The 84,258-nt window shown below is 63.7% G+C and carries 62 protein-coding genes and 1 pseudogene; 31 read left to right on the top strand and 32 right to left on the bottom strand.

Going from position 1 to position 84,258, the window contains the following annotated elements; all coding sequences use genetic code 11:
* Positions 1 to 596: 596 nt before the first annotated feature.
* From NN5_RS05540 to argJ, 3 genes are read right to left on the bottom strand one after another with little or no spacing between them, the layout of a single operon-like run.
* Complete coding sequence (locus NN5_RS05540) at positions 597 to 1,418, bottom strand: inositol monophosphatase family protein (protein WP_067733031.1); 822 nt, start codon at positions 1,416 to 1,418, stop codon at positions 597 to 599.
* Positions 1,415 to 2,038, bottom strand: a complete 624-nt coding sequence (locus NN5_RS05545) for a glutathione S-transferase family protein (RefSeq protein ID WP_067733032.1) — start codon at positions 2,036 to 2,038, stop codon at positions 1,415 to 1,417. Before NN5_RS05545 ends, NN5_RS05540 begins: the two co-directional genes overlap by 4 nt.
* On the bottom strand, positions 2,038 to 3,264 hold the full coding sequence (gene argJ / locus NN5_RS05550; RefSeq protein ID WP_067733033.1) for a bifunctional glutamate N-acetyltransferase/amino-acid acetyltransferase ArgJ: 1,227 nt from the start codon (positions 3,262 to 3,264) through the stop codon (positions 2,038 to 2,040). The genes NN5_RS05545 and argJ overlap by 1 nt, the downstream gene beginning before the upstream one ends.
* Positions 3,265 to 3,351: 87 nt before the next feature.
* On the opposite strand from argJ, the gene NN5_RS24965 reads away from it, so the two are divergent.
* The 7 genes from NN5_RS24965 (at position 3,352) to NN5_RS05585 (ending at position 12,752) form a co-directional block, all read left to right on the top strand.
* Positions 3,352 to 4,017 (top strand): energy transducer TonB, encoded by a 666-nt coding sequence (locus NN5_RS24965; protein ID WP_084384757.1) that lies wholly within the window; start codon positions 3,352 to 3,354, stop codon positions 4,015 to 4,017.
* A 67-nt stretch (positions 4,018 to 4,084) separates the two neighbouring features.
* Positions 4,085 to 4,363, top strand: coding sequence for a hypothetical protein (locus NN5_RS05560; RefSeq protein ID WP_067733035.1), 279 nt, complete (start codon positions 4,085 to 4,087; stop codon positions 4,361 to 4,363).
* 114 nt (positions 4,364 to 4,477) lie between these two features.
* Complete coding sequence (secA, locus tag NN5_RS05565; protein WP_067733036.1) at positions 4,478 to 7,216, top strand: preprotein translocase subunit SecA; 2,739 nt, start codon at positions 4,478 to 4,480, stop codon at positions 7,214 to 7,216.
* 466 nt (positions 7,217 to 7,682) lie between these two features.
* Positions 7,683 to 9,920 (top strand): TonB-dependent receptor, encoded by a 2,238-nt coding sequence (locus tag NN5_RS05570; RefSeq protein WP_067733037.1) that lies wholly within the window; start codon positions 7,683 to 7,685, stop codon positions 9,918 to 9,920.
* Complete coding sequence (locus NN5_RS05575; RefSeq protein ID WP_067733038.1) at positions 9,920 to 10,969, top strand: ABC transporter substrate-binding protein; 1,050 nt, start codon at positions 9,920 to 9,922, stop codon at positions 10,967 to 10,969. Before NN5_RS05570 ends, NN5_RS05575 begins: the two co-directional genes overlap by 1 nt.
* Positions 10,969 to 11,994 (top strand): FecCD family ABC transporter permease, encoded by a 1,026-nt coding sequence (locus NN5_RS05580; RefSeq protein ID WP_067733039.1) that lies wholly within the window; start codon positions 10,969 to 10,971, stop codon positions 11,992 to 11,994. Before NN5_RS05575 ends, NN5_RS05580 begins: the two co-directional genes overlap by 1 nt.
* On the top strand, positions 11,991 to 12,752 hold the full coding sequence (locus NN5_RS05585) for an ABC transporter ATP-binding protein (protein ID WP_067733040.1): 762 nt from the start codon (positions 11,991 to 11,993) through the stop codon (positions 12,750 to 12,752). Before NN5_RS05580 ends, NN5_RS05585 begins: the two co-directional genes overlap by 4 nt.
* Before the next feature lie 48 nt (positions 12,753 to 12,800).
* On the opposite strand, the gene NN5_RS05590 is transcribed toward NN5_RS05585, so the two are convergent.
* Complete coding sequence (locus NN5_RS05590) at positions 12,801 to 13,703, bottom strand: phytanoyl-CoA dioxygenase family protein (RefSeq protein ID WP_067733041.1); 903 nt, start codon at positions 13,701 to 13,703, stop codon at positions 12,801 to 12,803.
* A gap of 194 nt (positions 13,704 to 13,897) precedes the next feature.
* Between NN5_RS05590 and NN5_RS05595 the strand changes: the two genes are divergently transcribed.
* From NN5_RS05595 to NN5_RS05620, 6 genes are all read left to right on the top strand, one after another.
* A complete protein-coding gene (locus NN5_RS05595; RefSeq protein ID WP_084384759.1) occupies positions 13,898 to 15,961 on the top strand; it encodes a flavin-containing monooxygenase in 2,064 nt (687 codons plus the stop codon).
* 158 nt (positions 15,962 to 16,119) lie between these two features.
* On the top strand, positions 16,120 to 17,304 hold the full coding sequence (locus tag NN5_RS05600) for a helix-turn-helix transcriptional regulator (protein ID WP_169800949.1): 1,185 nt from the start codon (positions 16,120 to 16,122) through the stop codon (positions 17,302 to 17,304).
* Positions 17,288 to 18,283, top strand: coding sequence for a helix-turn-helix transcriptional regulator (locus tag NN5_RS05605; RefSeq protein ID WP_067733043.1), 996 nt, complete (start codon positions 17,288 to 17,290; stop codon positions 18,281 to 18,283). Before NN5_RS05600 ends, NN5_RS05605 begins: the two co-directional genes overlap by 17 nt.
* Positions 18,284 to 18,411: 128 nt before the next feature.
* Positions 18,412 to 20,526: an acetate--CoA ligase family protein gene (locus tag NN5_RS05610; protein WP_169800950.1), complete on the top strand. Its 2,115-nt coding sequence runs from the start codon at positions 18,412 to 18,414 to the stop codon at positions 20,524 to 20,526.
* Entirely contained in the window at positions 20,523 to 20,972 is a 450-nt protein-coding gene (locus NN5_RS05615) for a nuclear transport factor 2 family protein (protein WP_067733045.1), read from the top strand. Before NN5_RS05610 ends, NN5_RS05615 begins: the two co-directional genes overlap by 4 nt.
* A gap of 5 nt (positions 20,973 to 20,977) precedes the next feature.
* Entirely contained in the window at positions 20,978 to 21,844 is an 867-nt protein-coding gene (locus NN5_RS05620; RefSeq protein WP_067733046.1) for an SDR family NAD(P)-dependent oxidoreductase, read from the top strand.
* 263 nt (positions 21,845 to 22,107) lie between these two features.
* Here the strand turns inward: NN5_RS05620 and NN5_RS05625 are convergent, their stop codons facing one another.
* The 3 genes from NN5_RS05625 to NN5_RS05635 all read right to left on the bottom strand — a co-directional run bounded on the left by NN5_RS05625 (position 22,108) and on the right by NN5_RS05635 (position 26,132).
* A complete protein-coding gene (locus NN5_RS05625) occupies positions 22,108 to 22,770 on the bottom strand; it encodes a hypothetical protein (RefSeq protein ID WP_067733047.1) in 663 nt (220 codons plus the stop codon).
* The gene (locus tag NN5_RS05630) at positions 22,767 to 23,726 is read right to left on the bottom strand and encodes an alpha/beta hydrolase (RefSeq protein WP_067733048.1); all 960 of its coding nucleotides are present in this window, start codon (positions 23,724 to 23,726) and stop codon (positions 22,767 to 22,769) included. The genes NN5_RS05625 and NN5_RS05630 overlap by 4 nt, the downstream gene beginning before the upstream one ends.
* Positions 23,727 to 23,840: 114 nt before the next feature.
* Complete coding sequence (locus tag NN5_RS05635; RefSeq protein ID WP_067733049.1) at positions 23,841 to 26,132, bottom strand: TonB-dependent receptor; 2,292 nt, start codon at positions 26,130 to 26,132, stop codon at positions 23,841 to 23,843.
* A 266-nt stretch (positions 26,133 to 26,398) separates the two neighbouring features.
* On the opposite strand from NN5_RS05635, the gene NN5_RS05640 reads away from it, so the two are divergent.
* The 5 genes from NN5_RS05640 to NN5_RS05660 all read left to right on the top strand — a co-directional run bounded on the left by NN5_RS05640 (position 26,399) and on the right by NN5_RS05660 (position 32,008).
* Positions 26,399 to 27,805: a spinster family MFS transporter gene (locus NN5_RS05640; protein WP_067733050.1), complete on the top strand. Its 1,407-nt coding sequence runs from the start codon at positions 26,399 to 26,401 to the stop codon at positions 27,803 to 27,805.
* Positions 27,802 to 28,563, top strand: a complete 762-nt coding sequence (locus NN5_RS05645; RefSeq protein ID WP_067733051.1) for an SDR family NAD(P)-dependent oxidoreductase — start codon at positions 27,802 to 27,804, stop codon at positions 28,561 to 28,563. Before NN5_RS05640 ends, NN5_RS05645 begins: the two co-directional genes overlap by 4 nt.
* 110 nt (positions 28,564 to 28,673) lie before the next feature.
* Positions 28,674 to 29,843, top strand: a complete 1,170-nt coding sequence (locus tag NN5_RS05650; protein ID WP_067733052.1) for an amidohydrolase family protein — start codon at positions 28,674 to 28,676, stop codon at positions 29,841 to 29,843.
* A 24-nt stretch (positions 29,844 to 29,867) separates the two neighbouring features.
* Positions 29,868 to 30,728, top strand: coding sequence for an SDR family NAD(P)-dependent oxidoreductase (locus NN5_RS05655; protein WP_067733053.1), 861 nt, complete (start codon positions 29,868 to 29,870; stop codon positions 30,726 to 30,728).
* A gap of 83 nt (positions 30,729 to 30,811) precedes the next feature.
* A complete protein-coding gene (locus NN5_RS05660; protein ID WP_067733054.1) occupies positions 30,812 to 32,008 on the top strand; it encodes an acyl-CoA dehydrogenase family protein in 1,197 nt (398 codons plus the stop codon).
* A 46-nt stretch (positions 32,009 to 32,054) separates the two neighbouring features.
* On the opposite strand, the gene NN5_RS05665 is transcribed toward NN5_RS05660, so the two are convergent.
* From NN5_RS05665 to NN5_RS05695, 7 genes are all read right to left on the bottom strand, one after another.
* On the bottom strand, positions 32,055 to 32,903 hold the full coding sequence (locus NN5_RS05665; protein ID WP_157081030.1) for an alpha/beta fold hydrolase: 849 nt from the start codon (positions 32,901 to 32,903) through the stop codon (positions 32,055 to 32,057).
* Positions 32,904 to 32,935: 32 nt separating this feature from the next.
* Positions 32,936 to 35,233: a TonB-dependent receptor gene (locus tag NN5_RS05670; protein ID WP_067733056.1), complete on the bottom strand. Its 2,298-nt coding sequence runs from the start codon at positions 35,231 to 35,233 to the stop codon at positions 32,936 to 32,938.
* A gap of 370 nt (positions 35,234 to 35,603) precedes the next feature.
* Complete coding sequence (locus tag NN5_RS05675) at positions 35,604 to 37,112, bottom strand: PepSY-associated TM helix domain-containing protein (RefSeq protein ID WP_245656256.1); 1,509 nt, start codon at positions 37,110 to 37,112, stop codon at positions 35,604 to 35,606.
* Positions 37,097 to 37,657 (bottom strand): hypothetical protein, encoded by a 561-nt coding sequence (locus NN5_RS05680; protein WP_067733057.1) that lies wholly within the window; start codon positions 37,655 to 37,657, stop codon positions 37,097 to 37,099. The genes NN5_RS05675 and NN5_RS05680 overlap by 16 nt, the downstream gene beginning before the upstream one ends.
* 2 nt (positions 37,658 to 37,659) lie before the next feature.
* Positions 37,660 to 39,828, bottom strand: coding sequence for a TonB-dependent siderophore receptor (locus NN5_RS05685; RefSeq protein WP_067733058.1), 2,169 nt, complete (start codon positions 39,826 to 39,828; stop codon positions 37,660 to 37,662).
* A gap of 381 nt (positions 39,829 to 40,209) precedes the next feature.
* Positions 40,210 to 41,262 (bottom strand): tyrosine-protein phosphatase, encoded by a 1,053-nt coding sequence (locus NN5_RS05690; RefSeq protein ID WP_067733059.1) that lies wholly within the window; start codon positions 41,260 to 41,262, stop codon positions 40,210 to 40,212.
* A gap of 17 nt (positions 41,263 to 41,279) precedes the next feature.
* Positions 41,280 to 43,814: a TonB-dependent receptor gene (locus NN5_RS05695; RefSeq protein WP_067733060.1), complete on the bottom strand. Its 2,535-nt coding sequence runs from the start codon at positions 43,812 to 43,814 to the stop codon at positions 41,280 to 41,282.
* A gap of 294 nt (positions 43,815 to 44,108) precedes the next feature.
* On the opposite strand from NN5_RS05695, the gene NN5_RS05700 reads away from it, so the two are divergent.
* Positions 44,109 to 45,215, top strand: a complete 1,107-nt coding sequence (locus tag NN5_RS05700) for a TetR/AcrR family transcriptional regulator (RefSeq protein WP_157081031.1) — start codon at positions 44,109 to 44,111, stop codon at positions 45,213 to 45,215.
* 27 nt (positions 45,216 to 45,242) lie between these two features.
* Here the strand turns inward: NN5_RS05700 and NN5_RS05705 are convergent, their stop codons facing one another.
* Together NN5_RS05705 and NN5_RS05710 are read right to left on the bottom strand one after the other, a co-directional pair.
* Positions 45,243 to 46,655, bottom strand: a complete 1,413-nt coding sequence (locus NN5_RS05705; RefSeq protein WP_245656258.1) for a metallophosphoesterase — start codon at positions 46,653 to 46,655, stop codon at positions 45,243 to 45,245.
* Positions 46,655 to 48,907, bottom strand: coding sequence for a TonB-dependent receptor (locus NN5_RS05710; protein WP_067733062.1), 2,253 nt, complete (start codon positions 48,905 to 48,907; stop codon positions 46,655 to 46,657). Before NN5_RS05710 ends, NN5_RS05705 begins: the two co-directional genes overlap by 1 nt.
* A gap of 244 nt (positions 48,908 to 49,151) precedes the next feature.
* Between NN5_RS05710 and NN5_RS05715 the strand changes: the two genes are divergently transcribed.
* Together NN5_RS05715 and NN5_RS05720 are read left to right on the top strand one after the other, a co-directional pair.
* The gene (locus NN5_RS05715) at positions 49,152 to 49,826 is read left to right on the top strand and encodes a response regulator transcription factor (RefSeq protein ID WP_067733063.1); all 675 of its coding nucleotides are present in this window, start codon (positions 49,152 to 49,154) and stop codon (positions 49,824 to 49,826) included.
* A 19-nt stretch (positions 49,827 to 49,845) separates the two neighbouring features.
* A complete protein-coding gene (locus NN5_RS05720; protein WP_157081032.1) occupies positions 49,846 to 51,183 on the top strand; it encodes a HAMP domain-containing sensor histidine kinase in 1,338 nt (445 codons plus the stop codon).
* Here the strand turns inward: NN5_RS05720 and NN5_RS05725 are convergent.
* The 7 genes from NN5_RS05725 to NN5_RS05755 all read right to left on the bottom strand — a co-directional run bounded on the left by NN5_RS05725 (position 51,158) and on the right by NN5_RS05755 (position 63,242).
* Positions 51,158 to 54,277, bottom strand: a complete 3,120-nt coding sequence (locus tag NN5_RS05725) for an efflux RND transporter permease subunit (protein WP_067733065.1) — start codon at positions 54,275 to 54,277, stop codon at positions 51,158 to 51,160. The two genes, NN5_RS05720 and NN5_RS05725, sit on opposite strands and share 26 nt — an antisense overlap.
* Before the next feature lie 4 nt (positions 54,278 to 54,281).
* Positions 54,282 to 55,292 carry an efflux RND transporter periplasmic adaptor subunit gene (locus NN5_RS05730; protein WP_067733066.1) on the bottom strand — a complete coding sequence of 337 codons (1,011 nt, stop codon included), beginning with the start codon at positions 55,290 to 55,292 and terminating at the stop codon, positions 54,282 to 54,284.
* On the bottom strand, positions 55,289 to 56,677 hold the full coding sequence (locus NN5_RS05735; protein ID WP_169800951.1) for a TolC family protein: 1,389 nt from the start codon (positions 56,675 to 56,677) through the stop codon (positions 55,289 to 55,291). Before NN5_RS05735 ends, NN5_RS05730 begins: the two co-directional genes overlap by 4 nt.
* 140 nt (positions 56,678 to 56,817) lie before the next feature.
* Entirely contained in the window at positions 56,818 to 57,939 is a 1,122-nt protein-coding gene (locus tag NN5_RS05740) for an ABC transporter permease (RefSeq protein ID WP_067733068.1), read from the bottom strand.
* Between the two features lie 4 nt (positions 57,940 to 57,943).
* Positions 57,944 to 60,697: a ribosome-associated ATPase/putative transporter RbbA gene (rbbA, locus tag NN5_RS05745; protein ID WP_067733069.1), complete on the bottom strand. Its 2,754-nt coding sequence runs from the start codon at positions 60,695 to 60,697 to the stop codon at positions 57,944 to 57,946.
* Positions 60,694 to 61,767, bottom strand: a complete 1,074-nt coding sequence (locus NN5_RS05750) for an HlyD family secretion protein (protein ID WP_067733070.1) — start codon at positions 61,765 to 61,767, stop codon at positions 60,694 to 60,696. Before NN5_RS05750 ends, rbbA begins: the two co-directional genes overlap by 4 nt.
* Positions 61,764 to 63,242: an efflux transporter outer membrane subunit gene (locus NN5_RS05755; RefSeq protein WP_067733071.1), complete on the bottom strand. Its 1,479-nt coding sequence runs from the start codon at positions 63,240 to 63,242 to the stop codon at positions 61,764 to 61,766. Before NN5_RS05755 ends, NN5_RS05750 begins: the two co-directional genes overlap by 4 nt.
* Before the next feature lie 385 nt (positions 63,243 to 63,627).
* Here NN5_RS05755 and NN5_RS05760 point away from each other — a divergent pair, with 385 nt between their 5' ends.
* The 8 genes and pseudogenes from NN5_RS05760 to NN5_RS27165 all read left to right on the top strand — a co-directional run bounded on the left by NN5_RS05760 (position 63,628) and on the right by NN5_RS27165 (position 71,678).
* Positions 63,628 to 64,644 (top strand): AraC family transcriptional regulator, encoded by a 1,017-nt coding sequence (locus NN5_RS05760; protein ID WP_067733072.1) that lies wholly within the window; start codon positions 63,628 to 63,630, stop codon positions 64,642 to 64,644.
* Positions 64,645 to 64,851: 207 nt separating this feature from the next.
* On the top strand, positions 64,852 to 65,889 hold the full coding sequence (locus NN5_RS05765; RefSeq protein ID WP_067733073.1) for a zinc-dependent alcohol dehydrogenase family protein: 1,038 nt from the start codon (positions 64,852 to 64,854) through the stop codon (positions 65,887 to 65,889).
* 1,235 nt (positions 65,890 to 67,124) lie between these two features.
* On the top strand, positions 67,125 to 67,736 hold the full coding sequence (locus NN5_RS05770) for a TetR/AcrR family transcriptional regulator (protein ID WP_067733074.1): 612 nt from the start codon (positions 67,125 to 67,127) through the stop codon (positions 67,734 to 67,736).
* Between the two features lie 111 nt (positions 67,737 to 67,847).
* Complete coding sequence (locus tag NN5_RS05775; protein ID WP_067733075.1) at positions 67,848 to 69,599, top strand: acyl-CoA dehydrogenase C-terminal domain-containing protein; 1,752 nt, start codon at positions 67,848 to 67,850, stop codon at positions 69,597 to 69,599.
* 70 nt (positions 69,600 to 69,669) lie between these two features.
* The gene (locus NN5_RS25665) at positions 69,670 to 69,819 is read left to right on the top strand and encodes a hypothetical protein (RefSeq protein WP_157081033.1); all 150 of its coding nucleotides are present in this window, start codon (positions 69,670 to 69,672) and stop codon (positions 69,817 to 69,819) included.
* 51 nt (positions 69,820 to 69,870) lie between these two features.
* Positions 69,871 to 71,052, top strand: coding sequence for an acetyl-CoA C-acyltransferase family protein (locus tag NN5_RS05780; RefSeq protein ID WP_067733076.1), 1,182 nt, complete (start codon positions 69,871 to 69,873; stop codon positions 71,050 to 71,052).
* 71 nt (positions 71,053 to 71,123) lie between these two features.
* Positions 71,124 to 71,306, top strand: a pseudogene (locus tag NN5_RS27160) (hypothetical protein); the annotation flags it as partial.
* Positions 71,307 to 71,486: 180 nt separating this feature from the next.
* Positions 71,487 to 71,678, top strand: a complete 192-nt coding sequence (locus NN5_RS27165) for a biotin/lipoyl-containing protein (protein WP_275489873.1) — start codon at positions 71,487 to 71,489, stop codon at positions 71,676 to 71,678.
* 66 nt (positions 71,679 to 71,744) lie between these two features.
* Here the strand turns inward: NN5_RS27165 and NN5_RS05790 are convergent, their stop codons facing one another.
* From NN5_RS05790 to NN5_RS05825, 8 genes are all read right to left on the bottom strand, one after another.
* On the bottom strand, positions 71,745 to 73,094 hold the full coding sequence (locus NN5_RS05790) for an NAD(P)/FAD-dependent oxidoreductase (protein ID WP_245656260.1): 1,350 nt from the start codon (positions 73,092 to 73,094) through the stop codon (positions 71,745 to 71,747).
* Complete coding sequence (locus tag NN5_RS05795; RefSeq protein WP_067733078.1) at positions 73,095 to 73,646, bottom strand: HdeD family acid-resistance protein; 552 nt, start codon at positions 73,644 to 73,646, stop codon at positions 73,095 to 73,097.
* Between the two features lie 48 nt (positions 73,647 to 73,694).
* Positions 73,695 to 74,531 (bottom strand): universal stress protein, encoded by an 837-nt coding sequence (locus NN5_RS05800; protein ID WP_084384764.1) that lies wholly within the window; start codon positions 74,529 to 74,531, stop codon positions 73,695 to 73,697.
* Positions 74,521 to 74,940 carry a hypothetical protein gene (locus NN5_RS05805; RefSeq protein ID WP_157081034.1) on the bottom strand — a complete coding sequence of 140 codons (420 nt, stop codon included), beginning with the start codon at positions 74,938 to 74,940 and terminating at the stop codon, positions 74,521 to 74,523. The genes NN5_RS05800 and NN5_RS05805 overlap by 11 nt, the downstream gene beginning before the upstream one ends.
* Positions 74,937 to 75,563, bottom strand: coding sequence for a TetR/AcrR family transcriptional regulator (locus NN5_RS05810; RefSeq protein WP_067733081.1), 627 nt, complete (start codon positions 75,561 to 75,563; stop codon positions 74,937 to 74,939). Before NN5_RS05810 ends, NN5_RS05805 begins: the two co-directional genes overlap by 4 nt.
* Positions 75,564 to 75,695: 132 nt before the next feature.
* A complete protein-coding gene (locus tag NN5_RS05815) occupies positions 75,696 to 77,120 on the bottom strand; it encodes an efflux transporter outer membrane subunit (protein WP_067733082.1) in 1,425 nt (474 codons plus the stop codon).
* Positions 77,117 to 80,266 (bottom strand): efflux RND transporter permease subunit, encoded by a 3,150-nt coding sequence (locus NN5_RS05820; protein ID WP_067733083.1) that lies wholly within the window; start codon positions 80,264 to 80,266, stop codon positions 77,117 to 77,119. The genes NN5_RS05815 and NN5_RS05820 overlap by 4 nt, the downstream gene beginning before the upstream one ends.
* A 4-nt stretch (positions 80,267 to 80,270) precedes the next feature.
* A complete protein-coding gene (locus NN5_RS05825) occupies positions 80,271 to 81,416 on the bottom strand; it encodes an efflux RND transporter periplasmic adaptor subunit (protein WP_067733084.1) in 1,146 nt (381 codons plus the stop codon).
* An 87-nt stretch (positions 81,417 to 81,503) separates the two neighbouring features.
* Here NN5_RS05825 and NN5_RS05830 point away from each other — a divergent pair, with 87 nt between their 5' ends.
* Positions 81,504 to 82,124 carry a TetR/AcrR family transcriptional regulator gene (locus NN5_RS05830; protein ID WP_157081035.1) on the top strand — a complete coding sequence of 207 codons (621 nt, stop codon included), beginning with the start codon at positions 81,504 to 81,506 and terminating at the stop codon, positions 82,122 to 82,124.
* A gap of 26 nt (positions 82,125 to 82,150) precedes the next feature.
* Positions 82,151 to 82,960 carry an enoyl-ACP reductase FabI gene (fabI, locus tag NN5_RS05835; protein ID WP_067733086.1) on the top strand — a complete coding sequence of 270 codons (810 nt, stop codon included), beginning with the start codon at positions 82,151 to 82,153 and terminating at the stop codon, positions 82,958 to 82,960.
* Positions 82,961 to 83,082: 122 nt separating this feature from the next.
* On the opposite strand, the gene NN5_RS05840 is transcribed toward fabI, so the two are convergent.
* Positions 83,083 to 84,120: an NADP-dependent oxidoreductase gene (locus tag NN5_RS05840; RefSeq protein ID WP_067733087.1), complete on the bottom strand. Its 1,038-nt coding sequence runs from the start codon at positions 84,118 to 84,120 to the stop codon at positions 83,083 to 83,085.
* Between the last annotated feature and the right edge of the window lie 138 nt (positions 84,121 to 84,258).

Genomic DNA, 84,258 nt, shown 5'->3' on the forward strand with positions numbered 1-84,258 from the left:
AGAGGACCTGCACTGATACCAAGATCGGCCCAGAGGAAGCCTAAGGGCAGCTATGCTGCTTTCAGTTGCCAAGACCGGACAGTCTCCTACCGGCCCATATCCAGTCGTACTGCGATGGCCGATCGCGGAAGCACTGGACGTCCACTATTGGCGAGACCTGCCGTTCGACACGTCACTTGGTAAGGACCGCAAAGTCCCAAACCTAGCCGTGGTTGAATGCCCGCTTCCCGGCGCGGGAAAATCGCTTTCGAATGGCGACAATGGCCGCAAAGGGACAGGATGAACGCCCTTTAATGCCCTTTCCATTCCCAGTCATTCTCCGCGAAACCATTTTCCTACCGGTATCGGCCTGCGGTATCCTCGCCGCCATGTCCCAACAGCGTCATCCCTGCCATCGTGCGGTTCCCGTCCGCGCCGGTGCTGCCATGCGCCGGTCACAAGGTGACACTTCGCGCCGCAAGGTGACAGGTTTACCGCGTAAAGTGACACATCACCCGCATAAGGTGACACTTCCGGGCCAAGGTGACAGGTTTTCCTCAGGACTGTGTAAAGCGTGTCAACCAGGGCGTAACCTTGCGCCGCGCGGGCGGCGGAAATCAGCCCAGCGCCGCGAGACGCTCCGCCAGATCGTCGAACAGCGCTTTCGACGAGGCGCCGATCATCCCGCGCCGTTCGAATTCATCGACGCGGTAGGGCGAGCCGTCCGGCCGGGCGCAGAAGCCGCCCGCTTCGTTGAGGAACAGCGCGCCCGCCGCATGGTCCCAGGGCAGGGTGCGCTCGAAGACCGAGAGGTCGTTGGTTCCGAGCACGATGCGGGGGTACTGCTCGGCGGCGCAGCGCGGGATGTCGACGAGGCGGTAGTGCGGGGCGATGTGCTCGCGGATCTGTTCGCGGCGGGCCTGTTCGAGGAACACCAGCGAAATCGCGGCGACCGGCAATGCCTCGCCGCTGGGCGTGGCCATGACGCGCTCGCCGTCGATCCAGGCGCCGGCGCCCTTGCCCGCGTGGCAGAAGCGGCCGGTCAGGCAGTCGAGGATCCAGCCGCCCAGCGTCTCGCCCTTGTCCGCCAGCGCGACGAGCACGCCGAAGGGGGGCTTTCCGGCGGCGAAGTTGTTGGTGCCGTCGAGCGGGTCGACGATCCAGCACAGGCGGTCCTTGAGCCGGTCCATCACGCTGGCATCGGCGAACGTCGCTTCCTCGCCCACCACGGCCGCTTCGGGCAGCAGGGCGGAGAGCCGCTCGGTCAGCAGCGCCTCGCTGTCCTTGTCGGCCACCGTCACCACGTCACCGGGCGCCTTGGCATCGATCTCGGCGCTGGAGAGCGACTGGTAGCGCGGCAGGATCGCGCGCTCGCTCGCCTCGCGCATGATGGCTTCGACAGCGCGGGTGAACGTGGGGGTGAAGGCAGGCGTGATCATGTGAGCGGGATCATCACCTGCTGCGCAAAGCCGGGGCGGGCCTTGATGCGGCCATACCAGTCCGCGATCGCGGGGAACTCCGGCTTGTCGAACGGCAGGCTGAACCATGTATAGGCATAGACGCCCATCGGGATGTCGCCGATGCCGAACTGGCCGCCGGAGAGCCAGGGCTTTTCGCCGAGATAGCGTTCCATGACCGTCAGGTGCTGGGCGCAGGCGGCCACGCGCTGTTCGATCGCGGCCATGTCCCATTGCTCGCGCGGTGTGCGGGCGAAGCTCAGGAACGGCAGGCGCTGGGCATCGGCATAGGCGAACTGCCAGTCCATCCAGCGCTCGGCCAGCGCGCGGTCGATGGGATCGGCGGGGAACCAGCGCTCGCCGCCGTATTCGGCCGCCATGTAGCGCAGGATGGTGTTCGATTCCCACAGCGCGACCTTGCCGTCCTCGATCATCGGGACAAGGCGATTGGGGTTCCTGGCGAGGTACGCCTCGGTGTAGCCGAACTGGCCGCCGATATCGCGGCGCTCGTATGTCAGGCCGAGTTCTTCCGCGAACCACGCCACTTTCTTGACGTTGTGCGAGTTGAGCCGACCCCAGAGGATGAAGAACGGCGTGGCCATCAGCTTCGGTAATCCGCGTTGATCGAGATGTAGCCGTGCGTGAGATCGCAGGTCCAGACGGTGGCGAGGCCGTCGCCAAGGCCCAGATCGACTTCGATCGTCACGTCATGCCCCTTGAGGTGTTCCGCCACCGGCGCTTCGTCGTAGTCGGCGAGCGGCAGGCCCTCAAGCGCGGCCCAGATGCCGCCGAAGCCGATCGAGAGCTTGTCGCGGTCGGCCGGTTCGCCAGCCTTGCCCACGGCCATGACCACGCGGCCCCAGTTGGCATCCTCGCCCGCAATCGCGGTCTTCACCAGCGGGGAATTGGCGATGGCAAGGCCCACCTTGCGCGCACTCTCGTCCGAGACGGCGCCACTGACAGTCACGGCGATGAATTTCTGCGCCCCTTCGCCGTCGCGCACGACGAGGTGGGCGAGCTGGCGGCACACGTCATGGACAGCGGCGTAGAAGGCATCGGCGCCCGGGCTCTCGAACGAAGTGAGCGGCGCGTTTCCTGCCTTGCCGGTGGCGAAGGCGAGAACGGTGTCGCTGGTCGAAGTGTCCGAATCGACCGTGATGCACGAGAAGGTGCCGAGATTCGCGGCGGAAAGGCATTCCTGCAGGAACGCGGGATCGACGGCCGCGTCGGTGAAGAGATAGCCCAGCATGGTCGCCATGTCGGGCGCGATCATGCCCGAGCCCTTGATGATGGCGCTGATCGTGATCTTGGTATCGCCCACCATGGCCGTGGCCGTCGCACCCTTGGCGAAAGTGTCCGTGGTGGCGATGGTGTTGGCCGCGTCTTCCCAAGAGCAGGGCTCTGCGCTCAGGGCCTTGGCCACGCCCTCGCGCGCCTTGTCCTTGGGCAGCGGCACGCCGATCACGCCGGTCGAGGAGACGAAGACCTGCTCCTTGGGGCAGCCGAGGTGAGCGGCGACTTGATCCATGATCTGCTCCACCGCCTCGCGCCCGCGATAGCCGGTGAAGGCGTTGGAATTGCCCGCGTTCACCACCAGCGCCCGGGCCGCACCCTGCTTCACGTTGGCGCGGCCGAGTTCCACTTCGCTGGAACAGCACAAGTTCTTGGTGAACACACCCGCGACGGCCGTGCCTTCCTTGAAAGTGACGTAAGTGAGGTCGCAGCGGCCCCAGTCCTTGTAACCCGCGCGCACCACGTGCGGCGTGACGCCGGCGATCTGCGGCAGAGCGGGGAAGGGCGTGGCGAGCGGAGAGACGGGATAAGCCATGGATGCAGCGCGTAGCGCATGACTGTTACAGGTCAAGCGTTGCCGAACACCTTCGCCGGGTTGAACGGAGGTTAAAGCTTGGAAAGTGTGTTTACAGACGAACTGCGGATTATCATGAGTAGCGCTATGCTAATGATTATTCCGCCGTTTTCAGCCACTTTACCGGCATCACCCAACGCCACGGAGGCGCTTCAAGTTGAAGCGGCCACGTTGACGCGTGACAAAGCCAGTCCGGCGATACCGCTTGGAGATCCCGGCGGATGGATCCGTTCGTCGGATTACCCCTCGACTGCGGTGTCAGATGAAAGTGAAGGGCGCGTTTCGGTCGTCCTTAAAGTTGACCCGCAAGGCCGTGTGGCTTCCTGCACCGTAACGGTCAGCAGTGGCATTGCGACTTTGGATGACACGGCCTGCAACCTTATGGTTCTGCGCGCCGTGTTCAGCCCGGCAACGGATGCCAAGGGTAAGCCGACATGGGGAAGCTACCGCACCAGCGTAGTCTGGAAAATGAACGACCCGCTTCCCGTGCCCGAAGCAAAGTCGGCGACGACGTCTTTCATCATCAATACCGATGGAACGACGAGCGAATGCCATATGGAAGCAAAGGGTTTGACACCTGATGAGATCGAACAAAGCCTGAAATTCTGCAGGAACGCTGCCTACCTTCCAGCCACAGATGCATATGGGGAGCCAATAGCGCTCCGGGTTCGTTTCACCAACAAGTTGGAAGTAGAGCCTTTAACCGGAAAGTAGCGGTATTGGGCGGACCGTCCCATCTGCGAGGTAGACACTGCTGATCTCCCGCCCTATCTGCATTCCCATGGCCAATCGCCTGCTCCTGACCCTGCTTGCCTTGCTTACAGGCCTTGCCGCGCAAATCGGCCCGGCCGAGGCGCGTGCGTCGCAGGTTGCCAGTATGCAGGTCGCGGTGCTCGGAGAGGCCGCTCAGGCCAAGGCGCCGCGTGCGCCGGTTGCCCTGGCCCGCTTGCCCGAACCGGGGCGCCTCAACACCCGGCGGCACGCCCCGGCGCTGACGCAAGCGCCGATGGCCCTTGCCGTTCCGGCTGTCCTGACCGGGATCGACCGCGCCCGCGAATAGCGGCCTTCGCGCAAACCGGCTTTCGCTTTTCAGCGAGTTTTTTCGACGCGCCCGTCCTGATGCCGGCGCGTACTCGAACCCATACACAGTCATCCAAGAACAGGGATTCCGCCCATGCTCGGCGCCATCGTCAAATCCATTTTCGGTTCGTCCAACGACCGCTATGTCAAGTCGCTCGACAAGATCGTCCAGCAGATCAATGCCTTCGAACCCACGCTGGAAGCGATGAGCGACGAGGAAGTGGGGGCGCAGACCGTCAAGTTCCGCGAGCAACTCGCTGCAGGCTCGACGCTCGACCAGATCCTGCCGGAAGCGTTCGCCACGGTGCGGGAAGCCTCGAAGCGCGTGTTCGGGATGCGTCACTTCGATGTGCAGATGATCGGCGGTATCGTCCTCCATCGCGGCGAGATCGCCGAGATGCGCACGGGTGAGGGCAAGACGCTGGTGGCGACCACCGCGACGTATCTCAACGCGCTCGAAGGCAAGGGCGTGCATGTCGTCACCGTCAACGACTACCTCGCCCGCCGCGATGCCGAGCACATGGGCAAGCTGCACAATTTCCTCGGCCTGACGGTCGGCGTGATCGTGCCCAATCTCAACGAATTCGAACGCCGCGAGGCCTATGGCGCCGACATCACGTATGGCACTAACAACGAGTTCGGCTTCGACTACCTGCGCGACAACATGAAGCACGAGCGTTCGCAGATGGTGCAGCGCCCCTTCAACTTCGCGATCGTCGATGAAGTCGACTCGATCCTGATCGACGAAGCGCGCACGCCGCTGATCATCTCGGGCCCGACTGACGACAAGTCGGAACTCTACATCGCGGTCGATGCGATCGTGAAGCAGCTGGTGCCCGAGGACTACGAGACCGACGAGAAGACCAAGAGCATCACGCTCACCGAAGACGGCGTCGAAAAGACCGAGCGCATTCTCGAGAACGCCGGGCTGCTGGTCGGCTCGAACCTCTACGACGTCGAGAACACGCAGGTCGTCCACCACCTCGATCAGGCGCTCAAGGCCGTGGTCATGTTCAAGCGCGATACCGACTACGTGGTGAAGGACGGCAAGGTCGTCATCATCGATGAGTTCACCGGCCGTATGATGGATGGCCGCCGCTGGTCCAACGGCCTGCATCAGGCGGTGGAAGCCAAGGAAGGCGTGAAGATCGAGCCGGAGAACCAGACGCTCGCTTCGATCACCTTCCAGAACTACTTCCGCATGTACCCCAAGCTTTCGGGCATGACCGGTACGGCGGCGACCGAAGCGGCGGAATTCTACGACATCTACAAGATGAACGTGGTCACGATTCCGACCAACCTGCCGATCATGCGCGTTGATGAGGAAGACGAGTTCTACAAGAACACGCTCGACAAGTTCGGCGCCATCGCCAAGCTGATCCGCGAGAAGCACGAGAAGGGCCAACCGGTCCTCGTCGGCACTGTCTCGATCGAGAAGTCCGAACTGCTCTCGGACTTCCTCAACAAGGAAGGCGTGAAGCACTCGGTGCTCAATGCCCGTTTCCACGAGATGGAAGCGCATATCGTGGCGCAGGCGGGCCGCCTCGGCGGCGTGACTGTTGCCACCAACATGGCGGGGCGCGGCACTGACATCCAGCTCGGCGGCAACGTCGAATTCCGGGTCGACGACGAACTCAAGGACATGCCCGAGGGGCCTGAGCGCGAAGCGGCCATCGCCCGCATCAAGATGGAAGTGGCCGAAGAGAAGCAGAGAGTGCTCGACGCCGGCGGCCTCTGCGTGATCGGCACTGAGCGCCACGAAAGCCGCCGCATCGACAACCAGCTGCGCGGCCGTTCGGGCCGTCAGGGCGACCCGGGCCTGTCGAAGTTCTACCTTTGCCTTGAAGACGACCTGCTGCGCATCTTCGGGCCGGACACGCTCTTCGCCAAGATGATGAACAGCAACCTCGCCGATGGCGAGGCGATCGGCTCCAAGTGGCTCTCCAAGGCGATCGAGACCGCGCAGAAGAAGGTCGAGGCGCGCAACTACGAGGTCCGCAAGCAGGTCGTCGAATACGACGACGTGATGAACGACCAGCGCAAGGTCATCTACGAACAGCGCGCCGACATCATGGATGCCGAGGCGGTGGACGACGTCGTCGTCGACATGCGTCACGACACGATCAATGCGCTGGTGGCTGACGCCTGCCCGCAGGGTTCCTATCCCGAGCACTGGAATATCGAGGGTCTGAAGGAAAAGGTGAAGGAGACCCTGGCGCTCGACATTCCGATCGAAGCCTGGGTGGACGAGGCCGGTATCGAGCCCGAACTGGTCGAGGAGCGTATCACCGAACTGGCCGACGCGCATATGAACGCAAAGATGGTCCAGGACGATCCGGCGATCTGGCGCCAGGTCGAAAAGTCGATCCTGCTGGACCGTCTCGATCACTACTGGAAGGAACACCTCGCCACGCTCGACGCGCTGCGCCAGGTGGTGTTCCTGCGCGCCTATGCGCAGCGCACGCCGATCAACGAGTACAAACAGGAAGCTTTCGGCCTGTTCGAACGCATGCTCGACACCATTCGCGAGGACGTGACCCGCATCCTGTCGGTGAGCGAGCTGCGCATCCCCGAGCCGCAGCAATTGCCGGAGCTGCCGGACTTCCTGACCGGCCACATCGATCCGCTGACAGGGTTTGATGATTCGGACGATGCCGATGGCTCGGCTGCACAGGCGGCCTTGTTTGGTTCGCTGGCGGGAAGCCCGCAGGCCGCGGCAGGCCCCGGCGGCACGGGCGAAAATCCTTACGCCGACCTGCCGATCAGCCGCAACGCGCCATGTCCTTGCGGTTCGGGCAACAAGTACAAGCATTGTCACGGCGCGCTGGTCTGAGCCAGCGCGCATTCGTCCGGCCGCCGGGAAAGGGCGCACCGGCGCGGGCCCGATAGCGGCCGCAACCTGCCTATGCCGGCCTGCTCCGTGCTGGCCGGTTCCGGCATGACAACGGCCTCATCGCCCCTTTAGCGCGATGAGGCGTATCGCCTGACCGGCCTCCTCAATTCTGTTTGGCTTCGCGTCGCCGGAGCTTGCCTTTTGCGGGCGATCGCCCGCAGGCGGCGGGGATGACGTGCGGCCCTGCCGGTCACGGTTCCACCCCTCCAATACGTCACGCCTATTTCCGGAAACGTCGCCATCTGGCCATCCATGTTGTGCAATTGCGAGATTAACTATATTCCATCGTATATAGTGAGTCGGGGGGAGAGGGCGATCTGGTCAAGCTAGGGGGCTTATGACGATGGATTCTGGGGGACCGCTTTCGTTCGCGATTGCCGCAAGGCGACTGTCATTTGCGGGAGGCATGGCGCTTGGTCTGATGCCGGTGCCGGGGCTGGCGGCCGATGCAGACGAGGGTGAAACTGCTGCGTCGTCTATTCTCGTCATCGGCGTGCCGCCGCCGGACAGCGAGACCCAGGTCGGGCAAAAGGACAGCACGGCCACTGTCTATGAAACTGGCGCCAGAGGCATTGATCTGAAGGGATCACCGGGCGGCGCCAATATCTATCATGCGCTCTCGCTGTTGCCCGGCGTCAATGCCGGATCGGCCGATGCCATCGGGCTGGCCAATATCCCGGGCGGCAACAAGGGGCTGCGTGTGCGCGGCGATCTTATGAGTCACGGTGCGGCGGGCACAATTGACGGGATCCCGATCAGCAGCCTCAATCCCGGCCCGGGCATGATGTTTCTGGTCGACAGCGGCAATCTGGCAGGGCTCTCGCTGGCGCAGGGGCCGATCGCGCCCAATATGCCGGCCTTTATCACGGCGGCGGGCGTGGCCGATATGCAGATCGACTGGCCGCACGACGAACCGGGACTGCAAACAACGCTTGCAGCCGGCAGCCACAATTTCATGCGCGGCTTCGTGCGCGCCGATAGTGGAACCATGGGCAATGCCTCACTGTTCCTGTCGGGCTCGTGGGCCAGTGCGGACAAGTGGCGCGGCCTTGGCCGTTCGCCCGACGGCAATCTCAATCTCACCGGTGGTTTCAAGGTGGCGAGTGGCGGACTGACCGCAAAGCTGCTCGCCACTTACGTCGACAGCGCGCAGTACAACTATCGTGCGCTCACATATGATCAGGCGCGCGACCTCGGCACATGCCGCGACTTCGATTTCCTGACGACGGTGCCGGCTGCACAATCCGACCGCTGGCAATATTACCGCTACAATCGCCAATCGTTCAAGAACACGCTCGTGCTGGGCGATATCAGCTATGACTTCGGTGATAGCGCGCGGATCACCTTCAAGCCTTACTACATGAAGGAGAAGGGCGAGTATTTCGATGGCATGAGCACGGGTATCGTGCGCAACTGGCTGATCAATCACGATTTCTACGGGTTCGTTGCCGAAGGCGCGGCACGCGTTTCGATCTTCGAGCTGCGCGCCGGGATCTGGCACGGCCTGTTCGATCCGCCGGGCCCGCCGACCACGATCAAACTCTATACGCCCGATGGCAAAGGGGGCTTCAGCGCCGCACGCTGGATGATGCTGGTAAAGCCGACCGAGCATCACCGGATCGACAGCCTCTATGGCATGGTCACGGCCCAGACCGGCGGGCTCACGCTCGATCTGGGGGCCCGCTACATCCGTCAGGTCGCCGCCGGGCTGACGTTCTACAACACGGCCGGTATCGGCGATGTCAGCGTTGCCGAAGCCTTTGATGCCTCGACAGGCATCGTCGCATCGCGCAGTGCAGACCGGAAAGTCATGCATGCGTTTCTGCCATATGGCGGGCTGCGCTACGAATTCTCGCCCCGGCTTGCCTGGCACCTCGCGGCCGGGCGCAATTACGGCTCGGCCGGCTTTGACGTCTGGCCGACCTATCAGCAGAACTTCGCTGCTTTCAACGCCGCCGGGCTGACCGCCAACGTGCTCTGGCAGAATCTCCGCCCTGAAATCACCACGGCGGTGGACATGGGCCTGAAGTGGACGTTCCCGGGCGGGTTCTTTTCCCCCACCGTCTATTTCGCCGACAGCAAGGACCGTTCGGTTGCCTATGACAACGGCATAGGTCTTTCCTATGCGCAGAACGTTGCCAAAAGCCGTGCCTATGGCGTCCAGGCGGCGCTGCAATGGGCACCGGCAGAGGCCGTGGAACTGTTCGGATCGGCGTCATGGGGGATCAACAAGTTCCGCGAGGATCTGCCGGTCCTTTCGGGCACTTCGTCGACTTCCGCGACACAAGTCAAAGGGCTGCAGTTCCCCGATGCGCCGAAATTCATGGCGACGGCCGGCATGACGCTCTCGTTGGGAAACGCCCATTTCACACCGGTGCTCTCGGCGATGAGCAAGCGCTATGCCGATACCGCGCATGAACAGCCCATCGCAGGCCGGGTGACGCTCGATCTGAATGCGGGCTATACGATCAGGACCCTGAAACCGGGAACAGTCGATCTCTCGATTTCCGTCATCAACGTGTTTGACAAGAAGTACATCGACATGATCAACGCATCTTACTTCGCGCAGACCAGCACGAGCACAGCCGCCTTCTATCCCGGCGCGCCGCGTACCGTGATCGGCAAGGTGGGCTTTCGTTTCTGATGACTGGCAACCTCTTCGCCAGGATCGGCCTTCTCGTTTTCCTGTCTCTCGCCTGGCTGTCCGTTCCGGCCGGCGCGCGCACCGTGCGTGACATGGCCGGGCGGAGCGTTATCGTCCCCGATCGCGTCGTGCGCGTCTATGCGGGCGCGCCGCCCGTGACGCAGATCGTACATGCGCTTGCGCCCGATACTTTGGTCTCGTTCAACGCTTCCGGCATGGGCAGCGTGCCCAAGGCCTATGCGCCGTTTCTGGGCGCCCGCACAGCGGCATTGCCCAATCTCGGCAACATGATGGGCCACGGGATGACGGCCGATATCGAGGCGGTGCTGGCGGCACGGCCCGATCTTGTGATCCTCTGGAAGAACGGTTTCATCGACAACGGCATCACGCTCGCCCGCTTCAGGGCCGCGAAAGTGCCGGTGCTGCTGCTCCAGCTCGATACGCTGGACGACATGCGGCGCGCCTTTGTGCTGCTGGGCGATGCGCTGGGCCGGCAGTCGCGAGCGCGTCTGCTGGCCGGCTATATCGCCCGGACACAGGCCCGGATGCGCAAGTTCGCGGCTTCGATCCCTCCGGCAAAGCGCGTGCGGGTCTTTTATGCGGAATCGCCTGACGGGCTCGCGACCGATTGCGATCGTTCCTTCCATGCGCGGCCGATCGCGGATGCGGCGGGGCAGAACGTCTATCGCTGCACCCAGTCCGGCGTGATGGGCATGGAGCGGATTTCGCTTGAGCAGATCATCGCCTTCGCGCCGGACGTGATCGTGACGCCAGACCCCGGCTTTCCCGCCCGCGCCCGCGCCGACAGCCGCTGGCGCAAGGTTCCCGCGGTCGCCGCCAACCGCTTCGTGGTGGTGCCGGCCGTGCCGTTCAACTGGATAGACCGCCCGCCGGGCTACATGCAGGCGATCGGCATTCCCTATCTGGCCAGCCGTTTCTATCCCGGCCGTTTCCGGTTCGACGCCAAAGCGGAAACCCGGGCGTTCTACCGCCTGTTCCTGCAGCATGAGCCCACCGGCGCGGAACTAGACAGGGTCCTGACGCCCTGATGCGAAGAAGCGGCACGCTCAGTATCGCGGCCCTGCCGCTGCTGGCCGTGGCCTTGCTGGCAACGGTCGTCGCGGCGCTGTGCATCGGCCGGTTCGCCATCGGTCCCGGAGAGCTGCTGGCCCTGATCTGGCCGGGAGGCCGCCATGCCATAGCATCGGACCGGCTCGCGATGCTCGATACGATCGTGTGGCAGATCCGCCTGCCGCGCATTGCCGCCGCCGTGCTGGTGGGGGCTTCGCTCAGTGCATCGGGGGCCGCGTTCCAGACGGTGTTCCGCAATCCGCTGGTTTCGCCCGGACTGCTCGGCGTCGGGGCAGGGGCCGGATTCGGGGCCGCGCTGGGTATGCTGCTGTCGCTGGAATGGACGCTGGTGCAGCTTCTGGCTTTCGGCATGGGGCTGCTGGCGGTGGGGATCGCGGCGGGCATTGCCCGGATATTCGGCGGCGGCTCGCCGATCATGCTGGTGCTGGGCGGGATTCTCACTGCCGGATTGTTCAACGCGCTGCTCTCGCTCGCGAAATATGTGGCCGATCCCTACGACCAGCTTCCGGCCATCGTCTATTGGCTGATGGGGACGCTTTCGCTGGCCGATCCGCCGCAGGTCGAGCGCGCGACGGTGCCGATCCTGCTGGGCATCGGCGTGCTGGTCCTGCTGGGCCGGGCGCTCGATGCCTTGTCGATGGGCGATGACGAGGCCCGCACGCTGGGAGTTCCGGTGGGGCAGGTGAGGGCCGGCGTGATCGCGGCGGCAACGCTGATTTCCGCGCTGACCGTCTCGATCGCGGGGATGATCGGCTGGATCGGCCTTGTCGTCCCGCACCTGGCACGGCTGCTGCTCGGTCCCGGAAACACCCGGCTGATCCCCGCTTCGGCGATGATCGGGGCGATCCTGCTGGTCGCGGCCGATGGCCTTGCGCGCGGTATCTCGACCGTGGAGATCCCGATCGGCATTATCACCGAGCTGCTGGGCATTCCGATCTTCCTCGCGGTTCTGCACCGCGTCCGGCGGGGCTGGGGCGCATGAAGGGGGATCACCGGCTCTGCGCTCGCGGCATCCGGCATGGCTGGGGGGACAGGCAGGTGCTCAGCGGCGTCGATCTCGAACTGCGCTCGGGCGAACTGGTGGCGCTGCTGGGGCGCAACGGGGCCGGCAAGAGCACGCTCATGCGGCTGATGCTGGGGCTGGACCGGTTGCAGCATGGCACTGTCGAATTGGATGGCCGGCCGGTCGGCAGCATGAATGCGCGCGAACGGGCAAAACTGCTGGCCTATGTGCCGCAAGGGCATCTCGCGCCTTTCCCCTATACGGTCCGTTCGGTCGTTGAACTCGGGCGTTTGCCGGCTACCGGCCTGTTCGGCCGGCTGAGTGCCGGAGACAGGGACCATGCTACGCGGGCCATGGAAACAATGGCGATCGCCGGTCTGGCCGAACGGCCTTATACCGAACTTTCGGGCGGGGAACGCCAGATGGTGCTGATCGCGCGCGCGCTTGCGCAGGGGGCGCGGCTGCTGCTGATGGACGAGCCGGTTTCAGCGCTGGACTATGGCAACCAGCTGCGCCTGCTGGCCCGCCTCGAAGCGCTTGCCGCCGATGGCATCGGCGTTCTGTTCACAACCCACCATCCCGATCATGCCCGCAGCGTCTGCAGCCGGGCCTCGCTGCTGGACCATGGTGCGATCATTGCTGACGGCCCGCCCGAAGCCGTGATTACAAAGCAAAGCCTCGCTGCGCTTTATGATCTGGACCCCGCCATCCCGTTCTGGAGCCAACCAGGGGACTAACCCGTCACCGGCTACGTTCGGCGGCAGGAATGGCGGGGGCGATGCTCTTCAGGCGGTTTCGTCCTGCCGCACCTGATGGCGCATTTCTTCAAGCGGCCGGGCATGGCTGACACGCAGCGCGTCGATCTCGGCGGGGGCGTATTTCCAGGGCTGGTCGAAACCGATGTTGACCGTGCTGTAGCCGAGAAGCTGGCGGCAGCGTTCCGATGCGCCCTTCATCATTTCCGGATCAAGGAGCAGCGGGAAAAAGCCCATCGGCCGCATCCAGGGATGGATATATCCGGCGATGACCCCGGCGCGCTCCCGGTCCTTGCTCCGGTTGGCGCCAGTGCCGTGATAGAGCCGCCCGTCATAGATGAGCGCGGACCCCGCCGGGCCTTCCGCCGCCACGCTTTCATACCGGACCGAACCGTCCTTGATGGGAAGATGGCCGAGGCGGTGGCTACCGGGCACGACACGGGTGGCCCCGACTTCCTCGTCGAAATCGTCGAGAAACCAGATGACGCGGGCAAAGAGCGGGGCGTCGTAATGGGGCAGGATATAGTCGGTGTCGCCATGAATGCCCATGTCGCGGCTGCCGGGGCGGGTGACGTTCGCGCTCAAGGCATGGAGCAGGAACGGTTCGTTGAGATAGCTGGGGCCGAGGATGAACTGCGCCATTTCCATCGCCATCGGATCCTCGACCAGATCGCGGAAGCATTCGTGCCGGTCCATCAATATGGCAAGGCGCCGGTTGGTGGCATCGCGGTCGGTGTAGGATTCCTTGATGTTCCCGGCCTTTTCCTCCTTCTCGATTTCCCGGCTCAGCACGGATCGCATCAGCCGGACCTGCTCGGGGCTGAGCGCATCCTTCAGGATGCCATAGCCGTGTTTGGTGACATCGGCCTTGACTTGCTCGCGGTCGGTCGTGGCGGTGGGCAAGGGGCCTTCGGACACGGGAATGATCTGCATTTTCAGTCCTCTCGAAATCGCTTTTGTCCCGGCATGGCTAGACCGGCCGCCTCCACCGGGCATCGTCCGTGAGGACGATATTGCCCTGCGAGGCGGAAACTCCCGGAAAGAAGGCGAATAGTCCGGCGGGACGATGAAATGCCCCCGCCGGACGCCCTAACGATGGGCAAAGATCATTTGTGGAGAGTCGAAAGATGACGGATGAGGCGGCCATCAGGTTTTCCGGAGAAGGGCAGAGCTATAGCTGGCCGAAGGAGGACCTGGGCGAGATTCTCGCAGGCGGAACTTGCGCGGATCGTCCCTTGCCGCTTCCCGACAGCGCGGAACTGCGCGCTGCGCTGGAGGAAGCCAATCTCATCACCTTGCTGATGGTCTATGTCCATCTGAGCCGGGATGAAGCGATGCTGGATCGCTTCGCACCGCATATCCGCCCCGTCTTTGCCAAGGAACCGACCGACATTCCCGAGGATCTGGCGCGGAAATTGCGGGACAAGCTTCATGCGGTCCTGACGACCGAAGGGGCGGCGGTGACGGACGATCTGCCGCTGCCGCTGATGAAGCGGATGATGGAAGTCGATGTCGCCGAGCAGGTGGAGGACGAATTCATCCCCTTGCTGTTCGACCAGATCGGCTTTCACCTGCCGCCGGCCCGATCCGCCCTGCCGGGGCGCAAGGCGCCGCCTGAAGGGTTCCGGGTGCTGGTGATCGGCGCGGGCATGGTCGGCCTGCTGGCCAGCCTGAAGCTGCGCGAGGCCGGATATGATCATGTCGTGATCGAGAAAAATCCGGAAGTCGGCGGCACCTGGTGGGAGAACCGCTATCCCGGCGTGGGCGTCGATACGCCCAGCCATTTCTATTCCTTCTCGTTCGAGATCAGCCCGGACTGGGACTACTACCATCCGCATGGCGCGGAAATGCAGGACTATCTGGTCGGTGTGGCCGACAAGTACGACCTGCGCCGCAATATCCGGTTCAGCACGATGGTGACGAAGCTCGTCTATGACGAAGCGGCGGCGATGTGGGACGTGACGGTCCGGGATGCCGAGGGCCGGGAAGAGGTTATCCGCGCCAATGCCGTCATCAATGCCCATGGTCCGGTCAATCGCTGGAAATGGCCCGACATTCCGGGGCTGAAGGATTTTGACGGGCCGGTGATGCACACAGCGGCATGGGATCCGTCTGTTGCCATCAAGGGCAAGAATGTCGCGGTGATCGGCACTGGTGCCAGCGCGGCCCAGCTCGTGCCGGCCATCGCGCCGGAGGCCGGGCAGCTCACCGTGTTCATGCGCTCCCGGCACTGGGTCATCAACAACCCGGAAATATTGAGCAAGGTCGAACCCGGCATGAAATGGGCGCTGGCGCATATCCCCCATTTCAAGGAATGGTTCCGCTTCCGCATCTATTGGAACGGGTCGGACGGTCTGTTCATCAATGTGCTGAAGGATCCGGAATGGACCGATGAACATTCGGTATCGCGCCATAATGCGGCACTGCGCCGGTACAGTCTGCGGCACATGGAGCAGAAGCTGGCCGACCGCCCGGATCTGCTGGAAAAGCTGACGCCGGACTATCCGATCTTCGCCAAGCGGGTGATCATGGACGGCGGCTGGTTCGATGCGCTGCGGCGCGATAATGTGGCGCTGGAGCAGCAGCCGATCGACCGCATCACGGCGCAGGGCATCCGCATGAAGGACGGCCGCGAGCATCCGGCGGACGTGATCGTGTGCGCGACGGGGTTCGACGTGGCGAAGATGACGGGCAATCTCGACATACGCGGTCTTGGCGGGCGTAGTCTGGCGGAGGAATGGGGTGAGGAGGACGCCCGCGCCTATCTGGGCGTGACGGCGCCGGGCTATCCCAACTATTTCATGATCGTGGGACCCAACAGTGCTCCCAATCACGCGGCCGGTCACAATCTGATCGGCGAGGCTCAGGTCAATTACATCATTGAATGTCTCGACCTGATGGTGCGGGAAGGCGCGTCCTCGATGGAAGTGAAGGAAGAGCCCTACGAGCTCTGGAACGAGCGGGTCGACAACCGGATGGAAGAGATGATCTGGACCCATCCGAAAGTCAGCAGCTACTACAAGAACAGCAAGGGCCGGGTCTTCCTGTCGTGGCCTTGGCGCCTGGTCGATTATTGGCAGCACATGCGCGGGCCGATGGTCGATCACTATCGGCTTGGAAAAGAGGGGCAGCTTGGAAAAGAGGGCGGCACGGAAACGGCAGCCACAAGCGCGGCCCAGATGGCCGAATGACCCTATGCAATCGGGATGCGGCATCAAATGCCGTTGCCGCATCCCCCGGGAACAAGTAGCAAAGGCATGGAAGGGACCGGAAAAGGGCAATCCGGACCGGATAAGGTGACCATGCGGGCCGTCAGAGCATCGCAGGCGCCGGAGGAGAGGCGATGGCGATGAACGCGGCTGACATGAAGTCACTCGGACTTGCCGTTGACCGGGTGTACCGGGATTTCTGCAAGGTACATCCTGACAACGGTTCCATTGAAATGGTCCGGTCGATGCTGGGGGCTACCACGGCCGGTATTCAGGCGATGCCGCTCAATGCGGCCTTTCGGTTCGATTATCTCGTGCGTTCGGGGTTCGATTTCCGCCCGCATGTGGACAACCGGATCAGGGCGCTGGGGCGCGAAATCGGTGCCGGGAGAGGGGATGCCATTCCCTTGGCGGCAGATCCGGCGATACGGATCGTGGATTTCGGCGATTGCCTGGCCGGTGACGGGGCGGTGGGGGAACTGCGGTCCTATTTCGCGCATATCGGCATCCGTCAGGCCATGATGTCCACTTGCCTTGCCGAACATAGCTGGCGCTACGTGCTGTTCGCTGCACGCTCGCCGGGACAAGCGCCTTTTGACGACCGGGACATCGCCGTGATGAATGCGATGATTCCACATTTCCGTTCCGCCCTGCGTGCGCGCACGCGTCTGATCGTTTCGGAAAGGCTGGCGGAGAGCTGCTCGTCCGGGCTCGACCGGCTGGGGATCGGGGTGGTCGTCATCAATGCGCGCGGGCAGATGGTCGAGGTCAGCCCCGTGGCCGAACGGATCCTGTCGGCAAAGGACGGTCTGGTGTCCTCGCCCCGCTTCGGGGCCAGCACCGGGAGTGACAATCGCCGGCTGCAGGCGCTGCTGCGCCGCGCCGCGTCGCCGGACTGGGAACAGGGCGGCGTCGCGATGGCGGTTGAACGTCCGTCCGGCCTTCCCGGTTATGAGCTGGTGGTCGACGCGCTGCCACAGCCGATCGGCTTGCCTGCCGACGGGTCGGTCGTGATCTATCTGCGTGATCGCATGGAAGGGCCGGCACAGGCGCTGGAAGCCGGTCTGTTGCAGGAACTGTTCGGGCTGACCGAGGCCGAGGCGCTGGTCGCGCGGGCCGCTGCCGATGGCCGCAGTTCGCATGAAATCGCCAGCGATCTGGGCATCCGCTACAACACCGTGCGGGCGCATTTCCGCTCGATCTTCGCCAAGAGCGGCTTCACCAACCGGGTCGATCTGGTCCACATGGTGCTGAACAGCCCGGCCTCGCTGGGGCATCGGGTGCCCGATCCGGCAGGGGAGCAGCATCATGCCAGAGTCGCCTGATTTCTCGCTCCGGCTGGAACCGCCCGTCGCGTTGATGGATGCCCTCTATGACGATCTGGTGCGTGTGCGCGTCGCATCGCGCGCATTCGTCATGGCGCGCGACTGGCTGGGCGCCAAGGCCGTGGACCTGGTGGACGCCACGGCGCTTGCGCCCGGCTGTGATCATCCGGCCCTGTCGGCCAGCGCTGCGACGGACGGCGAAAGCGCCGATCAGGCCCCTATGCTGGTCGGCCGCTGGCGCTGCATCGACGATCTCACCGAAACGCGGCGCGGCCAGTTCGCCTGTCTGGCGCGCCATGTCGGGCGGGCGCGGGCGTTCCGGTCGCGACTGGTCGAAAGCCGGCGCATGGGCGAAGTGTTCAACAGCGGGCTGGACCGGCTTTCGATCGGCGTGCTCAACATCTTTCCCGACGGGCGGCCGATCGCCGCGAACCGGATCGCCTGCGAACTGCTGAACGAAGGGGACGGGATCTCCCTGGCCGGCGGCCGGCTGTGTTTTGCCTCGCCGGGCGATCAGCGGGCGTTCCGCGATCTGTGCGAAATGGCGCTGGACGAAGTGGTCGAGCAGGGATGCCTGCGCGTGTCCCGGCCCTCGGGGAAGGCGGACCTTACCCTGCTCGTCCTGCGCCCGCCGCCCCGCCCCGGCGTGATGCGCAGCGGCTTGCGCCTGCTTCTGCGCGATCCGGAACAGCATACGGTGCGCTCGCGCAACGCGCTGCGCGATCTCTATGGGCTGACCGACAGCGAAGCGGCGATCACCATGCATCTGGCCAACGGGCTGTGCGCCGAGGAGGTCGAGGAGCAGTTCGCCATTCGCCATAATACGATGCGGGCGCATCTGCGGTCGATCTATGCCAAGCTGGGCGTCAGTTCCCATGCCGAACTGGTTCATGCGATCCTGACCGGCGCCAGCGCGCTGGCGCGGGAAAATCATGACGAACTGCCCCCGCTGGAGCCGCTGACCTCGCTCGTTCAATAGGGCGTCATTGGCATTTATTGCATGGGCTTAGTCTGCCGGGACGATGTGCGAAGGCGCATGATCCCCGAAAACGGATCACGCCATAAGACGAATTCCCCAGAGGACAGATGCCGACCAGCCTCACGATTATGAATCCTGTCAGCGACGGCCTGCGCAGCGATATGGACCGGCTGCTGTCGCCCCGCTCCATCGCGATGGTGGGGGCCTCCAATCAGGCGCGCCGGATCGGCGGGCTGATCTTCGCCAATCTGAAGCGGGCCTTTGACGGCGCGCTCTACCCGGTTCATCCGTCCGACGCGCAAGTCATGGGCGTGCGCGCCTATCCCTCCCTGTCCGACCTGCCCGAAACGGTGGACCTGGCCGTCATCGCCGTGCCGGGGCGGCTGGTGCCCGACATGGTGGAGGAAGCCGCCGTCGCCGGCATAGGCGGGGCCGTGGTCGTCACGTCCGGTTTCGCCGAAGTGGGTGGCGAGGGCGCAGTATGGCAGGAGCGGCTGACCGAAATATCCCGCCGCACCGGCATTCGCCTGATCGGGCCGAACTGCATCGGCTACATGAACGTCCATGACGGGGTGATGGCCAATTTCTCGCTCGACCCGACGGCGGACCTGCCGCGCGCGGGCGGCGTCGCGCTGGTGTCGCAGAGCGGCGGTTTCGGCTCCTATATCGCGATGATGGCGATCAAGGCCGGGCTCGGGCTGGGCTGGTTCGTCAGCACCGGCAACGAGGCCGACAGCAGTGTTGCCATGGTGATGCGCCATCTGGTGGAAAAGCCGGAAGTGAAAGTGCTGCTCGCCTGCGTCGAGACGCTGCGGCACCCGGAGATCTTTCTTGAGATGGCGCAGCGGGCGTTGGAACTCGACAAGCCGGTTGTCCTGCTGAAGGCCGGGCGGTCCGACGAGGCCGCGCGCGCGGCGATGAGCCATACCGGCTCCATTGCCGGATCGGCGGACGTGCTGGACGCCGTGTGCCGCCAATATGGCGTCCATGTCGCGGACTCGATGCAGGACATGCTCGACCTCGGCCTGATGTTCGAAACCGGCAAGCGAACGAAAGGCCGCCGCGTTGCCGTCGTCACGACATCGGGGGGCGCGGGCGTGTTGCTGACGGACGAGGCGGCGCGGGCCGGGCTGACGGTCCCGCAACTGCCCGCCGAGGAACAGGAAGAATTGCTCGCGCTGATGCCGCAGCCCTTTTTCGGGAGCGTTTCCAATCCCGTCGACACGACCGCGCAAGTGACGGCGATGCCGGGGGCGCTGGGCGATCTGCTGAACCGGCTGGGGGAAAGCGCTTCGGTGGACATGATCGCGACCGTCGCGTGGGAGCAGGCGGCCATCCACCTCGATGCCATTCTCGACCTCGATCGCGCGACCGACAAGCCGGTTTCGCTGCTGTGCACCGGGATCGTGCCGACGGTGTCGGAGGCTGGGCTGCCGCTCTATCTCGATCCCTCCCGGGCGATGCGGACGCTGGGCGCGCTGGCACGCCAGTCGCTCGACCGTCCGGCGATCGGTGAGGTGGAGCGGCCGGACACGGCGCGCATGGCACGCGTCCGCGCGTTGCTGGCCCGGACCGGGCCAGTGCTGATGGAGCACGAAGCCAAGGAGCTGCTGGCCGAATACGCCATTCCGGCCACCCGGGAAAAGCTGGTGGCCTCGCCGGAAGAGGCTGCCGAAGCGGCGCGGGAGATGGGCGGCAAGGTTGTCCTCAAATATATGAGCCCGCAATTGCCGCACAAATCCGATGCCGGCGGCGTGCGTCTGGGTGTGACGGCAGACCGGGCGCGAGCAGAGGCAGAGGCGATGATCGCCGATGTGCAGGCTCGCGTACCCGATGCCCTCCTGTCGGGCATCCTGGTGCAGGAAATGCTGCCCGCCCGCATCGAGCTGACCTGCGGGATCAAGCGCGATCCCGTATTCGGCCCGATGGTCGTGATCGGCCTTGGCGGGCTGATGGTGGAGATCATGGCGCAAGTGACGATGCTGCGCGCGCCGTTCGATGCCGATGCGGCGCGGCGGGCCATATCCGGCCTGTGCGCCGGGCGGATCGTTTCCGCCAGTCGCGGCCTCGATGAGGACGAGCTGGAGGATCTTGTGAAGATCGCCGTCGGGCTGGGCCGCATGGCGATCGAACTGCCGGAAATCGAGGAAGCGGACATCAACCCCGTTCGCATCGCCGAAGGGCGCGCCCGGGCCGCGGATGCGCTGATCGTCCTGTCCGGCGCGAAGGAGGAAAAGGCATGAGTGAAACGGCAACGCAGGTCCGTCCGGGCCTTGGTATCGAAGACAAGCTGGCGGCACAGGAAGTCGTTCACCGTTTCGCCCATCATTCCGATTATGGCGAATGGGACGAACTGGCGACCCTCTATACCCCCGACGCGCTGACCGAAATGGACGGCCAGTCGCTCTGCTTTCGCGGCGTGCAGGCGCAAGTGGAACATGCGAAGAAATCCGCCGATGTGTCGGGCGGCAAGAACCGCCATTATTTCTTCAACATGATCGTCGACGGCGAAGGCGATACTGCGCGGGTGCGCTATTGCTTCCTCAACGTCTTCGCCGGCACGGAACCGATGAAGGCGCAGATCATATGCAGCGGGCGCCAGGTCGATACGCTGGCCCGCACCGCGGAGGGATGGAAGATCGCGCATCGCCGCGTCAGCTTCGACCAGGACCTGAACATCCAGTGGTGAGCGGTATGGAACGGGATGCCGCGGAAGCCTTTGGCGGCGGCCTTGCCGTCATCACCGGCGCGGGCGCGGGGATCGGTGCTGGACTGGCGCGCCGCGCGGCGACGCTGGGCATGACGGTCGTGGCCGCCGATATTGCGCTGGACCGGGCTGCCGATGTCGCGGCGTTGATCGAGGCGCAGGGCGGTGTTGCCCATGCAATGAAGGTCGATGTCGCGCGGGCGGAGGAAATGGACAGTTTCGCCGCCGAAGTACACCGGCGTTTCGGCCCCGTCCGCCTGCTCATCAACAATGCGGGGATCGAGACCGTCGGCTTCGCCTGGGAGATTCCGGCCGATCGCTGGGATGCGACGCTCGACATCAACATTCACGGGGTCGTCCATGGTGTACGCGCCTTCCTGCCGCGCATGATCGCGAGCGGGGAGGAATGCTGGGTCGCCAATCTCTCCTCGGTTGGCGGCTTCGGGCAGATGCCGATCCAGACTTCCTACATCATGAGCAAACACGCAGTGCAGGCCTTCACCGAATGCCTGGCACTGGAGGTTGGTCTGTTGGATCGGGACACGCCGATCCATGTCTGTTCGGTCATTCCCGGCATGGTGCGCACGCGCATTTTCGAGGCGACCGAGGCGGACCGGGGCGATGTCGCCGTTGCCCATCGCACCGCGATGCGCGAGGCGATGGCGGCCAATGGCATGGATCTCGACAAGGCGTGCGAGCGGATCATGGACCAGATGGCGCAAGGCAAGTTCTGGGTATCGACCCAGCCCCGGATGACGCAGATGTTCGTCGAACGCCGCGCGGCTTTTCTCAACGCACAAGCCGAGCCGGCACTGGCCCCGGAACTGGAGCCCATGTTCGCCCATGCGCGCTGATATCAAAGCTTGTTGATGGGGGCTCGTGAAATATGCCGCAGGCCGCTGCCATTCGTCATTGCGAGCCGCCAAAGGCGGCGCGGCAATCCAGAGCGCGCGTGAACCGCCCTGGATTGCTTCGCCTGCGGCTCGCAATGACGAAGAGCGGTGGCGTGAATTCTGACTAACGAATCTTGGTATGAAAGAACGTTTTCTGTTCCATGCCGATAGAAAAAAGGGCCGGATCATCCCCGGCCCTTTTTGCAATGGATGGGAGAGCGGGATTACATCTCCGTCTTGGTCAGCATGTTGTCCGGATAGCCGGGGAACACATAGTCGAATTCCAGCACGAGGTCGTCGCCCAGCGGGCCCGAGCACAGCAGGTCCGTGCGGATGAAGGCCTGGACTCCATGGCGCCCGTAAGTGTGCCGGGTGGCATCGCGGAACAGCGGCGAGGCATCGAGCCGCGCGTCGATGTCCGGCGTGCCGGGCGGCGCGCGGTTGAGGATGATCTCGACATGACGGCCGAAATCGGAGTCGGCTTCCGCCGCCTCCCGCACGCGCGCGAAGGCCTCTTCTATCCGTTCCAGCGTGGGCACCAGAAAGCCGACGTGAAAGCCGGCTTCAGGATCCTGCATCTCGCTTTTGCGGACTTTGGCGACGGCGGGGTGTTCCTTGTCCGTGCCGATGCCCAGCGCCTCGTGGATGCTGTCGTAGAGCCAGCGATGGGCGCGGCGCAGCGGGGAGAGATAGAGGATGCCGTCGCCATTGTTGGTGGCAGTGGCATCGACGAGGAAATGATAAAAGGTCGTGCCGTCCGGCAGGGGAAGGGCTTCCCGGGTCGCGAAGCCGAGCAGGTGCAGCAGGCGCGCGGCCTTCTCGCCGTCTTCCTTGTCCCGGTAATGCAGGGCGACATGGCCGAGCGTGGCAGGAGTCGTGTCTGTCATCGGATCTCCTCGCTGGTGGCCGCCGCGAGGTGTTGGCCGAGAAACGCCGCCGCATCGTCAATCGCGTCGCGGGCGCCTTCGATCGCGCCCAGCCAGGAGACAAAGCCGTGCACCATGCCGGGGTAGCGCCTGATCTCGGTGGGGACGCTCGCCTGGGCCAGGGTCTGGCCATAGATCTCCGCATCGTCGCGCGAAGGGTCATATTCGGCCGTGCCGATAAAGGCAGGCGGCAGATTTTCGTGCGAGGCCGCCCGCTGGGGCGAGGCAAGCGGATCGTGCTGCTGCCTGGCTGGATCGGTCAGATATTGGCTCCAGTAGTAATCGGTGTCCGACCGGCGCAAAATCGGCCCTTCGGCATAAGCCAGCGCCGAAGGCGTGGCGACTGACGGATAGTTGCAGGAACCATAGTAGAGAATCTGGGCGGAGAGGGCGGGGCCGCCCGCATCCCGGGCACGCAGGGCTACCCCGGCGGCGAGAACTGCACCGGAGCTGTCTCCGGCGACGGCCAGACGGGCGGGGTCGGCCCCCAGTTCCGCGGCATGTTCTGCAGCCCAGAGCGTTGCCTGCCATGCATCGTCGGGCGCGGCCGGGAACGGGTGCTCGGGCGCCAGGCGATAATCGACCGATACCAGTATGGCTCCGGCCGCATGGGCGAGTGCCCGTGCGATCATGTCCTGCGTATCGAGATCGCCTGTGATCCAGCCGCCGCCATGGAAATAGACGATCAGCGGAAAGGGGCCGTCCCCTTCGGGTGTATATGTCCGCAGCGGCAGGGGCTCTCCCGCCGGGCCGGGGATGGTGCGATCCTCAACCCGCGCGAGCGGCACGTCATAGGGTTTCTTCCGAACGGAATAGCGCCGGACGATCTCGCGCAATTGCGGCGCGGAAATGGTCCCTGCGGGAGGGATGGCAGGCGGCTGGGAAGCCAGTTCCTGAAAGCGGGGATGGAGCGGCATGTGTTCTCTCTTGCCGGATGCGCCGCGGACGGGAGTGGTATGTCCGGCCGTGGCGGGGAGAAAGGCGGGAGGGGCGGCGCATCGGCAGGATGCCAGGCCGCCCCTGCCTGGGTGTCAGAAGCTGTAGCGCAGCCTGAAGCCGTAAGTGCGCGGCTCGTTGTAGAAGGCGGAGACCAGCCCCAGCGAGTAGTAATAGGGCGTCCGTTGCTGCACGACGAGCTTGTTGGTCAGGTTGGTGACATAGACATCAAGGTCCAGCGCAGTGCCGCCGATCTGCTTGAGCGAGGCATCGAAATTCCAGAGGCCATAGCCGCCCATGATATTGCCCGGCTGATCCGGGTCGTTGAACCGGAAATGGCTGGAATAGGAATAGCTGATACGGGCCGTCCCTTCCCCGGCGGTGCCGAAGTCATGCGTATAGCCGACGCTGCCATAGACCTTGTATTTGGGGGAATAGGGCAGGGTGATGCCAGAGCGGTCGATGCCGCCGGGCAGCTCGAACTTCTTGTAGTGCGCATCGAGATAGGAAAAGCTGCCGTCCAGCATCAGTCCGCCGGCGCGCACCGCCTGCTGCCATTCGATGCCGGAAATCTTCGCCGTGGCTGCATTGACGACCAGATTGGTCACGCTGGGCGGGGTTCCCGGTACGGAAACGGTCTGGGTGCGCTGGATATCGTCATAATTGGACGTGAAGGCCGCCAGCGTCGTGTTGAAGCTGATATCGCTGATCCGCCACGAGGCTTTCAGCCCCGCTTCGTAATCGGTGATCTGTTCCGGCCCGAAGGTGATGTAATCGGCAAAAATGCCGGACGGATCGGAATTGGTGTTGAAACCGCCACTCTTGTAGCCGCGCCGCGTCGTCACATAGACCAGCACGTCGGGCCGGATCTTGTAATCGAGGCCCAGCGTGTACGTGCCCTTGCTGAACTTGCCCGCGAAGTCATAGCCGCAATCGGGATAGACAGCGCCGGCCTTGTAGAGGCAGGTGTCGCTAGTGGTGCTGTAGATGTTGGACGAGGCTTCTTTCTTGTCCCAGGTATAGCGATAGCCGGCCGTGAACTTGAGGCCGTCCAGCGCCGATGTCAGCAGTCCGAGATCGGCCGTGAACTGGCCATAGAGGGCCTTGCTGGTGCCGCTTTCCGTGCCTTCCTGAATCCGGCGCACGCCGAACAGGACATAATCCTGCGCGCTGTACCCCTTTGGTTTGTAATCGAGGTAGAATGCGCCGACGACCCAGTTGAGCAGGCCCCCGAAACTTTCGCCGGAAAGCTGCAGTTCGTCAGTCAGATACTTCTCGTTGGACAGCCCGTTCGCGGAGGTATTGGCCGCGCCCTTGAAGTCATAATAGGTCAGCAGCGTCTCGAGCCCGGTGCCGTCAAGGTCGAAACCGTTTTTCGACCGGCTGGTGAAATAGCTGAAGACGTTCTTCAGGCGCAGGTGATCGGAAAAGGAAAGGGTCGTCGTGTTCACGACGCCGGTCGTCCGGGCGAGGAAGAAAGTGCTGTTGTTGTCCACTTCCCGCTTGCCCAGCGTTTTCTGGAGGGCGAGCCCGTCCTGCAACTGCTGCTGGAAATAGGGGAAGTCGGGGTTGACCTGTTCGATGAAGAAACCCGTACCGTTGTTGTGGGACTTGCTGTCCTGAACCATCAGGTAGTTTTCCAGCCAGTCGTTCGGCTTCATCATCAGCGAAACGCGAATGCCGTAATAGTTCAGGTCGTCGAGTTTCTGCCCGGTGCGGATATTGGTGGTATAGCCGTCGCGTTCGCGCCATGTCCCGGCAACGCGCAGCATCAGTTGATCGGGCACCAGCGCCAGGTTGAGCGCGCCGGAAATCTCGCGATTGTTGTAATTGCCATAGCCGGCTTCGATATAGCCGCCGATCTCGTTGGTCGGCTTGCGCGGGGTGAAAAGTACCGCGCCGCCGGTCGTGTTCCGCCCGAACAGGGTGCCTTGCGGTCCGTTGAGCACCTGCACGCTGGCGAGATCGAAATACATGCCGGCCGCGCCTGCCCCCAGATAGGGCACCGGGGCCTCGGCCAGATAAGTGACGACGGATTCGCCAGCCGCCAGCGTTGCCCCCTGGCCGCGCAGGGTGAAGCGGTTGCCTTCGCGCGAATTGCCGGTGTTGACGTTGAGGGACGGGATGAAGTTCGACAGCTCCTTGGGCGTGATGACCTGAGCGGACTTCAGCTGGTCTTCATCCAGTGCCGTGATGGAGACAGGCACGTCCGCCAGTTTTTCCTCGCGGCGCCGGGCCGTCACGATGATGTCGCCGATATTTTCCGAAGCCACGTCATTGCCGGATGATGCGGGCGGGGCTGCCGTGTCCTCCGCACGCGCGGGTGACGCCATCGCGGTGGCCAGCGCCATCATGCTGCCGGCACCAATAATGAGGCCCTTCCTCATATGCATCTCTTCATCCCCTCCGTTGCGGGCTTGTCGATTTTGCGCCCGTTCGTTGTGTTTCGCCTCGTCAGCAGGCGGGTTCTCGTTTGCCGCGGTCCGTATGGATGACGCGGGGTGAGTGAGACGAGGGTGTAGGACCAACCGGAGGCGCCTGTCTTAGTCCAGCGGGACTATGCGGCTTTCTGAGCATTGCGCCATGATCGCATATCGCAGCGCATGTCTGCCAAGGGCAGCGCCAGCGGAACCGGTGAGAGAGGAGAGGCGATTTGGGAGGCCAGGCACAGGCTGCATTTCTGGAGACGATGCCGGAGGAAGCGGCGGCCGCCCGGCCCTCGCGGGAAGAACGGCCGCAGGATACGGCCTTCCCGCCCGCGCGGATGGCCTGGCGGTCGGTCGTGGTGCTGACGGGGCTCTATTCGCTCTCGCTGATGGACCGTCAACTCTTGACCCTGATCGTGACCGACATCCGCGCCGACCTGGGGATCAGCGATTTTCAGATGGGCCTGCTGCACGGGCTGGCCTTTGCGCTGTTTTACGTGACGTTCGGCCTGTTCTTCGGCTGGGCGGTGGATCGCTATCCGCGCCGCATCATCATTTTCTGCGGCGTGGTCTTCTGGTCGCTGGCGACGGCGGCGTGTGGTCTGGGGCGCAATTTCGGCCAGTTCATGCTGGCGCGATTCGGCGTGGGGGCGGGGGAAGCCGCGCTCAACCCGGCAGCCTATTCGATCATTGGCGACAGTTTTCCCAGGCACAGGCGGGCGGTGGCGCTTTCGGTCTTCGGTTCGGGCAGTTTTCTCGGCGGGGCCTTGTCCGTCGCGCTGGGGGCCTGGCTGATCGCTTCCCTTCCGCCGGAAGGCCTGACCTTGCCGCTGGTCGGACATCTGCGTCCCTGGCGCATCGCGTTGATTGCAGTGGGCCTGCCGGGCCTGCTGATCGCGTTTCTGGTGTGGGTGGTGGGCGACCCGCCGCGGCAGGAAAAATATACGCAGGGGACGACGGGCCTGCGCGAAACCGCAGCATTCATGCGAGCGCACTGGCGCCTGTTCGCATGTCATTTTACCGGCTTCGGCCTGCTGGCCGCCAATGCCTACGGCTTTGGCGCGTGGACGCCGACGTATCTTATCCGCAAATTCGACCTGCCGCTCGAACAGGTCGGGCTTGCGGCCTCGGGGCTGGTGCTGGTGTTCGGCATGGGCGGCACGGTGTTCAGCGGCTGGCTGATCGACCGGCTGTTCGCGCGCGGCCATAGCGACATTCACCTGCGCTTCTACATCGTCTGCGCGGCCGTGCAGATCGCGGTTCTCCATGCGGCGGCGGCCACCGATTCCCTGTTCGTGTTTCTGGCCCTGAACGGCTGCGCGATGTTCCTCTCGTCCTATGCCGGCGCGGCGGTGGCGGCGCTGCAGATCGCGACGCCTAATGAATTCCGCGGGCAAGTGTCGGCGGTCTATCTCTTTGTTTTCACGCTGCTCGGGATTGGCATCGGGCCGATGCTGGTCGGCGGGATTACGACTTTTTTCTACGGGAATGACACGATGCTGGGCTGGGCGATGGCCATGGCGGCGACCATCCTGCTGCCGCTGGCCATGCTGGCGCTGTTCCTGGGCCTGAAGCCGATGCGGGAGGCGGCGGCACAGGCGCGTTCCTGGTCCAGTGACGGAGAACAGGCATGAGCGGGCCGATGTTCGAAGGCAAAGTGGCGCTGATCACGGGGGCTGCGAGAGGGATCGGTCTGGCGACGGCCCGCCGGTTCGCCGAGGAAGGGGCGCACGTCGTCCTGGCTGACAGCAATCCCGATGTGGAACGGGTGGCCGGCGAACTGGCGCGGGCCGGCGGCCCTGTTCCGATGGGTATCGAGATTGATCTGCGCTCGGCGCGGTCCGTGGAGCAGGCGGTTGCCGCCGTCATCGCGCGCTTCGGGCGGATCGACGTGCTCGTCAACAATGCCGGGATATTCCCGCTCCGCCGATTCGAGGATTTCGATGATGCAGCCGTGGCGGATGTGTTCGATGTGAACCTCTACGGCACCATGCGCATGTGCCGTGCCGTTCTTCCGCATATGCGCAAAACGGGCCGGGGCGCGATCGTCAACATCGCGTCCGGCTCCGCCTTCATCCCGATCGAAGGGCTGACGGTCTATGGTGCGAGCAAGGCTGCGGTCGTGGCGTTCAGCCGGTCGCTGGCGCTGGAAGAGGCCCCGCTAGTGCGCGTCAACATCGTTTCTCCCGGGACGACCGCCTCACCCCCGGTTGCGCAGGCCATGGCCGCGCGGGGAGCGGACGGGTTTGCCGAGTTCCTGAAGCACATTCCGATGGGGCGGCTGGCCGAACCGGAGGACATTGCCGAGGGCATCCTTTTCATGGCATCGGATGGGGCTGGGCACATCACGGGGACGACCCTGCCTGTCAACGGCGGTTCGCTGATGCGGTGAGGCAAATGATCCCCATGCCTGGTTTGTGAGTACTTAATCCGGAAGGGTGATGCCCCGTGCGTGCGGCGGTGGATGATCCTTTCCGAAAAAGAAATGGGAGAGGAAACACCATGCGTATTATCGACGCCGACAGCCATTTTCAGGAACCGGCGGACTGGTTCGAGAAGGCGAACCCGAAACTCGCGGCGGAACTGCCGCAGATGTCGGCTGCGGAAAAGCTGGTCGACGTGGTGGTGGGGGACCTGTTCGCCTCGGTGCCGCCCGCGATCCGCCCGGACCCGATGAAACTGGTGCCGCCCAAAGTGCGCGATGCCTATGAGGATTTCATCAAGGGCGGCGAACCGCCTCTGCAGGTGGTCGAGGCCGGTGCCTATCTGCCGGCCGCGAGCGAGCCGGAACCGCGCCTTGCCTGGATGGACGAACGCGGCATCGACATGCAGATCGTCCTGCCGACGCTCGGCTATCACCCCTATCGCAACGCGGTGCGGGCAGGGCGGGCGGACCTCGCGCTGCAAACGCTCGACACTTATAACCGCTGGGCGGCGGAACGGCTGCACGGCTACACCGACCGGCTGATCCCGACCGTCGTTGTCGATCTGGTCGATGTGGACTGGAGCCGGGCCCAGATGCGCATGATGCGCGCGCAGGGCGCCACGGTCGTGTTCGTGAAGGCGGACCCGCAGGACAACAAGGCGCTCAACCATCCCGATTTCGAGCCCTTCTGGGCTGAAGCGCAGGATCTGGGCATGACCATCATGTTCCATGTCGGGGGCGGCCGGGCACCGATGCATCCGGGCTGGGGCAACATGGGCGACGACATTGTCACCTTTTACCGCCTGGCCTCCATCGCGCGCGAGCTGGTGCCGCAGATGGCGATTGCCTCGATGATCTTCGGCGGGGTGATGGAGCGCTATCCCCGGCTGGGCTTCATCGTGTCCGAACTGGGCATCGACTGGCTGCCGCATTTCATCGAGACCATCGACGCGCAGGCGGACATGAGCCGCCCCAAGATGCTGTCATTCGGCCGCTACGAACTGCCGCTGAAGCCCAGCGACTATATGCAGCGGCAAGTCAGGGTTTCGGTCGTCCATCAGCAGGATGCATTGCGCCCGACGATCGACCGGATTCCCGAGGGCATCGTCGTGTTCTCGTCCGACTTTCCGCATGTCGAAGGGCATCAGGATGCCGTGCGCATTTACGACGAGCAGCTCGGCGATGTCTCCCAATCGGCCCGCGAGGCCTTTTTCGGCAAGGCGGTTGCCGAAATCATGCACGTCTGATTGCAGAACGGAAGGAGAGGAAAGATGCGGAATTTCCGGGATAAAGTGGCTGTCGTCACCGGCGGCGCGAGCGGTATCGGCTATGCCCTGGCCGAAGCCTTGCTGGCCGAAGGCGCGAAGGTCGTGCTCGCCGATATAGAAGAGGGCGCGCTCGACGCTGCCTGCACCGCGCTGTCGGGCAAGGGCGGCGAAGTGCTGGGCGTGCGAACCGACGTCGCCGACCAGCGGTCGATTGAGGAACTGGCGCAGCGGACGGTCGACCGCTTCGGCGGGGTCAACCTGCTGTGCAACAATGCGGGAGTCGGCGGGTTCCAGCGCTTCGAAAGCACATCGCGCGAGATGTGGGAATGGACGCTGGCGGTCGATCTCTGGGGTGTGATCGACGGGACGCGCATCTTCCTGCCGCTGCTGAAAGAGCAGGAGGACGCGCATATCCTCAACACCGCGTCGATGTCGGGCTTTTGCTACGGGCCGTTTCTCGCGCCCTACAGCGTGGCGAAGGCGGGCGTCGTCGCTCTCACCGAATCCCTCTATCGCGAATTCCGGTACACCAAGGTGAATGTCGGCCTTTCCGTGCTGTGCCCGGCCTATACCGCGACCAATATCGGCGCGGACGAACGCAATGCGCCGGCCGATGTCGTGCTGCGGGAAGAGGCGGACCCGGCGCTGCAGCAGGTGCGCGATCACGTCGATGCGATGGTGCAGGCAGGCAAGAGCGCGGCGGAAGTGGCGGCGATCGCGCTCGACGGTATTCGCGCCGACAAGCTGCACATCATTCCGCATCAAAGCTGGCTGGAGGCGGTGGAGGAACGCATCGGTAATATTCTGGCAGGGCGGCCCGTGGGGGACGAGCCGGCCAGCGTATTGGCTGATCCGACGCGATAGCCGCCGGGCAGGAGCAGGACGCGGGAAAGGGGGACAAGGCTGAAACAGGGCCGCCCCGCCGCGATCATCGGGAGAGGATTGGGATGAAAGCAAACGATATCGAGGCGCTGGCCCCGTCGGTCGCGATACCGGCGCCGGAAGAGTTGATCGCCCGCGCCGAGGCGCTGATCCCCTATTTGCGGGAGCAGGCGGACCGGCATCGCCAGGAACGCAGGCTGCTGCCCGAGGCAATCGCGAAAGTGCGCGAGGCGGGCCTGTTCCGCGTTCTCCAGCCCCGCCGCTGGGGTGGCTATGAAATGAGCCCGGCGGTGTTCGGAGAGGTCCAGAACCGCCTCGCGCGCGGGGATACCAGCATGGGCTTCGCCTATGGCGTGATGATGGTGCACAGCTTCCATGTCGGCTTTTACGACGACCGCGTGGCCCGGGAGGTATGGGGAGAAGATCCCGATGCGCTGATTGCCTCGCCCTATATCCCGGCGGGCCGGGCGGTGAAGGTCGAGGGCGGCTATCGCCTGTCGGGGCGCTGGCCCTTTTCAACCGGTTGCGACAATTGCGACTGGAATTTCCTGTCCGGCACCATCGAGGGCGAGGAGGGCCCGCTGCTTACGCGGATGCATGCCTTTCTCGTTCCCCGTGCCGACGCGGCGATTGTCGATAGCTGGCATGTGATGGGGCTTCAGGGCACCGGCAGCAAGGACATAGAAGTGAAGGACGCTTTCGTGCCCGATTACCGGGTGGAACGCTTCCCCATTACCGATCCGGCGGCCTGTCCCGGCTATGCCCATAATGACGGGCCGCTCTTCCATGTGCCTTTCCTGCCGCTGTTCTTTCGCGCGGTGTCGAGCGCGGCGCTGGGCGCGCTGGAAGCGATGATCGAGCAGTTCTGCGCTTATACCGCCGGGCGCTATACGGTGCTGAGCGAACAGGTGGCGCGCGATCCGGCGGTCCAGATCGCACTGGCGCAGGCGCGCGCCGGGGCGGAGGAAATGCACGCGACGCTGCTGCGCGACCTGGAGAGCATGTATGAGGCGGCGCAGGCTCGCACGCCGCTGGCGCCGGATCGCTTCACCATGCTGATGCTGCAGAGCACGAATGTGCCGCACCGGTGCGAGCAGCTGGCACTGGGCCTGATGCGCGCGGCCGGAGCGAACGGCATCCGGCTGGACAGGGCACTGGCCCCGCTTTTCTCCGACATACTGGTGATTGGCCAGCACAGCTCGAACAATCCGAAGATGCCGGCGTCCAATCTCGGCAAGATGATGCTGAATGTCATGGATTGAGGACGGCTGCGGGCCGGGACTTGCCCGGCTCGCAGCCGTTCGGCGATCAGGCGCGGGTCAGGAAACCCGTGACGACCTGTTCGAACGCCGCCTTCTGCTCAATCATCGCCCAGTGGCCGCAGTTCGGGAATACGTGCAGTTCGCAATTGGGGATGAGACGCATCGGCATCATCGCCCCGTCGACCGGGTTGACGCGGTCGTCGCGCCCCCATGTCAGTAGCGTCGGCGCGGTGATGCGCGGCAGATGCGCGAAGCCCTGCACCGCGTCCGGGCCGCGCATGAAGGCGGCGATGGCGTTGATGCCCGCGCGCGAATAGACCCGCTTGTTGGTTTCCTTCGCCTCCGGCTGGGTGGCGGCGGCCAGGCGCGTTTCGATCATCTCCTCGGTGACGAGGGCGGGATCGAACACCATCGAGCGCAGCCATGCGACGATCTTTTCCCGCGTCGGGTCCTCGACGAATTCGACGAGCCGGTCGATCCCTTCATAGGGGAAAGGAGAGAACAGGCTGACACCGATGCCGCCGATGGTGACGAGGCGGCTGACCTTGTCGGGATAGGTTGCGGCAAACCGCGCCGCGACGATGCCGCCGAAGGAATTGCCGATCACATGGGCCTGTCCGATGCCGAGCCGGTCCATCATGTAGGCGATCGCGGCGACGGCCGCCGCCACCGGATCGCCCGCGGGAAGGGTGCTGCCGCCATAGCCGGGAAGATCGGGCGCGATGCACCGGAACAGGCGGGCGAAGACTGGCATGTTGCCGCCGAAATTCGTCCATGCGGTAACGCCGGGGCCGGACCCGTGCAGCAGGAACAGCGGATAGCCTTCGCCCGCTTCATGATAGCTGATCCGGCCCTCGCCATGTTCCATGACGAGGGGCGTGGGTGCTTCAGACATGTTCTCTCCTTCCATGTGGAGCCGCCCGGCTGTTACCAGCGGACGATCGCCTCGATCCCATATGTTCTGGGGTCACCGTAATAGCTCAGCCGCAGACCGCCAAGCTGCGCCCCGAGGTCGAGCGTGGATTGGACATATTTCCGGTTGGTGAGGTTCCGCCCCCACAAGGCCAGCTCCATTTCTCCTCTGCCCTGTTTCAGGCCGCCCAGGCTGATCCGTCCGTTGATGAGCAGCCGGGAATCGGCCCGGTTGTTGATTGCCGACTGGCCAGCGAGCGGATTGCGGGAATAGGGATAGAGATAATAGCCATCGCTGTAATCGGCATCCACCGCGGTGCGAAGCTGCACGCCGTCGCCGTTTTGCCATGCGATCCAGTCGACGGAGCCGCTCGCGGTGTTCTTGGGGGCCAGGGGAAAGACCCGGTCGTTGCCGACATCGTGCACGGTGCCGGTGAACTCGTCATAATCCTCGAACCGGCCGTAGCGGGCGTGGAGATAGCCATAAGTCGCGCGCAGGGTGAGCCTGCCTGTCGGACGGGCCATCGCGTCGATCTCGATCCCCCAGACATTGGCGCGCCCGGCATTGGTGATGACCGTGCCGAGCGCCGTGCCGCCGGCGAAGCGGGCCAGTTGGATATCGCTGCTGCGGTTGTAGAAGAGCGCGGTGTTGACGGTCAGCCGCCGGTCGAACATCTGCGCTTTCGCGCCGACTTCGAAGGAATCCATCTTTTCCGGCCGGAACGGCGTTACCGTTGCCGCCACGGTCTGCGCTTCGGCGTTGAAGCCGCCGCTTTTGAAACCCTGCGCATATTTGGCGTAGAGGTTGAGATTGCCGGACGGCTTGTAGGCGAGGATGACGGTCGGGCTGAAATTGTCGAACGTCTTGCTGGCTGTCGTCCCGTCGGGAATGACGACGGCGGTGACGGGGGAAATCGCCGTGGATTCCCGGTCGAGCCGTTTCTTTTCCTTGGTGTAGCGCAGGCCGCCGGTGAGCGTGATCCGGTCGGTGATGTCGTAATCGATCTGGGCATAGGCGGCGCCGTTATGCGTTCGGAAGCGATACCAGTTGTAATTGGTCACATAGCCGAACGCCTGCGGCCCGAGCGACAGGTCGGTTTCGCTGCTGCCCTTGTCGCTGAAATAATAGAGGCCCGCGACATAGCGGAGCGGGCCGCTGCTGCCCAGGATCTGCAATTCCTGCGAGAAAGCGTGATAGCGCCCGAACGCGCCTGCCTGGACGATGGGCAGGGGCGTGCCGTCATAGTCGCCCGCCTGATAAGTGCGCAGCGTGCGATAGGCGGTGATGGACTTGACCGTCATGGCGTCGGCGGGCGTCCATTCCAGCGTCAGCGCATGGCCTTCCACCCGGCTGCGATCGCGCGAGACAGCATTGATGGCGGCCGTGTTCTGGCGATCCTGCTCGACATAGAGATTGGCCGGAAAGGCGGCGACATAATAGGGAGAGGCCGGATCGAAGATGCCACCCGGCGCGATGCGGGTCAGCTGGCCATAGCGGGCGGGCTGATCGGTCTTGCTGTAGTCATAGGCATAGTCCGCGGTGAAATCCGCCGACGGCGCGAAGCGGACCGCTGCCCGGAAGCTGTCGCTATGCAGCCCCTGCAGCTTGTCCGCCTGGGGCGGCTGGGCCAGCACTACGGCGGGCAGCGGGTTGCCGATGACGTCGATCATGCCCGCGCGGCGGTTGATGCTGCCGCTCAGCTTCACGCTGAACGGACCGAAGGCGGGCAGGTCCAGCGAACCGCGCAGGCTCCGCGCGCTGTAATTGCCGGCGGTCGCGCGCAACTGGCCTCTCCATTCGCCCTTGGGCGGGGTCGTCACCAGATTGACAGCGCCGGCCAGCGCGTTCCGCCCATAAAGCGTGCCCTGCGGGCCGCGCAGCACCTCGACGCGGGCGAGATCGGCGACATCGAACACGGCGCCCTGCGTCTTGCCGATATAGACGCCGTCCAGATAGAGGGCGACAGCCGGTTCCCAATAGAGCGCCGGATTGATGGTCACGCTGCCGCGAATGGCGATCTGAGCCGCGCTGCCGAGGCCCGGCGGGCTGGTGATCTTTATGTTGGGGGCGAGCGAGCCGATATTGTCGATGGACGTGATCTGGCGGCTTTCCAGAAAATCCTGACTGAGCGCGGTAACCGAGATCGGCACGTCCTGAAGCCGCTCCTCGCGCCGTTGCGCCGTCACGACGATTTCGGCGGGGCTGGCGGCCGCCTCAGGGGCAGAGGGGCTTTCCTGGGCGTGGGCCGAGGCGATTGGAGCCATCAGCGCCAGAACGCATGTGGTGGAACAGAATGCGCGGATTTTGGTCATTGAGCCTCTCCCCTCCCGCTGTTTCTTGAATGCGGGTTGCAAGTGTGGAAGCGCCTGTCCGGCTTGTATCTTCCCACCAGAACAGGAAGCATGGCGGCTTCTGCTTTTCATAGTCCGTGCGGACTATGCCGCGTACTTTCGTCCCGGACCTTTGCGTCTCAGAGGATGCGCCAGGGCATCGGGCTTGCCATGGCGCAAATCGCCATGATGGGGTTTTGGGGGATATAATTGGATGGAGAGGATGCGGCACGACGGCTGACACCATTTGCCCTGCGACCCTCAGCCCGCAGGCGCGCGACCAATCCGGAGATGACCAGGGCGCTGCTGCAGAACATTCCGTCGGGCCATTTCGCCGGCGGCGGCGAGCACATCAATGGCGTTCCTTGGCGTCCCCAGGTCGAGGATTAAGGAAACGGAACGCCCGATGATCGAGGGGCGCATCTGGTTTTCGCCGCCCCAGTGCGGGAAGGCCAAGAAGCGCCCCTGACAGGGCAAGCGATACGTCGATCATCACCGAACTGGCAGGGTGGGCGCTCGCAAGGGCGAAGTGTCCCGCTCCGGTAGCCAGAAGCGCGCAGCCGAGGGCCGCACGCAGACGCGGCGAGGTCATGCCGCCGGGACGGACGAATGCCGCTGTCAGGCCAAGGGCGAGCAGGCCCCAGAATGCCGGGACCAGCGGCGCCTGATTGCCCATGACCACGCGCAGCCAGTAGACGAGCACGAATGCCAGGGGGCTGCCCCAGATGGTCACGCTCCACAGCGCTTCCAGCCTTGGGGACGGATAGCCGCGCGAACGGCGCTTCATCAGCCAGAGCGTTGTGCCGGTGGAGATGACGGCGCAGAGGGCAAGCCCGAAAGCGAAATAGGCAAGCGCCACCGGCACCCCGCCGAAAGAGCCGAAGTGCAGCTTGTAGATAGAGGCGATCGCTTGTCTGCCCATTGGTCCGTCGGACAGGCCGACGTGCCCTCGATAGCGGCCCTGGCTGTCGAACAGGTAGCTTTCGCCATAGATCAGCCGGCGGTCATGCTCGGCAAGCACCTGGATTCGCTGACCGGCGGTGCCGGGCTCCTCCACGGTTACGTAGGTAACGCGGTGCTGCGGGCGATGCGCGGCCATCCATGCCAGCGCGCGGTCGGCCCGGGCCATGGGGACAGGGCGCGGATCGGCCTTGGGTTCGGAGCCGAACAGCGGTGCATAGGATGCCTCGAAGTCGCCCTGATAGCGTTCCTGCGCAATGCTCAGGAAGACCAGTTCGCCCAGCCCCAGGATCGCCCCGGTGAACCCCAGTGCCGCTATGAAGGGAAGCAGCCAGACGCCGAAGCGGTTGTGCAGGTCGGAGCGGCTGAGCTGCGGTCGGCCGCGCAGGCGCATACGGAAGGCATCGCGGAAGATGCGGGGATGCGCGATCACCCCGGTCACGGCTGCCGCGCAAAGCATTACGCCCAGCGTGCCGGTGACGAACAGGCCCCAGACCTGCGGAAGGTTCAGGTAATAGTGGAGGAAGAGAATGAATTCCGTCCACACATGCGCTTCAGGCGCGTTGTAATTGCCCGAGGCATCGACATAGGCCGCGCCATTGTCCGTCGTGATGACGGTGCGGGGAAGCCCTTCGGTCGGCAAATGGATGAAGGCATGGGCGGTTGGCCAGCCTTGCCGGGCCATTACGCCTTCCAGGGCGCGCTGCGCCGCCTCCGGCGTGATGGAGGCCATCTCTGCTGCTGCCGGTTCCTCCCAGCGTTGCAGGTACTCCTGCAGCACTGCCAGAGCGCCCGACAGGCAGACGAGATAGAGCGCCGCACCGATCAGCAGGCCGATCGCGGCATGGCCGGACAGCGCCCGCTGCACCAGCCGTTCGGAAGGCTTCATATCATCAGCCAAAGGATCGCTCCCAGAGATAGGGCCGCGAGCGGGGCCCACATCATGGCGGCCAGCCGTTTGCAGGTCATCTGCAAGGCGGCTGCCGCAAACCAGAACAGGGGAAAGGCGAAGAGCGCCAGCGCCGTCGTGTCGGCTTCACGGCCGCCTGCATGGAACAGCGCGCGTTGTAAGGCCCACGCCAGTCCCAGCGCCGCCGCAAGATCGAGCAGCACGACGATGATGAAGACACCGAGGCGCCGCGCCATGTCCCGCCCCGCGATGGGGGGCAAGGGCAGGGGAGCCGGAACCCGCGCCGGCGTTGTCCGCTGCGGTGCCGGAGTGGTCATGGCAGCATGACCCAGAACCAGCGCAGCGCTGGCCATGGCCACCGTTGCCCCGGCCGCGAGACCCCATGCACCCTCGCCGCGCCCCAATATCATCGCGGCAAGGGCCATGGCGGCCCAGGCCGCGATCACCGCGAGCCGCTGGCGCTGCCATCCGTATCGCAGCAGCAAGGGCCCGGCGGCGCACAAGGCAAGCGCAGCGGCAAAGGGCAGTCCCGGCATGGTCAGAAGTTGACGCCGATGGTCGCACTGACTGTCCGCGGCGCGCCGTAATAGGCCTGATCCCACTGCAGGCTGGACCAGTATTTCACATTGGTCACGTTATCGACGTTCAGCGCCACCGACAGGTTTTTCAGCACCTGATAGCGGGCCATGAGGTCGACGATGGCATAGGCCTTCTGTTCCACCGTGGCATCTTCGCCTTCAGCGATGAAGTCCTCGTACACGTGGTAGATCCGGCTCTGGTAGCGCGCGGATGCACCCAGGCGGAGCTTGTCGAACGAGGGCGGCGAATAGACCATGCTGGCCCGGACGGTGTGGCGGGGGATGAAAGTGCGCGCAGCCTTGCCGTCGTCGTCTTCGATATGGGCGTAAGCATAGCCGCCCGAGAGTTGCAGACCCGGCAGGGCTTCACCCGCAAGGTCGACTTCGACGCCCTTCGAGGCGGCATCGACCGCTTCGTAAAGGGTCTGGCCGATAGCCGTATCGAAGCCGAGGGATGCAGCGACGTTCTTCTGCTTGGTCTTGAACAGCGCGACGCCAGCGGTCAGCTTGCCGTCGTTCCATTCGCCCTTGAGGCCGGCTTCGTAGGTATGCCCCTCAAGCGGGTCGAGGATCGAGCCGTTCCTGTCCAGATAGACTTGCGGGCTGAAGATCGTCGCATAGCTGGCATAGGCCGTCAGATTGCCGGTGAGGTCGAGAGTGAGGCCCGCGAAGGGCAGGAACCTGGTCCGGTCGAAGGCATAGGGCGTGCTGTAGGAGGTGCCGGTGCGTTCGGCGTGGGTCACGTTGCCGCCGAGCATGAGCTTGAGCGGATCGGCCAGCGACAGGCGGGCAAGGCCATAGGCGCTGGTGATCTTGGTCGTGAAATCCGCCTGCAGCGTGTAATCGCTCCAGTCCGGATAGGCGAAGCTCCCCGAAAATGCCGTGTCGCCGGGCAGCGAAATGCCGATAGCGCTCGCATCGACCGCTTCGCTTTCCGCCACATAGGACCGGCCGTAGTTTACGCCCAGCACTACGTCGTGATCGCGCCCGCCAATGTGCAGCTTGCCGGTTACATGGGCATCGAGCGTCGTTTCACGCAATTTGTCGAGATAGGCACCGGGATAGGAATAGAGGCCGAGGCCGGTGTCGGGATCCTGCGCGCCATAGACGTAGAACAGCTTGGCATCCTGATCGCGCGCCCGGCGCAGGACGGAAATCTTCGCATTCCAGCCGCCGCCGAAATCATGGGTGATGTCGGCAAAGAAATTGCGGTCGATCGTGTCCCAGCTCGACCACGGCTGTGCGGTATTGGCCGATCGCGCGTAGCTGGCGGGCGTGCCATCGGCCTGGAGGAACGGCAGCGCGCCCCAGCTGACGCCGCGCGGATCGCTGTCCTGCCAGGAATAGCCCGCAGTAAGGACGGTGTCCGGGCCGAGGTCGGCCGCGGCCACGCCGTAGAGGGTCAGGCGCGAGCTGTGGTAGTAGTCGAGATAGGAATCCCCGGTGTCATAGGCCCCCACGAAGCGCGTGCGGATGCTGCCGTCTTCGGTGAGCGGCGTGTTGACGTCGACATCGCCGCGCACATGATCGTAGGAGCCGTAACTCAGCGTGGCATAGCCGCCGAGATCCTTGGTCGGCCGCTTGCGCACGAAGTTGATGGCCGCGGAAGGATTGCCGGTCATCGAGAGCAGGCCGGTGGCTCCGCGCACGACTTCCACCCGGTCGAACAGGGCCGTGTCGATCTGCCCGGTCTGCAAGCCGTAGCTGAGCGACTGGCCGATGCCGTCGAACTGGAAATTGACGATATCGAAGCCGCGGGCGTTGTAATAGGTGCGGTCGGTCTCCGCGCTGTCCACATTGATACCGGTCGTCTGGCGCAGCACGTCATCGACGGTATCGAGCTGGAAATCCTCGATCTGGGCGCGGGTGACGATGCTGACTGCCTGGGGAGTCTCGCGCAGCGAAAGATCGAGACGGGCCGTCGAGCCCTGATCCTTGATCACGTAATCGTCGGGAATGGCGCCGGTGACGACGATTTCACCGGCCCGGGGCGGCTGCTCGGAATCCGCGGCATGGGCCGTACCTGCGGCCAGCCCGCTGGTCAGAAAGCTGACGGCGGCGACGGATACCCCTTGGAGCAGGAGCGCGCGCCAGTGCTTCGGGCGTGAAGGGGACTGGGCAGGGTACATCGAAAGCTCCTCCTTGATATGATAACGCGAATCACTCGCAATAATTGCATCCTCCTAAGAGCATCGTGACCTATCAATCAAGGGACGGGGGCACTTTCGAGGTGCATGGATGCGGGAAATCGACGCGGGGATGCCCCTGGCCCACGTGGCGATCGGGTCGGGAATTCGTTCGATCTGGAACTGGGTTTCGTGCGTCAGAGCCCGGAAATGTGGGCTTTTTGTGCGGAGCGGGGCGCTCCGTGGACAAATAGGGGGCCGGTCCAACCGGCTGCGATCCCGATCTATCTTGCTGAACAGCCCGGGCGGTTCCTTGCTGTCGCGGAACCGGCCCGGGCTGTCAGATGGGTCATCATCCGGGCGTGCAGCGCCGGATACCTGCGATTATCGCAGCATCACCTGCCGGAGACGGGCGAGATCATCGTCTCCAAAGCCCAGCACCTTGCGCAGATAGCCTTCGGAGCCGCCATACTGGGCATCGAGATAAGTGAAGAACTGCGCGAGGTAAGACGCTCCGCTCGGGGTGTAGAGCGGATTGGCCTTGATCGGCTTGTCCTTGCCCTGGGCCATGTACATCTGGACGATCGGGTTGTTCGGATAGTCCTTGGGGTCGACCTGCGGCATTTCCCATTGCGGGCGGCGCAGTTCGGTCGAGAGGTGATAGTCCTTGAGGATCGTCTCCCGGTCCACCCCGAGCACGTCGTAGAGCAGTGCCGTTGCAATACCCGTGCGGTCCTGCCCGGCCGAGCAGTGGTAGATCACCGCGCCTTCGTCGGCCATCAGACGGCGGAACAGCGAGCGGAACTGGGGCGCCAGCATCTTTTCCATGCCGGAGTATATGTTCTCGCCATTGCCCTCGCCGAAACGGGCCATCAGCGGCTTAAGCGAATAGTCGTTGGCAATGAACGTCGCGCCGGTCCGGTCGTCGACCAGATCGGGGGCGACTTCGCGTTCCTCAATCGCACGCAGGTCGACCACGCTGTCGATGTGGAGCTGCCCGATCAGCGCGTAGTCGGCATCGGTCAGCAGCGGCATGGCGCCCGAGCGGAAGGCCTTGTCCCAGCGCACCATGTGCCCGTCCCTGGTGACGTAGCCTCCGATGTCGCGGAAGTTGCTGCCCTGCTGGAGCGGCAGCACGCGCTCGGCGGCGATGGTGGTGTGGCCGTCTTCGCCCAGCAGGATCACATAGCGGCGTTCGCCGGAGGGAATGTCCAGCTTGAGCTTGCGGTCCCTGGCCGTGGCGGCAACGCGGCGGTCGCCATCGTCGATCCGGGTGTCGGCACTGATCCAGACCGAGACCGGCGCGGTATCGTCCCGGTCCAGTTCGACAGTCCTGCTATCCAGCCGCGTGACGGTCGTCATCTCCCGCGCGAACGCGGGAGACGACGCCAGAACGGCCAGCGTCACGAGAGCGGTGGAGCCCTTGATAAGGCGCATGGTTCCGTCCCTTCCGGTCAGTAGCTGAAACGCACGCCGAACAGGTAACGCGAGCCGATCCGCTCGACTTCGGTCGGCGTGGCGGTCGTCCCCTCATAGGCGATGTAAGTTTCGTTGGTGAGGTTGGCGAGATCGGCGAAGAGCGTCAGATTCTCGTTCATTGCATAGCGCAGCGAGACATCGAGATTGCCGTAGCCCTTGCGGTATTCACCGCTGCCGAGGCCGCCCAGCGTATCGAGCCAGTGCGACCGCCACTGATAGCTGACACGGGCCGAAGCGCCGTACTTCTCATAGAACAGCGAGGCATTGGCGATCGTGTTCGACATGCCCTGGAAGGCGATGTTCTTTTCGGCCGGCGTGTCGAAGCTGCCGTCGAGCAGGGTCAGGTTGCCCTGGAAGCCGAAGCCCGAGAGCGCGCCGGGCAGGAAGTCGAACTGCTTGAGCACGTTGAATTCGACGCCGTAGAGCTTGCCGCTCTCACCGTTGAACGTGCCCGAGAGCCGGTAGCCCGACCGGTCGACCCCGCCGAAGTTATAGAAGTCGGAACCCACGGTCTGCTGGCTCTGGTAAAGCACGTTGTCGACCCAGCGGTAGAAACCCGCGACCGAAATCAGGCCATTGCCGGGCAGGTAGTATTCGATGCTGGCATCGGTGCCCCAGGTATATTCGGGCTTGAGGAAAGGGTTGCCGCCGCTGATCTCGCCGGGGTTCGTCGTATCGTTGATCGAAGCGCCGATGCGCATCGCGCCGAAGGCCGGACGCGACACGCCGCGCTGGCCGGCAAGACGCAGGACCAGATTGCCCGTCGCCTCGTAGCGGATGTTCAGGCTGGGGAAGAGGTCGGTCCGGCTCGAATGCAGGGCCAGCGGAACATATGTCGTGCCGTCATAGACGGACCCGGCATTGTCGAGCACATAGTTCTCGACGCGAAGGCCGCCGATCGCGGTCAGCGGGCCGCTTTCGACTTTGGCCATGACATAGCCGGCCAGCGTCTTTTCCTTCTGGAAATAGAGGTCGGTGGCGGGCACGTCCTTGGCCGGATCGTAGAGCCCGTAACTTTCCAGCGTCGCCAGCAGGCTGTCGACATCGCGGCGCATTGCGACATTGTCGGCGTAATTGAACGTCAGGCCGAGCGGATAGTCCGAATCCCAGGACTTGCCGGTGATGTAGCTGTTGACGTTGAAGGGCTGGCCGATCGCCGCGGCATAGGCACCGAGATAGACAACATTCGAGAACGAGAAGTTGTTGCCCTGAATATCGCGGTCCGCATAGAGCCCGCCCGCCGACAGCGTAAGGTCTCCCATTTCCTTCGAAACGTCGATCTTGGCCGTGTAGCTGTCCGAAACCGTCTTCTGCTTGGCGGGGATCAGGACCGTGCCGGGGATCGAGAGCGAAGTCTGGCTGAACGTGCCGCTGTTCACGGTGAAGATCGGGAAGTTGGGATTGCTGATGTCATAGGACATGTCGGGCAACCCGGTGCTGGCGGCCATGACCAGCGGCAGGTAGCTGGTGTTCTCGGTGCGCGTGTAGTTCAGCTTGACCGATGCGGTCAGGCCATCGTCCGTGGCATAGTCGCCGCCGATCGTGCCGATGTAGTTGCGGTTGCGGTATTCGCCGAAGTTGAAGCTGCCGCGCATCCCGGCCACGTTTTCGCCATCGATGGTGAAATCGTACTGGTTGCGCTGCTCGTTGTCGTTGAATTCGGAGAAGATCGCCTTGGCATAGATGCGCTTGCCGTCTTCCGGTTCGTATTCGACGCCGCCGAACAGGCCGTTGTTCCAGCGCTCCAGCTTGTACTGGCGAATGCTGAAGTTGGTCGGCGTGCCGTCTTCGGCATAGGATGCCTCACGGTTGTCGGTGAGCTGCTTGCGGCGGTAGTGCGAGCCGCCCAGCACGAAGCCGACGGTATCGTTGGACCAGGAAAGGCGCAGCGATCCCTGGCGCTGTTCGCCGCCGCCGAGGTCCATCTTGCCGTAGCCGAGATCGCCCGAGACGTGCAGGCCGCGCTTCTGCATCGGTGAATAAGTCTTGAGGTCGATCGTCGCCACGACCGCGTCGGCCTGCAGGTTCGACGTCAGCGACTTGTTGATGACCATTTCCGACAGCAGGACGGCGGGGATCGCGTCGAAGCGGAACGCGCGCGTATCACCGCCTTCGTCGACCCCGACGACCGGGATGCCGTCGATGCTGACCGAGGTCCAGCGATTGGGCGCGCCGCGCACCTGGATGTAGCGTTCCTGCCCCTGGTCGCGCTGGACGGCGACGGCCGGCAGGCGGGCCAGCGCGGCGGCGGCGTTCTGGTCGGGGAAACGCCCGACGGAGTCGGCTGCGGCAATGTCGGTCAGGTTGTCGGCCTTGCGCTTGGCTTCGACGGAAGCCTGCTGCGAGGCGAGGATCGTGCCGGTGACGATGATCGCGTCTCCGTCGACGGCTGCATCATCGGCGGCATCAGTGGCATCGGCGGCAAAGGCGATGGATGCGTGGGAAACGGAAATAGCTGCGATCGCGGCAAGCGCGGTCGAACGCAGCAGCGCTGCAGATTTCATGTTCATTGGTAGTGCCCCTCTTCGGTGTGACGGGGCGACTAGAACGGTTGTATGTATGTCGGGTGACACATTTGTGAGCATCGTGTGACGCAGTGCAGCAAAGCCTCGGGGCTCGCTTGCGTCCTTGCGATCTGCTAGGCGTCATTGGGAAGAGGGAAATAGCCGAAGGCGCTGAATACCTTGAGTAATGCCGAAAAGACATCGTTAAACAGGTTGATAGATGCCGTCCTGGAAACATGGGAGGTTGACGGGCACGCCGCACTGTCTGCGAGAAAGGTCAGCCTTCTCGCAGGTGCTCCGGTGTCTTCAATCTACCATCACTTCGGATCTCTGGAACACTTGTTTTCAAGGACTCAACAGGCGGCGCTCGAACGTGCCCGTTGCTGGTGCGACGCGCAGTTGCATCTGGTGTCGATGGTGGGCGGTGATATGGCGGCGTTTCCCGGCTTCTTTGCCACAGTCGTGGACGAGTGGGCCAATTCGCAGCGCCAGCTTGCGTTTGCCTGGCGGGAGGGCCAGCTGCTTGGCGCAAGAAGCGTGGCCCAGCGGCAGGTGAGCGAGGGCTGGACCGCGCTCTGGGCGGATTTCTGGCAGGCCGCCGGAGAGCAGTTTGGCCTGGGAAGCAAACGGATCGTGGTCGAACGCGTGTTCGAGAATGAAAGCCTGCTCCACATGCTGCGCTGGGAGCGGATGCTCGACCGGGCCGGGCTCGATGAATTTTCCCGAGGCCTCGCGGCGTGGCTGACAGGTTCGAAAATGCCTCCGGCGCCCTGGCGCGAGGCGGCGCGCAGCGAGGCTCAGCGCACCATGCCGGAATTGCCGCAGCGCGACGGCACGGCGGTGGCGGTCATGGAGGCCGCGACTCTCGTTCTGGAACAGCAGGGCGTGGCGGGCCTGACGCATCGCGCGGTTGCCGCGCAGGCGGGGCTTACACTCGGGGTGGTCCTGCACAAGTTTCGCACCAAGTCCGAACTTCTCGCTGCAGCCTTCGAGGGCGTTTACCTGTCAAACCTGGGGCGGGCTGCGCGGGAAACCGAAGCGGCGCAGGCATCGGGCGGAGACCTCTCGATGCTGGATCTCCTGGCGCGGGGCATACACAGATCCGTGGGCAAGGTGGGCATGGAGGAACTGACCCTGGCCGCCGCGCGAGATCCTGCACTGCAGCAGTTCGCATCGCAAATGCGCTACTTGCGCGGCCGCAGTGCAAGAGGCGCGCTGGAGCAGATCGCCGGCGGCAAGCGGCGGATAGGCCATCTCGAAGCCGCCCTGTTCTCCAGCTTCGCATCGGCGCAGATACGGGTGCACACCGGCGCCGACCACGAGCTCGCGCAGCGATCCATACGCGAAGAACTGGAAGTGGTAAGCGCTTGCGTCCGCAATGTCGAAAGTGCCGAGGAAGACGGGTAGGATGATTCAGGTGTTACGTTGCCCGCTTTAGAGCGCGGCGCGGCATTGTGATCGCCTGCCGTTGATCCGGCAGTCACGCAGCTTCTGCCCATCCACGTCGAAGACGGCCGCGTGCCATGTTTTACGGCCGGTCCGTTCCAGCGTCATGTATCCGAAGGATGCAACGATCGCGTCGAAGCGGCGGACAGGCGTTCCGGGAAGCGGGGTAACTTTCGCGGGCAGGACTTGCGGCAAGGGCACGGTGTCTTCCTGGGTGCCCGAGAAGCCCGCGACGAATTGGCTTGGTTGCTTGCCGCCCAGATCCACCTGTTCCCACAAGTGCACGTGCCCGGCCAGCAGGACATCAACCCCCTTGGGCATGACGTGCTTGTTTTCCTTGCCGAACAGCCGGTTCAGCGCCTTGTTTCCGGCCTTCAGTTTGATCTGGCCGTTTTTCCCGGCCTGCGCCGTCACGGCGAGGAAGGGGTAGTGGTCGACTGCGAAGGTAAAGGTCTTGCCCGCCGCCATTTCCGCCAGCATCCGCGCGGTCTGGCGATATTGCGCAGCGTGCGGGTCCGAGGGGGCAATCTTGCCCGTGCCCGCATGGGAAAGGTCCATCACGACGACTTGTGCACCGTCGCCGAGCGGCACGGCATAAGGCGGGCTATAGTCTCCCGCCGTGTCGTTGCCGGGATCGTTGCAGTCGCGTCCGGCAAGCAGCGGCCGGGGATCGAGCAAACGCCACCAGCCTTGGCCCGCACGGGCGCAATTTTCGTGATTGCCGCGGGCAAGGGCCCAGGGGGCTACGGCGAGCAGGGGGGCGCCGGGTTGAAAGAAATCGGCATCCCAGGCATCCCACCCATAGCCCCAGGGCGAGCCCGTGCAGCCTGCCTCGCCCTCAGGGCAGGGGTTTTCGCGGTAGAGATAGTCGCCGACGTGAACCACCAGATCGGGTTTCCACGCGGCGGCTTGCGTGGCGATCCGGGCGAAGGGGTATTGCTGGGGATCGTTGCAGGCCTGCCAGGCATCGTCCTTGGCCTTGAGACGGCAACCGGTGTCGCCGATCACGACGATGCGGTTGATGTGTTTCGGGGGCAAAGGCAGCGGCCGGCTGCCGAGAACGGCACTGGCCGTGCCTTCGGGCACCGTAAGGTCACAAACCCGGACGGGAAAGGCGGAAGGCTTGGACAAGTCCGGAGTGGAGGCTGTCGGGCGCAGCGGTTCGGTTGCAGGAGCAGCGCGCAATTGCATCGGCACTTCGCGGCCGTCGAGCGTGAGAACAGGGCATTGCCCGGCCCGGGTGATCGCGCGGGCCGTGGGAACGCCGTCCGGACCCAGCGCCACGAATGCCGCAAGCACCGGGTCATCGGGACTGGAAAAGCATGGCGCGCCGGACAGGGCCAGCGCGCCAGCAATGGCGGGCACGGTAAGGCGAAGAACGGCCGTGCCCGCCCGTGCCATCAGAACTTGGCCTTCAGGCTGATGCTGGCCTCGCGGCCGGGCTGGAAGTGGTACTGGTCATTGCCCGTGATATCACCGGCGGGACCGTCGTTGATGTCGATCGACGTGACCTTTTCGCTGTTGAACAGGTCTGACACCGTGCCTTCGACCGCGAAGATGCCGAAATCATAGCCGATCGAGAGGATCGTGTTGTGATAGGGCGAGATGCGGTAGCCCGGCGTATTGGCATCGTCGGCATATTGCACGCCGGTGTACTTGTCGATGAGCGAGAACTTCACCGGGCCATGCTTGTACAGGACGCCGGCTGCTGCCGTGCCCTTGGGGGCCTTGGCAACCTGAAGCTTGGTGTCCTTGTCCTTGGCATCGTTGAGCGAGCCGTTGACGAACAGGGCCAGGCCGTTGTTGAAGGCATAGGTGATCTGGCCTTCCACACCTTCGTAGACGACACCGCCCAGATTGTAGAAAACCTTGTCGCCGTCCACGGTCTTGTTGGCGAACTTGTTGTTGAAGTCGATGTGATAGTAATCGGCGTCAATCGACAGGTGCGAGCCGTGATAGACCATGCCGACCTGATAGTTGTCAGACGTCTGGGGCTTCACCGTGTTGTTGGACGGATCGATGTTGTAGAGCACGCTCAGCGGCGGGGCGAGGAAGCCCTTGGCGTATTGGGCATAGGCTGAAAGGTTGTTCGTCACCATGTAGTTGGCGGTAAGGAACGGCAGCGACTGGTGCCAGCTTTCGGAGAAGTGCGCGGGCAGGTGCGTCTTCTGGTTGGCGATAGCGCTGATCGAGCGGGTGAACTCCAGATACTTGAAGCCCGGCGTGATCTTCAGGCCCGAAATCGGCTGCAATTCCAGCTCGGCGAAAAGCTGTTCCTGGTTGCCGTGCGAATCCTGATCGTAGTTGATGTAGGTGTAGTGGGTCTTGCCGTCCGTGCCGGTGTACTTCTGGTTGTAGTTCCAGTTGCCATAGCCGCCTGCGGCAATGTCGTACTCATAGCGCTTGCGGTGCGTGACGTTCCACTCGATCCAGCCGCCCGCGGTGATCTTGGCCCAGGGCGTGACCTGGACCATCGCCTTCATGATGTCGCCGTAAGTGCGGTAGCTGTTGAGCTTGGCGTAACCGGGCAGGCCATCGGCCGAGGTGCGGCTCGTCGCGCCGAGAGCTGCGGCAGTATAGACCGTGCCTCCTTCGACGGTGGTGTCGGCGGCCGTGTAGGTCGAGTTGTTGTAGAAATAGGTATAGGCGCGGTTCTCGAACCGCACGCCCGGCGCGATGTCCGCTTCGAGCTTCACCAGTTCGAAGTCGGTGGTCTTGTTCGTGTAGTTGTATTTCCAGTACTGCGACGAGGTGGGATCGTTGTTGAGCAGGTAGTGCTTGCCGTAATCCTGCACCTGCTGCAGCGTCGGGCCATCGTTGTCGGGCTGGTTGAAATGGTTCTTGTTGTAGGTCGAGAGCAGCGTCAGCTTGACGTCGGGCCCGATCGGAATGACCGCCTTTCCGAACAGGTTAAGCTGGTGATAGGGCGCATAGGACCGCACGCCGTCGGTATGGACGTACTGGCCGCCCAGCAGCACTTCGGTCCCGCCCAGCGCCTTGATCGCGCCCGACTGGAGCATCGGCCGGATCAGCCAGGTGTTGTTGGTGCCATAGGATGCGCGGACGTCGGCGCCCATGTCCTCGCGGGTGGCGCGGGAGAACAGGTTCACGCTGCCGCCGAATGTCGCCTGGCCGAGATTGCTGGCATTGCCCGGTCCGCGGTCGACGACCACGGTCTCGATGGTGTTCGACGGGAAGAAGGTGTTCGAGTGGTGGGTCGGATCGTTGGTGTCGCCGAACGGGACGCCGTCGTAAGTGATGTTGTATTCGCCGTCCTGGAAGCCACGCAGCTGCCCCTTGGATTCGCTGATCCCCATGCCGCCGTCGCCGCCGGTGCTGGTGAAGCTGGGCGTGATGAGGGCCAGCTGGTTGAAGTCGGCGGTGGCGGGCAGCGAGTCCTCGATGAACGAGCGCGAGACGATCGCCTGCGGTTCGGTCGTGTGCAGCGATGCCGTCACCGGCGCGATTTCGTTGGCGCGCGTGCCAGTGACGATGATGTCCGAGCCTTCGGCGATGACGGTGTCGGCGTCGGTGTCCTTGCCCGGCCCACTCTCGTCGGCCCAGGCGGGAGCAGAAAGGCCTGCTGCGAGGGCTGCGAGGCTCAGGCCTGTAAGACCGGCGAACCGGCGTGAACGGATCTTGTCATGAGGCATTGGGAAGTCCCCCCTGGTCGATTGTCTGGGATCGATTTGGGGCGGCTATGGCTGCTGGATGACGAAACGGCGTCACTATTGTTGCAATTCGAATATTGGGAAAATGTAATGTCTCAGGTCATTTGAAGAAAAACAAATAACCTATTTATCACAGTGTTTTGGTGTCCGATTTTGGTGGATGGGAGATTGTTGATTATTCCCAACCCCGCAGGCATGAGGCGCCGCGTTCGATAAGGAGCATGGCATGCACGTGCTTTTGGCTGAAGATGATCTGAAACTGGCCGCGATGATTGCCGAGCGGCTGCGCGCCGAGTCTCATACCGTGGCCCATGCTGGCTCCGGTCCCGAGGCACTGGAACTGGCGGAAGAGGCCGTTCCCGACGTGGTGGTGCTGGACCGTATGCTGCCCGGCATCGATGGCCTGTCGGTGCTCCGGCGCTGGCGCGAAGCTGGGCTGCAGGCGCCTGTGCTCATGCTTACCGCCCTCGACGGCATCGATGACAGGGTGGAGGGGCTGGAATCGGGCGCCGATGACTACCTTGGCAAGCCTTTCGCCTTTTCCGAGCTGCTGGCGCGCATCAATGCGCTGATGCGGCGGGCCGCGGCGATGCAGCCCGACCTGATGCTCGAAGTGCGCGGCGTCGTTCTCGACCTGCTCAAGCGCGAGGCGCGGTGCGGGGATCAGCCTGCCCTGTTGCAGCCGCGCGAATTCCGGCTGCTCGAAGAACTGGTGCGCAACAAGGGCGATACGGTCACGCGGCAGATGCTGCTGGAAAAGGTCTGGGGGTTCCATTTCGATCCGCAGACCAACATCGTCGAAACGCATATGAGCCGCCTGCGGGCAAAGCTGGCCGAAAGCGGCGCGCCTGATCTGATCCAGACGGTCAGGGGCGTGGGCTACAGGATCGACGAGGCCTGACATGCGGAGCCGGGTCCGTATGCTGGACAGTGCCGCCTATCGCATCGCTTTCGCTTGCGCGGGCGCTTTCGCACTGGCCAATATGCTGCTGGGCGGGGTCGTCTATGTCGCCGCGCACAAGGCGATCGTGGCGCAAGTGGAAGGGCAGATCGCCGAAGAATCGCAGTCGCTCGTCGCCGAATTCGGCGAAGGCGGCCGGCGCGAACTTCACTACGCCATTCGCGAGCGGGAAGCTGCCGGTTCGGCCAACGAACTGGTCTATGCGGTCTATTCCCCGCGCGGCGAGCAGATCGATGGTTCGATGCGGACCCGGCAGCAGCCCGCGCTGGGCTGGAGCGACATCCGTTTTGTCGATCCGGTCGAGGGACTGGACCCGGCCCGCGCGCTGGCGGTCAATCTGCCGGACGGATCGCGACTGGTCGTTGCGGCCGACAAGGAGAATGTCGAACGGATCGACGACATCATCGTATCGATTTTCGGTGTCGCCCTGGGAGTGATCCTCCTGTTCGGCCTTGGCGCCGCGCTGTTGATCGGCCGTTACCTGCAGGGGCGCCTCGCCGGTGTGGCCAATGCCGCCGATGCCATTGTTGCCGGGCGGATGCACGAGCGTATCCCGCTCAGCCCTCGCAACGATGAGTTCGACCGGCTTGCCGCGACGCTGAATGCCATGCTGGACCGGATCGCCGATCTCATGGCCAATCTGCGGCAGGTTTCGAGCGATGTCGCGCACGATTTGCGCACGCCTCTGGCCCAATTGCGCCAGCAGCTCGAACACAGTCTGGCGCAGCCGCCCGACGCCTCGGCCCAGCGCGAGGTGTTGCAGGATGCGTGCGAGCGTATCGACGAAGTGCTGGGGCTGTTCGCAGCGATCCTGCGCATATCCGCGCTCGAAGGCAGTCCGCGCCGTGCGTTCGCGCCGATCGAGCTCGAACCTTTCGTCACCGATCTGTGCGAGATCTATGCCCCCGCAGTCGAGGATGGCGGACGCAGCCTGACGTGGTCGATCGCACAAGGCGGCACGATCGAAGGCGACCGCGAACTGCTGGCGCAGGCGCTGATCAACCTGCTCGACAATGCCCAGATCCACACGCCGCCCGGAACCGGGATCGAAGTCACCCTGTCGGCCGATGCGGACGAGTTCCGCCTGACGGTTGCCGACCGTGGGCCGGGCGTGCCCGAAGCCGACTGGCCCCGCATCGCCCAGCGCTTCACCCGCCTCGAAGCCAGCCGTTCGACGCCCGGGCACGGGCTCGGCCTGAACCTTGTGCAGGCGATCGTGCGTGCGCATGGGGGACGCATGGAAATCGGCGGCAATGCGCCGGGCTTGCGCGTTACGCTGGTCTTTCCGAAGTCATAGCGGCCGCCGGTTCCGCCGGGCCTCCTTGCGGGTGCCGGTAGGCCAGGATCAGGGCGGGCAGGGCAATCAGGCTCATCGCGGTCGAGCTGATCAGGCCGCCCAGAATCACGATCGCCATGGCGCCCTGGATTTCGCGTCCGGCCTGTCCTGCCTCCAGCGCCAGAGGCGCAAGGCCGAGGCCTGTGACGAGCGCCGTCATCAGGATCGGCGTCACGCGTTCGCGCGTGGCGCGCAGGACAGTGGCCATGGTCCAGGCTTCGCCTTCGCTGGCGACGAGGTGATCGGTATGGGCGATCAGCAGGATGGCGTTGCGCGCGGAAATGCCGAACAGGGTGACGAAACCCACCAGCGCGCCCAGTGAAAGAATCCCGCCCGTCAGCGCCACTGCCACCACGCCGCCAGTCATGGCGAAAGGCGCGGTCGTCAGGATCAGGGCGGCGGGCCGCGGGCCGCCGAAAGCGAGCGCGAGCAGGGCGATCATGCCCACCGCGGCGATGGCGACATTGATTGCGATCTGCCGCTGGGCCGCCGCTTGCCCCGCCGCCTCGCCGCCGAAATCGAGATAGACGCCTGCCGGCAGCTTCACCTTGCGGGCGATCTGCGCCTTCGCGTCGCGGACGAAGCCGGCGATGTCGGCGCGGGTCGGGTTGGCGGTGACGATCTGCAGCCGCTGTCCGCCCTCGTGGTTGATCAGCGGGCGGCCTTCCGTCAGCGCCAGCGAGGCGATCTGATCGAGCGGGACGGTCGAACCGCCGGCCCCGCGCACGAGGACGGAGCCCAGTTCCTCGGGATCGCGCACTGTACCGGGCGGGAACGTCATCGACACGTTGGTGATCCGGTCCGCCTGCGCGACCTGAGCGGCCGTGCGGCCCTGAAAGGCCAGCTCGATGGCATCCTGCGCATCGGCCGGGCTGACCCCATGCAGCGCCATGCGCTCGGGGTCGAGACGGATCCGCATCATCGGTGATTGCGGCTGCGACTTCATCTGCACATCGGCCGCGTCGGGCACCGTGCGCAGCACGGCGGCGATCTGGGTGGCGACACGGTCCAGCGTATCGAGATCGGCGCCGTAGATGCCAATTGCGACTTTCGCGGTCTCACCCGACAGGGATTCGCCGATGCGATCGCCCAGGAAGGTCTGGGCTTCGGTGTTGAGGCCGGGATAGCTGGCCAGCACGCCGCGGATGCGGCCCAGGATTTTCTCTTCCGCATGGCCGCCGACGCTGCTGTCCAGTTCGACGTGAATTTCGCTTTCGCTAGGCGGAAAGATGTCTTCGCCCGCTTCGGCGCGGCCGATCTGCTGCTCGACGGTCGCGACGCCGGGGATGGCAAGGAGATCGCGTGAAATGCGCGCGCCTTGCTCGCGCATCCAGGACATCGACGCACCTGCGGGTCCCCTTACGCTCAGCACGTAGTGGCGTTCCCGGAACGAGGGCAGCAGTTCCGAGCCGAAGCTGGAAAAGCCCGCGAGGGTAAGAATACCGATGACGGCGCAGGCCAGCGCGGCCTGCCTGGGACTGGCGCAGACGGTTTCCAGAAGCCCGGCGTGACGGTCCTTGAGCCAGCCCAGAAACGCGGGCTCGGAATGCGGTTTGGTCTTGCCCAGCATCAGCATGGCGAGGGCGGGCGTGACCGTGACGGCAACGGCGAGCGACGCCAGTGTCGCCAGCAGGAAGGAAAGCGCCAGCGGGCTGAAGAAGGCTCCTTGCAGCCCGGTCAGGAACAGGATCGGCATGATCGTCAGTGCGAGCACATACGTCGCATAGACCACCGGCCCGCGCACTTCGATGGCGGCGGCTTCGATAATGCCCGCGCGGCTTGCGCCCTCGGGCGCCATGCGCAGCCGCCGGACGATGTTCTCCAGATCGACGATGGCATCATCGATCACCACGCCCAGCGCGACGGCAAGGCCGCCGAGCGTCATCGTGTTGATCGTCTCGCCCATCGTGTCGAGCACGATGAGCGCGGCCAGCAGCGACAGGGGGATCGAGAGAAACGCGATCACGGCAACCCGAAGATCGCGCAGGAACAGCATCAGGATGAACGCGATCAGCGCCGCACCGATCAGCAGGTCCAGCTGGATTCCGGCCAGTGCGGTCTGGATGAAGTTGGCCGGGCGGTGCATCGCGGGATAGACCTTTATCCCTTGCGCCTTGAGTGTGGGCATCAGGTCCGCCAGCGCGGCTTCGGCCGTGCGCGTGGTGTCCAGCGTGTTGGCCCCGTACTGGCTGGAGAGAGTCAGCAGCAGGCCGGGCTTGCCCATGACCAGCGCATCGCCGTACTTCGGCGCGGCGGCATAGCGGACATCCGCGACATCGCCGATACGGATCTCCGGGCCTGATCCCGCAGCAGGCAGCACGGCTTCGGCAATGGCCTGCGGGGTGACGGCGCCGTTCGCGGGCTCCACCAGAATGCGCTGGTTGGGCGTTTCCGAAAAGCCGCCGCCGCGGATCGCGGTCGCGGCCCGGACCGCGCTTTCGACATCGCTCAGTGCGATATGGCGGGCGACGAGTTCGGCGGGCTTCACCTGCACTTCGATCTGCCGCTGCTCGCCGCCGAAGACATTGATCCGTGCCACCCCGCGCGCGGCGAGCAGGCGCGGGCGGACCTGCCATTCGACGATATCGCGCAACTGCATCGGGCTCAGTGTGTCACTGAGAAAGCCGATCTTCAGCAGGTCCATGGTCGAGGAGGTCAGCGGCGTCAGTTTCGGTGCATCGACCCCGCCGGGCAATTGCGATGCAGCCTCTGCCACCGCCTCCGCGATCACTTGCCGGGCGCGGTAGGGATCGCTGCCGTCGACGAAAGTCACGGTAATCACCGAAAGGCCCGGCACCGATTCCGATCGCACCATGGCCACGCCATTGGCGCCGTTGACTACCGCTTCAAGCGGGCGCGTGACCAGCGCCTCCACCTGCTCGGGCGTCATGCCGGGCGCTTCGGTCTGCACGACGGCCTGGGGCGGGACGAATTCGGGGAAGACGTCGTAGCGCGCCTTCATCACGGTGACGGTGCCGAACACCAGCAGCATGAGCGCGGCCAGCATGACCATGACTGGATGGCTCAGGCACAGGCGGATGATCCGTTTCAGCATGGGATCAGTCGTCTTCCTGCACAGCCGAAGCGCCGCGCTCGACGGCAAACAGGGTCGTCGCGCCGTCGGTCACGATCGGCTCTCCGGCGGTCAGGCCGCGACTGACCAGCCAGCCTGCATCGATCGGCTGAGCCTCGTCGATGGCAATGCGCCGGAACGTGCCCTTGCCCGTCCGGCGATAGGCCCAGAGCGCCCCTTGCCAGCGCACGAGCGCCGAACGCGGGACGATCACGCCGTGCTGCACGGCGCCGCCTGCCGCACGCGCCGTGAACTGCCGCCCCGCCATCGCGCTGGCCGCCATGGGCGCGGGGAGCACGGCCAGCATCGCGGCATCCTGCAACTGCGGATCGGCCGCTGCGGCAGGGCCGATGATCCGCACCGTCTGGCTATGCTGACTGTCCGTGATCTGGACGGGCGTTCCGGGTGCCAGCGGCGGCCCCGGAATGTCGATGCGCAGCAGCGCGGCGCGCCCGGCGCCGGCATCGGCGATGAGAACACTGCGCGCGGCCGGGCTCATCCGGGCAAGGCCGGGGCCGAATTCCAGACCGAAGCGCCGCTCGGCCAGTTTGACTTGTGCCGCGTCGCTGCCGGCCTTCGCCCGCGCCGCCTCGACAGCCTGGCGCGAAGCGCTCTGGTCCTGTGCCGCAAGCGAAGCGAGCCGTTCTGCATCCGCCCGCGAGGCGGCCAGATTGGCGCGCGCGGTGGCGAGATCGGCATCGATCGAGGCCAGTGGCGACAGATCCAGCACGCGGGCAAAACCCCGGCGCAGGCCCGCTGCGGAACCGGCAACGACCGGCTGTGTCCTGATCGACGCGTGGGCCAGCTGCTGCGCGTTGAGCCGGACCACGCTGTCCTGCTCCGGCGCGTTTTCGGCAGGGCCAGCGGCCTCATCGTCGCCGTCACCCCCACTGCCGGTGCCGCTTCCGAGATGCAGCACGCCGGTTCCGGCCAGCACCAGAGCCATGACCACGGCCCCCAGCGCCGCCCAGACAGCGGGCCCGAATCCTTTCTTCATTCTTTGCTTCCCCGGTCTTGTGCCATCAGCAGTTCGGGCCCTGACAGCGGGCGCTGCAAGGCATCTTCCAGCGCGGCATCGGCGCTGTGGACCCGGACCAGCGCATCGCTGGCATTGATCCGCGCCGTCAACGCTCCGGCCTTGGCGGAAGCCCAGTCCACCCGGTTGATCGCCCCGGCCGCCATCTCGCGGTCTGCCCGTTCGGCCAGCCGCTCGGCATTCGGCAATTCGATCTCGCGGACATGCTGCAAGGCCAGGCGCGCGGCGGCGCATTCGCTCAGCGCGCTGTCGACGGCGGCCCGGGCGGAAGCGACGGCGGCTTCGACCTGCTTGCCCTTTTCGCTGCGGCTTGCCTCGGCGGCGGCGATGGCGTGGCGGTTGAGGTCCAGCGGCGGCAGCGCAAGGCCGATGTTGAACGGCAGCTTCACCAGCCCGCGTTCCCATGTGTAGCCGGGGCTGAGGGTAATCTGCGGATATTGCCGCGCCACTTCGCCGCGCAGCGCCTGTTCCGCCTGCCCATAAGCGACCATCGCGCGCAGGATACCCGGACGCGCGAGCATCGCCTGCCGGAGCTGCTCGCGGGAAGTGGCCTGCAAGGGAAGGGGGGCGGGATCGGCAAAGCCGGGCCAGTCCGCATTCGGGAATGCAGCTTCCGGAACGCCCACGGCTGCGGCCAGCGCGATCTTCGCGGCCTCCACGGCGTGGTCCGCATCACTGGCGAGCCGCGCCGCATCGGCGCCTTCGGCCCGGACCCGCTCAAGCTCTGTCCGCGATGCTGCCCCTGCCGTCACACGCCGTTCCATGGCGGCAAGCTGCCGCGCGCGCAGATCGGCAAGCTGGTGGTAAAGGCCGGCCCGTTCCGTGCTGCCGATGCTTTCGATCAAGGCCCGATCGATCGCCATTCGCGCCGACCAGAGGGTATCGGCATAGACATAGCGGGCATCATCGACGGCGAGTGCCGCGCCGGCAATGCGGGCTTTACGAACACCGCCGATGTCGAGCGGAACATCCAGCGCGCCGCCCAGCAGCCAGGGGGAGCTTGCGCTGGTGTCGTGGGCATATTCGCTGGCCAGCGTCAGCGTGCTTCCCGGCGCCTGCCGGGCGGCAAGCGCCTGGGCAGAGGCCGTTTCGATCCCCGCACGGGCGGCGGCAATATCGGGATTGTACAGCAGCGCAGCGGCGAGCAGCGACAGCTTGTTCCATTGCCATGGCGCCAGGTCCGCACCGGGCGCGATCCTGCGCACCTCGCCCGCGACGGCGGCTTCGTCCAGCCGTGCCGTCTCGCGCTGCCGGGCCAGTGCCTGCGTATCGACAGGCACGGCCTCATAGTGGGCGCAGCCTGCAAGAGTGAGAGCTGCCGCCAGTGGAACACTTCGCAGTTTCAAGGCAGAACCCATCCCCTGATTTGGAACGCATTTGAAATGCGCGAGCGCCCATACATTGTCCGCCTGCGCCCGGCGAATTGCAAATTCCCAAGGTTGTTCAGGGCTGCACGGCGATCCGTCCCGAGCCGGCCGCCTCCGCTTTACGCCATGGTGTTGATGGCCTTGCGGAACTGGGCGAGCGAAATGGCGTAGAACACCGCCCCGATCGCGATGATCGCGAGGAACTGCGGCCAGACCACGCTGATGCCCGCGCCGCGATAAAGGATGCCCTGCGCAAGCTTGACGAAATGGGTGGTGGGAGCGGCAAGCATCACGTTCTGGACGAATTGCGGCATACTCTCGCGCGGCGTGCTGCCGCCCGAGAGCAATTCGAGCGGCACGATGGTCAGGATCACCAGCAGGCCGAATTGCGGCATGGAGCGCGCCACCGTGCCCAGGAAGATGCCCAGCGAGGTGGTGGCGAAGAGCACGGCCGCCGTACCGAGCAGGAACAGGCCGATCGATCCCTCGATCGGCACCCCCATGGCCCCCTCGACCACGAAGACCAGCGCGAACCAGGCGGCGCACAGCACTACCAGCCCCATCGACCAGACTTTCGCCGCCATGATTTCGAAAGGCGTCACCGGCATCACCAGCAGATGCTCGATCGTGCCATGCTCACGCTCGCGGATCAGCGCTGCACCGGTGAGAATGATCGACAGCATGGTGATATGGTCGATGACTTGCATCACCGCACCGAACCAGAGCGAGGTCAGGTTCGGGTTGAAGCGTGAGCGCACTGCCAGTTCGATGGGCAGGGGCTCGGACGGCGCACCGCGGCTCGCGAAAGTGCTGACTTCGGTGTTGATGATCTGCTGAATGTCCGAATTGCCCGAAAAGGCCTGGGTCATTCGCGTCGCATCGATATTGAGCTGGATCTCGGGGCGGCGCCCGGCCAGCAGGTCGCGTTCGAAATTGGGCGGGATATCGAGAACGAAAGTATAGCGCCCCTGATCCATCAAGGGATCGATTTCGCTGCGGTTGATCAGCACCGGCGTGTTGAAATGCGGCGGGAAGAACGCGTCGATGATCCGCTTCGACAATTGCGAGCCATCCTCGTCCACCACCGCGATCGTGGCCTGGTGCAGCGTTTCGGGGATCGCGGTTGCGGCGATGTAGATCGAAATGGTGAAGGCGTAGATGATCAGCGCGACCATCATCGTGTCGCGCGAGAGGCTGCGCAGTTCCTTGATCCCCAGGCGCCAGATATTGGAAAGCCGCATCGTTTCAGTGCTCCTGCTTGCGCACGAGCGCGATGCCCGCCGCCATGAGGATCGGCGCTGTGATCGCCAGGGAAAGGAACGCGCTTGGCAGGTCGGAAATGCCAAGCGCCTTGCAGAAGATGCCGCGGCTGATGGTGAGGATATGCGTGGCCGGATAAATGACGCCGACCAGCCGTCCGGCGCCTTCCAGCGAGGCGACCGGGGTCAGCAGGCCGGAAAATTGCACGGCAGGAACGATCGTGATGATCGCGGTGCCGAAGATGGCGGCGATCTGGCTGTTGAGGAAGGTCGAGCAGATGAGGCCGATGGCGGTCGAGCTCAGCGAGAAGAGCAGGGCGCCGAGCGTCAGCGCGATCAGGCTGCCCTTGATCGGCACGCCGAACACGGTCACGGCCAGGAGGGCAAGCAGCACGAAATTGATCATCGCCAGCGCCACATAGGGGAGCTGCTTGCCGAGCAGGAATTCGCTGCGGGTGACGGGCGTTACATAGAGATTGACGATCGACCCCAGCTCCTTCTCGCGCACGACGCTCAAGGCCGTCAGCATCGCGGGAATGAGCAGCAGCAGCAGCGGAATGACGGCGGGCACGATCGCCACCAGGCTCTCGACATCGGGGTTGTAGAGGAAGCGCGTCTCGACCGAGGCCAGCCCCAGGGTAGGCCGCACGCCCAGCGACTGCTGGGAAAATTCGGAAAGCCATGACAGGTGCATGGCCTGGACATAGGATAGCACGGTCTCCGCCCGGCTCGGCATGGATCCGTCAACCCACATGCCGATCGAGACATGCCGTCCATGCTTGATGTCGCGCGCGAAATGGGGCGGGATCTCGATGACGACGCTCAGTTCGCCATTGCGCATCCGCCGTTCGAGCTCGGAATAGCTGTAGATCGGCTGATGCTCGACGAAATAGCGCGATCCCGAGAGATTGAGCGCATAGTTCTGGCTGGTGGTCGTGCCGTCGCGATCGAGTACGGCAAAGGGCAGGCGCTCGACATCGAGGCTGATGCCATAGCCCATGATGAACAGGAGGAAGATGCTGCCCAGCAGCGCCAGCGTCGCGCGAATGGGATCGCGGCGCAGTTCCATCGTTTCGCGGCGGCTGTAGCTGATCATGTGCCGCAGGCTGAAGGGGACGGGCCGTTCCGCCGGGCGCTTCAGGCTTGCCGTCTCCGGCGTGCTTCCCGAGTCCGGCGATACATCGGCCCGCGGTGCATCATCGTCATCGAGACCGCCCAGACGACGCAAATGGCTGATGAATGCCGCTTCCAATGTCGTTTCGCCGCTGGCCTGAACGATCCCGGCCGGCGTGTCGGTCGCCAGCACTTTGCCCATATGCATCAGCGCGATGCGGTCGCAGCGCTCGGCCTCGTTCATAAAATGGGTGGAGATGAAGATCGTGACCGCGTCGTTGCGGGCGAGGTCGATCATCATCTGCCAGAAGGTGTCGCGCGCGATCGGATCGACGCCCGAAGTCGGCTCGTCGAGAATGAGGATTTCCGGCGAATGGATCACCGCGACGGCCAGGCTCAGGCGCTGGCGCTGGCCCAGGGGCAGGCTGTCGGGATAGGCATCCATCAGCTCGGTGAGACCGAAGCGCAGGGCCATTTCCTGCACCCGGTTCGCGATCCGCTCGGGCGGGACGTGGTAGAGCTGCGCGTGCAGCTCCAGATTCTGCTGCACGGTCAGTTCGGTGTAGAGCGAAAAGGCCTGCGACATGTAGCCCACGCGCTTGCGGGTCTCGATGTCGCGCGGATCGACTTCGCGGCCCAGCAGCAGTGCCTCGCCTTCGCTGGCCGGGAGCAGGCCGGTCAGCATTTTCATGGTCGTGGTCTTGCCGCAGCCGTTCGACCCGATGAAGCCGAAAATCTCGCCGCGCTCGATGCGGAAATCGACATGATCGACGGCCGTGAACGCGCCGAAGCTCTTGGTGAGGCCGCGCGCCTCGATCGCGGGCGGGCCGTCGAGCGCAGCCGTGCGCGGGGGAATGGTCACGGCATGATGCTCGCGCCGCTGCTCTTCGGGCAGCAGGGCGATGAAAGCCTCTTCCAGCGTCGCGCTGCCGGTGCGTTGCAGCAGTTCGGCCGCCGTGCCTGTAGACAGCACCTGACCGGCATTCATCGCGACGAGCATGTCGAAACGCGCTGCCTCTTCCATATAGGCCGTCGCGACCAGCACGCTCATGCCGGGACGGTCGATGCGGATACGGTCGATCAGATCCCAGAACTGCGCGCGGGAAAGCGGGTCGACGCCGGTCGTCGGCTCGTCAAGCAGCAGCAGGTCGGGATCGTGGATCAGGGCGCAGCACAGGCCGAGCTTCTGCTTCATGCCGCCGGAAAGCTTGCCAGCCGGTCGCGTGCGGAAGGGGGCGAGCCCGGTCGCTTCGAGCAGTTCGTCGATCCGTGCCTCGCGCTCGGCCTTGCCCTGGCCGAACAGGCGGGCGAAGAAGTCGATGTTCTCCACCACCGACAGGGTCGGATAAAGATTCTTGCCCAGCCCCTGCGGCATATAGGCAATGCGAGGGCAGACGCGCCGCCGGTGGCCGGCATCGGCCATATCGCCGCCCAGCACTTCGACCCGCCCCTGCTGGATCGCGCGGGCCCCGGCAACGAGCGCGAACAGGCTCGACTTGCCGACGCCATCGGGGCCGATCAGGGCAACCGTCCGGCCTGCCGGCAAGTCCAGGTCCAGCCCGTCCAGCGCGATGGTATCGCCAAAGCGCAGGCGCACGCCGGAAAGGCGGGCGGCGAAATCGCTCATTTGAACGGCGTGAGCGCCAGCTTGGCAGGCCAGGGCTTGTCGTGATCCGTCCGCACATAGGCCATGCCGGGCATACCAGATTTCACAATCTTGCGTATCTTTGCCAGCAATTTGGGATCGATCGTGGCGCGGACGCGGAACATCAGCTTCTCGCGCTCATTCTTGGTCTCGACCGTCTTGGGGGTGAATTGCGCGACATCGGCCACGAAGCTTATCCGTGCCGGGATCACGCTGTCCGGCGCGGCATCGAGCACGAGCCGCGCCTCGTCGCCCAGAGCGACGCGGCCGGCGGCCTCTTCCGGCAGGAAGAACGTGAGATAGACGTCGTTGAGGTCGATGAGATTGAGCACCTTGCCGCCGCCGCCCACCACTTCGCCGGGTTCGGCGATGCGATATTGCACGCGGCCATCGCGCGGCGCGCGAAGCTGCGCGTCGGTGATATTGGCGTCGACCTGCCGGACCAGCGCCTGCGCCGCCGAGACGTTGTCCTGCGCGCCGGCTGCCTGCGCGCGCGCCGTGGCGATGGTGGCGTCGATCGCGGCGATCTGCGCCTTGGCGGCATCGACACCGGCCTGGGCGTTCTGCAGCCGCGTGTGATCGTCCTCCTGCTCCTGGCGCGGTGTCGCGCCTTCGGAGGCAAGCGCGGTCGAGCGCACGAGATGACGCCTGGCGGCTTCCAGATCGGCCTGGCGCTGGCGCAGCTGGGCCTGTGCGGCGGAACGCTGGCTTTCAGCCTGCGTAACCTGCATCTGCGCGGAGGTGACAGTCGAGAGCGCAGCCTGAACCTGGGCCTGGGCCTGGGCGCGCTGCGCCTGCAGCGTGTCGGTATCGATGGTGGCGAGCAGTTGCCCGGCCTTCACTTCATCGCCTTCGTCGACCAGGATCTTGCGGACCCGGCCCGGCGCCTTGGCGGCAATGTCGATCTCGGTGGCCTCGATCCGGCCATTGCCGCTGGCGATGCCTTCGCCCAGCCCGTCACGCGTCAGATAGTATCGCGCGATCAATATGGCCGCGATCACTATCGCGGCGACGGCGAGGCGGATCGCCCATTTCCTTGTCGTGCCATTCACGGCGTTGGTCCCTGTTTTTGGAGTCCCGTTTGCTGGGGGCCCTGTTGTCGGGATTGCTGAGCCTGAGCGTGAGCTTCGGGGAAAGCTCCGCCCAGTGCGGCGTAGAGTTTGACGCCGCTCGCCAGCCAGGCGCGGCGCAGCTGGATGAGCGTCTGCTCGGCGGAGAAACGGTCGCGCTCGGCATCGAGCACTTCGAGATGGGCCACGCGCCCCGCCTCGTAGCGGATCCGCGACAGGCGCGCGCGCTCGGTCAGGGCCGCAATGGCCTGTTGCGTGGTATCGATCTGCGCCGCCAGCCATTGTCGCTGGGCCAGCGCGTCGGCGACATCCCGGAACGCGGACTGGATGGTTTTCTCGTAATTGGCGAGCATCTCGTCGCGCCGCGCCTCGCTGCCGCGCAGATTGGCGTGCAGTTTGCCGGCGGTGAAGATCGGCAGCGAGATGCTGGGCCGGAACAGCCAGGCGCCCGTGCCCTTGGCGAACAGATTGTCGAGATCGCCGCTGGCGCTGCCGCCCAGCGCCGTAAGTTTGATGGAGGGCAGGAAGGCCGCGCGCGCGGCGCCGATATTGGCTTCGGCCTCGCGCAGCTGATGTTCGGCGGCAGCGACATCCGGGCGGTTGACCAGCAGGTCGGAAGGGAGGCCGGCGGGGATCGGCTGATCCAGCCCGACCGCGGCGAGATCGTGCGTGAAACGGGTATTGTCGACCGGGCTGCCGACCAGCAGCGTCAGGGCATTGAGATTCTGCGCGCGGGCCAGTTCGAGCGTCTGGATCTGCGCGGCGGCCTGGGTACGCAGTGTCTCGCCCTGCGTGACTTCGATCTTTGAGCCCGAGCCCAGATCGTAGCGGCGCTGGAGCAGATGGAGATAGGCTTCGCGATTGGCCAGCGTCTCGCGCGCAAGGGCAAGGCGCTCGGCATAGTCGCGGTCGGCGAGATAGGCCGCGGCGACCTGAGCGACCAGACTGGTGGCCAGGCCGCGGCGCGCTTCCTCGCTTGCCAGATATTGCTGCAGTGCAGCCGCGCGCAGGTTGCGCAGCTTGCCGAACAGGTCGATTTCCCAGCTCGCCTGGAGCAGGCCGTCATAGCCGGTAAGCTTGTCGTCCTGCAGCAGCGCGGCAAGATTGTCGGGCAGGCCGATCCTGGTCATCCCGGCCGAAGCGGCCAGTTGCGGCGCCAGATCGGCACCGCGTATGCGCACCAGCGCGTGGGCCTGCTCGATCCGCGTTGCCGCCGCGCGCAAGTCGCGATTGGACGCCAGTGCCTCTGCGATCAGCGCCTTAAGCTCTGAATCCGTGAAGAAATGTTCCCATCCGATATCCGCGGCCGAGCCCGAAGCGGTCCCGGCCGCCATGTCCGGATAGTGCGCCTGCACCGGCAAGGCGGGCTGGACCGGCCGGGGGGCGAACGAACAGCCCGTGACGCAGACAACCGACGCGAGCGTTCCAGCGATTCCGACGAAGCGATTTCTCAACATATCCGTCCAAACCGCCCCTGACGCCGGAACCCTGCTTAGGTGCACGAACTGCTGCACCGCACAAGACTAGCGCGATTTCTCTTTGTACGAAACGCCTTAGGATCATTGACAAGGATTTTTCCGGCTGTTGGCTGAAGCCGATTCTCTCTTTCAGGGGGTTGGCACGGTTGCGTCCCGGCCGGTCTGGGTGCTGATGGCGATACCGTAAGCGGCCCAATATCCCGTTGGGTCAGGGGCCGGGATGGGGTAAAGATTCCCCTCGAACCTGTCCGGCATTTTGCCGAACGATCAGGGACACGCGCGGCGCTGGTACAGGTGCCAGGACCATGAGCGGAAGGCGAAGCGCAGGACTGCTAGCCGGACTGCGCCGCCGGGAGAATGGGATATGCTGGAAGCAGCACTGTTGAAGGACGGAAAAGGCGATCCGCTGCTAGACGGCAAGCTCAACGAGTCGCGTGAGTGGGGAGTCGTCAACCGCTTCTGCGAACAGACCTATACGCGCCTGTCCAGCCAGCCCCTGACAAGAGGTTTGGATCCCAATGCGACGATCCGGATGCTGAAGATCGGCAGAATAAAGTTCAGCCGCTTCTGCTTTGGAACGCCGACGAGAGCGGACGAGTTCGATCCCAGTTCCGGCAACATCATCGTGGTCAACACGCTTAAAGGGAGCGTCAGGCACCCCCTCGACGGCAATGCCATTGTCGATACGCGTCCCGGGGACAGCTATGTGGTCGATTGCAGCCGCATAGACTATTGGAATGTTGCGGACGGGCATGACCTCCAATTGAATTTGACGGTGCCCCATGCCCTCATGGAGGAGATGGCCGCCCGCTGGTATGGCTTTGTCCCGGACGACGATCTGTGGCGCAGGAGGCTGGTCTTCGGGAGGCGGGAGTCCGCCTGGCTGTCGCTCCTCGATTATGCCACCCGCTCGCTTGACGCGCGCCATGACGGCATCGGGCATGGCCTGATCGAGCAGCGCATCGAGGAGGCAATCTGCCTTGAACTGCTGCGCAACTGGGCGCGGGAAGCGGGCCTGTGCCTTGATACGGGCGCCCGGGCCGCAGCTCCCCACTATGTGCGCGAGGCCGAGCGGCTGATGATCGAATGCGCCGGTGCGGCGCCGTCGATCACCGATATCGCCATGAAGCTCGGCATCACTACGCGCAGCCTCTCGGAGGGGTTCAGGCGCTTTCGGGGCATTACGCCGCACGCTTTCCTCAATGCACAGCGCCTTGATGGGCTTCGGCAGGCCTTGCTGGCGGCAGCGCCGGGCGAATCCGCATCTTCGATCGCGCGGGCGAGGGGTTTTGTGAATTTGAGCGCCATGGCGGCGGGCTATCGCGCGCGCTTTGGAGAAACTCCGGCACAGACATTGCGCGGCGTGCGGCCCCGGTCCTGAACAAACCCGGCGAGGGGCGGGCATTCACGCAAAGTTTGCTTCCGATTACGATCCCGGATTTCCGAAAGCAGACAGTTCCCCATCCGCGGCATTCTCCTCATTCGGCGGGGAAAGACTAGATGCAGGATCGTGGAGACGATGGTCGTCGCCCGAATCTGCAACGCCCCTCATCGGGGTTCCTCCGCATAGGTACAGGAGAGGAAAGTCATGAAAGCGCTTATCTATCAGGGTCCCGGCAAGAAGGACTGGGTCGAGAAGGAAAAGCCCGAACTGCAGAAGCCGACCGACGTGATCGTGAAGATCACCAAGACGACGATCTGCGGAACCGACCTTCACATTCTCAAGGGCGACGTTCCGGCTGTGACGGAGGGCCGCACGCTTGGCCATGAAGGCGTCGGCATTGTCGAGGCGGTGGGCTCTGCCGTGCAGAACTTCAAGCCCGGCGATGCCGTGCTCATCTCCTGCGTGACCTCCTGCGGGAAATGTCCGAACTGCAAGCGTCAGCTCTATGCGCACTGTTCCGACGGTGGCTGGATCCTGGGGCACCTGATCGACGGCACGCAGGCGGAATATGTGCGGATCCCGCATGGCGACAATTCGCTCTATCCGATCCCCGAAGGCGCCGATGAAGAAGCTCTGGTGATGCTTTCGGACATCATGCCGACGGGCCTGGAAATCGGCGTCCAATCGGGCCGGGTGAAGCCGGGGGATACGATTGCCATCGTCGGAGCGGGGCCGGTGGGCATGTCGGTGCTGCTGACCGCGCAATTCTATTCGCCGGGCCGGATCGTGATGATCGACATGGACCCGGCGCGTCTGGAACTGGCGGCCCAGTTCGGAGCGACCGACACCATTCAGGTCGGTGCCGAAGATCCCGTCGCGCAGATCATGGAGATGACTGACGGGCTTGGTGTCGACGTGGCGATCGAAGCCGTTGGTGTGCCGGCGACATTCGACATCTGCCAGAAGATTGTCTCGGCGGGCGGAAACATCGCCAATGTCGGCGTGCACGGCAAGTCCGTGGAGCTGCACATCGAAGAGCTCTGGATCAAGAACATCAACATCTCGATGGGGCTGGTGTGCACCAATACCACGCCGATGCTCCTCAAGACCCTGCGCAACGGCAAGGTCGACCCCGCAAGGCTGGTGACCCATCGTTTTGCGCTGGATGAGATTCTGGACGCCTATGAAGTGTTCGGTAACGCCGGACGCGAAAAGGCGATGAAAGTCATATTGGCGATCTGAGCCCGGCGGCGGAACGCGCCAAGAGCGCGGGATTGGGCGGGCGGCGTCAGGCCGCCCGTTCCTGTCGATTCTTTTTCCGTCTGCGATTTTTGCATGGCGTCTCGCGAGGGGCGCCTTGCGGTATTTCCCTTCGCCCAGCATCGGATGCCGCCACCGGCGTCCGGCGTATCATGTCCCTGAGGGATCGTGCGCAGGGGGCCGTCTGGTTGGCGCGGATTTAAGGAACAGCCTGGATCAGGCCAAGGGGTGCGATATCGCACCGGCTTTCCCGAGAAAGGAAAGTGGCTCCCTTTTCAGGATACGTCTAAAACAATTTTGCTATTCTTAACCGATGAAGCTCGAAAAACAATATCGCGGTTCAGGGCTGTTGGACGATCATCGCTGTTCAAGTGCAAAGATGAGGCTGTTACGTTTGTTTCCGATGCGCCACTGGCATCTATCCGGGAACCTACGCACGGAATACGAAAGCGAGAGCGCGACCGCGCGGAGCGCATTAGACTCGCCGGTGGTCCCAAGCCTTCCTTGAGGCAGCGGGCTGTAGCCTTGGCTCAGGAACGAGGAGAAGTTCGTACCAAGGACCTCACCGATATCGGCGTTCACCGGTGCTATCTGTCTCGCATGTGTGATGAGGGGCTGCTGGTGAAGGTTGGCTTCGGGCGATATCGTGCCGCATCGTCTGGGTGATGGCCTGCTCATTGGGCGGGGTTCGAGAACCGAAGGGGAACGTGGCCAGCCAATCAGCATCATTGTCGCGGCCTGAAACTTTGCTGAGCCGGTCGATTCCACCTGATGGCCTGACAAACGCGCGAGGTACGGCAGTTTACAACCATGGAGAGCATGTGGGGCATCCAGCCGCTAATTGATCTGACACCTGGATGCCTCATCGCGATTCGGCTCGCAAGAGGAAGGGCATTGAAGTGCCGTTTCGGCGAAAATCGGCGCAAAGGAGCAAATTTGAGGCGTTCAGCGCGTATTTGAGTTTTGCTGCATGCCCCGACTCCATCATTCCACGCTGATTTCACCAGGTGCGTGAGGCCCAGCGCACCAAAGGCCAGTATCTATATGGGCAGCGCACAGGAGGACAGAAAGTGTGACGCACTTGCCGCACCGATCAGGAACCAGGCTGGCATGCCGCCCCGATGACCTGAGTCTCGTGCCACGAGGATCGTGACGACCAACGAGAAGTGGAAATTTGGGATGGCTACCAACACAAAATATCGGCAGGTGTCTAGCCGATGGCTGCAAACGACCGATCTTCGACTAAAGCGAGCTTAGAGGACGGCGCCCGTGTGCGCCGCCAGGAAATACTGGAAATCGCTGCACAGCTTTTCGCGCGCAAGGGCTACAGAGGCACGTCCATCCGCGACATCGGCGAGCAGGCCGGCGTGCTCGGCGGCTCCCTCTATCACCACATCAAATCCAAGGACTCGCTGTTTGTCGAACTGCACCATGCGGCGCTGGATGCTGCGGCCGAGAGACTTGCCGGAGCGGTTCAGGCTCAAGCTGATCCTTGGTCGAGGCTCGAGGCCGCATGCGTCGCGCTCATGGAAATCCAGCTCGACCCCAACTCGGCGACGCTGCCGATGATGAACGACTTCCGCGAAGTCCCGGACGCTGTGAGGCTGCAACTCGTTCGTCGGCGCGACGAATTCGAAGATCAGTTCAGGGGGCTGGTGGATGCGCTGCCGCTTCCGGGCGATATCGACCGCTCCATCTACCGTAATCTCCTGCTGTCGCAGCTCAACAAGGCCGCCGATTGGTATCGGCCCGGCCGCTTGTCGCCAGCGGAGATCGGCAGGCAGATCACCCGGATCTTCCGGCATGAGGCGGCGGCCGCAAAAGCCTGACGTCTACGTCCGGTCGTTCCAATCAGTTTTGAATCGGGCGTGGAGAGCAATCCGCTTGTGAGTGTAACAAGTGTTTGGTAACTCTCCATGTAACGATCGAAAGAGGATTGCATGCAGGATTACTGTGCCCCCATCGACGACTATCGCTTTCTCCTGACCGAGGTGCTCGGCTTCGACGCGGCGATGGCCGAGGCAGACGGAGGCGAGGTCGACGCGGACACGGCCGTCGCGATCCTGGAGGAGGCCGGGCGCCTGTGCGCCGACCGCCTCCATCCGTTGAACCGAAGCGGCGATGAGCATGGTTGCCACCTCGCGGGTGGCGAGGTCAGCACGCCAGCCGGATTCCCGGATGCGTGGCGTGCCTTCATTGATGGCGGATGGGCATCTCTGTCGGGCGATCCCGCCAATGGGGGGCAGGGGCTCCCCTTCATCCTGCAGCTTTGGCTCGACGAGATGATGGCGTCGGCGAACCTGTCTTTCGGTCTCTTCGCCGGGCTGACGCGGGGTGCGGCTGAAGCGATTGCCGCGCATGCCAGCGATGCTCTCAAGGAAATCTATCTGCCGCGGCTCGTCAGCGGCAAATGGACCGGCGCGATGGCGCTGACCGAAAGCAACGCGGGCAGCGATCTCGCGCAGCTCAAGTCCAAGGCCACGCCCAATGCCGATGGCAGCTACGCCATCTCGGGCACCAAGATCTTCATTTCGTCCGGCGACCATGATTTTGGCGGTAACATCGTCCATCTCGTGCTGGCGCGCCTTCCCGATGCGCCTCCGGGGGTGAAGGGGATCAGCCTTTTCCTTGTCCCCAAATTCATTCCCGGCGCGGACGGCGGCTTCACCGTCCGCAACGCGATGTCGGTCGGCGCGCTCGAAGAGAAGATGGGCATCCATGCCCAGCCCACCTGCGTCATGAACTATGACGGCGCTGTGGGATGGTTGGTGGGCGAGCCCCATCGTGGCCTCGCCGCGATGTTCACCATGATGAATGCCGAACGGCTGATGGTTGGCATTCAGGGGCTTGGCATCGCGAGCGCCGCCTATCAGCAGGCGGTTGCCTATGCCCGCGACCGGCTGCAGGGGCGCGGAGCCGACGGAAATCCGGGGCCCGTTCCGATCATCGGCCATGCCGACATCCGCCGCACCCTGCTGACGATCCGTGCCTTCGTCGAAGCCGGACGTGCGCTCGCAGGATGGACGGCGCTGCAACTCGACCGGGCGCATTCGCATCCCGATCCGCTCGAACGGGAGCGCAGCGACGGCCTGGTGGCACTGCTCACGCCGGTCATCAAAGCGGCCTTCACCGATTTCGGCTTCGAGAGCGCGGTTCATGCCCAGCAGGTGTTCGGGGGACATGGCTACATTCGCGAATGGGGCATGGAGCAATATGTCCGCGATGCCCGGATCGCCCAGATCTACGAGGGCACCAACGGCATCCAGGCTATGGATCTGGTCGGCCGCAAGATCGGACTGGCGAGTGGCGCCGTCGCGAACAGCTTCTTCGATCGGATAGAAGCCGATCTCACCGATGCCGCAACCGTGCCGGAGATCGACCTCGTGGCCCGGCGAGGCCTGGAGGCGTTGACGCTTCTGAGGGAGGCTACGGCCAGCCTGCAAGGTGCGGACCCGGACACGGCGGGCGCCGTCGCGGTGGACTATCTGCGCCTGTTCGCGCTCGTGGCGCTGGGCTGGATGTGGGCGCGGATGGCAGCCGCGGCGGCGCGCGGCGATGCCGCCCGACACGAGGCGAAGATCCATACCGCCCGTTTCTTCGCCCAACGCGTGCTCAACCAGGCCCATGCGCTCGCGCGGGCGGTGGCCGACGGCTCGGCATCGGTCGTGTCGCTTCCGGTCGATCAATTCTAGCGCAGAGGATATCCGGTGGCAGTCGCTGAGGAAAAGTTCGGCCCCGTTTCCTCGCGAGCGGGGCGGTCCGATGTTCCAGGCCGACCTGATGGGCTTGCCTGCCGCTCTGAACACGCTTCGCACCTATGCCGAGGGCCGCAACGGCTGGGCTTGGGCGCTGGCCGCGCTTTTGGTGGACCTCGCCGCGCGCAATGCCCGGTTCGAAGACCTCAACGGATGACGACGATGCCAGGACGCATCTGCGTCCGGGGCAGTGGAGCAGGAGTTTGGAATGGCTGACGTTTATCTTGTCTCAGCAGCGCGCACCGGGATCGGCAGCTTCGGCGGGTCACTCAAGGACCAGAGGCCAGGCGAGCTTGGCGGGCATGTCGCCCGGGCAGCGATCGAGCGCGCCGGTATCGGCCCCGACTTGGTGCAGAATGTGGTGTTCGGGAGTGTCGTCCCGACAGAACCGCGCGACGCCTACGTGTCGCGTATCGCGGCCGTCGGCGCGGGCATTCCGCATGAGGCTCCCGCACTCACCGTGAACAGGCTCTGCGGATCGGGGCTTCAGGCCATCATCTCGGCCGCGCAGTCCATCCTGCTCGGCGACCATGACATCGGCATCGGCGGCGGGGCGGAGATCATGAGCCGCGCGCCCTATTTCGCGCCCGCGGCCCGCTGGGGCCAGAAGATGGGCGACACCGCCATGCTCGACGGGCTGATCGGCGCGCTGTCTGATCCATTCCACGCTTATCATATGGGCGTGACCGCGGAGAACGTCGCGTCCCGCTTCGGCATCTCCCGCGACGAGCAGGACGCGCTTGCCTTCGAAAGCCAGAAACGCGCCGCGCACGCCATCGCGTCCGGCTATTTTCGTGACCAGATCGTGCCGGTCGAGATCAAGGCACGCGGCCAGGTGAAGACGTTCGATGTCGACGAGTTCGTCCGCCTGGATGCGGCCGCCGAGGATTTCGGGAAGCTCAAACCCGTGTTCCAGAAGGAGAACGGCACGGTCACGGCCGGCAATGCGTCGGGCATCAACGATGGCGCGGCGGCGGTGGTGCTGGCGAGCGCCGGGGCCGTAGACCGCCACGGGCTCAAGCCGCTCGCTCGGCTGGTTGCCTATGGCCATGCCGGTGTTGATCCCGCCTATATGGGGATCGGTCCCGTACCGGCGACGCGCAACGCGCTCGCGCGGGCTGGTCTCAAGGTCGAGGATCTCGACGTCATCGAAGCGAACGAGGCCTTTGCCGCGCAGGCCTGCGCCGTGGCGCGGGAGCTTGGCTTCGACCCGCAGAAGGTCAATCCCAACGGGAGCGGCATTTCGCTTGGGCATCCGATCGGCGCCACCGGCGCGATCATCACCACCAAGCTCGTCTATGAACTGCATCGCACCGGCGGCCGGTATGGACTGGCGACAATGTGCATTGGCGGAGGGCAGGGCATCGCCGCGATCTGGGAGCGGGTCTGATCTGCCGTCCTGGCCACGCGGAGCAGGCGGCGTGAGAATGCTTTTCCTCAAATAATCGTAAGGACGATACCGATGAAACTGCTGGTGCCCGTGCCGAAACCGAGTTCGCAAGCTACCTCATGTATCCCAAGGTATTCACGGCCTTCGCGGAGGCCAAGCGGCGCTATGGCCCCGTCGCAGCTCTGCCGACGCGGGTCTATTTCTATGGCATGGAGCCAGGGCAGGAGATCAACGTCGAGATCGAACGGGGCAAGACTTCGGTGATCACGTTGACCGCGATCGGCAGAACCGAAGAGGATGGCTCGGTTCGCGTGTTTTTCGAACTGAATGGGCAACCCCGTATCATCACCGTCGCCGATCGAAAGGCCAATGCGGGCAAGGCGGCGCGGGGCATGGCTGATGCATCGAATGAAAACCACATCGCTGCTGCACCCATGCCGGGCGTGGTCGCTATGGTAGCAATTGCGCAAGGCCAGGCGGTAAAGGCGGGCGATCTTCTGATCACGCTTGAAGCCATGAAGATTGAGACCGCGATCTCGGTGCCGAAGGAAGCGACGATTTCGGAAATTGCCGCGAAGACTGGACAGCCAATCGACGCCAAGAAACTGCTCGTTGTCCTCGATTGAGCTTGGCTTGGCGGACTCCGATCGTCGCCCGGCCGCCATCGGGCAAGAGGAACGCTTTCGGCAGGGTCAGGAGAACCTTCCCGGGGAGCGAACATGAGAGTCCAAAATGTCGACGAGCCATAAGAGGCTGCCTCGCAAAGGACCATATAGACGCGTCTGATGTCGCCGGTAGAGGAGAGAATGCCCGAGTTGCGCGACCCGACCACGCAGAAAGCCGCCTTCAAACAGACCAAAGCGGGCGAGTGTCCCATAGGCGTCATAACCACCGAGGGAGACCAGCGAGCCGAAATCGTGGTAACGGAAATCGGGAACACGGAGGCCTTGCACGATCGCGGGCAGATGCCGGCAAAGATACATGCATTGCTGATACGCTGCCTGTGCTGTCGTTGGTAAAGGAGCTTCGCCTTCGGAAGTCTGGACGCTTGCACAATCCCCCAGGGCGAGAATTTTGGGGTCGCCCACGGCCATGAGGGTTCTGTCGACGATCACTTGTCCCAACCGGCTATGTTGAAGCCCTTCTATATCTGCAATAAATGCCGGTGCGCGGACGCCGGCTGCCCATAGCTTCAGATCTGCATCGACCCTTCTGCCGTCTGCTAGGGCAAACCCCGTGTCGTCGGCTGATTGCACGCGCGCTGACATCAGAACGGTAATTCCCAGGCGCTCCAGCACTTCAAGAGCTGCCTGTGCAACCTTAGGAGGGAAGGGTCCCAGGATGCGATCCTGTGACTCTATGAGCGTTATCGAGAGATTGCCCCGTAAGCCCAGAGCCCCATGCAACTCCAGCACATCGGCCAACCGAATAAGCTCCGCGACAAGTTCGACGCCCGTCGCACCTGCTCCGACCACCGCGACCGATAGGGGCCGCTGGCTGGCGACGGACCGTATCAACGCTATCCGCAGCCTGTCGTTGAATGCGAGCGCCTCTCGCCGACTGTCGATGGTCATGCAATGCTCCGCGACACCGGGCGTTCCGAAATCATTGGCACGGCTTCCGGCTGCGAGGACCAGCGTATCATATTGAAGGGAGCGGGCGGGCAGCACCTCTTCACCGGTCGCCATGACCGGACCGATCCGAATGAGGGACCGCTCGCGATCGACGGCAACGACCTCGCCAAGCTCGAATGAGAAGCCCCTGCGGCGCGCTTGCGAGAGATAGGCGGTTTGATGGGCGCCGGTATCCGCCGTTCCAGCGGCAATGGTGTGGAGCATGGGTTTCCAGACATGAGCCAGTTCGCGATCGACAAGTCGAACATCCCAGCCCAGCTTGCGTGCAGGCTTGCCTGAAACATGGCTGGCAAGATCGAGGCCCGCGACACCTCCACCGACGACCACGATCTTGTGCTTTTCAGTCATGTCTATCCATTCTTGGAAATTTTCACTTGTTACGACTTCGTCTGACCACATGGTCGCCATTCAGAAATAGCGGCGCTGCCGCAGCCGAAGAGCCAGCCAGATCAGGAAAAGGCTGCGTACCAGAAGACTCAGGCCGATGGCGATGCCAACATAGGTGATGGCGACGATCGGATGCACAAAAAGCAAAGACAGCCCAAGTACTACGTTGACGATACTCAAGCAGATAAGCCAGGGCCGGTCTTCCCTTTTTCGTAGGGACGCGGAAAAGGTAAAGCGCGCTCCAACGAGAAGCCACGCACTGCTCAACCAAACGAGTGACAGGCCGCCGGCGAGCGGGTGAAAGAGGACTATGCCGCCCCCGATCAGGGTGAGAGCGCCAAAAAGCGCCTCCGAGCGATCCTTGCGGCGTCTGGAAAGCCCGGCGACGACCATGAGAACGCCATAGCCCAAAAGCCCGAAACCAAGTGCTGTGCCGGCGGACAGTCCGAAAAGAAATGGATGCAGAAGACCAAGCATGCCAAGTATTGCGACGGCAATGCCGTAGGCGAGCATCCAGGCCTGCTCGCTGCGTAAGAGGTGTCTGGTCACATGGTTGATCCGCTTTTTGGTCATCCAATCGCCCGGGTTGCCGAGAGTGCTGGAGCCGATTTTTAAGACAGCTTAGAGCGATAGGATGATTGGAATCGCCGAGTTTCTCAGCAAATGCCGAGTTGTTCCTCCTAAAACGCTCTCGCTCAACTTGGATCTTCCGTAAGCGCCCATGACGAGCAAATCAGCGCTGTTGCTTGTCGCGAAATCAAGAATGAGCTTTCCCGTTTCACGACCCTCGAGCAGGTGCAACTCGGCGTTGAGGCCACTTCGGGCGAGGTGCGCCTTCAACTCGCTGCCGGGATCGAAATCCACGATTTTGTGAGCGCCTATTTGCTGTACGACGACGACATCGATCCGCGCTGCCTCGAAGAGGAACGGCATCGCGTTCGCAACCGCCCGAGCGGCTTCGGCACTGCCATTCCAGGCAATGACAATGCTGTTCGGCATACGGCTGACCGGCCAATTCTCCGGTAAAAGGAGGACAGGTCGTCCCGACGCAAAAATCAACTCGCCAGATAGGCCGAGCCTCGTTTGTGCTTTGTTCGGCCGTGCTCCCCCGCCGATAATCGCAAGGCCCGCGTAACGGGCGTACAACATCAGCCTTTGATCACGTTCGTGGTTGAAGCGCCGCCATGTGCCCTGGAGATTTAAGTCGCAGATGATCTTGTCGAAGGCTGCCCGCATTTCGGCTTCTGCCGTACGCATGCTGTCACCGAATGTCTTAAGCATCTCCGTAATGCCGTCGCCAATCGCATAGTCCGAATGGAGATGTAGCTCGAGACCATCGACGACGAAGACGCATGTCAGATGTGCCCGCCATCTATGTGCCAGTTTTCCGGCATATGATAAACGAGTGTTCCAATGAGGCGTATCTTCCAGGAAGACAATGATATCCTTAGGTGTCATCGGGATTCTTTCTGGAGTGGTGGTTGTCGGGTAACGTCGTGGCGCGGTCGCGGCTCAAAATATTGCCGTTATCGATGCCTTCGAAGGAGGCGAAGCGTCGGACACCGTCAAAGACGTTTGAGTTGGCGCGACGCAGATATCGCCTCGCTGCCTCGAGCAAAGGCGGATCAATCTCTTCGAATCCGGTCACGTCACCGCCGGGTGCGAACTGCCACATCGCGAAAGCGCGCAAAGCTTCGAGTTGCGGATTGGCCAACGTCGTGACTCGCTCGACCCCGAAGACTGACAGGATGAAAGACATTCGCCTGCCATCTGGAGGTCTGGCGACGCGACGACGGTTTCGCGCATCGGCTATACCGATGAGCAAAGCGCTTTTCTGGATGCGCGTGAGAGGCGGAAGATGCATCATGTTCCCGCAACTCCCGCAGAAGCGAGCGGACCGGCGATCAACAAGAAGGATGAAACAGCCCGCTCAAGATGTTGGCGGCGCGCACCACCACTCGGAGGGGCCGCGACGCCCGCGAGAAGGCGTAACGGAAGATCGGCAACCACCAGTCCGGAAAATGCTGCGTATAAATCCTCAGGTCGGGCGCTCTGGCTGTCCGCTATCCATCTCCAGTCGGTGAAATATGCATGCAACTCGGCTTCAATGGGCGCGATTCCCGCATCATAGATAAACACGCCGAGATCAGACTCTCGCGGCACCTGGGGCAGCACGAGTTGCACCAGGTCGAGCCATTCTTTGGCGGTGACGAACCCTAAAAGCTGATCGGCGATGTCTACCAGAGTCGCAGCGAGATGGAGCCGCTTCCCTGCAAGGGGCGAGGTCGGCCGAATGCGCTCGAGACGATCCTGGATCAGCGCTTCAAACAGCCCTCGCTTGCTGCCGAACAAACTGTAGATCGTCCCTCGCGAGCCGCCTGTTTGCTCGATAATGTCGGTGATGCTCGTCCCGTCATAACCCTGCCTGAAAAAGCAGGCGGCGGCGCCGTCCAACATCCGTTGCCGCTTGAGCACGGTACCGGGCCGCATTCTGCGGGCGACAGCCTCATCTGGCGGTTTCCTCCCCGTGGATATGCGCCGATAATTCACGGTCTCGCACCCGCTATGGGGTTGCCTTCGTCCGTACGGCCGGGAGAGCTCGCGCGGCAGGTGGAGCGCAGATCAGCGCAAGCCACCGCCAAAAACCCTGTAAAGATCGACGAGGTTAGATTGCTTTGCCAACCTTGCGTCGATCAAGCTCTGTTGAGCGGCCAGAAGCGCTCGCTGGGCATCGAGGGTCGAAAGGAACGGATCCAATCCCCTGCGATAGCGCGCCTCGGCCAGTTGGTAGCTCTCGGCGCTCGCCCGCTCCAGCGATTGCTGGGCGTCGAGTTGCTCCGCGATCGTCGACCGCCGGGCGAGGGCGTCCGCCGCTTCCCGAAAAGCCGACTGGACAGCTTTCTCGTAGCTCGCGACCGCCGCATCCCGCTGTGCCTTCGTCGCCGCGAGATTGGCGCTGTTCCTGCCATAGTTGAAGATGGGCAGAGTTGCCGCGGGGCTGAAATTCCACGTGTCCGAGCCGGACTCGAACAGATGCGACAGGCCGGGAGCCATGGTTCCCACAGCTCCGGTCAACGAAATGCGGGGGAAGAAAGCCGCTCGCGCTGCGCCGATGTTGGCATTGGCGGCGATCAACTGGTGCTCGGCGGCGAGTACGTCGGGACGACCGACCAAGACCTCCGAACTCAGGTTCGGGGGCAATTGGTCAATCGTGTAGGAAGCTTCTCCCAGCCGGATAGGCAGCATGCCGTCGTCGGGTGATATGCCCATCAAAAGAGCGAGCGCATTGCGATCCTGGGCGACTGCGGTCCTTAGCTGGGCAACCGTGCTGCGCGCCTGTTCGAAACTGGTCTGCGCCTGCCGCACGTCGAGAGCCGAGGCATAGCCACGCTCATGCCGTGCGCGAGTGAGACCAAGTGTGCGTTCGAATGCATCGCGGCTTTGCGATGCGACATCGAGCCGCTCGGTGTCCGCACCCAGTGTTAGCCAAGCATTGGCGACTTCTCCCACAAGTGCAATCTGCGCCGCCTTGCGCGCTTCATCGGTCGAGAAATATTGTTCGAGCGCGGCCTTCGACAGGTTGCGAATGCGCCCGAAAAGGTCGATTTCCCAAGAAGCGCCGATGCTGGCTGACCAAGATTCCGGCGTCCTGTCGCCCCCGTAGAGCGCTGCCTGGTCGCGCGTTACACGCTGCATCGCGCCGCTCCCGTCGGCGGAGACGGTGGGAAGCAAGTCCGATCGCTGGACGCGATACGAGGCCCTCGCCGCCGCGACATTGGCGACCGCGACCCTCAGATCGCGATTGTTCCGTAGGGCCAGGTCGATCGCACCGCGCAGACGCTGATCGGTAAAAAATGCCTGCCAGCCGACCTCGGCGAGGGGCGTTTTGTTATCGTCGCCGAGTTGGGGAGGGTGCGCGTCGGCCGGCAGGCTGGCAGGTACAGGCAGCGACGGACGTCTATATTCCGGCGCAAAACTGCATCCGCCAAGGAGAATTGCGGTTGCGAGAACCGCCAAAGAGCAGCGCATGGAGATGTTCCTGTTCATTCCGCCGGCTCCGGCAGAGCGGTTTGCGGGGCATCATTCGGCTTGTCCTTGCCCCGAGTGATCCGGCTGACGAGGACGAAGAACAGCGGCACGAACATGATGGCGAGGACGGTGGCGGCCGCCATGCCGCCTGCTACCACGATGCCGATCGCATTCTGGCCGCCCGCGCCCGCCCCTTTTGAAAGGGCGAGAGGGATGATGCCGCCAATAAAGGCGAAGGACGTCATGAGGATTGGCCGCAATCGGAGCCGGGCAGCATAAAGCGCTGCTTCGATCGCCGTTGAGCCATTCCGTCGTTCGGCTTCGGCAAATTCCACGATCAGGATCGCGTTCTTGGCTGAAACACCAACGGTCGTGAGGAGTGCCACCTGGAAATAGACGTCATTGTTGAGGCCGCCGAGGGTCGCGGAAAGAACTGCGCCGAAGACGCCGAGCGGCGCGGCCGTCATCACCGCGAAAGGCACGGACCAGCTTTCATAAAGTGCCGCCAGGCAGAGGAAGACCATGAGCAGCGACAGCGCATACACGGCCATTGCCTGGTTTCCTGCAAGCCGTTCCTCATAGGATAGACCGGTCCATTCGAACCCGACGCCAGCCGGCAGCTTGGCGGCCATTTCCTCCATCGCCTTCATGGCCGTGCCGGAACTCTTGCCCGGCGCGGGCTCGCCCAGGATTTCGAAGGCAGGAAGGCCATTATAGCGCTCGAGACGAGACGAGCCGTACATCCAATGGGTGGACGCGATCGTCGAAAGCGGCGTCATCTCACCGGAGATGCCCCGGACGTTCCAGCGATCGAGATCGTCCGGCGCCTTGCGGAAAGGTTCGTCAGCCTGGACATAGACCTTCTTGACGCGGCCGCGATCGATGAAGTCGTTCACATAGGCGCCACCCCAGGCTGTCGAGATGGCGTCGTTCACATCGGCCTGGGAAAGGCCGTGCGCGCCCGCCGCTGCCTGATCGACGTCAATCTGCAACTGAGGCGCGTCCTCCTGGCCGTTGGGACGCACGGCGATCAGGTCGGGATTCTTCGCAGCCATGCCCAGAAGCTGGTTCCTGGCATCGAGCAACGCCTTGTGGCCAAGGCCGTTACGATCCTGAAGCTCGAAGTCGAAACCGGTCGCATTACCGAGTTCGATGATAGCCGGCGGAATGAAGGCGAAGACCGTCGCATCGCGCTCCTTAGCGATCGCGGCGTTGAGGCGCCCGGCGACTGCCGAAGCCGAATTTTCCTTGCCCGCGCGCTCGTCCCAGGGTGTCATGCCTACGAAGGCCATGCCGATGTTCTGGCCGCGTCCCGCCAGGCTGAAGCCGTTGACGGTGAAGACCGAAGCCACGTTGTGCCGTTCGTTCTTCTGGAGGAAGTCTGCGATCTTCTCGTTGACCTGGATGGTCCTCGAGACGCTGGCTCCGGCGGGCAACTGGACCAGCGCCATCACGGTGCCCTGGTCCTCATCCGGCAGGAAGCCAGTGGGCAGGCGAGCGAACAGTGCGGTCAGGCCGATGATGATGAGGCCATATAGCAAGAGAGAGCGCTTGGGGGATCGGATCGCCCGCGAAACGCCATTCTCATAGCGTGCCGCGCCGCGATCGAAGGTGCGGTTAAACCAGCCGAAGAAGCCCGTGGTTTTGCCGTGCGAACCCTTTGGGATGGGCTTGAGGATGGTCGAGCAGAGCGCGGGCGTCAGGACCAGCGCCACGAGCACCGAGAGCGCCATAGCGGACACGATGGTGACGGAAAACTGGCGGAAGATGATACCGGTCGACCCACCGAAGAAGGCCATCGGAATGAACACCGCCGAAAGCACAAGGCCGATGCCGATGAGCGCGCCGGAGATTTCTTCCATCGATTTGCGCGTCGCCTCAAGCGGCGGGAGGCCCTCTTCCGCCATGATGCGTTCGACATTCTCCACGACGACGATCGCGTCGTCGACGAGCAGACCTATGGCCAGCACCATGCCGAAAAGCGTGAGCGTGTTGATCGAGTATCCCATGGCCGCGAGCACGCCGAATGTGCCTAGCAGGACCACGGGGACCGCAATGGTCGGAATGAGCGTTGCCCGGAAGTTCTGCAGGAACAGCAGCATCACGAGGAAGACGAGAACCACCGCCTCGAACAGCGTTTGCACGACGTGATGGATCGAGACCCGCACGAAAGGTGTGGAGTCGTAGGCGAAAGCAACCTTCACGCCGGGCGGAAAAGTGCTCGACAGCTCATCGACCCGCGCTTTGAGCGCGTTGATCGTGTCAAGGGCGTTGGCGCCGGATGCCAGACGGATCGCAAAGCCTGCGGCAGGGTGGCCATTATATTTGGCGTCGACCTCATAGCTCTCGCTACCGATCTCGACACGCGCGACATCAGCAATCCTGACCGTCGACCCGTCGGTATTGGTGCGCAGCAATATCTGCCTGAACTGCTCAGGCGTGCGCAGGCGGGACTGGGCGTTGACAGTGGCATTGAGCTGCTGTTCGGGTCCCGAGGGTCGCGCGCCAACCTGACCGGCTGAGACCTGCGCGTTTTGAGCACGGATCGCCGCCTTCACATCGGCAGGGGTAAGTCCGAAGGTCTGAAGCTTGTAGGGATCGATCCAGATGCGCATCGCATATTGCGCGCCCAGCACGATCGTATCGCCAACGCCCGTGACGCGGCTCAGCGGATCCTGAAGCCGGGAGGATATGATGTCGCCAAGGTCGCCGCTGTCATATTTCCCGTCCTCCGAATAGACTGCGAGCACGGCAAGGAAGTTGATGGTGGACTTGGTAACGCGCATACCCTGCTGCTGCACTTCCTGTGGCAGCAGCGGCGTTGCGAGCTGAAGCTTGTTCTGTACCTGCACCTGGGCGATGTCGGGATCGGTACCCTGCTCGAAGGTGAGGGTAATCGTTACTGTGCCGGCGGATTCGCTCGTCGACGACATATAACGCAGATTGTCGATGCCCTTCATCTGCTGCTCGATCACCTGCGTGACGGTGTTTTCGAGCGTCTCAGCTGAAGCGCCAGGATAGGTGGCGTTGATCTGGATCGCAGGCGGTGCGATCGGGGGGAATTGCGAGATGGGCAGGCGAGTGATGGAAAGGCCGCCCACCAGCATGATGACGATGGCGATGACCCAGGCGAAAACCGGTCGATCTATGAAAAAGCGAGCCATGGGATCACCGTGCCGATGCGGTTTTGGAAAGGGACGCCCGAACCGGTTTTACCGTCGCGCCGGGTGTCGCGCGCTGAACGCCGTCGACGATCAATCGGTCGCCGGGCTGCAACCCGCTGGCAATCAACCAGCGGTCGCCCACGGCGCGCACCGTCTCGATATGGCGCTGTTCGACCTTGTCGCCTTTGCCGACCACCAGCGCGGTGGCGCGGCCGCGCTCATCGCGCGTAACGCCTTGCTGCGGAACCAGGATCGCGTGATCCTCAACGCCATCGACCAGCTTGGCCTTGACATACATGCCGGGCAGAAGCGTTCCCGTGGGGTTGGGGAAGACCGCGCGCAGAATGACGGCGCCTGAGCTGGGATCGACCGACACCTCGCTGAACCGCAAGGAACCCTTGATCGGATAAGGGCTTCCATCCGGCAGGGTGAGGCTCACCGGCGCCTCGGCATTGCGTGCTTCGCCCTTGGCAAAGGCATTCTTCAGGCGCAGCAACTCCGCGCTCGACTGCGGCACGTCCACGAAGATCGGGTCCAGGGTCTGGATCGTTGCAAGTGGAGCAGCCTGTCCTGTTGTGACCAACGCGCCAGCGGTAATGAGCGAGCGGCCGATGCGGCCGCTGATCGGAGCGGTGATGCGAGTGAATTCAAGATCGATCTTGGCCGAGCGGACTGCAGCCCTCGCGGATTCGACGTCGGCGACTGCCTGACCCCGCGCCGAGGCTGCATCATCCGCGTCCTGGCGGCTCACCGCATCAATCCCCACCAGATCCTTCGTCCGGGACGCGCGGCTGTTCACTGAAACCAGGGTTGCCTCCGCGCGGGCGAGCGAGGCCCGCGCCTTGTCGAAGGCCGCCTGATAGGGAGCCGGGTTGATCTGGTAGAGGAGCTGCCCCTTGGAAACATAGGCGCCTTCCTCGAACAGCCTGCGCAGAACGATGCCGCTGATTTGCGGGCGGACCTCGGAGATCAGCGAGGGACTCGTGCGTCCGGCAAGCTCGGTCACCAGCGTTGCCGGTGCGGATTCGACCGTGACAATCCCGACTTCCGCCGGACCCGGTGTGGGTTGGCTACCGCCATGATTGCAAGCCGCGGTGCCCAAAACCAGGGCAAGTGCGAGCGCGGAGCGCCGCATTGGGGATCGTTTCATCGGCCAACCCTTAGAAAATGAGAGCAATCGTTCACTCTTTATTTTTGTGCCGCTAATCTGCTAGGCGTGATTCGTCAAGAATGAGGTTTGAGAAAAATCACGATGGTTAAGACCCCGGATGCTATCGCCAGGCAGCAGCAGCGCGCCGAAATGCGCCGCGATCAGGTGCTGGACGCTGCGCGCGCCTGTTTTCTGCGAGAGGGATTTCATGCCGCGAGCGTCAATCGCATCGCGGCCGAGGCCGGCATGAGTGTTGGCCACCTCTATCGTTATTTCGAGAGCAAGGAGGAGATCATCGTTGCGCTTTGCGAACGCAACCTGGACGAGTTTCTGAGCCACGCGCCCGTCCTTCCGCCCAATCAGAGGGCCGACGGTGAGGCTATGATCGCAGCGAGCCTCGCGGAATTCGATGCGCTGATCGATCGAAGTCATGCCGGCTTCGCAATGGAAGTTTTGGCCGAGGCCGCGCGCAGCGAGGCCGTTCAGGCAATCGTGACCGAGAACGACCGCAAGTTTCGCGACAGCCTGAGGGACCTGATGGTCCCTCTTCTATCAGCGAAAACGCAGGATGTGGTCGAGGAGAGGGTGGAAATGGCGCTGCTCCTCCTTCACGGCCTCATGATGCGCACGATGAGCGGATTGACGTCCCAGGATGTCGAGCGCCTCAAGATTGCATTCCAATATCTTATGCGAGCAATCCTGCTCTAAAAAATAAATAGTCTAGGACATGGTGCATGACGAATCTGATGACGGGCAAGCGAGGCCTGATCATGGGCTTGGCCAATGACAAGTCACTTGCCTGGGGTATCTCGAAAGCCCTGTATCAACAGGGCGCCGAACTGGCATTTTCATATCACGGGCCGGCTCAGGAACGGCGGGTGCGTCCGTTGGCTGGACAATTGGACTCAGATTTCCTGGTCGAGTGCGATGTCGCCGACATGGCTGACCTTGATGCTCTCTTTGCCCAAATCCAACAACACTGGGATACATTGGATTTCGTTGTCCATGCTATCGGTTTCTCGGACAAGAATGAACTGCGTGGAAAATATGCCGATACAAGTCTGGAAAATTTCGTTCGTACTATGAACATATCGGTATATAGTCTTGTAGCCATCGCCAAGCGAGCGTCTCTGCTCATGAAAGATGGGGGTTCGATCCTGACGTTGAGCTATTATGGAGCCGAAAAAGTTCTTCCTAACTACAATGTGATGGGTGTGGCTAAGGCTGCTTTGGAAACCAGTGTCAAGTATCTCGCATCTGATTTCGGTCCGCAGGATATTCGAGTCAACGCCATTTCAGCAGGGCCAATCAAGACATTGGCTTCCAGCGGGATCGGTGATTTTCGCTATATCCTGAAATGGAATGAACATAATTCGCCTCTTCGCCGCAACGTCACGGTGGAGGATGTGGGAGGAGCTGCACTCTACCTGCTTTCCGATCTGGCAAGTGCGGTGACGGGGGAAATCCACCATGTCGACGCAGGCTACAACATCATCGGCATGAGAGCCGAAGATGCTCCCAATTTTACGAACGCATCAGCCTAAGTGCTCTGCCAGCCGGTAACGATCTGCGTTGAGTTCAGAATATCTACCAGATTGTCCCATCGTCGTCGGTTGTGCCCCGCCGGCTGCCTGGCTTGGAGGGCGCTCATCCTGTGTCTTGCGCCCTATTCGCCTAGATAGATCAGCGATTTTCCGTTGTTCCGTCCATCATAGAGGCGAGCGATCGCCCCTGGGGCGTGGAGAAGGCCGGTCACAATGTCTTCCTCGTAGTGCAACATTCCAGATCGGATCCGGCCAGTGAGATCGGCAAGAGCCCCGGGAAAATCCTCGCTATGGTCGAAGACCAGCAAGCCCGACCAGATTAGGCGACGCGTCAGTATTTCCCGTTCTGCACGTAAGCCGGTGGGGGTAGGGGACCATTGAGATACTGCGGCCGTCCCGCATTGTACGATACGACCGCCCGTCTTCATCCTTCGGAGCGCCTGATCGAGAAGGTCGCCCCCGGTATTGTCGAAAAAGACGTCAATTCCATCGGGAACAAGCCGATCGAGCAATGATGCTGCATCGGCCGACTTGTAGTTGGCGGCCGCTGCATAGCCGAACCGGGACGTGCAACGCGCGAACTTGGCGTCGTCACCGGCAAGGCCAATGACATGGAATGCCCTGGCCTGCGCCAGCTGGCCGACAAGGCTGCCCACCGCGCCCGCGGCAGTCGTGACCAATATGGTGTCCCCTGCCTTCGGACGACCGAGCTTGAAGAGGCCGAGATAGGCAGTCAGTCCATTGATACCGAGAACTCCGGCATAGGCAGAGAGGGGAGCCTGGATCACGTCGATTCGCGTCACCACCGCTTGAGGCCCGACGACCGCATAATCCTGCCAGCCGAACCAGCCATAGAGATGCAGGCCCTCCGGGAATTCCGCATGACGGCTTTCGACGATCACGCCTACAGCGAGTGCGCGCATTACGTCGCCGACAGGGACCGGCTGCGAATAATTGCTTCCCTCGTTTGTCCACCCTCGCTGCGCCGGATCGACCGAAAGATAGATATTGCGCACGCGAAACTGGCCTTCGGCCAGCGACTCCAGTGACGCTTCGTCAAACGTGAAATGACTGGCTTGCGGGATGCCGACGGGACGACTGGACAGGATCACGCGGCGGTTTCTACCGGGAAGGTTCCGAGGGGTGGCAGGCGTGGACATGCAGATATCCTGAAAGCTTCATGTTGCCATGACGTGTGGAAAAACGGAGTCGTCGTCCTTCGAATATCTTCCTAATGTGGCCGTGCCCACTCAGACATTCTCGGCTGCGATTAGTGGCCTAGCGGGAAAGAGGCAGAA

The organism is Novosphingobium naphthalenivorans NBRC 102051 (assembly GCF_001590985.1).
GTDB classification, from domain to species: Bacteria; Pseudomonadota; Alphaproteobacteria; order Sphingomonadales; family Sphingomonadaceae; genus Novosphingobium; species Novosphingobium naphthalenivorans.

Bases quoted from the DNA above. Each gene is read 5' to 3' on its own strand.
- NN5_RS05540 (WP_067733031.1), bottom strand. From the start codon at position 1,418: ATGATCACGCCTGCCTTCACCCCCACGTTCACCCGCGCTGTCGAAGCC.
- NN5_RS05545 (WP_067733032.1), bottom strand. From the start codon at position 2,038: ATGGCCACGCCGTTCTTCATCCTCTGGGGTCGGCTCAACTCGCACAAC.
- argJ (WP_067733033.1), bottom strand. From the start codon at position 3,264: ATGGCTTATCCCGTCTCTCCGCTCGCCACGCCCTTCCCCGCTCTGCCG.
- NN5_RS05560 (WP_067733035.1), top strand. From the start codon at position 4,085: ATGGCCAATCGCCTGCTCCTGACCCTGCTTGCCTTGCTTACAGGCCTT.
- secA (WP_067733036.1), top strand. From the start codon at position 4,478: ATGCTCGGCGCCATCGTCAAATCCATTTTCGGTTCGTCCAACGACCGC.
- NN5_RS05570 (WP_067733037.1), top strand. From the start codon at position 7,683: ATGGCGCTTGGTCTGATGCCGGTGCCGGGGCTGGCGGCCGATGCAGAC.
- NN5_RS05575 (WP_067733038.1), top strand. From the start codon at position 9,920: ATGACTGGCAACCTCTTCGCCAGGATCGGCCTTCTCGTTTTCCTGTCT.
- NN5_RS05580 (WP_067733039.1), top strand. From the start codon at position 10,969: ATGCGAAGAAGCGGCACGCTCAGTATCGCGGCCCTGCCGCTGCTGGCC.
- NN5_RS05585 (WP_067733040.1), top strand. From the start codon at position 11,991: ATGAAGGGGGATCACCGGCTCTGCGCTCGCGGCATCCGGCATGGCTGG.
- NN5_RS05590 (WP_067733041.1), bottom strand. From the start codon at position 13,703: ATGCAGATCATTCCCGTGTCCGAAGGCCCCTTGCCCACCGCCACGACC.
- NN5_RS05595 (WP_084384759.1), top strand. From the start codon at position 13,898: ATGACGGATGAGGCGGCCATCAGGTTTTCCGGAGAAGGGCAGAGCTAT.
- NN5_RS05600 (WP_169800949.1), top strand. From the start codon at position 16,120: ATGAACGCGGCTGACATGAAGTCACTCGGACTTGCCGTTGACCGGGTG.
- NN5_RS05605 (WP_067733043.1), top strand. From the start codon at position 17,288: ATGCCAGAGTCGCCTGATTTCTCGCTCCGGCTGGAACCGCCCGTCGCG.
- NN5_RS05610 (WP_169800950.1), top strand. From the start codon at position 18,412: ATGAATCCTGTCAGCGACGGCCTGCGCAGCGATATGGACCGGCTGCTG.
- NN5_RS05615 (WP_067733045.1), top strand. From the start codon at position 20,523: ATGAGTGAAACGGCAACGCAGGTCCGTCCGGGCCTTGGTATCGAAGAC.
- NN5_RS05620 (WP_067733046.1), top strand. From the start codon at position 20,978: ATGGAACGGGATGCCGCGGAAGCCTTTGGCGGCGGCCTTGCCGTCATC.
- NN5_RS05625 (WP_067733047.1), bottom strand. From the start codon at position 22,770: ATGACAGACACGACTCCTGCCACGCTCGGCCATGTCGCCCTGCATTAC.
- NN5_RS05630 (WP_067733048.1), bottom strand. From the start codon at position 23,726: ATGCCGCTCCATCCCCGCTTTCAGGAACTGGCTTCCCAGCCGCCTGCC.
- NN5_RS05635 (WP_067733049.1), bottom strand. From the start codon at position 26,132: ATGAGGAAGGGCCTCATTATTGGTGCCGGCAGCATGATGGCGCTGGCC.
- NN5_RS05645 (WP_067733051.1), top strand. From the start codon at position 27,802: ATGAGCGGGCCGATGTTCGAAGGCAAAGTGGCGCTGATCACGGGGGCT.
- NN5_RS05650 (WP_067733052.1), top strand. From the start codon at position 28,674: ATGCGTATTATCGACGCCGACAGCCATTTTCAGGAACCGGCGGACTGG.
- NN5_RS05655 (WP_067733053.1), top strand. From the start codon at position 29,868: ATGCGGAATTTCCGGGATAAAGTGGCTGTCGTCACCGGCGGCGCGAGC.
- NN5_RS05660 (WP_067733054.1), top strand. From the start codon at position 30,812: ATGAAAGCAAACGATATCGAGGCGCTGGCCCCGTCGGTCGCGATACCG.
- NN5_RS05665 (WP_157081030.1), bottom strand. From the start codon at position 32,903: ATGTCTGAAGCACCCACGCCCCTCGTCATGGAACATGGCGAGGGCCGG.
- NN5_RS05670 (WP_067733056.1), bottom strand. From the start codon at position 35,233: ATGACCAAAATCCGCGCATTCTGTTCCACCACATGCGTTCTGGCGCTG.
- NN5_RS05680 (WP_067733057.1), bottom strand. From the start codon at position 37,657: ATGCCGGGACTGCCCTTTGCCGCTGCGCTTGCCTTGTGCGCCGCCGGG.
- NN5_RS05685 (WP_067733058.1), bottom strand. From the start codon at position 39,828: ATGTACCCTGCCCAGTCCCCTTCACGCCCGAAGCACTGGCGCGCGCTC.
- NN5_RS05690 (WP_067733059.1), bottom strand. From the start codon at position 41,262: ATGCGCCTTATCAAGGGCTCCACCGCTCTCGTGACGCTGGCCGTTCTG.
- NN5_RS05695 (WP_067733060.1), bottom strand. From the start codon at position 43,814: ATGAACATGAAATCTGCAGCGCTGCTGCGTTCGACCGCGCTTGCCGCG.
- NN5_RS05705 (WP_245656258.1), bottom strand. From the start codon at position 46,655: ATGGCACGGGCGGGCACGGCCGTTCTTCGCCTTACCGTGCCCGCCATT.
- NN5_RS05710 (WP_067733062.1), bottom strand. From the start codon at position 48,907: ATGCCTCATGACAAGATCCGTTCACGCCGGTTCGCCGGTCTTACAGGC.
- NN5_RS05715 (WP_067733063.1), top strand. From the start codon at position 49,152: ATGCACGTGCTTTTGGCTGAAGATGATCTGAAACTGGCCGCGATGATT.
- NN5_RS05720 (WP_157081032.1), top strand. From the start codon at position 49,846: ATGCTGGACAGTGCCGCCTATCGCATCGCTTTCGCTTGCGCGGGCGCT.
- NN5_RS05725 (WP_067733065.1), bottom strand. From the start codon at position 54,277: ATGCTGAAACGGATCATCCGCCTGTGCCTGAGCCATCCAGTCATGGTC.
- NN5_RS05730 (WP_067733066.1), bottom strand. From the start codon at position 55,292: ATGAAGAAAGGATTCGGGCCCGCTGTCTGGGCGGCGCTGGGGGCCGTG.
- NN5_RS05740 (WP_067733068.1), bottom strand. From the start codon at position 57,939: ATGCGGCTTTCCAATATCTGGCGCCTGGGGATCAAGGAACTGCGCAGC.
- rbbA (WP_067733069.1), bottom strand. From the start codon at position 60,697: ATGAGCGATTTCGCCGCCCGCCTTTCCGGCGTGCGCCTGCGCTTTGGC.
- NN5_RS05755 (WP_067733071.1), bottom strand. From the start codon at position 63,242: ATGTTGAGAAATCGCTTCGTCGGAATCGCTGGAACGCTCGCGTCGGTT.
- NN5_RS05760 (WP_067733072.1), top strand. From the start codon at position 63,628: ATGCTGGAAGCAGCACTGTTGAAGGACGGAAAAGGCGATCCGCTGCTA.
- NN5_RS05765 (WP_067733073.1), top strand. From the start codon at position 64,852: ATGAAAGCGCTTATCTATCAGGGTCCCGGCAAGAAGGACTGGGTCGAG.
- NN5_RS05770 (WP_067733074.1), top strand. From the start codon at position 67,125: ATGGCTGCAAACGACCGATCTTCGACTAAAGCGAGCTTAGAGGACGGC.
- NN5_RS05775 (WP_067733075.1), top strand. From the start codon at position 67,848: ATGCAGGATTACTGTGCCCCCATCGACGACTATCGCTTTCTCCTGACC.
- NN5_RS25665 (WP_157081033.1), top strand. From the start codon at position 69,670: ATGTTCCAGGCCGACCTGATGGGCTTGCCTGCCGCTCTGAACACGCTT.
- NN5_RS05780 (WP_067733076.1), top strand. From the start codon at position 69,871: ATGGCTGACGTTTATCTTGTCTCAGCAGCGCGCACCGGGATCGGCAGC.
- NN5_RS27165 (WP_275489873.1), top strand. From the start codon at position 71,487: ATGCCGGGCGTGGTCGCTATGGTAGCAATTGCGCAAGGCCAGGCGGTA.
- NN5_RS05790 (WP_245656260.1), bottom strand. From the start codon at position 73,094: ATGGCGACCATGTGGTCAGACGAAGTCGTAACAAGTGAAAATTTCCAA.
- NN5_RS05795 (WP_067733078.1), bottom strand. From the start codon at position 73,646: ATGACCAAAAAGCGGATCAACCATGTGACCAGACACCTCTTACGCAGC.
- NN5_RS05800 (WP_084384764.1), bottom strand. From the start codon at position 74,531: ATGACACCTAAGGATATCATTGTCTTCCTGGAAGATACGCCTCATTGG.
- NN5_RS05805 (WP_157081034.1), bottom strand. From the start codon at position 74,940: ATGATGCATCTTCCGCCTCTCACGCGCATCCAGAAAAGCGCTTTGCTC.
- NN5_RS05810 (WP_067733081.1), bottom strand. From the start codon at position 75,563: ATGCGGCCCGGTACCGTGCTCAAGCGGCAACGGATGTTGGACGGCGCC.
- NN5_RS05815 (WP_067733082.1), bottom strand. From the start codon at position 77,120: ATGAACAGGAACATCTCCATGCGCTGCTCTTTGGCGGTTCTCGCAACC.
- NN5_RS05820 (WP_067733083.1), bottom strand. From the start codon at position 80,266: ATGGCTCGCTTTTTCATAGATCGACCGGTTTTCGCCTGGGTCATCGCC.
- NN5_RS05825 (WP_067733084.1), bottom strand. From the start codon at position 81,416: ATGAAACGATCCCCAATGCGGCGCTCCGCGCTCGCACTTGCCCTGGTT.
- fabI (WP_067733086.1), top strand. From the start codon at position 82,151: ATGACGAATCTGATGACGGGCAAGCGAGGCCTGATCATGGGCTTGGCC.
- NN5_RS05840 (WP_067733087.1), bottom strand. From the start codon at position 84,120: ATGTCCACGCCTGCCACCCCTCGGAACCTTCCCGGTAGAAACCGCCGC.